The organism is Chelatococcus sp. KU-N122, assembly GCF_055391085.1.
The window spans coordinates 884637-998121 of record NZ_AP043981.1 but is presented as its reverse complement, the minus strand read 5'-3'; the positions used below and the strand labels follow the sequence as shown (position 1 = coordinate 998121).

The 113485-nt window shown below is 68.3% G+C and carries 98 protein-coding genes (2 of these 98 only partly in view); 49 read left to right on the top strand and 49 right to left on the bottom strand.

Annotated elements, in window-relative coordinates; all coding sequences use genetic code 11:
• The 7 genes from ACZ5PO_RS04465 to ACZ5PO_RS04435 form a co-directional block, all read right to left on the bottom strand.
• Nucleotides 1-173, bottom strand: the 5' portion of a protein-coding gene (locus tag ACZ5PO_RS04465; protein ID WP_464190675.1) for a branched-chain amino acid ABC transporter permease. The gene continues 913 nt to the left of window position 1, outside the view; only the first 173 of its 1086 coding nucleotides appear in the window; it begins with the start codon at nucleotides 171-173; the stop codon falls past the left edge of the window.
• A gap of 2 nt (nucleotides 174-175) precedes the next feature.
• Nucleotides 176-1186, bottom strand: a complete 1011-nt coding sequence (locus ACZ5PO_RS04460) for a branched-chain amino acid ABC transporter permease (RefSeq protein ID WP_464190673.1) — start codon at nucleotides 1184-1186, stop codon at nucleotides 176-178.
• A gap of 247 nt (nucleotides 1187-1433) precedes the next feature.
• Nucleotides 1434-2249 carry a helix-turn-helix domain-containing protein gene (locus ACZ5PO_RS04455; protein ID WP_464190671.1) on the bottom strand — a complete coding sequence of 272 codons (816 nt, stop codon included), beginning with the start codon at nucleotides 2247-2249 and terminating at the stop codon, nucleotides 1434-1436.
• A 147-nt stretch (nucleotides 2250-2396) separates the two neighbouring features.
• A complete protein-coding gene (locus ACZ5PO_RS04450) occupies nucleotides 2397-3647 on the bottom strand; it encodes an ABC transporter substrate-binding protein (protein WP_464190669.1) in 1251 nt (416 codons plus the stop codon).
• A 500-nt stretch (nucleotides 3648-4147) separates the two neighbouring features.
• On the bottom strand, nucleotides 4148-7567 hold the full coding sequence (locus ACZ5PO_RS04445) for a PAS domain S-box protein (RefSeq protein WP_464190666.1): 3420 nt from the start codon (nucleotides 7565-7567) through the stop codon (nucleotides 4148-4150).
• 714 nt (nucleotides 7568-8281) lie between these two features.
• Entirely contained in the window at nucleotides 8282-9886 is a 1605-nt protein-coding gene (locus tag ACZ5PO_RS04440) for an FAD-dependent monooxygenase (RefSeq protein WP_464190665.1), read from the bottom strand.
• Nucleotides 9887-9947: 61 nt separating this feature from the next.
• On the bottom strand, nucleotides 9948-11360 hold the full coding sequence (locus ACZ5PO_RS04435) for an MFS transporter (protein WP_464190663.1): 1413 nt from the start codon (nucleotides 11358-11360) through the stop codon (nucleotides 9948-9950).
• Between the two features lie 398 nt (nucleotides 11361-11758).
• Here ACZ5PO_RS04435 and ACZ5PO_RS04430 point away from each other — a divergent pair, with 398 nt between their 5' ends.
• The gene (locus tag ACZ5PO_RS04430; RefSeq protein ID WP_464190661.1) at nucleotides 11759-12298 is read left to right on the top strand and encodes a MarR family winged helix-turn-helix transcriptional regulator; all 540 of its coding nucleotides are present in this window, start codon (nucleotides 11759-11761) and stop codon (nucleotides 12296-12298) included.
• A 151-nt stretch (nucleotides 12299-12449) separates the two neighbouring features.
• Nucleotides 12450-12872 carry a YciI family protein gene (locus ACZ5PO_RS04425; RefSeq protein ID WP_464190659.1) on the top strand — a complete coding sequence of 141 codons (423 nt, stop codon included), beginning with the start codon at nucleotides 12450-12452 and terminating at the stop codon, nucleotides 12870-12872.
• A gap of 8 nt (nucleotides 12873-12880) precedes the next feature.
• Here ACZ5PO_RS04425 and ACZ5PO_RS04420 read toward each other — a convergent pair whose 3' ends face one another.
• The 4 genes from ACZ5PO_RS04420 to ACZ5PO_RS04405 all read right to left on the bottom strand — a co-directional run bounded on the left by ACZ5PO_RS04420 (nucleotide 12881) and on the right by ACZ5PO_RS04405 (nucleotide 16014).
• Complete coding sequence (locus ACZ5PO_RS04420) at nucleotides 12881-14020, bottom strand: thiolase C-terminal domain-containing protein (RefSeq protein WP_464190657.1); 1140 nt, start codon at nucleotides 14018-14020, stop codon at nucleotides 12881-12883.
• A 5-nt stretch (nucleotides 14021-14025) separates the two neighbouring features.
• The gene (locus ACZ5PO_RS04415; RefSeq protein ID WP_464190655.1) at nucleotides 14026-14436 is read right to left on the bottom strand and encodes a Zn-ribbon domain-containing OB-fold protein; all 411 of its coding nucleotides are present in this window, start codon (nucleotides 14434-14436) and stop codon (nucleotides 14026-14028) included.
• Nucleotides 14437-14536: 100 nt separating this feature from the next.
• On the bottom strand, nucleotides 14537-15409 hold the full coding sequence (locus tag ACZ5PO_RS04410; RefSeq protein WP_464196668.1) for a transglycosylase SLT domain-containing protein: 873 nt from the start codon (nucleotides 15407-15409) through the stop codon (nucleotides 14537-14539).
• 161 nt (nucleotides 15410-15570) lie between these two features.
• The gene (locus tag ACZ5PO_RS04405) at nucleotides 15571-16014 is read right to left on the bottom strand and encodes a hypothetical protein (protein ID WP_464190653.1); all 444 of its coding nucleotides are present in this window, start codon (nucleotides 16012-16014) and stop codon (nucleotides 15571-15573) included.
• A gap of 420 nt (nucleotides 16015-16434) precedes the next feature.
• Between ACZ5PO_RS04405 and ACZ5PO_RS04400 the strand changes: the two genes are divergently transcribed.
• Genes ACZ5PO_RS04400 through mnhG form a run of 6 tightly spaced genes read left to right on the top strand, consistent with a single transcriptional unit; the run spans nucleotide 16435 to nucleotide 22456 of the window.
• Nucleotides 16435-19341, top strand: coding sequence for a monovalent cation/H+ antiporter subunit A (locus ACZ5PO_RS04400; protein ID WP_464190651.1), 2907 nt, complete (start codon nucleotides 16435-16437; stop codon nucleotides 19339-19341).
• Nucleotides 19341-19679 (top strand): Na+/H+ antiporter subunit C, encoded by a 339-nt coding sequence (locus ACZ5PO_RS04395; protein ID WP_464190649.1) that lies wholly within the window; start codon nucleotides 19341-19343, stop codon nucleotides 19677-19679. The genes ACZ5PO_RS04400 and ACZ5PO_RS04395 overlap by 1 nt, the downstream gene beginning before the upstream one ends.
• Nucleotides 19679-21304 (top strand): monovalent cation/H+ antiporter subunit D, encoded by a 1626-nt coding sequence (locus ACZ5PO_RS04390; RefSeq protein WP_464190647.1) that lies wholly within the window; start codon nucleotides 19679-19681, stop codon nucleotides 21302-21304. Before ACZ5PO_RS04395 ends, ACZ5PO_RS04390 begins: the two co-directional genes overlap by 1 nt.
• A complete protein-coding gene (locus ACZ5PO_RS04385; protein WP_464190645.1) occupies nucleotides 21304-21792 on the top strand; it encodes a Na+/H+ antiporter subunit E in 489 nt (162 codons plus the stop codon). Before ACZ5PO_RS04390 ends, ACZ5PO_RS04385 begins: the two co-directional genes overlap by 1 nt.
• Entirely contained in the window at nucleotides 21789-22097 is a 309-nt protein-coding gene (locus ACZ5PO_RS04380) for a K+/H+ antiporter subunit F (protein ID WP_464190643.1), read from the top strand. The genes ACZ5PO_RS04385 and ACZ5PO_RS04380 overlap by 4 nt, the downstream gene beginning before the upstream one ends.
• On the top strand, nucleotides 22094-22456 hold the full coding sequence (mnhG, locus tag ACZ5PO_RS04375; RefSeq protein ID WP_464190641.1) for a monovalent cation/H(+) antiporter subunit G: 363 nt from the start codon (nucleotides 22094-22096) through the stop codon (nucleotides 22454-22456). Before ACZ5PO_RS04380 ends, mnhG begins: the two co-directional genes overlap by 4 nt.
• A gap of 45 nt (nucleotides 22457-22501) precedes the next feature.
• Here the strand turns inward: mnhG and glpK are convergent, their stop codons facing one another.
• From glpK to ACZ5PO_RS04335, 8 genes are all read right to left on the bottom strand, one after another.
• Complete coding sequence (gene glpK / locus ACZ5PO_RS04370; RefSeq protein WP_464190639.1) at nucleotides 22502-24007, bottom strand: glycerol kinase GlpK; 1506 nt, start codon at nucleotides 24005-24007, stop codon at nucleotides 22502-22504.
• Nucleotides 24004-25581 carry a glycerol-3-phosphate dehydrogenase gene (gene glpD / locus ACZ5PO_RS04365; RefSeq protein WP_464196666.1) on the bottom strand — a complete coding sequence of 526 codons (1578 nt, stop codon included), beginning with the start codon at nucleotides 25579-25581 and terminating at the stop codon, nucleotides 24004-24006. The genes glpK and glpD overlap by 4 nt, the downstream gene beginning before the upstream one ends.
• A gap of 234 nt (nucleotides 25582-25815) precedes the next feature.
• A complete protein-coding gene (locus tag ACZ5PO_RS04360; RefSeq protein ID WP_464190637.1) occupies nucleotides 25816-26571 on the bottom strand; it encodes an alpha/beta hydrolase in 756 nt (251 codons plus the stop codon).
• A gap of 23 nt (nucleotides 26572-26594) precedes the next feature.
• Complete coding sequence (locus ACZ5PO_RS04355; protein ID WP_464190635.1) at nucleotides 26595-27581, bottom strand: ABC transporter permease; 987 nt, start codon at nucleotides 27579-27581, stop codon at nucleotides 26595-26597.
• Nucleotides 27578-28624, bottom strand: a complete 1047-nt coding sequence (locus tag ACZ5PO_RS04350; protein WP_464190633.1) for an ABC transporter permease — start codon at nucleotides 28622-28624, stop codon at nucleotides 27578-27580. The genes ACZ5PO_RS04355 and ACZ5PO_RS04350 overlap by 4 nt, the downstream gene beginning before the upstream one ends.
• Complete coding sequence (locus ACZ5PO_RS04345; RefSeq protein WP_464190631.1) at nucleotides 28621-30174, bottom strand: sugar ABC transporter ATP-binding protein; 1554 nt, start codon at nucleotides 30172-30174, stop codon at nucleotides 28621-28623. Before ACZ5PO_RS04345 ends, ACZ5PO_RS04350 begins: the two co-directional genes overlap by 4 nt.
• An 85-nt stretch (nucleotides 30175-30259) precedes the next feature.
• Nucleotides 30260-31330 carry a substrate-binding domain-containing protein gene (locus tag ACZ5PO_RS04340; RefSeq protein ID WP_464190629.1) on the bottom strand — a complete coding sequence of 357 codons (1071 nt, stop codon included), beginning with the start codon at nucleotides 31328-31330 and terminating at the stop codon, nucleotides 30260-30262.
• A gap of 158 nt (nucleotides 31331-31488) precedes the next feature.
• Nucleotides 31489-32271, bottom strand: a complete 783-nt coding sequence (locus ACZ5PO_RS04335; protein WP_464190627.1) for a DeoR/GlpR family DNA-binding transcription regulator — start codon at nucleotides 32269-32271, stop codon at nucleotides 31489-31491.
• A gap of 281 nt (nucleotides 32272-32552) precedes the next feature.
• Here ACZ5PO_RS04335 and ACZ5PO_RS04330 point away from each other — a divergent pair, with 281 nt between their 5' ends.
• On the top strand, nucleotides 32553-33035 hold the full coding sequence (locus tag ACZ5PO_RS04330; RefSeq protein WP_464190625.1) for a glutathione peroxidase: 483 nt from the start codon (nucleotides 32553-32555) through the stop codon (nucleotides 33033-33035).
• Nucleotides 33036-33042: 7 nt separating this feature from the next.
• On the opposite strand, the gene ACZ5PO_RS04325 is transcribed toward ACZ5PO_RS04330, so the two are convergent.
• Together ACZ5PO_RS04325 and ACZ5PO_RS04320 are read right to left on the bottom strand one after the other, a co-directional pair.
• Nucleotides 33043-33741, bottom strand: a complete 699-nt coding sequence (locus ACZ5PO_RS04325; RefSeq protein WP_464190623.1) for a CerR family C-terminal domain-containing protein — start codon at nucleotides 33739-33741, stop codon at nucleotides 33043-33045.
• Between the two features lie 372 nt (nucleotides 33742-34113).
• On the bottom strand, nucleotides 34114-35433 hold the full coding sequence (locus ACZ5PO_RS04320; protein WP_464190621.1) for a glycerate kinase type-2 family protein: 1320 nt from the start codon (nucleotides 35431-35433) through the stop codon (nucleotides 34114-34116).
• A 206-nt stretch (nucleotides 35434-35639) separates the two neighbouring features.
• Between ACZ5PO_RS04320 and ACZ5PO_RS04315 the strand changes: the two genes are divergently transcribed.
• The 8 genes from ACZ5PO_RS04315 to ACZ5PO_RS04280 all read left to right on the top strand — a co-directional run bounded on the left by ACZ5PO_RS04315 (nucleotide 35640) and on the right by ACZ5PO_RS04280 (nucleotide 43369).
• Entirely contained in the window at nucleotides 35640-35828 is a 189-nt protein-coding gene (locus ACZ5PO_RS04315) for a DUF3008 family protein (protein WP_464190619.1), read from the top strand.
• Nucleotides 35829-36068: 240 nt separating this feature from the next.
• Nucleotides 36069-36842 carry a Crp/Fnr family transcriptional regulator gene (locus tag ACZ5PO_RS04310; RefSeq protein ID WP_464190616.1) on the top strand — a complete coding sequence of 258 codons (774 nt, stop codon included), beginning with the start codon at nucleotides 36069-36071 and terminating at the stop codon, nucleotides 36840-36842.
• Nucleotides 36843-37032: 190 nt separating this feature from the next.
• Nucleotides 37033-38454, top strand: coding sequence for an ABC transporter substrate-binding protein (locus ACZ5PO_RS04305; protein ID WP_464190614.1), 1422 nt, complete (start codon nucleotides 37033-37035; stop codon nucleotides 38452-38454).
• 1 nt (nucleotide 38455) lies between these two features.
• Nucleotides 38456-39367: an ABC transporter permease gene (locus ACZ5PO_RS04300; RefSeq protein ID WP_464190612.1), complete on the top strand. Its 912-nt coding sequence runs from the start codon at nucleotides 38456-38458 to the stop codon at nucleotides 39365-39367.
• Nucleotides 39368-39704: 337 nt separating this feature from the next.
• On the top strand, nucleotides 39705-40601 hold the full coding sequence (locus ACZ5PO_RS04295) for an ABC transporter ATP-binding protein (protein ID WP_464190609.1): 897 nt from the start codon (nucleotides 39705-39707) through the stop codon (nucleotides 40599-40601).
• Between the two features lie 248 nt (nucleotides 40602-40849).
• Entirely contained in the window at nucleotides 40850-41188 is a 339-nt protein-coding gene (gene fdxA / locus ACZ5PO_RS04290) for a ferredoxin FdxA (RefSeq protein WP_464190607.1), read from the top strand.
• 33 nt (nucleotides 41189-41221) lie between these two features.
• Nucleotides 41222-41995, top strand: coding sequence for a ferredoxin--NADP reductase (locus ACZ5PO_RS04285; RefSeq protein ID WP_464190605.1), 774 nt, complete (start codon nucleotides 41222-41224; stop codon nucleotides 41993-41995).
• 201 nt (nucleotides 41996-42196) lie between these two features.
• Nucleotides 42197-43369: an ABC transporter substrate-binding protein gene (locus ACZ5PO_RS04280; RefSeq protein ID WP_464190603.1), complete on the top strand. Its 1173-nt coding sequence runs from the start codon at nucleotides 42197-42199 to the stop codon at nucleotides 43367-43369.
• A 272-nt stretch (nucleotides 43370-43641) separates the two neighbouring features.
• On the opposite strand, the gene ACZ5PO_RS04275 is transcribed toward ACZ5PO_RS04280, so the two are convergent.
• Nucleotides 43642-44412 (bottom strand): enoyl-CoA hydratase/isomerase family protein, encoded by a 771-nt coding sequence (locus ACZ5PO_RS04275; RefSeq protein ID WP_464190601.1) that lies wholly within the window; start codon nucleotides 44410-44412, stop codon nucleotides 43642-43644.
• Between the two features lie 92 nt (nucleotides 44413-44504).
• On the opposite strand from ACZ5PO_RS04275, the gene ACZ5PO_RS04270 reads away from it, so the two are divergent.
• The gene (locus ACZ5PO_RS04270; RefSeq protein ID WP_464190599.1) at nucleotides 44505-46262 is read left to right on the top strand and encodes an acyl-CoA dehydrogenase family protein; all 1758 of its coding nucleotides are present in this window, start codon (nucleotides 44505-44507) and stop codon (nucleotides 46260-46262) included.
• Here ACZ5PO_RS04270 and ACZ5PO_RS04265 read toward each other — a convergent pair.
• The 4 genes from ACZ5PO_RS04265 to ACZ5PO_RS04250 all read right to left on the bottom strand — a co-directional run bounded on the left by ACZ5PO_RS04265 (nucleotide 46225) and on the right by ACZ5PO_RS04250 (nucleotide 52385).
• Nucleotides 46225-48255: an FkbM family methyltransferase gene (locus ACZ5PO_RS04265; RefSeq protein WP_464190597.1), complete on the bottom strand. Its 2031-nt coding sequence runs from the start codon at nucleotides 48253-48255 to the stop codon at nucleotides 46225-46227. The genes ACZ5PO_RS04270 and ACZ5PO_RS04265 overlap by 38 nt on opposite strands.
• A 336-nt stretch (nucleotides 48256-48591) precedes the next feature.
• Nucleotides 48592-50262, bottom strand: coding sequence for a phosphoglucomutase (alpha-D-glucose-1,6-bisphosphate-dependent) (gene pgm, locus ACZ5PO_RS04260; protein WP_464190595.1), 1671 nt, complete (start codon nucleotides 50260-50262; stop codon nucleotides 48592-48594).
• Nucleotides 50263-50348: 86 nt separating this feature from the next.
• The gene (locus ACZ5PO_RS04255; protein ID WP_464196664.1) at nucleotides 50349-51287 is read right to left on the bottom strand and encodes a metallophosphoesterase; all 939 of its coding nucleotides are present in this window, start codon (nucleotides 51285-51287) and stop codon (nucleotides 50349-50351) included.
• A gap of 195 nt (nucleotides 51288-51482) precedes the next feature.
• Nucleotides 51483-52385: a helix-turn-helix domain-containing protein gene (locus tag ACZ5PO_RS04250; protein WP_464190593.1), complete on the bottom strand. Its 903-nt coding sequence runs from the start codon at nucleotides 52383-52385 to the stop codon at nucleotides 51483-51485.
• A 155-nt stretch (nucleotides 52386-52540) separates the two neighbouring features.
• Here ACZ5PO_RS04250 and pobA point away from each other — a divergent pair, with 155 nt between their 5' ends.
• The 12 genes from pobA to ACZ5PO_RS04190 all read left to right on the top strand — a co-directional run bounded on the left by pobA (nucleotide 52541) and on the right by ACZ5PO_RS04190 (nucleotide 66385).
• Nucleotides 52541-53737, top strand: coding sequence for a 4-hydroxybenzoate 3-monooxygenase (gene pobA / locus ACZ5PO_RS04245; RefSeq protein WP_464190591.1), 1197 nt, complete (start codon nucleotides 52541-52543; stop codon nucleotides 53735-53737).
• 34 nt (nucleotides 53738-53771) lie between these two features.
• Entirely contained in the window at nucleotides 53772-54482 is a 711-nt protein-coding gene (locus ACZ5PO_RS04240; protein ID WP_464190589.1) for a CoA transferase subunit A, read from the top strand.
• Between the two features lie 42 nt (nucleotides 54483-54524).
• Entirely contained in the window at nucleotides 54525-55238 is a 714-nt protein-coding gene (pcaH, locus tag ACZ5PO_RS04235) for a protocatechuate 3,4-dioxygenase subunit beta (RefSeq protein WP_464190587.1), read from the top strand.
• Complete coding sequence (pcaG, locus tag ACZ5PO_RS04230) at nucleotides 55228-55905, top strand: protocatechuate 3,4-dioxygenase subunit alpha (RefSeq protein WP_464190585.1); 678 nt, start codon at nucleotides 55228-55230, stop codon at nucleotides 55903-55905. Before pcaH ends, pcaG begins: the two co-directional genes overlap by 11 nt.
• On the top strand, nucleotides 55902-57062 hold the full coding sequence (locus ACZ5PO_RS04225; protein WP_464190583.1) for a lyase family protein: 1161 nt from the start codon (nucleotides 55902-55904) through the stop codon (nucleotides 57060-57062). Before pcaG ends, ACZ5PO_RS04225 begins: the two co-directional genes overlap by 4 nt.
• The gene (gene pcaDC, locus ACZ5PO_RS04220) at nucleotides 57062-58243 is read left to right on the top strand and encodes a bifunctional 3-oxoadipate enol-lactonase/4-carboxymuconolactone decarboxylase PcaDC (RefSeq protein ID WP_464190581.1); all 1182 of its coding nucleotides are present in this window, start codon (nucleotides 57062-57064) and stop codon (nucleotides 58241-58243) included. The genes ACZ5PO_RS04225 and pcaDC overlap by 1 nt, the downstream gene beginning before the upstream one ends.
• A 139-nt stretch (nucleotides 58244-58382) precedes the next feature.
• On the top strand, nucleotides 58383-59591 hold the full coding sequence (locus ACZ5PO_RS04215; protein ID WP_464190579.1) for an ABC transporter substrate-binding protein: 1209 nt from the start codon (nucleotides 58383-58385) through the stop codon (nucleotides 59589-59591).
• A gap of 142 nt (nucleotides 59592-59733) precedes the next feature.
• Nucleotides 59734-60195 (top strand): MarR family winged helix-turn-helix transcriptional regulator, encoded by a 462-nt coding sequence (locus ACZ5PO_RS04210; RefSeq protein WP_464190577.1) that lies wholly within the window; start codon nucleotides 59734-59736, stop codon nucleotides 60193-60195.
• A gap of 493 nt (nucleotides 60196-60688) precedes the next feature.
• On the top strand, nucleotides 60689-62014 hold the full coding sequence (locus tag ACZ5PO_RS04205) for an MFS transporter (RefSeq protein ID WP_464190575.1): 1326 nt from the start codon (nucleotides 60689-60691) through the stop codon (nucleotides 62012-62014).
• Nucleotides 62015-62046: 32 nt separating this feature from the next.
• Nucleotides 62047-63495: an aldehyde dehydrogenase gene (locus ACZ5PO_RS04200; protein WP_464190573.1), complete on the top strand. Its 1449-nt coding sequence runs from the start codon at nucleotides 62047-62049 to the stop codon at nucleotides 63493-63495.
• Between the two features lie 45 nt (nucleotides 63496-63540).
• Nucleotides 63541-65154 carry a benzoylformate decarboxylase gene (mdlC, locus tag ACZ5PO_RS04195; protein ID WP_464190571.1) on the top strand — a complete coding sequence of 538 codons (1614 nt, stop codon included), beginning with the start codon at nucleotides 63541-63543 and terminating at the stop codon, nucleotides 65152-65154.
• Nucleotides 65155-65176: 22 nt separating this feature from the next.
• Nucleotides 65177-66385 carry an FAD-dependent monooxygenase gene (locus tag ACZ5PO_RS04190; protein WP_464190569.1) on the top strand — a complete coding sequence of 403 codons (1209 nt, stop codon included), beginning with the start codon at nucleotides 65177-65179 and terminating at the stop codon, nucleotides 66383-66385.
• Nucleotides 66386-66749: 364 nt separating this feature from the next.
• Here ACZ5PO_RS04190 and ACZ5PO_RS04185 read toward each other — a convergent pair whose 3' ends face one another.
• A complete protein-coding gene (locus tag ACZ5PO_RS04185) occupies nucleotides 66750-67283 on the bottom strand; it encodes a MarR family winged helix-turn-helix transcriptional regulator (RefSeq protein WP_464190567.1) in 534 nt (177 codons plus the stop codon).
• Between the two features lie 283 nt (nucleotides 67284-67566).
• On the opposite strand from ACZ5PO_RS04185, the gene ACZ5PO_RS04180 reads away from it, so the two are divergent.
• The 5 genes from ACZ5PO_RS04180 (at nucleotide 67567) to ACZ5PO_RS04160 (ending at nucleotide 72400) form a co-directional block, all read left to right on the top strand.
• Entirely contained in the window at nucleotides 67567-68814 is a 1248-nt protein-coding gene (locus tag ACZ5PO_RS04180) for a cytochrome P450 (RefSeq protein WP_464190565.1), read from the top strand.
• A 3-nt stretch (nucleotides 68815-68817) separates the two neighbouring features.
• Complete coding sequence (locus ACZ5PO_RS04175; protein WP_464190563.1) at nucleotides 68818-69141, top strand: 2Fe-2S iron-sulfur cluster-binding protein; 324 nt, start codon at nucleotides 68818-68820, stop codon at nucleotides 69139-69141.
• Nucleotides 69142-69556: 415 nt separating this feature from the next.
• The gene (locus tag ACZ5PO_RS04170) at nucleotides 69557-70765 is read left to right on the top strand and encodes an ABC transporter substrate-binding protein (RefSeq protein ID WP_464190561.1); all 1209 of its coding nucleotides are present in this window, start codon (nucleotides 69557-69559) and stop codon (nucleotides 70763-70765) included.
• Nucleotides 70766-70917: 152 nt separating this feature from the next.
• Nucleotides 70918-71553 carry a MarC family protein gene (locus tag ACZ5PO_RS04165; protein WP_464190559.1) on the top strand — a complete coding sequence of 212 codons (636 nt, stop codon included), beginning with the start codon at nucleotides 70918-70920 and terminating at the stop codon, nucleotides 71551-71553.
• Between the two features lie 403 nt (nucleotides 71554-71956).
• Complete coding sequence (locus ACZ5PO_RS04160) at nucleotides 71957-72400, top strand: hypothetical protein (protein ID WP_464190557.1); 444 nt, start codon at nucleotides 71957-71959, stop codon at nucleotides 72398-72400.
• Between the two features lie 141 nt (nucleotides 72401-72541).
• Here ACZ5PO_RS04160 and fumC read toward each other — a convergent pair whose 3' ends face one another.
• Nucleotides 72542-73954 carry a class II fumarate hydratase gene (gene fumC, locus ACZ5PO_RS04155; protein WP_464190555.1) on the bottom strand — a complete coding sequence of 471 codons (1413 nt, stop codon included), beginning with the start codon at nucleotides 73952-73954 and terminating at the stop codon, nucleotides 72542-72544.
• Between the two features lie 277 nt (nucleotides 73955-74231).
• Between fumC and ACZ5PO_RS04150 the strand changes: the two genes are divergently transcribed.
• On the top strand, nucleotides 74232-75242 hold the full coding sequence (locus tag ACZ5PO_RS04150; protein WP_464190552.1) for an NADP-dependent oxidoreductase: 1011 nt from the start codon (nucleotides 74232-74234) through the stop codon (nucleotides 75240-75242).
• Nucleotides 75243-75375: 133 nt separating this feature from the next.
• On the opposite strand, the gene ACZ5PO_RS04145 is transcribed toward ACZ5PO_RS04150, so the two are convergent.
• From ACZ5PO_RS04145 to ACZ5PO_RS04120, 6 genes are all read right to left on the bottom strand, one after another.
• A complete protein-coding gene (locus tag ACZ5PO_RS04145) occupies nucleotides 75376-77457 on the bottom strand; it encodes a 3'-5' exonuclease (RefSeq protein ID WP_464190550.1) in 2082 nt (693 codons plus the stop codon).
• A gap of 108 nt (nucleotides 77458-77565) precedes the next feature.
• On the bottom strand, nucleotides 77566-78390 hold the full coding sequence (locus ACZ5PO_RS04140) for a hypothetical protein (RefSeq protein ID WP_464190548.1): 825 nt from the start codon (nucleotides 78388-78390) through the stop codon (nucleotides 77566-77568).
• Nucleotides 78391-81117, bottom strand: a complete 2727-nt coding sequence (locus ACZ5PO_RS04135; protein ID WP_464190546.1) for a site-specific DNA-methyltransferase — start codon at nucleotides 81115-81117, stop codon at nucleotides 78391-78393. It lies immediately after the preceding gene.
• Nucleotides 81117-82028 (bottom strand): hypothetical protein, encoded by a 912-nt coding sequence (locus ACZ5PO_RS04130; RefSeq protein WP_464190544.1) that lies wholly within the window; start codon nucleotides 82026-82028, stop codon nucleotides 81117-81119. Before ACZ5PO_RS04130 ends, ACZ5PO_RS04135 begins: the two co-directional genes overlap by 1 nt.
• Complete coding sequence (locus ACZ5PO_RS04125; RefSeq protein WP_464196662.1) at nucleotides 82028-85090, bottom strand: BPTD_3080 family restriction endonuclease; 3063 nt, start codon at nucleotides 85088-85090, stop codon at nucleotides 82028-82030. The genes ACZ5PO_RS04130 and ACZ5PO_RS04125 overlap by 1 nt, the downstream gene beginning before the upstream one ends.
• A gap of 200 nt (nucleotides 85091-85290) precedes the next feature.
• Nucleotides 85291-87192 carry a sigma-54 interaction domain-containing protein gene (locus ACZ5PO_RS04120; RefSeq protein WP_464190542.1) on the bottom strand — a complete coding sequence of 634 codons (1902 nt, stop codon included), beginning with the start codon at nucleotides 87190-87192 and terminating at the stop codon, nucleotides 85291-85293.
• 199 nt (nucleotides 87193-87391) lie between these two features.
• Here ACZ5PO_RS04120 and ACZ5PO_RS04115 point away from each other — a divergent pair, with 199 nt between their 5' ends.
• The 4 genes from ACZ5PO_RS04115 to cynS are packed head-to-tail and all read left to right on the top strand — an operon-like array spanning nucleotide 87392 to nucleotide 91024.
• Nucleotides 87392-88744, top strand: coding sequence for a CmpA/NrtA family ABC transporter substrate-binding protein (locus ACZ5PO_RS04115; RefSeq protein WP_464190540.1), 1353 nt, complete (start codon nucleotides 87392-87394; stop codon nucleotides 88742-88744).
• Nucleotides 88745-88746: 2 nt separating this feature from the next.
• On the top strand, nucleotides 88747-89586 hold the full coding sequence (ntrB, locus tag ACZ5PO_RS04110) for a nitrate ABC transporter permease (RefSeq protein WP_464190538.1): 840 nt from the start codon (nucleotides 88747-88749) through the stop codon (nucleotides 89584-89586).
• A gap of 8 nt (nucleotides 89587-89594) precedes the next feature.
• A complete protein-coding gene (locus ACZ5PO_RS04105) occupies nucleotides 89595-90500 on the top strand; it encodes an ABC transporter ATP-binding protein (RefSeq protein ID WP_464190536.1) in 906 nt (301 codons plus the stop codon).
• Between the two features lie 41 nt (nucleotides 90501-90541).
• The gene (cynS, locus tag ACZ5PO_RS04100) at nucleotides 90542-91024 is read left to right on the top strand and encodes a cyanase (protein ID WP_464190534.1); all 483 of its coding nucleotides are present in this window, start codon (nucleotides 90542-90544) and stop codon (nucleotides 91022-91024) included.
• Between the two features lie 76 nt (nucleotides 91025-91100).
• Here cynS and ACZ5PO_RS04095 read toward each other — a convergent pair whose 3' ends face one another.
• The gene (locus ACZ5PO_RS04095; protein ID WP_464190532.1) at nucleotides 91101-91760 is read right to left on the bottom strand and encodes a TetR/AcrR family transcriptional regulator; all 660 of its coding nucleotides are present in this window, start codon (nucleotides 91758-91760) and stop codon (nucleotides 91101-91103) included.
• Between the two features lie 86 nt (nucleotides 91761-91846).
• On the opposite strand from ACZ5PO_RS04095, the gene ACZ5PO_RS04090 reads away from it, so the two are divergent.
• Nucleotides 91847-92587, top strand: coding sequence for a 3-oxoacyl-ACP reductase family protein (locus ACZ5PO_RS04090; RefSeq protein WP_464190530.1), 741 nt, complete (start codon nucleotides 91847-91849; stop codon nucleotides 92585-92587).
• A 196-nt stretch (nucleotides 92588-92783) separates the two neighbouring features.
• Here the strand turns inward: ACZ5PO_RS04090 and ACZ5PO_RS04085 are convergent, their stop codons facing one another.
• Complete coding sequence (locus ACZ5PO_RS04085; protein ID WP_464190528.1) at nucleotides 92784-93704, bottom strand: NAD(P)-dependent oxidoreductase; 921 nt, start codon at nucleotides 93702-93704, stop codon at nucleotides 92784-92786.
• A 260-nt stretch (nucleotides 93705-93964) separates the two neighbouring features.
• Here ACZ5PO_RS04085 and ACZ5PO_RS04080 point away from each other — a divergent pair, with 260 nt between their 5' ends.
• The 5 genes from ACZ5PO_RS04080 (at nucleotide 93965) to ACZ5PO_RS04060 (ending at nucleotide 98340) form a co-directional block, all read left to right on the top strand.
• Entirely contained in the window at nucleotides 93965-94216 is a 252-nt protein-coding gene (locus ACZ5PO_RS04080) for a hypothetical protein (RefSeq protein ID WP_464190526.1), read from the top strand.
• Between the two features lie 297 nt (nucleotides 94217-94513).
• Nucleotides 94514-95311 carry an AAA family ATPase gene (locus tag ACZ5PO_RS04075; RefSeq protein WP_464190524.1) on the top strand — a complete coding sequence of 266 codons (798 nt, stop codon included), beginning with the start codon at nucleotides 94514-94516 and terminating at the stop codon, nucleotides 95309-95311.
• Nucleotides 95312-95322: 11 nt separating this feature from the next.
• Nucleotides 95323-97620, top strand: coding sequence for a nitric oxide reductase activation protein NorD (locus tag ACZ5PO_RS04070; protein WP_464190522.1), 2298 nt, complete (start codon nucleotides 95323-95325; stop codon nucleotides 97618-97620).
• A 124-nt stretch (nucleotides 97621-97744) separates the two neighbouring features.
• A complete protein-coding gene (locus ACZ5PO_RS04065) occupies nucleotides 97745-98029 on the top strand; it encodes a type II toxin-antitoxin system RelE/ParE family toxin (RefSeq protein ID WP_464190520.1) in 285 nt (94 codons plus the stop codon).
• Nucleotides 98030-98046: 17 nt separating this feature from the next.
• Nucleotides 98047-98340 carry a HigA family addiction module antitoxin gene (locus ACZ5PO_RS04060; RefSeq protein ID WP_464190518.1) on the top strand — a complete coding sequence of 98 codons (294 nt, stop codon included), beginning with the start codon at nucleotides 98047-98049 and terminating at the stop codon, nucleotides 98338-98340.
• 69 nt (nucleotides 98341-98409) lie between these two features.
• Here the strand turns inward: ACZ5PO_RS04060 and ACZ5PO_RS04055 are convergent, their stop codons facing one another.
• The 11 genes from ACZ5PO_RS04055 to ACZ5PO_RS04005 all read right to left on the bottom strand — a co-directional run bounded on the left by ACZ5PO_RS04055 (nucleotide 98410) and on the right by ACZ5PO_RS04005 (nucleotide 109795).
• A complete protein-coding gene (locus tag ACZ5PO_RS04055) occupies nucleotides 98410-99234 on the bottom strand; it encodes an urease accessory protein UreD (RefSeq protein WP_464190516.1) in 825 nt (274 codons plus the stop codon).
• Nucleotides 99235-99275: 41 nt separating this feature from the next.
• Entirely contained in the window at nucleotides 99276-99938 is a 663-nt protein-coding gene (ureG, locus tag ACZ5PO_RS04050; RefSeq protein WP_464196660.1) for an urease accessory protein UreG, read from the bottom strand.
• The gene (gene ureC / locus ACZ5PO_RS04045; protein ID WP_464190514.1) at nucleotides 99938-101647 is read right to left on the bottom strand and encodes an urease subunit alpha; all 1710 of its coding nucleotides are present in this window, start codon (nucleotides 101645-101647) and stop codon (nucleotides 99938-99940) included. Before ureC ends, ureG begins: the two co-directional genes overlap by 1 nt.
• A 141-nt stretch (nucleotides 101648-101788) precedes the next feature.
• On the bottom strand, nucleotides 101789-102484 hold the full coding sequence (locus ACZ5PO_RS04040; protein ID WP_464190512.1) for an urease subunit beta: 696 nt from the start codon (nucleotides 102482-102484) through the stop codon (nucleotides 101789-101791).
• Between the two features lie 11 nt (nucleotides 102485-102495).
• Nucleotides 102496-103197 carry an urease accessory protein UreF gene (locus tag ACZ5PO_RS04035; protein ID WP_464190510.1) on the bottom strand — a complete coding sequence of 234 codons (702 nt, stop codon included), beginning with the start codon at nucleotides 103195-103197 and terminating at the stop codon, nucleotides 102496-102498.
• On the bottom strand, nucleotides 103194-103709 hold the full coding sequence (gene ureE / locus ACZ5PO_RS04030) for an urease accessory protein UreE (protein WP_464190508.1): 516 nt from the start codon (nucleotides 103707-103709) through the stop codon (nucleotides 103194-103196). The genes ACZ5PO_RS04035 and ureE overlap by 4 nt, the downstream gene beginning before the upstream one ends.
• Entirely contained in the window at nucleotides 103706-104725 is a 1020-nt protein-coding gene (locus ACZ5PO_RS04025) for an alpha/beta fold hydrolase (protein ID WP_464190506.1), read from the bottom strand. Before ACZ5PO_RS04025 ends, ureE begins: the two co-directional genes overlap by 4 nt.
• Nucleotides 104726-104824: 99 nt before the next feature.
• Nucleotides 104825-106138, bottom strand: coding sequence for a purine-cytosine permease family protein (locus tag ACZ5PO_RS04020; protein ID WP_464190504.1), 1314 nt, complete (start codon nucleotides 106136-106138; stop codon nucleotides 104825-104827).
• A 261-nt stretch (nucleotides 106139-106399) separates the two neighbouring features.
• Nucleotides 106400-107440 (bottom strand): aliphatic amidase, encoded by a 1041-nt coding sequence (locus tag ACZ5PO_RS04015; protein ID WP_464190502.1) that lies wholly within the window; start codon nucleotides 107438-107440, stop codon nucleotides 106400-106402.
• Nucleotides 107441-108009: 569 nt separating this feature from the next.
• Complete coding sequence (locus tag ACZ5PO_RS04010) at nucleotides 108010-108618, bottom strand: ANTAR domain-containing response regulator (RefSeq protein WP_464190500.1); 609 nt, start codon at nucleotides 108616-108618, stop codon at nucleotides 108010-108012.
• 4 nt (nucleotides 108619-108622) lie between these two features.
• Nucleotides 108623-109795: a transporter substrate-binding domain-containing protein gene (locus ACZ5PO_RS04005; protein WP_464190498.1), complete on the bottom strand. Its 1173-nt coding sequence runs from the start codon at nucleotides 109793-109795 to the stop codon at nucleotides 108623-108625.
• Between the two features lie 231 nt (nucleotides 109796-110026).
• Between ACZ5PO_RS04005 and ACZ5PO_RS04000 the strand changes: the two genes are divergently transcribed.
• Nucleotides 110027-110548 carry a PaaI family thioesterase gene (locus tag ACZ5PO_RS04000; RefSeq protein ID WP_464190496.1) on the top strand — a complete coding sequence of 174 codons (522 nt, stop codon included), beginning with the start codon at nucleotides 110027-110029 and terminating at the stop codon, nucleotides 110546-110548.
• A gap of 114 nt (nucleotides 110549-110662) precedes the next feature.
• Here ACZ5PO_RS04000 and ACZ5PO_RS03995 read toward each other — a convergent pair whose 3' ends face one another.
• Entirely contained in the window at nucleotides 110663-112270 is a 1608-nt protein-coding gene (locus ACZ5PO_RS03995) for a long-chain fatty acid--CoA ligase (RefSeq protein ID WP_464190494.1), read from the bottom strand.
• 227 nt (nucleotides 112271-112497) lie between these two features.
• Between ACZ5PO_RS03995 and ACZ5PO_RS03990 the strand changes: the two genes are divergently transcribed.
• Nucleotides 112498-112848: an MbcA/ParS/Xre antitoxin family protein gene (locus tag ACZ5PO_RS03990; protein ID WP_464190492.1), complete on the top strand. Its 351-nt coding sequence runs from the start codon at nucleotides 112498-112500 to the stop codon at nucleotides 112846-112848.
• A gap of 9 nt (nucleotides 112849-112857) precedes the next feature.
• On the top strand, nucleotides 112858-113355 hold the full coding sequence (locus ACZ5PO_RS03985; RefSeq protein ID WP_464190490.1) for an RES family NAD+ phosphorylase: 498 nt from the start codon (nucleotides 112858-112860) through the stop codon (nucleotides 113353-113355).
• A gap of 23 nt (nucleotides 113356-113378) precedes the next feature.
• Here the strand turns inward: ACZ5PO_RS03985 and ACZ5PO_RS03980 are convergent, their stop codons facing one another.
• Nucleotides 113379-113485: the 3' end of a HEAT repeat domain-containing protein gene (locus ACZ5PO_RS03980; protein ID WP_464190488.1), read on the bottom strand. 853 nt of this gene lie beyond the right edge of the window; 107 of the gene's 960 nt are visible here — the last part of the coding sequence; its start codon lies off the right edge, out of view — the gene reads right to left on this strand; its stop codon occupies nucleotides 113379-113381.

The following is a 113485-nucleotide window of genomic DNA, read 5'->3' as shown; positions in this document are numbered from 1 at the left end:
CTGGTGCCGAAGATCTCGATGAGGAAAAAGCCGTTCGCGATGAGCGGCATGATGAGCAGGAGGACGGCGACGGCCCAGACGGCGGGGTGGCCGAATTGGCGGACCGTCCCGGCGCTCGCCGCGGGCTGCGGCAGCGTCTCGGGCTGAAGGCGCGCGTCCTGGGTGATCGACATGGCTAGCGCCCTGCCAGCAGGCCCTGCGGCCGAACGGCCAGCACGAGCACCATGATCAGGAACGTCACCACGATGGCGTAGGTCGGGATGTAGACTGAGCCCAGCTGCTCGGCGAGGCCGACGATGAGCGCGCCGAGGGCGGCACCTGGGATCGAGCCCATGCCGCCGATGATGACGACCACCAGCGAGGCGAGCAGGAAGCGCAGGTCCTCGCCGGGCGAAATCGACTGAAACGTGCCGCCGACGACGCCGGCCATGCCCGCAAGGCCGGCGCCGAGCGCGAACACCAGCACGAACACCAGCTGGATGCGCACGCCCATCGCCGCCAGCATGTCGCGGTCGTCGACGCCGGCGCGCACGATCATGCCGATGCGCGTGCGGTTGAGCGCGAGCCACATGGCGACGCCGATGACGACGGACGCCAGCAGGATGACCAGCCGCACCATCGGATATTGGAGGTAGACGGCCTCGCCGGAGGATTTGACGGCGGTGACGAAGGGCAGCTCGACGGGGCCGACGAGCGCATGGGGCGTCTGGATCTGGTAGAAGTCGCCGCCGAACGCCCACAGCATCAGATCGGCGAAGACGATCGACAGCCCGATCGTCACCATGGTCTGACGCAGGTCCTGCCCCTCGATGCGGCGGAAGATGAGCACCTGCATGGCAGCGCCGATCAGCGCGACGACGATGAAGGCGGCGAGGAAGCTCAGCAGCCAGGATCCGGTGGCGGCGCTCATCTCGTAGCCGACATAACCGCCGAACAGATACAGCGAGCCGTGGGTCAGATTGACGTTGCGCATCAGCCCGAAGATCAGGGTGAAGCCGCTCGCCACCAGGAAATAGAGGCCCCCGAGCGTGATGCCGTTGAACACGGCGCTGAGGAAGACCTTCTTCCGGCCGATGGCGTCCTCCAGGCCCGGCGGCCAAGTGGCGAAGATCAGCCAGAGCGCCGCCGCGATCGCGATCAGGATGACGAGGGCCCAGACCCGATGGCGCTCGATCCATCTGGTCATGCGCGCCCTCCGCACCTGATCGCGGCAGCTCCACGACAATCGGCTGAAGCAGTCGACGCCATGCCGGGCCTTGTCCTCCCTGAGCAGAATGTCCGAGTTCGCCTCACGGCGGGCTCGACAATTCCGGAACGTCTAAAAGTCTTGCTTAGGCGCCGCGGTCGTCCGCCGCCGATCGCCGACGGCATTCTACGGGCCGGCGCGGGCCCCGCTTGATCGTCAGTCCGCTTTTGGCCACCCTGCCGGCCGGTCAGGGCCGCAAGATCTTGGCGGCGCGCCGGTAGTCGCTCGGTGCCATGCCGACATTGCCGGCGAAGAAGTGCGTGAACGCGCTCTGGGACGAAAAGCCGAGATCGAAGCCGATGCCGGCGATCGATGCTTCCGTGGACACCAGCGAGTCCAGTGCTTTCTCCATCAGCAGCGTGTTGCGGTAGAGGTGCGGGGTCACGCCGGTCTGGGTGCGGAACAGCTTGTAGAAATGCGGCCGCGACAGGCCCGCCTCGCGCGCGATCGCATCGAGCTCCATCTCGGCGCCTGCCGATTGGGCCAGGAGCCGGATCGATTTGCGCACGCGAAAGTCGGTGATGGCGGCAACGGCGCGGCTCTCCGGCGGGGCCTCGGCCTGGCGCCAGCTTTCCTCGTGGCAGGAGTCGATGAGGTTGCGCAACTCGCCGTCGAGGCTCTTGAGCGACGGCGCGCCGCAAATCATCGCTGCCGCCTGCCGGACATCGCGGTCCAGCGTCGCGGTGCGCTCGAATGTCGTGCACCCGAACCGTACCCCGCGCACGCCGGCGAACCACGCGGCGTCCACGTAGAGCACCAGGAAGATCGCGCCGTCCCCCAAGTCCTTCGGCACGAAATTGTGCGGCTCCCAAGGATTGACCGCCAGGACGGTATCCTGGCGCGCCGGCATCGGCTGCTCGAGCACCTCCACCGACGCCGGCGTGCCGCCGATGTGAAAGATCAGATGTCCTTCGCGGTGCGCATGCACATTGAAGGGACGATTGAGCTGATAGACCGTGGCACGGCCGAAATGACCGTGAAAGACGGCAAGAGCCCGGCTCATGCGTTCCTCCCGCGGATCGTGTTTTCTTGTTTTCGACGAGGTTGATCATCCGCGACGAGAATGCAAGCGCGCGCTCGAGCGACCGGCGTGCGCCGCGATCTGGACAATGGACGGCCGGTCGCGAGGGCGCCGGCCGCCCGATCGGCGTCAGTACTTTTTGCACTCTGGAACCGTGCGGCTCGGCAGCCCGATCTTGGCGAACACCGCCGGGTCGTAGCCGAGCGTCTGGTTGACGTTCGGGATCACCTTCGCGACCTTGCTGAACAGGGCGCCCTTGCCGTCGTCGACGACTTCGGTGACGAAGTTGGTGCCGATGGCCTGACGGTTGGAGTCGAGCTTGATCTTGCCATTGGGCGCGTCGAGCTCGATGGCGGCCAGGGCGGCCTTCAGCTTGGACTGGTTGTCGCCGAGGTCGCCGTTGACCTTCCGGAGCGCCAGGATCAGCGCCATCGTCGAGTTGTAGTAGTTGGTGGCCAGCAGCGACGGGCTCGGGAAGCGCTTCTCCGGCGGGAAGGCGGCCTGATAGTCCTTCACGAAGGCCTGCCAGCCCGGGTCGTCCCAGGTATCCGCCTGGCCGCTGGCGGCGATCGTGCCGATCAGCGCGTTCTTGGCGTTGCCTTTGGCCGAGAGAATGGTCTGGTCGACCATGATCGAGCCGCCGAGCAGATGCGCCTTGCCGCCGGCTTGCTGATACTGATTGAGGAAGTTGACGGCGTCGGCGCCGCCGAGGCCCAGGTAGATCGCGTCGACGTCGTCGGGCAGCGCGGCGATGACCGAGGCGAAATCCTTCGTGCCGAGCGGCACCCATTGCCGGCTGGAGATCTTGCCACCTGCGCCGCAGAACTCGAGGACGAGCCCGAAGACCTGCGTGTAGATGAACGAATAGTCCTCGCCCACCGTGGCGATGTTGCGATAACCCTTGGTGTCATAGGCATATTTGCCCAGGCCGACCTGCCACTGGGCACCGTCCATGTTGTAGCGGAAGAAGTTCAGTGCCGGATCCACATAGGTGGTTTCCTGCGCGCCCGACGCGGCGTTGACGAAGGTCAGCTCCGGGCGCGTCTTGGCGAAATTCTTGACCGCGATGCCCTCGTCGCCGGACAGGGGCGACAGCAGGATCTGGACCTTGTCCTGCTCGATGAGCTTGCGTACGGCGCGCACCGCGGAATCCGGCGTCGCGTCGGTGGAGGCGACGACGAACTCGAGCTCCTTGTCGCCCACCTTCTTGCCGAGCTTGTTCAACGCGGTCTGAAAGCCGCGCATGCCGTCCTCGCCGAGCACCGTGTAGGTGCCCTCCAGGGTCGCCGTCACCCCGACCTTGATTTTCTCCTGGGCAAAAGCAGCGCCAGACATCAGCAGGCTCGCCAGCGCGGCAAGACACAAACTGCCCTTCACCATCGCACTCCTCCCCGTTTGCTTTTTTGTCGACGTTCAACGCACCGGCTTGCGCCGGACTTGAACAGCAAATAGAGCGCATCGCCTTGCCGGACGGCTGCCGGGTTACTTGAGCGTCAGTCTCTTTTTACATGCTGCGGCGCAGCGAAAACCATGCGGGCGGCGACCCAGGTAGCGCAGGACCATGGCGGGCCAGCAGGCCTTGCCCATTCCGGACGCACGTTAAGGCCAGAGATGGACCGGGAAAAGCAGGACCTTCGAAGCAGACCTCCGGCGCGGTCGACCGGCGGTGCCGCCCAGAGATCTTGGTAGTTTGCCGTCGCGAGACACCGGACACCCCGCCCCCACCGCCTTCGGCGGTCCCCCTCCCCGCTTCGCGGGTGAGGAACAGGTCGCGCCGCATGATCCTCACCCGCGAAGCGGGGGAGGGGGACCATGCGCAGCATGGTGGAGGGGGCCGAGTGCAGCGGGCGACGTGTGCGTACAATGCGGCGGCGCCGCGGCTACCGCCCATCCTCGCGCTTGAAGTCCAGTATGTCGCGAACGCGGGTGGCGAGCTCGGTGAAGCTGAACGGCTTGATGATCAGCTCGACGCCCGGGTCGAGCCGGCCTTGGTGCACGATGGCGTTGCGTGCGTAGCCCGTCGTGAACAGCACCTTGAGCTCAGGCCTGAGCGCCCGCGCCTGGCCGGCGAGGACGGCGCCGCTCATGCCGCCGGGCAGAACAACGTCGGTGAACAGCAGGTCGACCCGGCCATCCCTGCGCTCCAGCAGCCTGAGCGCGGCCGGGCCGTCGACGGCCTCGAGCACGGTGTAGCCGAGCTCGCGCAGCACCTCGACCGAGTAGGCGCGCACGTCGTCGTCGTCCTCGCAGACCAGCACCACCTCGCTTTGCGATCCGTCCGGCACGTCGGCGGCGGCCGCGTCCTCGGCGTCGTCGGCGGCCACGAGCAGCCGCGGCAGGTAGATCTTGACGGTGGTGCCTTCCCCCGGCTCCGAATAGATCTTCACGTGGCCGCCGGATTGCTTGACGAAGCCGTAGACCATCGACAGGCCGAGGCCCGTGCCCTTGCCGACCTCCTTGGTGGTGAAGAACGGCTCGAAGGCATGCTGCAAGGTGGCCGCGTCCATGCCAGTGCCGGTGTCGGACACCGAGATGACCACGTACTGGCCGGCCGTCACCTCGGCGTGACGGGCGACGTAGTCGCGGTCGATCAGCGTGTTGGAGGTTTCGATCGTCAGCTTGCCGCCGGCCTGCATGGCGTCCCGGGCGTTGACCGCCAGGTTGAGGATGGCATTCTCCAGCTGATTGGGGTCGACTTCCACGCGCCATAGCCCCGAGCCGTGCACGGTCTCGATCTCGATGGTCTCGCCCAGCGAGCGGTGCAGCAGCTCCGACATGCCCGACACCAGCTTGCTCGGCTCGATCTGGCGCGGCGTCAGGGGTTGCCGGCGCGAGAAGGCCAGCAGCCGCTGGGTGAGGGTGGCGGCGCGCCTGGCGCCGTTCATGGCGTTGTCCGCGGCCCTGCGGAGGCGCGGCGCATCCGGGGGCAGGTTGCGCTGGAGGAGCTCCAGGTTGCCGGAGACGACCTGCAGCAGATTGTTGAAGTCGTGGGCCACGCCGCCGGTGAGCTGTCCCAGCGTCTCCATCTTCTGGGCTTGCCGCAGCGCATCCTCCGCCTGCTGCAGCGCGTTCGCCGCTTCCTTCTCGCGGGTGACGTCGCGTGCCACGCAGTAGAGCCGGTCGCCGTCCTGCACGGCCGTCCAGGAGAACCAGCGATAGCTGCCCGCCTTGCTGCGGAAGCGGTTCTCGAAGCGCGCCGGCACGTCGCCCGTCGCCAGTCGGCCGATCTGGGTGCGCGTGTGGGTGCGGTCGTCGGGATGCTCCATCCACTCCGACGTGCGGCCGATGAGCTCCCGCTCCGACCAGCCGAGCAGCTCGCTCCAGACCGGGCTGACGCTGAGCCAGCGCCCCGCGGTGTCGGTGACGAGGAACGGGTCGCGCGAGAGGTTCCAGATGCTGTCACGCTCCCGCGTACGCTGGGCGACTTTGCTTTCCAGCACCTGGTTCAGGCGCTGCTGCGTCTCGAACAGCGTGGCGTTGTCGATGCCGATCGCGGCTTGCGCCGCAAGCCCCACCACCAGCCGCTCGGAGCGTTCGCTGAACATGCCGGGTGTCGCGTGGCCGAAGAACAGGCCGCCGATCACTGCGCCGGACCGGGAGACGACCGGTGCGGCGAGATAGCTGCGCACCGGCAGGTGGCCGGCCGGCATACCCCGATGCGGCGCGTTGTGGCCGTAGCGCGCATCCTGGGTGATATCGTCGGAGCGCACGACGCCCTCGCCCATGAACGTGGGCGCGAACACGGTGGTGTTGCGGGGCGTCGGGAAGCCCGAGAAGGCGTCCAGGGGGGCGCCGGACAGACTGTAGAGCGTGTAGCTTTCGCCGCTCTCGTCGACGCGGTTGTAGAAGAAGGCGCCGAACTGCGCGCCCGTAAGCTCGACCCCGGCGTCGACGACGGTTTGTACGAGCTTTTCGAGCTCGAGCTCGGCGGCTATATTGGCGACGGTCCTGTTGAGGATCTCGAGCGCGTGGCTTTCCTCGCGCAGGGCGCGTCCCCGGCGCGCCAGCTCCGCTTCGGCCCGCTTGCGCCCGGTGATGTCGACGACGGCGCCGACGAAGCGGACGGTGCCGTCGGCGCGGATGAAGCGCTGGCCGGTGGCGGCGAGCCAGCGCTCGATCCCGTCCCTGAGGCCGACGGTGCGGTACTCGACGTCGAAGTGCCCGGACCCCTCGGCGGCGAGGGCTCGTCCGACAGCGGCGTCGACGCGCGCGCGGTCGTCCGGGTGCAGGCCGGCGAGAAACGAGCTGTCGTAGCCGACGGGATCGTCCGCGCCGAGGCCGAACAGCTGCCGGCAGCGGTTGTCCCAGCGCAGCTCGCCGGTGGCGGGGCTGAAGTCCCAGGTGCCGATCGCCGCCGCCTCTGCGGCCAGGGCGAGACGGCTTTCGCTGTCGCGCCGCGCTTCGATCGCACGCAACTGCTCGGTCACGTCGGTGCCCTGGACGAAGATGCCGGTCGAGGCGCCGTCGGCGTCGCTGATCGGCTGGTAGACGAAATCGAGGTAGCGCTCCTGCAGCGGAGCCCCGGGGCCTTGCCCGACCATCGCCTTCATCGCCTTGGCCGTGAACGTCCGGCCGCTGCGGTAGACGTTGTCGAGCAGCTCGAAGAAGCCCTGTCCCTCGATCTCGGGCAGCGCGGCGCGGACCGGCTTGCCGATGACGTCGCGACGGCCGATGAGCTCCTGATAGGCCGCGTTGGTCAGGCGCACGACATGGTCGGGCCCCTCCAGCAGGGCGACGAAGCCGGGCGCCTGGTCGAACATGCGGGCGAGCCGCTCGTTGTCGGCCGTGGCCCGCTGTTCGGCCTTCACACGGTGCGTGGTCTCATTGACGATGCAGAGCACGCCGCCGACGTCGCCGCCGTCCTCGAAGACCGGCGAATAGGAGATGTCGAAGTAGACGTCCTCGCCGATGTCGGAGCGCTCGATGTAGAACGGCCGATCCTTGGCGAAGATGGCTTCCCCGGTGTCGCGCACCCGGCGCAGCAGCGGCTCCAGATCATCCCACAGCTCGCCCCAGCTCTCCGCCGCCGGCCGGCCCAGCGCGCGCGGATGCTTGACGCCGATGGTCGGAGCGTAGGCGTCGTTGTAGAGAGCGGCGTAGTACGGGCCCCAGAACAGCACGATCTGCGCCCGCGCCGGGAGCATCAGCCGGACGGTGTGCTCGAGCGCCGCCGACCAGGCCTGCCGCGGACCGAGCGGCGAGGCCGACCAGTCGTGCGCGGCGATGAGCCGGCCCATCTCGCTGCTGGCCCAGCGCGCCTCGGCCGTTGTCCCTGCCGAAACGCGGGATGCGTCCGTCATGGCTTCCTTCCTGATCCGCCCCGTCGGCGTTGGGGTGGAGCGGAGTCCTGCACCGGCGGTCCGGGCTGAGGCTCGCCCAATCCATTCGCTTTTCCGCTGTCCGGTCAAGCAGGATGCGGGGCCATCGCCGCCGCAGTGCCGTCGCCTTTAATCGGCCGCAAGTGTCACTATATTGGCATCACCGGCACGATTGTTCGGTTCGCTGTTTGAGCGGGCGCCAAGCCTGCAGGCTTGATAAGCCTCGATTTCATGGCCTTTACTCGGCCAGCCAAATCATACTCGGTAGACCTTAGTCGGCGAAGCGCCACGGCCAGCGGGCCGTCGGTGCGATACGTGATGACCGCCTGTCCAATCGTCAGGCGGATTTACAGGAACGGAATGCAAAACCTACACCGTGAAACCAACCAAGACGCTGCCAGGCGGCTCTCCGTCGCCAAGGCAGCCGGCAAGACCCCTCCCACCGGGCTCCGTGATGCCAAGAGGCCGGAACCGACGGGGCTCAGCAGGGCCGAACTGCGCAAGATCGTCATCGATCTCATCGGCTGATGTGAATGTGGCGGACGCTCCGATGAACCGGAGCTGCTGCTCGACCTCTCGACTTCGGCATCGGACGGGCGGTCAAGGCCGCGAGCTGCTCGCGGGTCCGATGCTCCAACTCCTTCAATCCAGAGCGCGTCGTTTGCGATCGGGCTGTTCCCGCCGATCGCGACGCGCTCACCTCGCGGCCGAAGCCATGCCGATGGCGCGGCCAAGGATAGCGGCGGCGTCGGCCGGTTCGTCGACGGCCGCCCAGGCCACGAACTGGTCCGGGCGCACCAGCACGAGCGACGCCTCATAGCGGCCACGCAGCTCGGCGCCGTCGTCCGCAACCACCTTGAGCGGGACGCGTAGCCGCGCCGCCGCCCCGCTGAACGCGACCGCGGCGGCGCCGCTGCCGTTCAGCGCCAGCAGGGTGAAGCCGTCCCCGAGCTCATCGTAGACATTGCGCCCCGACGACAGGATCTGCGGCGTCAGGTGATGGCCGGCGCGCGCCTTGACGGCGTGGGAGCCGACGGCACTGGGTGTTCGCGACGCGGGGCCGAGGACGATCGGCGAGCCCTCGTAGTTCGGCTCGAAGGCGTTGACTTCGCCCTGCGCCCCGGACTGGCGCGCCGCCCAGGCGCGCTCGAACGCCTCCTTGTCGCGTGCCGGATCGTAAGCGCGCAAAAAGTCGCCGTCGTCGCGGATCGCTTTCTCAATGAAGTCGCGCGCGGTCGAGGCGAACACCGGCTGACGCTCCGCGCTGTAGGAGGCGAGCAGGCCCGGGCCGGCCCAGCCCTCGAGCGCCGCGGCGAGCTTCCAGCCGAGATTGACCGCGTCCTCCAGCCCCGTGTTGATGCCATAGCCGCCGTAAGGCGGGTGGCTGTGCGCGGCGTCGCCGGCGATGAAGATGCGGCCGGCGCGGTAGCTGTCGGCCACGGCGAAGCGCAGGTCCCAGAAGCCGATGTGCTCGAACGCCACGTCGAACTCGGCGCCGACGGCGGCGTGCAGGTAGCGGGCGAAATCCATGCTGTCCCGCGTCGTGCCCGGCGGCACCGGCGCATGGAAGAACCAGGTGCTGCCGAGATCGACGCGGCCGAAGAACTGCCAGTAGCCGTTCAGATCCGGGTGGAGGACGTTGTAGAACGACTTGCCGGGGAAGCGTTGCAGCAGCTCGTGCAGCTGCGTGGAGCGGAACACCAGCAGCACCATCAGGCGATCGTGGTCGGACCTCGTCTGGGCGATGCCGGCGTGCTCGCGCGTGAGCGAGCGGCTGCCGTCGCAGCCGACGGCGTAGCGCGCCCGGATCGTGCGCCGGCCGCCGTCGCGCTCCGCGGCCACGATGCGGACGCCATCCTCGTCCTGGTCGACGGTCTCGGCGGTCCAGCCGTAGAGCGCGCTGACGCGATCGAGCTGGCCGAGGCGCGCTCGCAGCACGCGCTCGGTGGCATATTGCGGCAGCCGCTCGTTGTCGGTGAAGTAGAACGGCCGCACCAGCTCCCGCTGGAGCCAGTCGTAGCTGTAGCCGCCGAGCAGCGTGCCGTAGGCCGTCAGGCCGCCGATGCCATAGTCCTTCGGCACGGTGCGGGCCGCTCTGAGCTGCCGCTCGGCACCCCAGAAATGGAAGTGCTCCATGGTCCGCTGGGTCAGGTTCTGGCCCTTGGGGATCGGCTGTGGCTCGACGTAGCGCTCGATGAGCGTGCAGCGGATGCCCCGCTGGCCGAGCTCGATGCCGAGGCCGATGCCGACCGGCCCGCCGCCGATGATGGCGACGGCGGTCTCCTCCTCCAGATCGCTCATGGGTACTGCTGTTCCTGATGCCGGTGATGGGGACGATGTCACGGCCCGAGCCTCGAACGGGTCATCGGGCGTGGGGTTCGATGTCGGCGAGCGGCGGCACCGCCGGCCGGTCCGCTCCGGCTGCGTCAGCGGGCGGCTTCGCCACCTGGCTCAGCACCGCGGCGGCGGCCGCCACGACCAGGGCCGGCAGCGCCGCCACGAGGAACAGCGGTCCGCTGCCCCAATGCAGGGCGAGCAGCGCGCCGCCGACGAGGGGGCCGACGATCGAGCCGGCGCGGCCGATGCCCAAGGCCCAGCCCACGCCGGTCGAGCGCACGCTGGTCGGGTAGAACATCGCCGCGAGCGCGTTGGCGGCGATCTGTCCGCCGACGATGCAGAAGCCGGCGCAGAAGATCGCGGCCGTGGCGAGCGGGATCGACTGGCCGGAGATGCCGATGGCGGCCACCGCCACCGCCGCGACCGTGTAGGTCAGCGCCAGCGCGCCGAAGGAGAAGCGGTCGATGAAGCGGCCGAGCACGAGCGTTCCTGCTACGCCGCCGACCTGGAGCATGGCGCCGATCACGGCGGCGAGCGACACCGAGGCCCCGAGGTCGTTGAGCACCGTCGGCAGCCAGTTCGAGAGGAAGTAGAGGTCGAGCAGGCTCATGAAGAACACCACCCACAGCAGCAGGGTGGGCAGGGCGCGGCCGTGGGCGAACAGGTGCTGCAGGGGGAAGCCGGCGAGCTTGGCCTCGCTGACGCCGAAGCGGATGTCGGGTGCCAGCTGCTGGTGCGGAAAGACGCTCGCCATGAGCTGCCGCAGGCGCGCGTCGGACCCGCCGGCGACGGCGAGGAAGCGGGCCGACTCCGGTAGCAGGACGCCGAGCACCGGCGCCAGCAGCAGCGGCGCGATCCCGCCCACCAGGAAGACCGAGCGCCAGCCGAACGTCGGGATCAGGGCCGCAGCGATCAGCCCGCCCAGCGCGGCGCCGATGGAGAAGCCGCAGAACATCAGCATCACCATCGTGGCGCGGCGGCGATGCGGGCTGAACTCGGAGGTGAGCGCGACGGCGTTGGGCATGGCGCCGCCCAGGCCGAGGCCGGTGAGGAAGCGCACCACCATCAGGCTCGCGGTGTCCTCGACGAACACCGTGGCCAGCGTGAACAGGCCGAAGGCGATGGTGCTGGCCAGGATGATGCGCCGGCGGCCGATCTTGTCGGCGAGCGGGCCGAAGGCGAGCGCGCCGAGCATCAGGCCGAACAGGCCCGAGCTGAAGACCGGTCCGAGCGCTCCGCGGGGCAACCCCCAGTCGCGGGCCAGGTCCGGCGCCACATAGCCGATGGCCTGGGTGTCGAAGCCGTCCACGAACAGCACGGCCGCGCAGAGCAGCAGCAGGCGGACCTGGTAGCGGCCGACGGGCTGGCCGTCGATGAACGCCGCGATGTCGAGCGGTGCCCCATCCGGTCCGCGCCGCAGCTGCGCAGCTTGCGTCATGTCGATTCCTCCCGTGGGGCCGCGGCCTGTTCTCGGCCAGGCTCACTGCCGATGCGGCCAGAGCATTTCGCCATTGGATGAGATCATCCAATTGCAGAGAAACGCTCCAACTCTTTGAATCTGGAGCGCTTCCTTGCGATTGGGTGAGTCCGCCCAATCGCAAAGCGCTCCAGAACGCCTTGCGATCCGGCGGAGCCGCCGGTCGCCAGAGGCGTGCTCGAGCCGCCGGATCGCGGTCGCGCGACGCCGTGACGGTCGCAAGCTTGCAGATCGGCGGCGGGGCGTCAATATTAATCAGACGTCTGATTATATCGGCAACGAAGCGGCCCGCGCCTTTCCCCTGCCTACCCCATCCGGCGGATTGGCAGGGCGTACAAGCGTTTGATAGAAGCGTAGCAATGACATCCGATCCGCTTGCGCAGCTGCATGGACGCCCCGGTTTCATGATCCGCCGGGCCCATCAGATCGCCGTCGCCGTCTTCGTCGAGGAAACAGCGGACCTCGGCATCACCACGACGCAGTTCGGCATCCTGTACCTGCTGCGCCACCACGCCAGCATAGATCAGATCACCGTCGCCCGCCTGCTGGGACTGGATCGGTCGACCACCAGCATGGTGCTCAAGACGCTGGAGAGCGCAGGTCTCGTCGCCCGCGTGGTGGAGGCGACCGACAAGCGCCGGCGCAGCCTGGAGCTGACGCCTGCCGGGGTCGACATGCTGGGGCGCCTGGAAGCGCCGGCGGCGCGGGCGATCGAGCGCCTGCTGTCGCCGCTCGCCGCGGACGAGCGGCCGCTGTTTCTGAGCCTGCTGCACAAGCTCACGGCTGCCTTCAACGCCACCTCGCGCGTGCCGCTGATGACCACCGCGCTGGCTCGGCCGGCCACGTCGGACGAGCGCCCCGCGGCGTCGCGGACGAAGGCGGAGCTCGGCGGAGACTGAGGCAGGCGCTGCGCCAGCGCATGGGCCGATCCGATGAGGGCACCGCAGGCTCGCAAAAATGCGCTCTCGTGCTGTCGGCCGGGTGCGACCTCGTGCGTCCTATCCACGAGACGAGGCTGATCCGGGCCTCGATCCCGGAGGGGAGCAACCGATGCGCGTGATGGTTCTGGTGAAGGCGACCGCCGACAGCGAGGCGGGGATGATGCCGTCGAGCGAGCTTCTGGAAACCATGGGCAGGTACAACGCGGAGCTGGTCGAGGCCGGCATCCTCCTGGCGGGCGAGGGCCTGCACCCGTCGGCCAAGGGCGTGCGGGTCGCCTTCGACGGGGCGGGCCGCACCGTCATCGACGGCCCGTTCGCCGCGACGCGGGAGCTCGTCGCCGGCTTCTGGCTCTGGGAGGTCAAGGACATGGCGGAGGCGGTGGCATGGGTGAAGCGTTGCCCCAACCCCATGCCCGGCCCGAGCGAGATCGAGATCCGCCCGGTGTTCGAGGCCGCCGACTTCGGCGACGCCCTCACGCCGGAGATCGCCGAGCTGGAGGACCGTCTTCGCGAACAGGTGGCGCGCCGCTGAGCCGCCCCTCACGCTTCGTTGGTGAAGACCACCGTGCCGGAGGCGGCGAACATGCCGCCCACCCCGTGCGCCACCGAGATCCTGGCGTCCTTCACCTGCGCCGGCGCGGTGCCGCGCATCTGCCGCACGCTCTCCTGCAAGGCATACATGCCGTACATGCCCGAGTGCATGTAGCTCAGGCCGCCGCCGTTGGTGTTCAGCGGCAGCTTGCCGCCGATCGCCGTGTTGCGCGCGGCGATGAACGGGCCGGTCTCCTCGTGTGGCATGAAGCCGAGGTCGCCGAGCCCGAAGAGCGGCAGGTGGGCGAAGGCGTCGTAGATCATCAGGTGATCGACGTCGGCGTGGGTGATGCCGGCTTCACGGAAGGCGGTGGGGCCCGCCACGCGAAACGCGCGCGACGAGGTGAAGCTTTCCATCTGGCTCACCATCGGCGTCTCGACGCTCTCGCCGGTGCCGAGGATGTAGACCGGCTTCTGCGGGAAGTCCCTGGCCCGATCGGCGCTGGTGAGGATCAAGGCGCCGCCGCCGTCGGTGACCAGGCAGCATTGCAGCAGCCGGAACGGATAGGCGATCATGCGCGAGTTGAGCACGTCGTCGACGGTGATCGGCGCCTTGAAGGTGGCCCGCGGATTGAGCGCCGCCCATTCGCGCTGCACCACCGCCACCATGGCCAGCTGCTCGTGGGTGATGCCGTAGGTCTTCATGTAGCGCAGCACCGGGATGGGGAAGAGGCTCGGCGGCCCCATCGGCCCGTAGGGCTGCTCGAACTGTCCGTTGAGGCTGTCCGGCGCCACCTGCCGCGGCGGCCTGCCGATGCCCGAGCGGCCGCTCTCGGCGTGGGTGATCAGCACCGTCTTGCAGTAGCCGGCGGCGATGGCCGCCGCCGCGTGGCGGACGTGTAGCATGAACGAGCAGCCGCCGACGGAGGTGCCGTCGACCCAGGTCGGCGTGATGCCGAGGTAATGCGCGATCTGCTGGGGCGTCTCGACGGCGGTGGCGATGCCGTCGATGTCGCCGGGCTTCAGCCCGGCGTCGGCCAGCGCGTTCAGGGCCGCATCGGCATGCAGCTGGATCTGCGACATGTCGGGGATGACCCCGAGCTGCGTGGTCTCGGCCGCGCCGACGACGGCGATCTCCTTGGGGCGCATCGTCGTCAGCCTTTCGCCGGGCGGAACAGGGGCAGCGTGATCGTTTCGTCGAGCGGTTCGAACACCACGTCCAGCGGCATGTCGAGCTCCAGCGCCTCCGGCGTCTGCGGGCAATCGACGATGTTGGTCATCATGCGCGGCCCCTCGGCCAGCTCGACCACGGCGATCGCATAGGGCGGCGTGAAGCCGGGCACCGGCCGGTGGTGGATCACATAGCTGTACAGGCTGGCCTTGCCGCTCGCCGCGTAGACCTCGACCTCGCGAGACCCGCACGCCGGGCAGAACGGCCGCGGCGGGAAGTAGGACTTGGCGCAGGCGGCGCAGCGCTGCAGGCGCAGCTCGCCCTTGCGCGTGCCATCCCAGAAGTGTTGCGTCTCCGGCGTCGGCACCGGACGAGCCCGCGCAGGTTGAGCCATCGCGACACGATCTCCATTCATCTCGACCATGCATATACACGCAAGCGCGCCGCGACCAATGCGTCTGCTGCAGGGCATGGCGGCCGCGGGTGCCTGCCGCTCAACTCTTCAGCACGATGCAGGCGCCGTTGATGGCCCGAATGCGGTTGCAGAGCGCGTCGGCGGCCGTCCGCGTCGGTGCCGGAACACGGATACGGTAGAACACGCGGGTGCCGCGGCTGCGCAGGCGCGTGCCGATGATCATCGGCCTGCTGTCGCCGATCACCGAGCGGTACTGGTTACGGGCTCGGGAAAAGGTCGCCAGCGCCTGCGCGCGCGAGAAGTTGCCGGCGAGCTGCACCCCCCATGGTGCGAAGATGGTGTCCTCGCCGGTGCCGCGCGGCAGGCCCGGCAGCGGCGGCGCCCCGGGCCGCCGCAGCACCGCCACCGTCTCGCGGCACGACAGGGTCTTGGCCTCCGGCGTCTCGGGCTCGGCGGCCGTCTTGCCGGCGCGGTAGTCGTCGGCCCACTCGTCGACGCTGCGGCCGGTGACGGCGATCACGTAGTTGCGGGTTTCCGTCGGCATGCCGCCTTTGCCGTCGAGCCAGTTCGCCAGGCGGGTAGGGCCGCCGTTATAGGCGGCAGCGGCCAGGCCCCAGCTGCCGAAGCGGCGCTTGAGGTCGACCAGGAACTTCGCCGCCTTGGGAATCGCCTGCTCCGGATCGAACGGGTCCGCCAGCCCCATGTCCGCTGCGGTTCCCGGCATGAACTGGGCGATGCCCTGAGCCCCGACCGGGCTGACCGCCGTCGCCCGGAAGGCGCTCTCGCGGTAGATCAGGCGCGTCAGGAAGCTCGGGGGCAGACTGTGCGCCTTGGCCGCGCCGTCGATGATGCGGCAGACCGCCTGCTCGGGCGTCTCCGTGGCGCCCGGCGCCGCGGCTGCCGTGGCCACTGTGGCGGGCGCTTCGGCGCGCAGGCCGCCGAGGCACGCCATGGCGAGCAGGAACAACAGGGCGCATCCGCTGGTGCCGACAAAGGCCCTGGACATCGTCGCTCCCCACTCCGCGCTCGCCGCCGATTAGAGCGCAAGCTCTAGCGATGGCGGGCCGCGATGCAATAGCCGTCTTCTCGATCGATGGGTCGTCCGGTCTTGCCTCAGGCGGCCCTTGGCTGGCGCGCCAGGGGGAGGGCTGTGAGGCGTCGCTTGTCCTGGACGCCCTGGAGGACGAAGGAGATGAGGGCCTCGTCGACCTGATCGGCCTCGCGGACGATCTCGAGGGCGGCGGTGACGCCGGCCTCGGTGGGGCCGTTGCCGGCGGCGAGGGAGGTGGTGAGCCAGGTGGCGATCTCGGCGTCGACGCGTCCGGTGGGGCGGAGCGACCAGACGACGAAGTCGACGATGAGGCGGACGAAGAGGTCGTCCCAGGCCTGGCACTTGTGGTCGATCATGCGGTCGAGGGCGATGAGGAGATCGGCCTCGTCGCGGTGCATGATGTCGTTGGGGAGGATGCGGGTTGCGAGGTCGCGGACGTCGTTGCTGGAGATGTTTCCGGCATCGAGGGTGCGTTCAGCGAAGGCGTGCAAGGATGTCTTGATCATGACTTGGTGCCTCTCCGGCGAATTGTTTTGTGTGCCGGTGTTGTTCCTGTTGTGCACCAAGGATTACGGGGTGGATCTGGCTGAGAGGTTAACGTGGAAGTGTGAACGTCTGTTCAGGTTAAACGAAGCTGACGCGGCTTAGTTCATGAACTCTTGCATTCGCATTCCGTTAAGCTTCCCAAATTCTTGACGGCGACGCGGTCGGGGCCGGCCTTGCGGTTCATCGTCGCCGCCATGAAAACGATCCGCCCGCCGAGGGACGAGCCGGCGACGATGTGATAAGGGCTCAAGCCGAGGGGGCGCCGGGAGCGCCTGCTCGACGGCCTTGATCAATCCACCGATCGGCGTCGATGATGGCGACGACCGGGGCGCGTCGCATGGTGGCGCTGGCATCTAGACCACGGAGGCAGCGCGCCCGGCATGTCCGACGAGATATTGCTCCTCGCCCTCGTCGGCCTGCCGTTCGTCGGGAGCCTGCTCGCAGCCGTGCTGCCGCGCCGCGCCCGCACGGCCGCGGCTCTGATTGCCGCCGTTGTCACGGTGCTCGGCACCGCCATCACGATCCTGCTCTATCCGCGCACCGTGGACGGCGCCGCCATCGGCATCAAATTGCCCTGGATTCCGGCCCTCGGGCTCGAATTCGGCCTGAGGATCGACGGGCTCGCCTGGCTGTTCGCCTTCCTCGTGTGCGGCATCGGGGCACTCGTGGTGCTCTATGCGCGCTATTACATCTCCGCCGAGGATCCGGCGCCGCGCTTCTTCAGCTTCCTGCTTGCCTTCATGGGCGCCATGCTTGGCGTCGTCCTGGCAGGCAACCTCATCATGCTGGTGTTCTTCTGGGAGCTGACCAGCCTCTTCTCGTTCCTCCTCATCGGCTATTGGCACCACAACGCGAGCGCCCGCGATGGCGCCCGCATGGCCCTGACCATCACGGCCGCCGGCGGCGTCTGCCTGTTCGTGGGGGTCATTCTCCTCGGCCGGATCGTGGGCAGCTACGACCTCGACGTGGTCCTCGCCGCGGGGGACAAGATCCGCTCGAGCCCCCTCTACCTGCCGATGCTGATCCTGGTGCTGCTCGGCGCGCTGACGAAGAGCGCCCAGTTCCCGTTCCACTTCTGGCTGCCGAACGCCATGGCGGCGCCGACGCCGGTCTCCGCCTATCTGCATTCGGCCACCATGGTGAAGGCCGGCGTGTTCCTGCTGGCGCGGCTGTGGCCGGTGCTGGCCGGCACGGAGGCCTGGTTCTATCTGGTGGTGCCGGCCGGCCTCGCCACGCTCGTCATCGGCGCCTATTTCGCCATTTTCCAACAGGATCTGAAGGGGCTCCTCGCCTATTCCACCATCAGCCATCTCGGCCTGATCACGCTGCTGCTGGGTCTCGGCAGCCCGCTTGCGGCCGTGGCCGCCGTCTTCCACGTCCTGAACCACGCCATCTTCAAGGCCTCGCTGTTCATGGCCGCAGGCATCATCGACCACGAGACCGGCACCCGCGATCTGCGCCGCCTGAGCGGGCTGTGGCGTTCCATGCCGCTCACCGGCTCCCTGGCCATGGTGGCCGCGGCGGCGATGGCGGGCGTGCCGCTGCTCAATGGGTTCCTGTCCAAGGAGATGTTCTTCGCCGAGGCGGTGGCCGACCATACCGGCTCCCTGCTCGACGATTCGCTGCCCTATTTCGCCACTCTCGCCGGCGCGTTCTCGGTGGCCTACTCGCTGCGCTTCATCCTCGGCACCTTCTTCGGCCCGCCGCCGTCCGGCCTGCCGCGCACGCCCCACGAGCCGCCGCGCTGGATGCGCTTCCCGGTCGAGCTGCTGGTCGTCGTCTGCCTGATCATCGGCATCGTTCCCGGCCTGTCCGTGGGGTGGCTGCTGGCGGATGCGGCGCGGGCGGCGGTGGGGGCCGAATTGCCCTACTACAGCCTCGCGGTGTGGCACGGCTTCACCTTGCCGCTGCTGATGAGCGTCCTTGCCCTGGTCGGCGGCACCGCGCTCTACCTCGCCCTGCGCGGCTATCTCGACAGCGGCGTCGACGGCCCGCCGCTGGTGCGCGACCTCAAGGCCCAGCGCATCTTCGAGAACGTCATGCTGACGCTGTCCTGGAAGTGGGCGCGCGCGGTGGAGCAGGCTTTCGGGACGCGGCGCCTGCAGCCGCAGCTGAGGCTGGTCGTCCTCGTCGCCGTCCTCGCCGGCCTCGTGCCGCTCCTGATCCACGGCGCCGCGGGCGCGAGCAGCAAGCCGGTGACGCCGGCACCACCCGCCTTCGTCCTGCTCTGGGCGGTCGGGCTCGCCTGCGCCCTCGGGGCCGCCGAGCAGGCCAAGTTCCATCGCCTCGCCGCCCTCGTGCTCATGGGTGGCGCCGGCCTCGTCAGTTGCGTGACCTTTGCCTGGCTGTCGGCGCCGGACCTGGCGCTGACCCAGCTCCTGGTGGAAATCGTGACGACGGTGCTCATCCTGCTCGGGCTGCGCTGGCTTCCCCAGCGCATCGCCACCCCGAGCGATGCGCGGCCCTCGGGTGCGGTGATCGCGCGGCGGTTCCGTGACCTCGCCCTGTCCGTGGTGGTTGGGGCGGGGCTTGCCCTGCTCGCCTACGCGGTGATGACGCGGCCGCTGCCGGACACCGTCTCCCGCTTCTTCGTGGAGCGCGCCTACGTGGAGGGTGGGGGCACCAACATCGTCAACGTGATCCTCGTCGACTTCCGCGGCTTCGATACCTTCGGCGAGATCACCGTGCTGTGCGTCGTCGCCCTCACCGTCTTCGCCATGCTGCGCCGCTTCCGGCCCGCGCCCGACAGCGTCGACGCCCCCGAGCAGCAGCAGATCCAGAACGCCTACGACGCCGCCGCGCCGGACCGGCAGGTGGGCGACACCGTGGCGGACTATCTGCTGATCCCACGCCTCGTGATGGAATGGCTGTTTCCCGTCATCGCCGTGCTGGCCGCCTATATATTCATGCGCGGGCACGATCTGCCCGGCGGAGGATTTGCGGCCGGCATCGTCCTGTCCATTGCCTTCGTGCTGCAATACATGGCGAGCGGGGTGCGTCGCACCGAGGCGGCCCTGCGCGTCCTGCCGCTGCGCTGGATGGGCCTCGGCCTTCTCACCGCCGGCCTGACGGGGCTTGCCGCCGTCGTGTTGGGCCACCCCTTCCTCACGTCCCACGCACGCTATGCAAAGCTGCCGCTGGTGGGGGACGTGCCGTTGGCGTCGGCCTTCCTGTTCGACCTCGGGGTGTTCGGGCTGGTCGTCGGGGCCACCGTCCTCGTCCTCATCGCGTTCGCGCACCAGTCGCTGCGCGGCCCGCGCGAAGCGCGCCACCCGGGGGAGCCGTGATGGAGACCGTCCTCGCCATCGGCATAGGGGTCTTCGCCGGCGCCGGCGTCTGGCTGCTGCTGCGGCCGCGCACCTATCAGGTGATCATCGGCCTCTCGCTCCTGTCCTATGCGGTCAACCTGTTCATCTTCGCCATGGGGCGCCTGCGGGTCGGTGCGCCGCCGATCCTGGAGAAGGGCGCCGTCGGAGACCCGGCTGCATTCGCCGATCCCATGCCGCAGGCCCTCGTGCTCACCGCCATCGTCATCGGCTTCGCCATGACGGCCCTGTTCCTGGTGGTCTTGCTCGCCGCGCGCGGCCGCACCGGGACCGACCACGTGGACGGTCTCGGCGACTGATGAACCGGCTGCCCATCGACACCCTCGCCGTCCTCCCGGTGCTGCTGCCATTGCTGGCGGGCGCATTCCTGCTCCTGTTCGACGACCGCAGGCGTGCCCTCAAGGTGGGGACGAGCCTCGCCACCCTCGCGGCCCTGCTGGCCGTGGCCGTCGCCCTCCTCGTCGTCTGCGATGCCGGCGGGCCGGAGGGCACGGTGGTCGTCCATCGCCTCGGCGGCTGGCGAGCGCCGTTCGGCATCGTCCTGGTGGCGGACCGCCTGTCGGCGATGATGCTGGTGCTGACGGCCCTGCTCGCCTGCGCCAGCTTCGTGTTCGCGCTGGCGCGCTGGCACCGGGCCGGGCCACGCTTCTACTCGCTCTTCCTGTTCCTGCAGATGGGGCTGAACGGCGCCTTCCTGACCGGCGACCTCTTCAATCTCTTCGTGTTCTTCGAGGTGATGCTGGCGGCCTCCTACGGCCTCGTGCTGCACGGCTCCGGCATCGCGCGCATCAAGGCCGGGCTCCACTACATCCCCATCAATCTCGTCGCTTCCGCGCTCTTTCTGGTGGGCGTGAGCCTGATCTACGGGGTCACCGGCACCCTCAACATGGCGGACCTGGCCGGCCGCATCGCCGCCGTCGGCGCGGGCGAGCGCATGCTGCTGGAGGCCGGCGCCGCCATCCTCGCCGTGGCCTTCCTGGTGAAGGCGGCCATGTGGCCCCTCAATTTCTGGCTGCCCACCACGTATTCCGCCGCCAGCGCGCCGGCGGCGGCCATGTTTGCGGTCATGACCAAGGTGGGGGTCTATGTCATCCTGCGGCTCAGCCTGCTCCTCTTCGGCCCGGGGAGCGGCGCGTCCGCCGGCTTCGGGGCGGGGTGGCTGCTCTACGGTGGGCTCGCGACGATCGCCTTCGCCACGGCCGGCGTGCTGGCATCGCAATCCATGCCGCGGCTGGCGGGCTACAGCGTGCTCGTGTCGTCGGGCACGCTGCTCGCCGCCGTCGGCATCGGCGATCGCGCCATCGTCGCGGGAGCTCTCTACTACCTCGTCAGCTCCACCCTCGCGGTGAGCGCCTTCTTCCTCCTCATCGAGCTCGTCGAGCGCGGGCGCGCCGCCGGCGCGGACGTGATCGCCGTGTCCATGGAAGTCTTCGGCGACGAGGAGGAGGCGCCGACGGAGGAGGAGGTGGGCATCGCGCTGCCGCTGACCCTGGCCGCCCTGGGCGTGGCGTTCGTCGGCTGCGCCCTGCTCCTCGCCGGGCTTCCGCCCCTCTCGGGCTTCATCGCCAAGCTCGCCATGCTTTCGGCGTTGGCGAACGCCGATGGCGGCCTGCGCGGCACGTCCTGGGCGATGATCGTCCTGCTCACCCTGTCGGGCCTTGCGGCGCTCATTGCGATGGCGCGCACCGGCATCACCACCTTCTGGGTGCCGATGAACGGGAAACAGCCGAGCATCCGAGCGGTGGAGTTCGCCCCGGTGGCCTGGCTGCTGATCGTCTGCCTCGCCCTGACCGCGTTCGGCGGGCCGGCCCTGCGCTTCATGGAGGCGACGTCGCAGGCGCTGCACGCGCCCACCGTCTACGTGCGCGCCGTGCTCTCCGCCCCCGGTGCGGATCAGGCATCGTCGCCCCAGGGAGCCCGCTGATGAGCCGGATCCTGCCCCATCCCAGGCTGTTCCTGGCGCTGCTCGCCATGTGGCTGCTGCTGAACCAGCGTGTCTCGCCCGGGCAGCTCGTTCTCGGCGCCGTCATCGCCTATGCGGCGTCCTGGACCATGTCCGTGTTCCACCGCCCCAGGACGCGACTGGGGCGTCCCGTCGCCATGGTGCGGCTCGCCCTGAGCGTGCTGGCTGACATTTTTCGCTCGAACCTGGCGGTCGGCCGCATCATCCTGGCGGGTGCGCCACGCCAGGGAAGGTCGGGTTTCATGACCGTTCCCCTCGACATGCGGAACGAAGCCGGCCTCGCCATGCTCGCCATCATCCTGACGGCGACGCCCGGGACGTTGTGGGTGAGCTTCGATGCGGCCAAGGGCGAACTGCTGCTGCACGTGCTCGATCTGGTCGACGAGGCGCACTGGATCGATCTGATCAAGAACCGCTACGAGCGCCGGCTGATGGAGATCTTCGAATGAGCGGGCTATGGCAGAGCGCTCCTTGGGCGACCCTCATCCTCGGCTACGCGCTCACGCTCGCCCAGGTCATGCTGGCGCTGGCCATGGCCAGCGCCGCCCTGCGCATGCTGCGGGGGCCGCGGGCGCAGGACCGTATCCTCGGCCTCGACACCTTGTACGTGAACACGATGCTGCTCTTCCTCACGCTCGGCATGCGGGAGGGCAGCCCCTATTTCTTCGAAGCCGCGCTGGTCATCGGGCTGCTCGGCTTCGTCGGCACCGTGGCCTTTGCCAAGTTCCTCATGCGCGGCGAGGTGATCGAATGACGTCGGCGCCGGAGCTTCCCGTCTGGGCTGCGCTGCTGGTGGCGCTGCTCGTCGTCACCGGCGCGGCCATCACCCTTCTGGGCTCGGCGGGCCTTTGGCGGCTTCAATCCTTCTATGCCCGCGTCCACGCGCCCACGCTCGGGGCGACGCTCGGCGCCGGCGGCATCCTCATCGCCTCCATGCTGTGCTTCTCCGTGCTCGACGGCCGGCCCGTTCTGCACGAGATCCTGATCGCCGTGTTCCTCACGGTCACGACGCCGGTGACGCTGATGCTGCTCGCCCGGGCGGCGCTCTACCGCGACAGGGCCGAACGAAGCGCCGACGTGCCGGGATCGGCCTTTCCCAAGACGCCGGAATAGGCTGGGCGCGCGGGACAGCGCCCGCGCGCAACGTGCCCCAGCCGATCAACTCGGCTCCAGCAGGGCGCGGGCCACGGCTTCGCGCCATCCGCCGACCCGTCGCTCGCGATCGGCGGCGGTCATGGACGGCACGAAGCGGCGGTCGAGCCGCCAGTTCTCCGCGAAGGCCTGCGGACCGGGGTAGAGGCCGGCGCGCCAGCCGGCGAGGAAGGCCGCCCCCAGCGCGGTCGTTTCCCGAACCACCGGCCGATCGACGGGAGCGCCGAGCACGTCGGCGATGAACTGCATGGTCCAGTCGCTGTCCGAGAGGCCGCCGTCGACGCGGATGACCGCCTCGTCGGCCGTGAGCCCCGCGGCGGCCATGTCGGCGCGCATCGCCTCGATCAGGTCGAGGGTCTGATAGCCGACGCTCTCCAGCGCCGCCCGGGCGAGCTCCTTGCGCGTCGAGCCGCGGGTGAGGCCTGTCACGACGGCGCGCGCGTCGCTGCGCCAATGGGGGGCGCCGAGGCCGGCGAAGGCCGGCACCAGGTAGACGGACTGCTCCGGGTCCGCCTCGGCTGCCAGGGCGCCGGTCTCGGCGGCAGAGGAGATGATGCCGAGGGAATCGCGCAGCCATTGGACGGTCGCGCCGGCCGAAAAGATCGAGCCCTCGAGCGCATAGGCGCGCTCGCCGTCCCACTGGTAGGCCACGGTCGTCAGCAGGCGATGCCGCGAGCGCGGCATCACGCGCCCCGTGTTCAGCAGCAGGAACGCGCCGGTGCCGTAGGTGGCCTTGGCCAGGCCCGGCGCAAAGCAGGCCTGGCCGACGAGGCTCGCCTGCTGGTCGCCGACAAGCGCGAGAACGGGCACCTCGCGGCCGAGCCAGGTCTTCGCCGCGACGCCGAAATCGCCGGCGGTGTCGCGGACCTCCGGCAGCATCCCGGGCGGAATGCCGAACAGCCGCAGCAGGTCGTCGTCCCAGGCGCCCGTGCGGATGTCGAACAGCATCGTGCGCGATGCGTTGGTGACGTCGGTCGCATGGACGGCGCCCTCCGTCAGCCGCCACAGCAGGAAGGTGTCGACCGTGCCGAAGGCGAGCTCGCCGCGTGCCGCGCGCTCGCGGGCGCCAGGAACGTTGGCGAGAAGCCAGGCGATCTTGGTGGCGGAGAAATAGGGGTCGATCAGCAGGCCGCTGCGGTCGGCGACCAAGGCCCCGCAGCCGTCCGCATTGAGCCGGTTGCAGAGGTCCGCGGTCCGGCGGTCCTGCCAGACGATCGCCGGCGCGATCGGCTCGCCGGTGTCGCGGCTCCAGATCAGCGTCGTCTCCCGCTGGTTGGCGATGCCGATGGACGCGATGTCCGACGCCTGGAGCCCGGCCGCCGCGACCGCCTCGCGCATCGTCTCGAGCGTCGTCGTCCAGAGGTCCTCGGGGCGGTGCTCGACCCAGCCGGGGTGCGGGTAGAGCTGCGGGAACTCCCGCTGCGCGGTGGCGACCGGCGCCCAGGTCCGGTCGAACACGATGGACCGGGTCGACGTGGTGCCCTGGTCGATGACGAGCACGTGAGAATTCATACGCCCAGCCTCCCGCTCTTCCGCTCACGAGACCCGTAGCGCGCCTCCGGGTGCCGCGCCTTCACCATGAAGGCCGCCAGGGAATCGACCTGGGCCGCCGACAGGCGCAGGCCGAGCTTGGTCCGGCGCCAGATCACGTCGTCGGCCTCCTCGGCGAATTCCTCCCGCATGAGGTAGCGCACCTCCGCTTCGCTCAGGCCAGCGCCGAAGTCGATCCCCAGGGACGCCCGGTCCCCGGCGCCGCCGAGCACGCGCGACGCTCTCGCCCCGTAGGCGCCCGCAAGCCTCGAGGCGTCGGCGGATGCGAGCCACGGATAGTCGCGGATGAGGCCCGCAATCAACGCGGCTTGGCCGCCGACGGGGAAATCTCCGCCGGGCAGCGGCGCACGGCTCGTCCAGCAGGCGGTCCGGCCCGCACCGGCGCCGAGATAGGGCGACAGCTTCTCGAGCGCCTCCTCGGCGAGGCGGCGATACGTGGTGATCTTGCCGCCGATCACCGAGAGGATCGGGGCGCCGTCCTCGTCGTCGAGCTCCAGGACGTAGTCCCGCGTCGCCGCCTGCGCTGCGCCGGCGCCGTCGTCGTAGAGAGGCCGCACGCCCGCGTAGGTCCAGATGACGTCGGCGGGCGCGATGGACATCGCGAAGTAGGTGCTCGCGGCTCGGCAAAGGTAATCGATCTCGTCTGCCGTGGCCACGACGTCGGCGGGGTCGCCGGCGTAGTCGCGATCGGTCGTCCCGATCAGGGTGAAATCGCCCTCGTAGGGGATGGCGAATACGATGCGGTTGTCGGCGTTCTGAAACATGTAGCACCGGTCGTGCTCATAGAGCTTCGGCACGACGATGTGGGATCCCTGGACCAGCCGCACCTCGTTCGCATGTGGGCGGTGCAGAGCCTTCAGGAACGTGCCGGCCCAGGGGCCCGCGGCGTTCACCAGCACCTTCGCCCTCACCTCGGTCCGCTCGCGCGTCCGCTCGTCCTCGGTCGTCAGCGTCCATCCGCCCGCGTCGCGTGTCGCCGCCACCGCCCTGACGCGGGTCTGCACGGTGGCGCCGCGATCGACCGCGTCGCGGGCGTTCAGCACGACGAGGCGCGCATCGTCCACCCAGCAATCCGAGTATTCGAAGCCGCGCCCGCGCAGGCCGGGCTTGAGCGGCGCGCCCGCCGGGTCACGCGCCAGGTCGAGCGAGCGCGTCGGCGGCAGCAGCCTGCGCCCGCCGAGATGATCGTAGAGGAACAGGCCGAGCCGCAGCATCCACCACGGCCGCATGCCCTGCCGGTGGGGCAGCACGAACCGCATCGGACGGACGATGTGGGGGGCGATCTGCCAGACCACCTCGCGCTCGACGAGGGCTTCGCGAACCAGCCGGAACTCGTAATATTCCAGATAGCGCAGACCGCCGTGCAGCAGCTTCGTGGACGCCGACGACGTGGCGGAGGCGAGGTCGCCTTGCTCGCACAGATAGACCGAGAAGCCGCGTCCCGCCGCGTCCCGCGCGATCCCGCAGCCGTTCACACCGCCGCCGACGATGGCGAGATCGTAGGTTGCCGCGTCGCCGTCGTCCGGCGCCGCGATTGGGGAAGCCGTATCGTGCTCCCGTACTGTCAAGAGCTCCCTCCTCCGGTGAGGAGCAGGGCTTCGCTCCCCGTGCATCCCGCTCGACGGACGAACCTGGCCATTGGCCGGGGCGGTGCCGTCGTTCGGGGTGCGTCCTCCGCTTGGCCGGTCTCCGGAGCATGTCGCAATCGGACGCGATCATCCAATGGCACCGACATGCTCCGATCCTTTTGAACCTAACCGGTCGGCAGCCTAAGCCTTCGCCATCTCGGTGAAGAAGCCGCCGACCCGCTCGACGATGAGGTCCTTGTCGTTGTCGAGCGTGGCGACATGATAGGAATTGTTGAGCCAGAGCAGGCGGATGTCGTCGGAGCGGACGGCCTCGATGACCGCCGTGGCATTGGACGTCGGCACCAGGTGATCCTCGCGCGCGTAGATCGCCAGCGTGGGGCAGACGATCCGGGGCAGGAGATCGGCGGTCAGCGAGATCAGCACCGAGACCTCCCGCAGGCACGCCGTCGGTGTTTCCTCGTAGGCGAGCTCCTTGACGCCCGGCGCCTTGATGTCCGAGCCGATGCCGGGAATGCGCTTGGGTGGCGGATTGAGGGTGAGCGCCTCGGCGAAGGCCTCGGTGAGATGGCCCGCCGGCGCGGCGATCGGAGCGATCGCGTTGACGACACCCGCGTGGCGGGCTGCCAGGTTGAGCGTGAGCGTGCCGCCCATCGACAGGCCGGTGACGAAGACCTTCCGCTTTCCCTTGGCGAGCTCGTGCAGCGCCCGCTCCGCCTCGCCCATCCAGTCGAGATAGCCCGTCGTCTCCATATCGTCGGGCGACGTGCCATGGCCGGGCAGGCGGGGCGCGGCGACGGTGAAGCCGAAGCGGCGATGAAGCTCCTCGCCCAGGTAGCGGATGCTCTGCGTCGAGCCGGTGAAACCGTGCAGGACGAGCACGCCGACGTCACTCCCTTCGAGCGAGAACGGCTCCGCGCCTTTCAACACTGCAACCATATGCTTGTCCTCCCTTTGCTCTCTCAAGGTTCCCGCCGCGCACCGCGCGTCGCATAGGCGATGGCGGCGAGCGCGATGACAGCGCCCTGGGCCATCTGCTTTCCGGGCTCGCCGAGCCCGAAGCTGGTCAACAGGTTGAAGCAGAACATCAGCATGAACGCCGCCACCGCGGGGCCCATCACGCCGCCCTTGCCGGAGCCGAAGGTGACGCCGCCGAGGATCACCGCGGCGAGAGAGTTCAGCGCCAGGTCCGCGCCGATGCTGAGGCTGCCGAAGCCCACGAAGCCGACGAGCAGGAAGGCGCTGAGGACCGCAAACAGGCTCGATAGGATGTGCGCGGCGAAGATCGTCCTCACGTAGGGGATGCCCGACGCCAGCGCCGCCTTGGGATTGGCGCCGATGGCGTCGACGTAGCGGCCGAACACCGAAAACCGGAGAAACACGGCCATCGGGATCAGGACGGCGAGCCAGACCAGCACCGGAACGGGCAGGACGCCGATGCGCGCCTGGCAGATCTGGCGCAGTATCGCCGGCGCCTCGCCGGGCGCGCGCAACTGGCTGAGCGCCGTGACCAGGCCGCCGAGGATGAGCACCATCGCCAGCGTCACGATCACCGACGATGCCCGCAGCTTGGCGATGAAGAAGGCGTTGGTGGCGCCCACCGCTACGCCGAGCGCCAGGCAGAGCCCGATGAGCGCCGGCTCGGACAGCGGTATGACGCCGCTCGTCAGAACATAGCTCACCGCCATCGCCACGCCGCCGAACGACAGGTCCAGCGACAGCAGCCTGATGCACAGCGACTGGCCGATGACGGCGATGCCGAGCGGCGCCGCCTGCCGCAGGATCAGCAGCAGCAGAAAGGGCTGCAGCAGGTTGGGCCGTGCCAGGCCGGCGCAGATCAACAGCACGGCCGTAGCGGCATAGGCGACCGGCAGGCCGGCAAGCCGTGTCCCGAGCCTCTTCATCCAGCGCGAGCCGGTCGCGCGGTCGTCGACGATCATCCCGGTCATATGCCGATCACCTTGCGCCGCTGCAGACTGACGGCCGCGAGCAGCAGCACGCCGGTCACCACGGCCCGGAAGAAGGGCGAGACGCCGAGCAGGTTCATGCCGTTGGCGATCAGCCCGAGCGTGATGGTGCCGAGCACGGCGCCGGCAACGCTGCCGACGCCGCCCGACAGCTGCACGCCGCCGAGCGCTATGGCCGTCACGGAATCGAGGCCGAACGGCTGGCCCATGGTCGGGTCGCCGGTCGCGATCCGCCCGGTCAGGTAGATCCCGGCCGTCGCCGCGCTCAGCGAGCACAATACGTAGCAGGCGATGCGCACGGCCGTGACGCGCACGCCGCTCAAGGCCGCACTGTCGGCGTTGCCGCCGACCGCGAAGATGCGCAGGCCGAACCGGGTCATGCTGAGGAGCGTCCAGACGGCGCCGGCCGCCAGGACGCACCAGAAGAACGAGGCGGGCAGGCCCGCGATGGTCGCCTTCGCCAGCGTGATCAGGGAGGCGGGAACGGTTCCACCCGCGCCGGAGCGAAACAGCAAGGCGAGACCTTGGATGAAGGTCATGGACGCCAGCGTCATGATGAGCGGATGGACACCGAAGATAGCGACGCCGCAGCCGTTCACGAGGCCGACGGCGGCACCCGCCGCCAACGCCGCGGGCACGGCCAGCGACGGATCGACGATCACGATCAACACGCTGGTCAGGCTCACGACGGACCCGACGGAGATGTCGATGCCGCCGATCAGCGCCACGATGAGCTGGCCCAGAGCGACGAGCAGGAGGGCCGTGATCTGGCTGTTGACGTTGGCGATGTTCTGCGCGCCGAGAAAATCGGGCGAGAAGATCGACAGCAGGATGAACATGGCGGCCGGCAGGCCGACGGCAACGAGGCCGAGCCCCGAGCGGCCGCGGCCGAGGTTCGCCGATCGGAACAGCGCTCCGGCTCGCGACCCTTTGCCGACACGTCGAGATGACGCCGCATGTCCGCCCCCACCCCCTGGGCTGAGCGCGGGCATGCCGCTTGGATTGCGCGTACCGCCGGCCATCATGCGCAGAGCTCCTCGCGCGCCCGCCCCAGCAGCGCATGCGTCATGACGATCTCCTCGGTCGCCTCATGCCCCGCCAGGTCGGCGACGATGGCGCCCTCGCGCACGACCAGGATGCGATCGCAGAGCCCCCGGTGCTCGGTGAGCTCGCTCGACGTCATCAGGATCGCGCCGCCGTTGTCCGCGAACCCGCGCAGGAGCCGGTAGATCTCCGACTTGGCGCCGACGTCGACGCCGCGGGTCGGCTCCTCGACGAGCAGGATGTCGACGCCGGAGGCGAGCCAGCGGCCGATCATCACCTTCTGCTGGTTGCCGCCGGAGAGCGACGAAACGACCTGGCTCTCGCTGTGGGCGCGCACGTTCATCTCCTGCATGAGGCGCCGGACCCCCGGCCGATCCACGGCGGCGAGCGCGAGCATGGACGATGTGCGCAGCAGGCCGAGCCCGATGTTTTCTTGAATGCTGAGCGGCAGGCAGAGGCCTTCCTGCTTGCGATCCTCCGGGATGAAGCCGACACCGGCCCTCGTCGTCGCGACGACCGAGGAGCCGAGCGGCACGGCGGAGCCGGAGGAGTCGAGCTTGCGCGCGGTACCGCCGGCACGTGGCGCAAGCCCGCACAGCGCGCGAACGATCTCCCTCTGTCCCTGTCCCTCGATGCCCGCCAGGCCGACGATCTCGCCGCGATGCACGTCGAAGGTGACCGGCGGGCGTCCCGCCTCGGTCACGAGGCCGCTGACGCTCACGGCGACGCGCGGCGGGGAAATGCGGCTGCCGCGCCGGGGGTAGAGCTGCGCGAGCTCGCGCCCGACCATGAGCGAGACGAGGCCATCGCGGGTGAGGTCAGCGGTCGGACGGGTGGTGACGAGCTGTCCGTCCTTCAGCACGGTGACCATGTCGCTGAGCCGGAAGATCTCGTCGAGGCGATGGCTGATGTAGAAGACGAGCTTTCCGTCGCGCCTCTGGCCTTCGATCAGCCGGACGAGCTTGTCGACGCCGACCGCGTCGAGGGCCGCCGTCGGCTCGTCATAGATGATGATCCGGGACCGGGCCGCCGCACCCTTGGCGATCTCGATCAAATGCTGTTCGGCAATGGTGAGGGCGCCGCAGATGGCGTCGACGTCGAGGTCCACGCCGACCTGGTCGAGCAGGCTGCGGGCCTCCCGCCGCATGGCCGATCTGTCGACGAAGCCCAGCTTTCGCGGCTCCCGGCCGAGGAAGAGGTTCTCCGCGACGGTGAGGTTGGGCAGCAGCGTGAGCTCCTGAAAGACGGTGGACACGCCGGCTGCACGCGCCTCGGACGGCCCGCGCATATGGACCGGACGACCGTCCATCAGGATCTCGCCGGCGTCGGGCGGGAAGACGCCGGCGAGCAGCTTCATCAGTGTCGACTTGCCGGCGCCGTTCTCTCCGGTGATCGCGTGGACCGTTCCTCCGCGGCCCGCGAACGTGACGCGCGACAGCGCATCGACCGCGCCGAACCGCTTGCCGATCGTGCGGAACTCGACCGTCGCGGATGGCGTTTCGGTTGCCGGCGCAGGCGGCCCGTCGGACATGCGGAGACCCCTCGTATCCCGTTCGAGTTCTTTGAATCTGGAGCACTTCTCTTGCGATTGGGCGATTCCACCCAACCGAAGCGCGCTAGCGCTTGAACGTCTGCTTGATGACGTCTTCAGGCAGGGTCGACGGGAACCAGTAGGCGTCGTTGAGATCGGGCCGATAGTAGGCGTCGAAGTTCGCCGCCGTGATCGGCTGCGGGTCCGAATAGTAGGCCCTGTACATCGGCTCGCCCTTCAGCAGGGCGACGGCGGCGCGCACCATCGCGGGCCCCAGTCCGGGCGTGAAGATGGGCCCCACGGCGTCGGCTCCAGCCGCTTTCCAGGAGCGCAGGAAGCCGTTGTTCGCCTCGCCGGTCATCGGCACCAGCGGCCGGCCCAGGTCCTTGAAGACGTCGAAGCACGCCCGCGTCATGTCGGCGCCGGAGAACCAGATGCCGTCGACCGGCTGGCCGGAGGCGACGAGGTTCTCGCACAGCTGCTTGCCCTTGGCGTAGTTCCAATCGCCGTAGACCTCGGCGCCGATCTTGATGTCGGTTCCCTTGAGCGCCGCTTTCAGGCCTTCGTAGCGAGAAATCTCCTCGCCGACACCGGCGACACCGCGGAACGCCCAGATCGTGCCTTTCCCGTGCAGCCGCTCCTTGAGGAATTCGCCGCCGGCCTTGCCGAAGGCTTCGCCGCCGCCATAGACCGAGACCGCGGCGCCGCTGAAGGTGCCGCCGGGGCTGAAGACGATCACCGGGATCCCGGCCGCCGCAGCAGCGTCGATCTGCGCCTTCACCAAGTCGACGGAGATCGGCACCACGAGCAGGGCGTCGACCTTGCGCGCCATCAGGTCTTCGATATCCGCGACCTGCTTGGCGGGCTGCCAATTGGCTTCGGCGAATCGAAACTCCTTGATGTTCGGATCCTGGCTGCCCGCGTACTTGATCTCCTGAATGGTCTGGACGATCCAGGTATTGCCGACGCCCGGCCACGACATGCCGATGACCCAGGGCGGATCCTTCTTGAACGTCCCGGCTGGCACCATGTCCGTGCCGGCTGGCGCCAAGAGGTTGGGCGGCAGCAGTTGGACGCCGTCGGCGCGTGCCGCGCCGTGCGGCAGCAGCGCAGCGCCGATGACGGCCGAGGCATAGAGCAGCGACCTCCAATTCATCCGTTTCCTCCCTGATCCCGGGTTCGGGGAGGCGAGACCCTTCCCCGAGCCGATGCGTTCTTGTTAGCAGGCTCAGGACGCTAAAACGAACATCATCATGTTCGCAAGCAAAAAAAACGAACATTTATCGCGTATCGCACGGCAGCGAGACCGGCCCGCTACTCCGGGCCGTCGTGAGGTCGCGCCTCCACGATCTCGACGCTGTTCGCCGCACAGATCGACCGCAGCCGCTCCGAGCTCAGCCGATCGGTCACGAAGGTGTCGATCTGCGACATGTGGCCGATCCGCACCGGCGCCGCCCGCGCGATCTTCGTCTGATCGCACACCAGGAGGACGCGCCGCGCGTTCTCGATGATGGCGCGGGAGACGTTGACCTCGAGCGGATCGAAATCGAGCAGCGACCCGTCCTCGTCGATGGCCGAGGCGCCGATGACGGCGGTGTCCACCTTGAACTGCCGGATGAGGTCGACGGCGGCGCTGCCGACGACCGCGCCGTCGGAATGACGCACCGGGCCGCCGGCGATGACGACCTTCATCGATGCGAACGGATAGAGCGTCAGCGCCACGTTGATGTTGTTGGTGATGACGAGCAGGTCCCTGCGCGCGGCGAGGGCGCGCGCGACCTCCTCGGTGGTGGTGCCGACATTGATGAAGAGCGAGGAATTATCCGGAATGAGCGCCGCGGCGGCCGTGCCGATGGCGCGCTTCGCCGGGGCCGCGATCTGTCGCCTCGCCTCGTAGGACAGGTTCTCGACCGACGATGAGGCCACCGCACCGCCGTGGGTCCGCGTCAGCAGGTTGCGCTCGCACAGCTCGTTCAGATCCCGGCGGATCGTCTGCGGCGTGACCTCGAACCGGTCCGCGAGCTCGTCGACCTCCACGTGCCCGACGCTGCGGGCGATCGACAGGATGGCATTCTGGCGGTCGTTGAGATCGTGCACGCAACCGGATCCGGAGGGCGAGGGGGCCCGAATGTTCGAACTGCCGCCCGGCCTGTCAATGCGCCGCCGGTCGAATTCTCGGCCGGGGGGCCGCGGCCCAGACGGTTCCCGCGGCACGGCTGGGCCCGAAGGAGGGCGCAGCGCAAACGACCACTTTGGGGAGAGCGGCTGCGCGGATGTTGCAGCCCACTCCGTGAGTGACGATCTTGCAAATGTATGGCAGGCGGATCGCCTTGCCGGACTCCGCGTGATCCATCCCCATCGAGTGCATCGAGGCGAGAATGACCACCGTTTACGATTTCACGGCGCGCGACATCACCGGCAGCGAGGTTCGGCTCTCCGACTACCGTGGCAAGGTGCTTCTGATCGTCAACACGGCCAGCAAGTGTGGGTTCACGCCCCAGTATGAGGGCCTCGAAGTGCTGTACCGCGACCTGCGCGAGCGCGGCCTCGTCGTGCTCGGCTTTCCCTGTAACCAGTTCGGCCAGCAGGAGCCGGGAGACGCCGCGGAGATCGCGAGCTTCTGCAAGCTGACCTACGATGTCAGCTTCCCGATGTTCGCCAAGATCGATGTGAACGGCCCGGAGGCCGCCCCGCTTTTCGCGTGGCTCAAGGCCGAAGCGCCGGGCCTGCTGGGCAGCAAGGGCATCAAATGGAACTTCACCAAGTTCCTGGTGGATCGGCAGGGGCATGTGGTGGAGCGGTTCGCCCCCGCCACCAAGCCGGAATCGATCAGGGACGAGATCGAGAAGCGCCTCGACTGAGGACCGCTCAGCCGATGCGGTCGATCTGTTCGTCGATGACGCGCCTGACGCTGGCGAACCTCGCCCCGTCGGTGTCAGGCCAATCGAGATACCTCAGCGCCACCGGCCGCGCCGTGCTGAAGGCGGTGAGGCTGGAGACCAGCAGCAGCGCCTCGATGCGCGCGGCCGGCGAGGGGGCGTCCTCGCCGCGAGCGCGGCTGATCAGGGTCGCGATGAGGGCGATGCCGGGCGCCCAGAGCTGCTCGTAGAGAATGGTGAATGCGGGCCCCTGGTCGGCCATTTCACGCAGGACGAAGGACGTCCAGATCTCGGCCTCCGGGCTGCCGACGAGCAACTCGGCCAGCGCCCCCACGACCTCCTTCAACCGCGAGCGGGCTGCTGCCGGGCCCATGCCGGCGCGGGCCGCCGACCGGGCATCGGCGACGAGCCCCAGCATGTGCGCCTCGTAACGGCCGACGATCTCGCGGGCGCAGGCCAGATAGAGGCCCTCCTTGCTGCCGAAATAATACTTGAGCGCCGGCAGGTTGACCTGGGCATCCTCGGCGAGCTGCCGCGTCGTGGTCGCCTTGAAGCCGTTGGCGCCGAACGATCGCAGCGCGGCTTCGAGGATTCGGGCGCTGGCCTCCTCGCCTTTCCGGTAGCCGCCCAGGGAGGCTGCCGCCTCGCCTGCGCCGTCCGGTGACCGTGGGGCTTCGGCGCTGGGCACGTCTGCGTCTCCTGCCGGTGATTTTTGAATTTGGAGCGCTTCTTTTGCGATTGGGTGGTTCCATCCAATCGCAAAGCGCTCCAGTGTGGTGGATCTGAAGTTCCTGCTCCCCACATGGCATCCACGTTCAGGAACTTCAGATCCATTAAACCACACTAGAATCATAGAGTTGCTAGTGTGGCTTAGGAATCCGAAATTCGCTCCCAGCGCTGCCCCGAGGTGGTGCGAATTTCGGATTCGCCACACTAGCGGCGGTGCCGGCGCATGCCGATCGGCATGGACGCACGGGGCCGGCACCGACGCCTCCAGCCCACGATCTGGCCCGGATGCGGCAGCGGGATCAAGGGGCCGCCATGGCGTCCGCTCCGGAGGTCAGCCCGGCGTCGCGCGCCGCGCCACGACCAGGATGGCGCGGAAGTCGTTGACGTTGGTGAGCGTAGGGCCGGTGATCACCTGGTCGCCGAGCATCTCGAAGAAGCTGTGGCCATCGTTGTCGGCCAGGCTCGCCTTGCCGTCGATGCCGAGCTGCGCCGCCCGCGCCATCGTATCGGGGGTGACGATCGCTCCGGCCACGTCCTCGGCGCCGTCGACGCCGTCGGTATCGCACGCCAGGGCATAGACGTCGGCCAGGCCGTCGAGCGCCACGGCCAGCGCCAGCAGGAATTCGACGTTGCGGCCGCCGCGTCCGCCGCCGCGCACCGTCACCGTCGTCTCGCCTCCCGACAGCAGCACGCAGGGCGGGGCGGCCGGCTCGCCGCGCAGCGCCACCTGGCGGGCCACGGCGGCCAGCACCTTGGCCACCTCGCGCGCCTCCCCCTCGATCGCGTCGCTCAGGATCAGCGGCTCGATGCCGGCGGCACGCGCCACCTGGGCGGCGGCCTCGAGGGACGCCTGCGGCGTGGCGATGACGACGGAGCGGGCGCGCGCCAGGCGCGGATCGTCCGGCTTGGGCGTCTCGTCGCCGCCGGCGCGAAGCCGGCTCAGGACTGGCGCAGGCGCGTCGATGCGGTACTTGTCGAGGATCGCGAGTGCGTCGGCGGCGGTGGTCGGATCGCCCAGCGTCGGCCCGGAGGCGATGACCGACGGATCGTCGCCGGGCACGTCGGAGATCAGCAGCGTCACCATCGGCGCCGGATAGGCGGCGGCGGCCAGCCGGCCGCCCTTGACCGCCGACAGGTGCTTGCGCACGCAGTTCATCTCGTCGATCGAGGCGCCCGACTTGAGCAGCGCCCGGCCGACAGCCTGCTTGTCGTCGAGGCTGATGCCCGGCGCCGGCAGGGCCATCAGCGCCGAGCCGCCGCCGGAGATCAGCGCGATCACCAGGTCGTCGTCGGTCAGGCCGGAGACCATCGCCAGGATGCGACGGGCTGCATCGAGGCCGGCCGCATCGGGCACCGGATGGGCCGCTTCCACCACCTCGATGCTGCGACAGGGGACGCTGTGGCCGTAGCGGGTGACCACCAGACCGCTGAGCGGGCCGGGCCAGGCCTCCTCCAGGGCGCGCCCCATGGCGGCGGCAGCCTTGCCGGCACCGACGACGATCGTGCGCCCCTTCGGCGGCGGCGGCAGGTGGCGGGCGAGGGTCGTGGCGGGCTGCGCGGCCGCGACCGCTGCGTCGAACATGGCCCTGAGCAGCATGCGCGCCGCAGGTTCAGTCCAGGCGTGCGGCCCGGTGCCGGAGACGGTGTTCATCGGACTTCCAGCCTCGTCATGCCCGGCTCGGCCGGCCACCCATCCACTCAGAACGACCGCCCGTCTCTAGCCGCCGCAGCAGCCGAAGACAATCGCGCGACTCGTTGAGCCTGTGGCGCGCCAGGTGGACCTTTGTCACCGGCCGGCCGTTGTTCCGATGCCGGCTCCGACACGGTGCGGCTGCCGGCAGAACGAGGAGCAAGGCCATGCCCGCCAAATCGAAAGCGCAGCAGAAGGCCGCCGGTGCGGCGCTCGCGGCCAAGCGCGGCGACATCAGCAAGAGCGAGCTCAAGGGCGCATCGAAGTCGATGGAGACGTCGATGAGCGAGAAGGAGCTGCACGACATGGCGTCGACGAAGCGCAAGGGCAAGCCGGAGCACGCGGCCAAGTCCTGAGCAGCCAAGTCCTGAGCGGCCAAGTCCTGAGCGATAACATGCGGGGCGGCGCCGCGGCCGGTATGAGCGAGCTTTGCGCGAACAAGGGGCTGCCCGCGCGCGAGGTTTGTTGCGGCTCGCCCGAGGGCGTGCGTCGGTGGAGAACAATCCTCTCCGCCCGGCATTCAGTTTAGAATTCTTCTCGGATTGGCACGGCTTATGCTGGTTCCCCGCCTTGGGGCGGAGAGGAGACCAGTTGCGATGTCTTTCCAGACAGCCACGATCGCTGCGGGATCCAGCCCTGGCCGTTCCGCCCGTGGTCCTGGCGAATCGCTGCTGCTGACCGAGAACGCCACACTCGTCGGCGGTCCCCGCCCGTTGCTGCAGGCGCTCGGCGAGCGCGAGCGGGAGATCGTGCTCAGCCATGGCCGGCGGCGTGTGCTCTACCGTGGCCAGACGCTGTTCAGCCAGGGTGCTGTGCACGACGGCATCCACCTCGTCGAGAGCGGCCGCATCCGCGTGTTCTACACGGCCCCCTCCGGCCGCGAGATCACGCTCGCCTACTGGAACGCCGGCAATTTCGTCGGCGGGCCGGAGGTGTTCGGCTCCACCCCGCACCTCTGGTCCGGGGTGGCGGCGGCCAACAGCGTCGTCTTCCTCATTCCCGGCAAGGCGCTGCGCCGCTTGGCGAGCGACATCCCGGCGCTCGCCATCGGCCTCATCGAGGGCCTGTCGTTCAAGGGCAAATGCTACTCCGCCCTGGCGCAGATGCTGGGCACCCGCTCCGTCACCGAGCGGCTGGCTCACCTCCTGCTGCACCTGAGCGATCTCTACGGGCTGGAGGAGGACGGCGACATCGTCATCCGCGCCGGCTTCACCCATGCCGAGCTCGCGCACATGGTCGGCGCCACTCGCCAATGGGTGACCATCAGCCTCAAGCGCCTGCAGCAGCAGGGAATCCTCACCGCGGACAAGGCCCGTCTGGTGATCCATCGGGCCGACCAACTGCAAGGCCTGAAGGGCGCTGCCGCCTGACGGCGGCTCGCCGCTGCCCAAATCGCGGGCGCGCGGTGATCGAGCTGCCGCAAATGACGTCAGCGGCGGCCAATGAGGAAACTAATCGACCAAGCCGCCCCATCTTGGTTTGCTTCCGATCATCTGCCGCCGATCATTCGAGCCGAGGGAAGCAACGGCTTTCCGAGTTGATGATGAGGCGGAGCGATCGATGAAGCGGACACGTCTCGCGCTGGCGGCGGTGGGTGCGGCGGCGGCCCTCGCCTGGGTGGCTCCCGTGCGCGCCGAAGCGGTCAAGATCGGCATCGGCACGCAGGACACCACGACGAACACCGTGACGACAGGCGCCGTCGTTCGCGAGCTGAAGCTGCTGGACAAGTACCTGCCCAAGACCGGCAAGTACGCCGATATCACCTTCGAGCTCGAGTGGAACAACTTCACCTCGGGCCCGCCCGTCACCAACGGCATGATGGCGGGCAAGCTGCAATTCGGCGGCATGGGCGACTACCCGCTGATCGTCAACGGCTTCACCTTCCAGAGCAATCCGGACAGCAAGAGCCAGCTGATCGCGGTGGCGGCCTACAACCTCGACGGCTCCGGCAACGGCGTCGTCGTCCACAAGGATTCGCCCTACTACGAGCTCGCCGACCTCAAGGGCAAGGTGCTGAGCGTGCCGTTCGGCTCGGCCGCCCACGGCATGGTGCTCAAGGCCTTCCAGGATCGCGGCTGGGCTCCCAATACGATCCAGCTGGTCAGCCAGAGCCCGGAGGTCGGCTCCACCAACCTGCAGGAAAAGAAGATCGACGCCCACGCCGACTTCGTGCCCTTCGCCGAGCTGCTGCCGTTCCGCGGCTTCGCTCGAAAGATCTTCGACGGCGTCGAGACCAATGCGCCGACCTGGCACGGCGTCGTCGTCCGCACCGATTTCGCCGAAAAGTATCCGGAGGTCGTCGTCGCCTACATCAAGGCGACCATTGAGGCCAATCGATGGGTGCGCGAGGATCCCAAGCGCGCAGCCGAGAAGATCGCGCAGTGGACCGGCATCAACAAGGAGGTCGTCTACATCTTCCTCGGCCCCGGCGGCATCATGACGATGGATCCCACCATCAAGCCGCAGCTGGTGGCGGACGCGGGCGAGGACGCCAAGGTGCTGCAGAACCTGGGGCGCATGAAGGAGTTCGACGTCAAGGCCTGGGTCAACGACACCTATGTCCGCAAGGCCTTCGCCGAGCTGGGGCTCGACTACGACACGCAGCTTGCTGCGACCTCCAACTACGAGGTCGGCGGCCAGGACACCTTCTGCAACAAGCCGATCACCGAGCCGCGCAAGGCCGGCGAGATCTGGATCGACGGCGAGGGCATCCAGCCGTTCGCGAGCCCGGAGTGCACGCTCGGCGCCCTGGCCGAGCTCAAGGCCAACAACAAGAAGGTCAACGTCACCTACTTCTACGACACCGCCCGTGGCACCAAGCTGTTTGCCGACCAGGGCTTCTATGCGGTGCGTGGCGCCGGCAAGGCGGCCGAGATCAAGCCCTTCCTGCTCAAGAAGGACGCGGACGCCGAGGCACAGAAGAGTGGCGGCCAATCGGTCGGCTTCGACGCGGCGCTGAAGGCGGTCGCGGCGGGAGGTTGAGATGGCTCAGACCGCTCTCTACCGGCTGAACGCGGAGGCCGCGCTGGCGGTCGACGCCCCGCCCGAGGCGCCGGCGCGGGCCGGGGCTTCGCCGGCCGCCAGGCCCGCCACCAAGCCTGCTGCGGTGCGCCTGCTCGCCTTCTATTGGCCGCACCTGCGGGCCGTCCTGGTCGGCACGGTGGCGCTCGCCGCCTTCGTCCTGGCCTGGCACCTGCTCACCACCTACCGGGTCAACGCCTTCGTCCGCTTCGTCAACATCCCCACGCCGCTCGCCGTGCTGGAGCGGGCGCTACTGGCGGCGAGCGATCCACAGTTTGGCCGGCACGTGCTGCTCTCCTGCCGGCGCATCGGCCTTGGCTTCGCGCTGGCGGCGCTCATCGCCGTGCCGCTGGGGCTGGCCATGGGCCGCTACCGCCTGTTCCGCGAGGCCGTGCTGCCGATCACCGAGGTGCTGCGGCCGATCCCGGCCATCGCCTGGGTGCCCATGTCGATCATGCTATGGCCCACCAACGAGCAGAGCATCGTCTTCATCACCTTCCTCGGCTCGTTCTTCCCCATCCTGCTCAACACCTTGCAGGGCATGGCCAACGTCGACCCGGTGCTGGTGCGCGCCTCCCGCTGCCTGGGCGCCGGGGAGATGGCGACTTTTCGCGATGTCTATTTTCCCGGCGCCCTGCCGCAGATCTTCACCGGCCTCACCATCGGCATGGGCGTGGCCTGGGTGTCGCTGATCGCCGCCGAGATGATCTCCGGCCAGTTCGGCATCGGCTATTTCACCTGGGAAGCCTATTCGCTGGTCCAGTATGCGGACATCGCGCTCGGCATGATCGCCATCGGCGTGCTGGGCCTGGGGTCGAGCTTCCTCATCCACCTCGTCGGCACCCTGGTGATGCCGTGGCGGGCGCGTGGATGAGTGAAGGGCCGAGAAGTCATTTTGCACAGTGGTTTCGAAGCATTGAGCGCCGACGGAGCCCCTGCGCGCCCTCGCCCCGCTTCAACGCAAGTCGGCTCTACCCGACTTGCGCACTCAGAGAGCTGAAGAATGCGGCAAGCCGCATTCTTCTTGGAGAGGGCAGGGGTGAGGGGGCTTCCAGAGCGCCGTGACCGGGCCGGAGTCCTTTCCGGCAGCCCCCCTCACCCGGTGCACGCAAGCTGCGCTTGCGCGCTCCGACCTCTCCCCGCGAGCGGGGCGAGGTGCGCGGTTGGAGCGCTGGCGGGCCGCCAGAATCGCTAACAGCAAGGAGACGACCATGGCGTCAGCGCCAAACCGGCTTACGGACGACGCGGCAGCAGTGCCCGGCCGTGGCCACATCCAGGTGGAGCACTTCGGCCTGCGCTACGAGACGGCGCGCGAGACGGTCGAGGCCGTCACCGACGTGTCGCTCGGCGTCAGCCCGGGCGAGTTCGTCTCCATCATCGGCCCGTCCGGCTGCGGCAAGTCGACGTTGCTCAACGCGCTCGCCGGCTTCCTCAAGCCGAGCAGCGGCCGCGTCACCGTCGACGGCGAGGCGATCCGCGGGCCCAGTGCCGACCGCGGCATGGTGTTTCAGCAGTACTCGCTGTTTCCGTGGAAGACGGTGCGCCAGAACGTCGAGTTCGGCCTGAAGATGAAGGGCATGCCGCGCACCCGGCGCGAGGCGGCGGCGCGCACCCTGCTCGGCCTCGCCGGGCTCACGGCATTCGAGAACCAGTATCCCGACCGGCTGTCGGGCGGCATGAAGCAGCGGGTGGGCATCGTGCGGGCGCTGGCCACCGGCCCCAAGGTGCTGCTGCTCGACGAGCCGTTCGGCGCGCTCGATGCCCAGACGCGGCTGATCATGCAGCAGATCCTCACCAACCTGTGGCAGAAGCTGCGCATCTCCGTGCTGTTCGTCACCCATGACATCGACGAGGCGATCTTCCTGTCCGACCGGGTCTACGTGATGACGGCCCGTCCCGGCACCATCAAGGCCGAGATCGCCGTGCCGCTGGAGCGGCCGCGCAAGCCCGCCATGACCACCTCGTCGGAGTTCCTCCAGCTCCGGCGCGGCCTGCTCGCGCTGATCCGCGAGGAGAGCCTCAAGGCGATGGGCAGCGAGGTGAACGAGGACGCGCTCAACGGCCTGGCCATCGACATGCACGGCCAGAGCCTCGCCGCGGCGCTGTAGCGGCCTCAGCTTCGTCATGGCCGGGCTTGACCCGGCCATCCATCCACTCAGGACTACGACGCTGCGCCAGCGCCCGCTTGCTTGGGTTTTTCTCAAGTCAGATGGATGGCCGGGTCAAGCCCGGCCATGACGCCTATAGGGCTCGCGAGCCCATTTCGGCAACTAATTGTCGCCATAACCCGCTTGTGCTGGCGCGTCGACACCGGTACCCCTACACAAAGTCATCGCAACGTCGAGTTCACTTGCGCATGACTTACGTCGTCACCGAGAATTGCATCAAGTGCAAGTACATGGACTGCGTCGAAGTCTGTCCGGTCGACTGCTTCTACGAGGGCGAGACCATGCTCGTCATCCATCCGGACGAGTGCATCGACTGCGGCGTGTGCGAGCCGGAGTGCCCGGCCGAGGCGATCAAGCCGGACACCGAGCCGGGTCTGGAGCCGTGGCTCAGGCTCAATGCCCGTATGGCCGCGGCGTGGCCCAACATCACCGAGAAGAAGGAGCCGCCGGCCGATGCCGCGGCCTTCGACGGCGAGCCGGACAAGCTCGCCCGCTTCTTTTCCGAAAGCCCGGCGACGCCCGGCTGACCTGACCCCGAACCAGCCCCGGAGCCCGTGGCGATGAGCAACCTGAACCAGGAGCGCGTCCTCGACGTGCACCACTGGACCGACACCCTGTTCAGCTTCCGCACCACGCGGCAGCCGGGCTTCCGCTTTCAGGCCGGCCAGTTCACCATGATCGGCCTGGAGGTGGACGGCCGCCCGTTGCTCCGGGCCTATTCCATCGTCAGCCCCGACTACGCCGACGAGCTGGAGTTCTTCTCGATCAAGGTACCGTGCGGCCCGCTGACCTCGCGCCTCCAGCATCTGAAGGTGGGCGACCCCATCCTGGTCAGCCGTAAGGCCACGGGCACCCTCATCCACGACAACCTGCTGCCCGGCGCCACCCTCTACCTGCTCGGCACCGGCACGGGCCTCGCCCCGTTCATGTCGATCATCCGCGATCCCGAGACCTACGCGCGCTACCAGCGTGTGGTGCTGATCCACGGCTGCCGGCAGGTCAGCGAGCTCGCCTACGGCGAGACCATCGCCACGCATCTGCCGGCGGATGAATACCTGGGCGAGGAGATCGCCGCCAAGCTGATCTACTATCCCACGGTGACGCGTGAGCCCTTCCGCAACCGCGGCCGCATCACCGACCTGATCGCCGAGGGCAAGCTCGCCTGCGACCTCGGCCTCGCCCCGCTCGATCCTGCCCATGACCGGCTGATGCTGTGCGGCAGCCCGCAGATGGTGGCCGACACGCGTGCCCTCCTGGAGGCGCGCGGCTTCATCGAGGGCAGCCAGACCCAGGCGGGCCACTTCGTCATCGAGAAGGCCTTCGTCGAAAAATAGCGTTGCGCCGCGTGGCGACGGCGCGGGCGAAACAGCCTCTTCCTAAGTAACATAAATTACGTTATGGGCATGCCGAGCGGCGCCCGAGCGGTCATCCCGGCGCGTCCAACAAGCAGGCACGCTTCGGGAGGTACGGCTTTGCGAATGGGTATCCGGCGAATCGGCATCCGGCGAATCGGTATCCGGTCTGCGAGCAGGGTGGTGGCGGGTGCGGCGCTGGCCGCGGCTCTGGCCGCGCCGGCCCATGCGCAAACCAAGCAATATGGCCCCGGCGTCACCGACACCGAGATCAAGATCGGCCAGGCCATGCCGTTCAGCGGGCCGGCCTCCGCCTACAGCCAATTGAGCCGGGCCGAGCAGGCCTATTTCAAGTCGGTCAACGACAAGGGCGGCATCAACGGCCGCAAGGTCGTGCTCGTGGCGCTCGACGACGGCTACAGCCCGCCGAAGTCGCTCGAAGCGACACGCCGGCTGGTCGAGAGCGAGGAGGTGGCCGCCATCTTCGGCACGCTGGGCACTGCCAACAATCTCGCCTCGCGCGCCTACCTCAACAAGGCCAAGGTGCCGCAGCTGTTCGTCGCCGGCGGCTCGCAGACCTTCAACGATCCCGCGCACTACCCCTGGACCATGGGCTGGCAGCCGACCCTGCATCGGGAGGGTGTGTTCTACGGCAAGGAGGTGGCGCGCCGGACGCCCGGTGCCAAGATCGGCGTGCTCTACCAGAACGACGACTTCGGCAAGGAGCTGCTGGCCGGCCTGAAGGAGGGCCTCGGCGCCGACGCCGACCGTCTCGTCGTCAGCGCCCAGAGCTTCCAGGCGACCGACCCGACGGTGGATTCGCAGATCGTGCTGCTGAAGGACTCGGGCGCCGACACCCTGTTCCTGTTCACCTATGCCAAGCAGGCGGCGCAGGCGATCCGCAAGACCTACGAGATGGGCTGGCGGCCCACCACCTACCTGACGTTGGGCTCGGCCTACATCGGCTCGACGTTCAAGCCGGCGGGCCTGGAGGCGTCCAAGGGCGTCATCACCGGCGGCTTCATCAAGGAGGCGACCGACCCGCGCTGGGCCAACGACCCGGACGTGCAGGCCTGGTTCCAGTGGATGAAGGAATACATGCCCGGCGCCGACCCGGCCGACACCCTCAACATCGTCGGCTACGCCTACGCCAAGACCATGGAGCAGGTGCTGCGCCAGTGCGGCGACGACCTGACCCGCGAGAACATCATGAAGCAGGCCGCCAACCTCAAGGATTTCCGCATTCCAGTGCTGATCCCAGGCAGCATCATCAATACGAGCCCCACCGACTACAATGTGGTCGAGTTCATCAAGCTGCAGCGCTTCAACGGCACAAGCTGGGACGAGGTGGAGTGACGGAGGGGCGTCTCTCCTCCCGCTGTCATGGCCGGACTTGATCCGGCCATTCATCTCCTTGAGGAACGCCACGATTCGGCCAGCCCCTGGCGGGCTGAGTCTTGCCAGTGCGATGGATGGCCGGGTCAAGCCCGGCCATGGCGGCGGGATGGCAGTGCGAGTCGTCGTGACGTGGCGAAACATATGACGCAGGTGGGCCGGCAGTGCACGCTCGTGAAGGGCGCGCCGCAGCCCTGGCGCGCCAAGCCCGGCCACGACGGCGTGGGGAGCTGTCAGGCGTCCTTGCGCGGCCTTTGCGCGAACGCGCGCAGCGCGGCGCGCGCCTCGTCGGTGGCGCTGACCGTGGCGAAATCCTCCACCGCCGCGGCGACGCTGCGCCGGTAGTCCAGATCGTTCTGGCGCAGGAAGGCGGCGCGCCCGAGGCGCACGGCGATCTCCGGCTTGGCGGCGAAGGTGCGGGCGAGGTCCAGCGCCGCGGTCTCGGCCTCGCCGTCGGGCACGACGCGGCTCACCAGCCCCAGGTCGAACGCCTCCTGGGCGCCGAACGGGCGGCCGCTGAACAGCAGCTCGAAGGCGCGGTGGCGGCCGATGATGCGCGGCAGGTGGGCGAAGTGGATCGCCGGCAGCAGGCCGTTGTCGATCTCCGGGTAGCCGAAGGTGGCGCTCGCCGAAGCGATGATGACGTCGCAGGAGATCGCCATGGTCATGCCGCCGCCGCGCGTCGTGCCGGCGACGACGGCGATCGAGGGTTTCCCGAGCTCGTATTGGGCGTCGTAGAGCTCGACATAGAGCTTGCGCACCAGGGCGCGGATCGCGGCCGCAGGCTGCTCCGACAGCGCCTTGAGGTTGAGGCCGGCCGAGAAGCGGCCGGGGACCGCGCTGGTCAGCAGGACGGCGCGCACGCCGTCGTCGGCAGCAGCACGACGGAGGCAGCCGATGAGGGCCGAGAGCCCCGCGTCGTCCAGCGCGTTGACCGGCGGATGATTCAGAACGATGCGGGCGATGCCATCCGCAACCCCGTAACCCACAGCAGAACCTTGCATGACTGCTCCCGTCGCGGGCGGCCCCGCGCCCTTCCTTTGCTTGCCGCGCGGCAGATGATTAGATCGGGGCCCGTTTCGTCAGCAAGCCGATCATGCCCGCATCCGACGACCACCGCTCGAGCCTCCTCGCCCCCGACACCACCGGCCTGAACTTCTACCGGGCCGATCCGGCGCTCGCCGATCTGCTGCGCCTGCATCTGCCGGACGAGCTGTTCCGGCATGTCGAGCCGCACCTCGACCGGCTCGGCGCCATGGCCGGCGGCCCGCTCGACGAATGCGCCCGGCTCGCCGACCGGCACGGGCCGGTGCTGCACCACCGCGACCGCTTCGGCCGCGACGCGCAGTGGATCGAGTACCATCCGGCCTACCGCGAGCTGGAGCGCGCCGCCTACGGCGAGTTCGGCATCCACGCCATGTCGCACCGCAAGGGCATCCTGGGCTGGCCGGACACCTATCCCGCCGTCGCCAAGCATGCCTTCACCTTCCTGTTCAATCAGGCCGAGTTCGGGATGGGCTGCCCGATCAACGTCACCGACGGCGCCGCCCGCCTGCTGTCGCGCTTCGGCGACGAGGCGCTCAAGGCCAAATACCTGGACGGCTTGACCCAGACCGACATGGCGCGCCTCACCCAGGGCGGCCAGTTCATGACCGAGAAGGAGGGCGGCTCCGACGTCGGCACCCTCACCACCCGGGCCGTGCCGGACGGCGACGCCTGGCGCCTCCACGGCGAGAAGTGGTTCTGCTCCAACGCGGACGCCCGCACCATCATGCTGCTGGCCCGACCGGAGGGGGCGCCCCCCGGCACGCGCGGCGTCGGGCTGTTCCTGATGCCGCGGCTGCTCGATGACGGCTCGCCCAACCACTACCGGATCGTGCGGCTGAAGGACAAGCTGGGCACCCGCTCCATGGCCTCGGGCGAGATCAAGCTGGAGGGCGCCGTCGCCTACGCCGTCGGCCGGCTCGACCGCGGCTTCGTGCAGATGGCGGAGATGGTGAACTGGTCGCGGCTGTCGAATGGCGTCAAGTCCGCGGCCCTGATGCGGCGGGCCTACCACGACGCCAACACCGTGGCGCGCGGCCGGGTGGTGTTCGGCCGGCGCATCGTCGACCTGCCGCTGGCCCGCCGGCAGCTGATGAAGATCATGCTGGCGACCGAGCAGGCGGTGTCGCTGAGCTTCCTCACCGCGGCCGCACTCGACCGGGCCGAGGCCGGCAGCCAGGAGGCGGCGGCGCTGCTGCGCGTGCTGACGCCGACGCTGAAATACCGGGCGACGCGCGATGCCCGCAAGGTCTGCGGCGACGCCATGGAGATGCGCGGGGGCACCGGCTACATCGAAGAGTTCGCTACGCCGCGGCTGCTGCGCGATGCCCATCTCGGCTCGATCTGGGAGGGCACCGGCAACATCGTGGCGCTCGATGCGCTGACCCGGGCCGTGCGCCGCCACGGTGCCGAGGCGGCTCTGGCGGCCGACCTCCATGCCCGCATCGACGACATGGAGGGCGTGCCGGCCGGCTGGCGCGATCGCCTGCGGGGCCTGAGCGACCGTGCCATCGCCTTCGCGCGCCAGGTGGCGGCGGACGCCGCCAGCGAGGCCGATGCACGGCGCGCCACCAGCGCGCTCTACCATGTGGCGAGCGCCGTGGCCTTCGCCTGGGAAGGCGGGCGCATCCACGCGCAGCGTGGCGATGCCCGTCGCCTGCTGCTGTCGCGCCTCGTGGTCGACCACCGCCTGGCGCCGCAGGATCCGCTGGCCGCCTCGGCCGGGCCGGCCGAGGACACGTTGAACGAGCGTCTGCTCGGCGATGGCGCGGTCAGCCTGGCGGAGGCAGGTGCATTGCTGGCGGCCTAGCTCCGCTCCATCCCATGACGGCCGGCTGCTGAGCGACGCTGCTCTCCAGGCTCACCTGCCGCGCGAGCGCGACGTGGCCCGCTGCCGCGCTGGCCCATGTGAACGTTTCGGCGACCGCCTTCGCTGCGGCGCCGAGTCGGGCGCGAAGCGCGCCGTCCTGGGCCAGCAGCTCGATCTGCCGGGCCCAGTCGGAGCCGAGCGTCGGGTCCGCGAACAGCGCGCAGCCCTCCAGCAGCTCGTCCATGGCGGGCCGGCGGCTGCAGATCGAGGGGACGCCGAGGAGCGCCGCCTCGAAGGGCGGCAAGCCGAAGCCCTCGTACAGGCTCGGGCAGACGAGGGCGACGGCTTGCGTCAGGAGGGCGCCGACCTCGTCGTCGCGCACGCGGCCGACAAAGTGCACGCGCTTGTCCAGTGCCGTCTTGCGGATGAGCGATGCATCGGCCTGGTTCTCGCCGATCATCACCAGCTCGATCCCGGCCAGCGCCGGGTCGGCCAGGGCGTCGAAGACGACCCTGATGTTCTTGTGATGATCGCTCGAACCGAGAAACACCAGATAGGGCCGTGTCGGCAGCGCGAGGCTCCCGTCCGCCGCCACCGGCAGCCGCGTCACGCCGTTGGGAACGACGGTGATCTTCTCGCGCGGGACGTCGAGCAGCCGGGCGATGTCGGTCGCGCTCGATGCGCTGACGGTCACGATGTGGCGGGCGTTGCGAGCGGCGGTGCGGAACCTGCCGTCCCAGTCCCTGACCGTCTCGCGCGGGAACAGGTCCGGCAGGATCAGCGGGATGACGTCGTGGATCATGACGATCGCCGCGGGGCCGGGATCGGGCGGACACCAATGGATCGACGGATAGAACGAGACCTCCGCATCGCTCGGCTCGTGGCGGCCGGACGACGGCGGCGCCAGTGCGCGCAGCGCCGCCAGCAGCTCCCGGCTCGCCCGGCCGATGCCGCGCCGGTCCATGAGCGCGCTTCGCTCGAAGTTCAGGGTCAGGCCGCCGATCCGCAGGCGCTCGAAGTCCGGCGGCGGAGCGACCGCCGGGCCATGCGGCACCGCCGCGGATGTCGGCGATCCGCCGTTCCTGCGCGCCGGGAGCGCCGCGCGAAGCATGTGCTCGGGGTTGAACCGTCGCAAGGGCGACGTCAGGCGCCAGGAGGCGCTGGCGTAGACCTGCGCCAGCTCGCCCTGCAGCTGCCGGACGAAGGTCTCGCAGAATTCCACATGGGTGGACAGCGTCTCGGTCTGCCGTTCCGCCTCCTCCGCCCGTCCCCGGGCGCGCTCGATCTCGCCCCGGAGCTCGAGGACTTCGGCGAGGACATAGTCGTCGAAGACGTTCGGTGGATGCCGCAGGCGCACGAGCAGCTCGTCGTGCTCGGACGCCACATAGAACCTGTTCAGGCCGTCGGCATAGGCAAGGACATAGTGCGCCGACGAGAGTATCGGCTCCCACGGCTCATGGTTCTCGGCGGAGCTGAGAGGCCGGGTTGCTTCGACGACGACGATCCAGGGCCGATGCTTCGACCAGTCGTTGGCTTCCAGGATCTGCCGCTCGGAGCCCTCGGCGTCGACCTTCAGGAAGTGCACGGCCTGGCTCTCGGGGACGTGCTGGTCCCACAGCTGCCGCAGGGTGGTGACGCCGACCTGGCGGCGCTGCGGGCGCAATCCGCGCCCCGCGTGGCCCGCGGCAATGTCCTCGTCGAGCGTCGACAGGCCCGTGTCCGGTATCAGCCAGAGGGCCGCGGTCCCCTCGTAGTTCGACACCGCCGTGCCGAGATTGACGTCCTTGGGGCGACGAATCGCCAGAAGAGAATGGAGCTCTTCGTTCGGCTCGACGTTGATGCCGCTCCATCCTCTCTGGTAAAACGCATAGGTTACCGAGTGCATTGTCGGCCAGGCGGCGCCGACGTCGATGTAGAACCCGGCTTTCTGGTCTCCCAATGCCCGCCAGAGCATGACGTCTTCCAAGTTCTGGGCATACGAGGTGAATACCAAGAGAGATCCTCTGACTTGTCCGCGCCGCGGCCGCGGGCCGTGTAGGCCGCGCCGGCCGGGCGAGGGGGCGCCCCCGTCCGCATGAGCCACCGGCTCCAAATCTCCGGTCGGCTCGGACTTTTCGGTGTCGAGGATGAGTCGAAAATTCTGCCGATTGCAGAAAAGTATGTCTGGTCTTTGCTGCTTCGTGCGCGCCGCCCAATCCGGGTTCGCACGGCGCCGCGGCGGCCGACCGCCGTCGTGGCCGGGCTCGACCCGGCCATTCATCGACTTGGACAGCGTCGACCTGGGGACCGGCCCGATCGGGCCGGATCGAATCCGACTATGAATACTTCGCTATTCCGCCGCCGACTTGACGGCCGCTGCGAAGGCGCCGGAGACGATGTCCTGCGCCTCCTGCTGGATCTGCCGGAGGTGATCGGCGCTGCGGAAGCTCTCTGCGTAGATCTTGTAGACGTCCTCGGTGCCGGACGGGCGGGCGGCGAACCAGCCGTCCGCGGTGGAGACCTTGATGCCGCCGATGGCCTCGCCGTTGCCGGGCGCCTTCGACAGCCGTTGGGTGATCGGCTCGCCGGCGAGCGTCTGCTGGGTGATCTGCTCCGGCGAGAGCTTCTTCAGCACGTCCTTCTGCTGGGCCGTCGCCGGCGCGTCGATGCGCTCGTAGAACGGCCGGCCGATCTCGGCGGTCAGCTCGTCGTAGATCTGGCCCGGGTCGTGCTTGGTCGTCGCCGTGATCTCGGCGGCCAGCAGCCCCAGGATCAGGCCGTCCTTGTCGGTGGTCCAGGCGGTGCCGTCGTGGCGCAGGAAGGAGCCGCCGGCGCTCTCCTCGCCGACGAAGCCGAGCGAGCCGTCGAGCAGGCCCTCGACGAACCACTTGAAGCCGACCGGCACCTCGACCAGCCTGCGGCCGAGCTTGGCGGTGACCCGGTCGATGCTGCTGCTCGACACCACCGTCTTGCCGACGCCGACCGAGGCCGCCCACCGCGGGCGATGGCCGAACAGGTAGGAGATCGCCACGGTGAGATAATGGTTGGGGTTCAGCAGCCCGGCGGAGGGCACCACGATGCCGTGGCGATCGGAGTCGGTGTCGTTGGCGAAGGCCACGTCGAACTTGGAGCGCAGGTCGATCAGCCGCGCCATCGCATAGGGCGAGGAGCAGTCCATGCGGATCTTGCCGTCCCAGTCCGCGGTCATGAAGCGGAAGGTCGGGTCGATGGCATCGTTGATGACGGTGGCATCGATGCGGTAGCGCTCGATCACCGGCTGCCAGTAGTGGACGGCCGCGCCGCCCAGCGGGTCGATGCCGATGCGCACGCCGCTGGCACGGATCGCCTCCATGTCGACCACGTTGGCGAGATCGGCGACGTAGGGGGTGATGAAGTCGTACCTGCGCACCTCCGGCGCCTTCAGCGCCTGGGCGTAGGGCAGGCGTCGCACGTCCTTCAGGCCGCCGGCGATGAGCGCGTTGGCCTCGCGCTGGATCTCGTCGGTGGCGTCGGCGCCGGCCGGCCCGCCGTGCGGCGGATTGTACTTGAAGCCGCCGTCCTCGGGCGGGTTGTGCGAAGGCGTGATGACGATGCCGTCGGCCAGGCCCGCGCTACGCCCGCGGTTGTAGGTGAGGATGGCGTGGGAGATCACCGGCGTCGGCGTGTAGCCGCCGTCGGCGTCGATCATCGTGGTGACGCCGTTGGCGGCGAGCACCTCGATGGCGCTCGCCAGCGCCGGCTCGGACAGGGCGTGCGTGTCCTTGCCGATGAACAGCGGCCCGTCGGTGCCCTGCTTCTTGCGGTAGTTGCAGATGGCCTGGCTGATGGCGAGGATGTGGGCCTCGTTGAAGGCCGCATCGAAGGCCGAGCCACGATGTCCGGAGGTGCCGAAGGCGACGCGCTGGGAGGGCTCGGCCACATCCGGTTTGAGGGAGAAGTAAGCCGTCACCAGCTTGGCGACGTTGACGAGCTTGGCGGGATCGACGGGCTTGCCCGCGAGCGGGCTGACCTTGCTGGACATGGGCGTGTTTCCTCCCGGCGCACCTGCGATCGCGACATGACTAGCGGCTGATGCTGACCTTTGCACGACGAAAGCGGCCGCGCACCTCAGCTCCCAGCCGGCGCCGGCCGGCCCTGCACCGTGATCAGCGTGATCTCCGGCGGCACCCCGATCCGGACCGGCATGATCGAGCAGCCGAGGCCGCCGGAGACGATCAGGTGCTTGGGCGTGCCGGCGGGGCCCCGCTCCATCACATGGCCATAGGCGTAGCGGTTGGCGAAGCGCGATGGCACCACCGGCGAGTACCCGAACAGCCGGATCTGGCCACCGTGGGTGTGGCCGGACAGCGTCAGGCTCACCCGCTCCGGCACCTGCGGGAAGACGTCCGGCTCGTGCGCCAGCAGGATGACGGGCTCCTCGCCGCGGACCTTGGCCAGCGTCCCCGGCAGGTCATCGACACCGCGATAGCGGCGGCGGCCCCATCCCCGGGCGGGGAGCAGGGCAAGCTGGTCGCCCAGCCCGGCCAGCCAGAAGGCATGGCCATCCTTCTGGAGCCGCACGACATCGTTCTCCAGGACGGGAATGCCGACCCGCTGCAGGGCCCGCTGGCCGACGACCGGGCCCGCGCCGGCGCGCTGGGCCGTCCTGTCCTCCCACCAGTCGTGGTTGCCGAGGATGGCATGGACGCCCAGCGGCGCCGCGAGCGGCGCCAGGGCGTCCGCCCATTCCGCCGCAGGCACCCACTCGGTGACGAACCGGTGGCCGGCGGCGTAGTCGCCCAGCAGCACGATCAGATCCGGGTTCAACGCGTTGGTGGCGTCCACGATGGATCGGATGCGATCGGCATTCATCCAGGGCTGGCAGGCGTGGATGTCCGCCAGGGCGGCGATGGTCAGCGACAGGCCCGCCGGCCAGCGTGGCGGCACAAGGTGGTAGCGCTGCAGCGCCAGCCTGAAGGGCTCGACGCCGAAGGCGTAGCTCGTCGTCAGGAACGTCGTCGCGAGCGCAACGCCGGTCGCCCGCAGGAGGTGCCGCCGTGTCAGCATCATCGGGCCTGTCTTCTCCCGGACGCGCGGGGAACGCGTCCTTCGAGCTGATACGAAAATTGGGCCTCTTGCATGGCGCCGACTGGTGCCGCGTTCGAGCATGATTCCAAAAAGTGGACGCCGGTTTTTGGACAAGATCATGCTCAAAACAAAGACTTAGAGCGGGATGATGATTCGAAGATAAATCATCCCGTTCTAAGGCTGCTGGCCCACGCGCGCGCAACGGAAGGCGGTGGGCGGCTGGCCGACATGCCGCGTAAAGAAGCGCGAGAAATAGGCCGGATCGGGAAAGCCCAGGGCGTAGCCGATCTCGGCCACCGAGGCGTTGGAGTACAGTAGGGCGCGCTTGGCCTCGAGCAGGGCGCGCTGGTCCAGCATGTCGGACGGCGCCTGGCGGGCGATGCGGGCGCAGGCGGCGCGCAGCCGGCCAGGCGTCACCCCCAGCGCCCGGGCATGGGTCTCGACCGATTCGCGCAGGCGGAACCGCTCCTGGATGCGCTGCCGCAGGCGCGCCACCAGTTCCGCCTGGTAGCCGCGCAGCAGCGCGCCGTCCGCGTCGTCCGGCGTCTGGACATGCCGGGCACGCAGCGCCGTGACCAGGAGGTCGAGCAGGCCCGCATCGGCCGCGGCCCGGTGGCCGAGGGCCGCCCAGCCGAGCTCCTGCATCAGCCGCGCCGTGGCCGCGGCGATCGCCGCATGCTGGGCTGCGTCCAGCGGCACCACCGCGGCGGCGCGGAACAGGCGGCGCAGATCCTCGTCGTGGCGGGCCAGGTCCTGCAAATGGGCGGTGGCGACAGTGACGACCGAGCCGCTGGACTCGGTGTGCCAGCGGAAGCCGTGCACCGTTCCGGCAGCGATGATCAGCAGGCAGGGGGCCACGAAGTCGAACGACCGCGTCTCGGCCAGCATGGTGCCGCCGCCGCCGGCAATATGGAACACGTGGTTCAGCTCGGCGTGGGCGTGGGGGCGAATCGTCCATTCGCTCGGCCGCGACCGGTCGTCCAGCGCCTCCACGTGGACAAAGCGCTCGTCCACGGCCCGGTGCGCCTCACCATAGAGATAGAAGGTCGGAACGGCTGTCGTGGAGCCCGTCGCCATCACTGCCTCATTGGTCTGATATCGACGATTTGTCCAAGGTTTTGCGCCGGCTGTCCATGGCCAGAGTCGACAGCCGATCTATTCTCATTCGCATAACGCGCCATGCGATCGGGAGGAGCGAGACCCTGCGTACCCAAACCTTGCGCACCCAAACCTTGCGCACCCAAACCTTACGCACCCAAGTCGCCATCATCGGCGCCGGCCCGGCCGGCATGTTCCTCGCCCATCTGCTGCACGCCGCCGGCGTCCAGGTCGTGGTGATCGAGCAGCGCACGCGCCATTACGTCGAGAACCGCGTCCGCGCCGGCGTGCTCGAGCAGATCACCGCCGACCTGATGGGCCGCCTCGGCCTCGACCAGCGCCTGCGTTCGGAGGGGCTGGTGCACGAGGGCATCAATCTCGCGCTCGACGGCGATATCTTCCGCATCGACCTCGCGGCCTTGACCGGCGGCTCCACGGTCACCGTCTACGGCCAGCAGGAGGTGATGAAGGACCTCTTCGACGCCGCCGACGCGCGCGGCATCCCCATCGTCTGGAATGCCGAGGGGGTGGCGCTGCACGACCTCGACAGCGAGCGGCGGCCCGTCGTCACCTGGACCCAGGGCGGCATCGCGCAGCGGCTCGACTGCTCGTTCGTCGCCGGCTGCGACGGCTACCACGGGATCAGCCGCTCGGCCATTCCGGCCGATGTGCTGCAGGTCTACGAGCGCGTCTATCCGTTCGGCTGGCTCGGCATCCTCGCCGACGTGCCGCCGGCCGGCCACGAGCTGATCTACGCCAACCATGCCCATGGCTTTGCGCTGGCCTCCATGCGCTCCCCCACGCGCAGCCGCTATTACATCCAGTGCGCGCTGGACGAGAAGCTCGAAGACTGGACCGACGACCGCTTCTGGGACGAGCTCTGCCTGCGCCTCGGCCGGCAGGGCGCCGCGACGGTGACGCGCGGGCCCTCGTTCGAGAAGTCGATCGCGCCGCTGCGCTCGTTCGTGGCCGAGCCGATGCGCTGGGGCCGGCTGTTCCTGGCGGGCGACGCCGCCCATATCGTGCCGCCGACCGGCGCCAAGGGCCTCAACCTCGCCGTCGCCGACGTGGTCGTCCTCGCCGACGCTCTGACCGCCTTTTTCACCTCCGGCTCCACGGCCGGCATCGACCACTATTCGGCCCGCGCGCTCGCCCGGGTGTGGAAGGCGGAACGCTTCAGCTGGTGGTACACCTCGGTCACCCACCGCTTCCCGGATATGGACGGCTTCTCCCGCCGCCTGCAAATGGCGGAGTTGGACTATATTCGCACCTCGCCGGCGGCCCAGCGCTCGCTGGCGGAGAACTACGTCGGGCTGCCGCTCGTGCGGTAAGCCCCGGGGAAACCGCGCCCACACTGGAGCGAGCATGATCAGCAAGATCTACGACAGCCCCGCCGCAGCGCTCGACGGCGTGCTGTTCGACGGCATGACCATCATGTCCGGCGGCTTCGGCCTGTCCGGCAATCCGGAAAACCTGATCCCGGCCATCCGCGATGCGGGCACCCGGGAGCTGACGATCATCTCCAACAATTGCGGCGCCGACGGCTTCGGCCTGTGGATGCTGCTCAACAACGGCCAGATCAGGAAGATGATCTCGTCCTACGTGGGCGAGAACAAGCTGTTCGAGAACCTGTATCTGTCCGGCAAGCTCGAGCTGGAGCTCAACCCGCAGGGCACCCTGGCGGAGCGCATCCGCGCCGGCGGCGCCGGCATCCCGGCGTTCTACACCAAGACCGGGGTGGGCACGGTCGTCGCCGAGGGCAAGCCCGTCGAGGCCTTCGACGGCGAGCTCTACGTGCGCGAGCGCTGGCTCAGGGCTGATCTCGCCATCATCAAGGCGTGGAAGGCGGATCCGGAAGGCAATCTGATCTACCGGAAGACGGCGCGGAACTTCAACCCGATGATGGCGACGGCCGCCAAGGTGACCGTGGTCGAAGTCGAGGAGATCGTTGAGGCCGGCAGCTTCGATCCGGATTGCATCCACACGCCCGGCATCTACGTCAATCGCATCATCAAGGGCGAGCGCTACGAGAAGCGGATCGAGAAACGCACCGTCCGCCAGCGCGAGCCGGCCTGACACAGGGCCTGCTGCCAGCCCACCGGCCCAGGGAGACAACCCATGACGCTCGTGATCCCCTATGCGCGCGAGGACGCCGGGCAGCCGCCGTCGCTCTATCCCGACTATCGCTCGACGGTGCTGCGCAGCCCGCGCCAGCCGCTGGTGCGCATCCCGTCGACGCTGACGGAGGTCACCGGCCCCGCCGGATGCTGGGACCGGCTGATGGGCCTGTCGCTCGCCGACCTCACCACCCAGCACAAGGGGCCGCCGCAGGGGCAGCGCATCGTCGTCTCCGGCCGCGTGCTCGACGAGAACGCGCGGCCCGTGCCGGACACGGTGATCGAAATCTGGCAGGCCAATGCGGCCGGGCGCTACATCCACAGCAAGGACAACTGGGACGCGCCGCTCGATCCCAACTTCACCGGTGCCGGCCGGGTCGTCACCGACGCGGAGGGGCGCTACCGCTTCGTCACCGTCCGGCCCGGCGCCTATCCCTGGGGCAACCACCACAATGCCTGGCGGCCTGCGCACATCCACCTGTCGCTGCTCGGGCCCGGCTTCGCCACCCGCCTGGTGACGCAGCTCTATTTCCCCGACGATCCGCTGATCGAGATCGACCCGATCGCCAATGCGGTGCCGATGCCCTTCCGGCAGCGGCTGGTGGTGCGCTTCGATATCGACACGACGGTGCCGAACTGGGCGCTGGGCTACCTGTTCGACATCGTGCTGCGCGGCCGGCAGGCGACGCCCATGGAGGACAACCATGGCCACTGAAAGCCAGATTCTGGACAATCAGAGCCCGGAGCTCTTCGGCCAGACGCCGTCGCAGACGGTGGGGCCGTTCTTCCACTACGGCCTGCCGTGGAAGGGCGGCGCCGATCTCGTCGGCCGGTCGGACATGGGGGCGCGGCCCGACCTGTTCCCGGAGGATCACTACGTCCTCAACGTGTCGCCACCGCACGGCCAGCCGGAGGGCGAGGTGATCGAGATCACCGGGCGCATCCTCGACGGCGAGGGCCAGGCGGTGCCGGACGCCATGGTCGAGATCTGGCAGGCCAATGCCGCCGGCCGCTACGCCAGCCCCGACGACACGCGCAGTGACGTGGCGCTCGACCCGGGCTTCATCGGCTTCGGCCGCGCCGCCACCAGCGCCGAGGGCGTCTACCGTTTCCGCACCATCCGTCCCGGGCGCGTGCCGGGGTCCGGCAACACCTTGCAGGCCCCCCACATCGCCGTCTCCGTGTTCGGCCGCGGCCTGCTGAAGCGGCTGGCGACGCGGCTCTACTTTGCCGACGGCGCGGGCAACGACGACGATCCGGTGCTGTCGCTGGTGCCGGCGGAGCGACGCGCCACCCTCGTCGCCCAGCCGGTGGCGGACGGGGTCTGGCGCTTCGACATCGTGCTGCAGGGCGCCGACGAAACCGTTTTCTTCGACCTGTGACGACCTCCCTGCTCCGGCTGCGGCCGGCGACCACGCCGGCGATGCTGGCGGCCTTCGACGACCGGTCGACGCTGGTGGCCGCGCTCGCCTTCGAGGCGGCGCTGGCGCGCGCCGAGGCGGCCGAGAAGCTGATCCCGGCGCCGGTGGCGGCGGCCATCGGCCGGGCCTGTGCGTCGATCGAGATCGATGCAGCTGACGTCGCCGACCAGGCGGCGCTCGCCGGCACCCTGGCGATCCCCCTGGTGGCGCGGCTGCGGCAGGCCCTGGCGGATGATCCGGCGGCGGCCAAGGCCGTGCACCACGGGGCCACCAGCCAGGACCTCGCCGACACCGTGCTGATGAGCCAGGCCAAGGTGGCCACGGGCCTCCTCGACGCCGATCTGCACCGCCTCGAGGCGGCGCTGGCGCCGCTCGCCGAGCGCTACGGCGCGGTGCCGGCGGTCGGCCGCACGCTGCTGCAGGACGCGCTGCCGATCGGCTTCGGCCTGCGCATCGCCCAGTGGCTGGCGGGCATTGCCGGCGCCCGCGCCCGGCTCGCCCGCGAGGCCGCGGCGTCGATCGCGCTCCAGCTCGGCGGCGCTGCCGGCACCCGCGCCGGCCTCGGCGGCAAGGGCCAGAAGGTCGCCGCCCACATGGCCGCGGCCCTAGGCCTGGCGCTGCCGCCGGGGCCATGGCATGGCCGGCGCGACGGCGTGGCCGGCCTCGCCGCGGCGCTCGGCATCGTCGTCGGGGCCGTGGCCAAGATGGCGCGCGACGTCGCCCTGCTGGCGCAAAACGCCGTCGGCGAGGCACGCGAGCCGGCGGTGCCCGGCCGCGGCGGCTCCTCCGCCATGGCCCACAAGCGCAATCCGACCGGGTGCCAGATCGCCCTCGCCGCAGCCGTGCGGACGCCGGGCCTCGTCGCCGGCGTGCTCGCCGGGCTGCCGCAGGAGCAGGAGCGTGGGCTCGGTGGCTGGCAGGCGGAAGGGCCGGCCCTGGCCGAGCTGTTCATGCTGGCGGCCGGCGCGGCCGACGCCATGGCGACGGTGGCCGAGGGCCTCGACATCGACGACGCGGCCATCGCCCGCAACCTGGACAATGCCGGCATCGGCCGTGACATCGGCGAAGCGCCGGCTATCGTCGCCGCTCTCATCGCCGCCTACCGGAGGCCCTCCTGATGCCCTTCACCGTCCGCGACGGCACCCGCCTGTACTGGAAGCTCGACGGCGCCCCGGAGCGGCCGGCGCTGGTGCTGCTCAACTCCATCGGCACCGACATGAGCCTGTGGGACCGCGCCGTGCCGCACCTGTTGCCGGCCTTCCGGCTGCTGCGCATCGATACCCGCGGCCACGGCGCCTCCGATGCGCCTGCGGGCGACTACACGCTGGCGGGCCTCGCTGCCGACGTCCTCGCCATCATGGATGCGGCCGGCGTCGCGCGCGCGGCGATCGCCGGCGTCTCGCTCGGCGGCATGATCGCCATGGAGACGGCGCTGGCAGCGCCGGAACGCGTCGCCGGGCTCGGCCTCGTCTGCACCTCCGCCGCGCTCGACCCGGCCGCCTGGGCGGACCGTATCGCCATGATCCGCGCCGGCGGCATGGCCGCCATCGCCGACCTCGCGATGGGCCGCTTCCTGTCGCCGGGCTTCGTCCGCGCCCACCCCGGCATCGCGGCCGGCTTTCGCACCGGCCTCGTCGCCATGCCGCCGGCCGGCTACATCGGCGCCGGCGCCGCCATCCGCGACATGCAGCTGATCGATCGCATCGGCGCCATCGCTGTGCCATGTGTCGTCGTCGCCGGCGACCGGGACGTGTCGACACCTTTCGCCGGCCACGGCGACCACATCGCCGCCGCGGTGCCCGGCGCCCAGGTGGTGCACCTCGACGCGGCCCATCTCGCCCCGGTCGAGGCTCCGGCGGAGCTGGCCGCCGCGCTGCGCCGTACGCTCTTGCCGACCGGGCCGGCGGAGGCCGCGGCCGATACCTTGTTCGAGGCGGGCCTCGCCAATCGTCGGCGTGTGCTCGGCGATGCCTGGGTCGACCAGTCGCTGGCCCGGCGCACGCCGTTCAACGCCGACTTCCAGGCCATGATCACCCGCATCGCCTGGCACGAGATCTGGGGCCGGCCAGGGCTCGACGACCGCACCCGCCGCCTCCTCGTCGTCGCCATCACCGCCTCGCTCGGGCGCTGGGAGGAGTTCCGCCTGCACGTGCGCGCCGGCCTGACGCGCGACGGCTTCACGCGCGACGAGCTGAAGGAGGTGCTGATGCAGACGGCGATCTACGCCGGCGTGCCGGCCGCCAACACGGCCTTCGCCGAGGCCGCCGAGATCCTGAAGAGCCTCCCGGACGAGAGCTGAGCAGACGCAGGCGCGCCGATCCCGCGATCGGCCGGACCGGCAGCGCCGAGCGGGCAGGAGGCTCGTCCGAAGGTCCGATTGCGCTGTCGGCGGGCAAGTGGTCTGAGCATAACAGCGACGAGACCCAGGGGAGGATCAGATGAGGATTGCCTGTTGGGCGCTGGCGGCGTCGCTGGCGTGGACCGGCGCGGCCGCGGCCCAGACCTCGGACGGGGTGGTTCGCGTCGGCGTGCTCACCGACATGTCGGGTCCGTTCCAGGATACCAACGGCATGGGCTCGGTCGAGGCCGCACGTATGGCGGCGGAGGATTTCGCCGGCGGCGGCAAGGGCATCAAGGTCGAGATCGTCTTCGCCGATCACCAGAACAAGCCCGACATCGGCTCCGCCATCGTCCGCCGCTGGCTCGATGTCGACAAGGTCGACGCGGTGGTCGACGTCCCGAACTCCTCGGTCGGCCTCGCCGTCAACTCGCTTCTGCGCGACACGCCGATGGCCTTCCTGGCCTCGGCCACGGCGACCTCCGATCTCACCGGCAAGGCCTGCTCGCCCAACACGGTGCAGTGGGTCAACGACGCCTGGGCCACCGGCAACACCACCGCCGCCGCCATGATGCAGCGGGGCGGCGACACCTGGTTCTTCATTACCGTCAACTACGCCCTCGGCCAGGGCATCGAGGCGGAGGCTACCAATTACATCCTGAAGCACGGCGGCAAGGTGCTGGGCTCGGCCAAGCACCCGCTCGACACTGCCGACCATTCCTCGTTCCTGCTGCAGGCGCAGACCTCGCAGGCCAAGGTGATCGGGCTCGCCAACGCCGGCGCCGACACCATCAACGTGGTCAAGCAGGCGGCCGAGTTCGGCCTGCAGAAGAGCGGCCAGAAGCTGGTCGCCTTCCTCGCCTTCATCAACGACGTGCATGCCATGGGGCTGAAGAATGCCCAGGGCCTGCTGCTGACCGAAGGTTTTTACTGGGACCTGAACGACGATACGCGCGCCTTCGGCAAGCGCTTCGGCGCGCGGCCGGGCATGGGCGGCAAGATGCCGAGCAGCAACCAGGCCGGCGTCTATTCGGCCACCATGGCCTATCTGAAGGCGGTCGCGGCCACCGGCAGCGACGAGGCCAAGACGGTGGTGGCCGAGATGAAGAAGGCGCCGTTCCAGGACAAGCTGTTCGGCGACTTCGCCGTGCGGCCGGACGGCCGCGGCATCCATCCGATCCACCTGTTCGAGGTCAAGCGCCCCGAGGAATCGAAGTATCCCTACGACTACTACAAGCTGGTGGCGACCGTGCCGGCCGACAAGGCGTTCCGGCCCATGGCGGACGGCGGCTGCCCCATGGTGAAGTGACGGAGCGGGGCCCGCCGCGGCTGACGTGCCTTTTGCTTGCGTCGCCAGAGGTTGCGCCAAGCCGTCCCGCCCACGACGCCCGCTCGCGTGTGCGGATGTGTTAGACGTGGGACGACGGCTGTCGATTCGGATGTGAAGGCTTTTGAAGACCACGCGCTCGGTAACGGCTTGGCGTCATGCCAATATCGGTCGTTTTCTCAATAATGCGGTCCGCCGCTTCGAGGGTCGCGTCCTCGATCTGATGAGCGAGAGCGGCCATGGCGAAACGCGGATCGCCCATATCAGCCTGACGCGCAATCTGGACGTCGACGGCACGCGTCTGACCGAACTCGCCCGTCGCGCCGCGATGAGCAAGCAGGCCATGGGCGAGCTGGTCGATCAATGCGCGGCGCTCGGTTTGGTCGTCCGCTCGGTCGATCCGAGCGACCGGCGCGCACGCCTCGTCACCTTCACGCCGACCGGCCTGGCGTGGCTCGATGCCTTTCGGGCCGCGGTCGACATCGCCGAGCGCGAGATGCGCGCGGAACTCGGCAACGAGACCATGGACGTGATCGCGCGGGGGCTTGCGGCCTACGGCGCGCTGTTCGACACGCTCGATGCGTGATCATTTAGTCAGGCTGCTTGACTAATTTGGTCAGGTGACCTTACTATGCGATCAAACATCGCAGGGAGATGCGCCATGGCCTATCCGCGCGACGGCATGGTCCCGGAAAGCGGCTGCCAGCCGCGAGGGATCTCGTTTAGAGCAAGAATCGACAGGCCACTGGCGGCTCGAAAGAGTTCAGTCCGCGATAGATCATGTCTCGCGCGGATGTGGTGATCTGCTGCGATAGACATTCGACAGCTTCGACGCGAGTGGTCGTCGTCCGCGCGCAGGCGAAGCGTGCCCGACGGCGCCTCCCGTGGCCGCATCGTCGCCGATAGCGCGCCGCGCGACTGGGCAGGATCGATCCAGACGCGAAGCGCGGCTGCATGTCCACAGTATTGAATGATGCCCTCCAACGCTTTCGGAGGTGATATTTCGGTCGAACGACTTGGCAGCGAAGCCGAGCGCAGGCCGGAAAACGCATCAATCATAAAAATCACGGGAGGAAGCGGTGTCGACAGATGACCTGCTCAAGTACAAGCGAGACACGTTCGCGGTCGCCGACGCGCCCGGCAGCGCCAGCTCCCGCCGGCGAATACTTGTCGCCGGTGCCGTCGGCACCACGATCGAGTGGTACGACTTCTTCGTCTACGCGTTCGTCGGCCCGCTGGTGTTCGATCGGCTGTTCTTTCCAAAATTCGATCAGCTGACCGCCACGATGGCCGTGTTCGCGACCTTCGCGGTCGGCTTTCTCGCCCGCCCCCTCGGCGGGCTTGTGTTCGGCCACTTCGGCGATCGGGTGGGCCGCAAGTCGGCCCTCCTCTGCACGCTCCTTATGATGGGTATCGCCACGGTCCTGATCGGCCTCCTGCCGACCTACGCGGCCGCCGGTGTCGCTGCCACCCTCGCGCTGGTTCTGCTGCGCTTCCTCCAGGGGCTGGCGCTCGGCGGCGAGTCGACCGCCGCCATCCTCATGGCGATCGAGACCTCGCCCGATGACCGGCGCGGCTTCTCGGCCGCGGTCATTCAGGCCGCCGGTCCGCTCGGCGTCGTCCTCGCGTCGCTGGCCGCCATGGCGATCGCAACGTTGCCGGAGGCCGATCTGCTTGCGTGGGGCTGGCGCGTGCCGTTCCTGATCAGCGGAATCCTCGTCGCGCTCGGCCTCTACGCGCGCCTGCGCATCGAGGAAAGCGCGACGTTCCGCCGGGTCTCCCATACGGTCGCGATGCCGGCGCTCGAAGCGCTGAGGCGCCATCCGCGCCCGATCCTGGCCGTCCTGTTCGCGGAGATGGCACAGACTTCCTACTTCTATCTGACGGCCATCTTCACCCTGTCCTTCGCGACGCGCCAGCTCGGCGTCGGCAAGGATGTGATGACCCAGGCGGTCCTGCTCGCCAACGTGGCTGGGCTGATCGCGGTGCTGGTCATCGGCGCCTGGTCGGATCGCATCGGCCGCAAGGGGCTTTTCCTGGCCGGCCTCGTCCTGGCCGCGACCTCGATGTTCGTCTTCTTCGATGTTCTGGCGACGCGCGACCCGCTGCTGGTGACCGCCGCCGTGGTCATCGCCGCGGGCCTCATTCACCCGCTGATGTTCAGCACCGAGGGCAGCTATTTCCCGGAGCTGTTCCCCACCCGGATCCGCTTCAGCGGCGTCTCGATCGGCAAGCAGTTCGGCAGCGTGCTCGGCGCCGGGCTTGCGCCCCTGATCGCGACGGCGCTCTACGCCGGCACCGGCACGGTCACCGCGATCATCGCGTACTACGTGGCGCTCGCGGTGGCGGCTATGGCCGCGCTCCGCCTGGTGCGCGAGACCGGCCACGAACCGCTCTCCGAGTGAAGCCCCGCCCAGAGAATTGCCGGAGGAATCCCATGACCATCAGCCTTCTGATCGGCGGCGGCGAGCGGGCCGCGAGCGACGGAAAAGTGTTCGCGCGCATCGATCCGCTGACCGGAGAGGTGGCGACCCGAGCACCGGCCGCCACGCTGGAGGACGCGGATGCCGCCGTCGCCGCGGCGGCGTCCGCCTTCCCGGCCTGGTCGGTCGTCGGCCCGAGCGAGCGGCGCGCCCTGTTCCTGGCGGCGGCGGACCGGCTCGAGAGCCTGCGCGACGACTTCGTGCGCACCATGATGGCGGAGATCGGCACCACCGAGATCTGGTCCGCCTTCAATGTGAGGCTGGCGGGCGGGATGCTGCGTGAGGCGGCCGCCCTCACCACCCGGATCGGCGGCGAGGTCATCCCCTCCGACAAGCCCGGATGCATCGCCATGGCCGTCCGCCAGCCCGCCGGGGTGTGCCTGGGCATCGCCCCCTGGAACGCACCGATCATCCTCGGCGTGCGCGCGGTCGCGGTGCCGGTGGCCTGCGGCAACACGGCCGTGCTCAAGGCCTCCGAGCTCTGCCCCGGTACGCACCGGCTGATCGGCGAGGTCTTTCGCCAGGCGGGCTTTCCGCCCGGTGTCGTCAACGTGCTCACCAACGCGCCGGCGGATGCGGCGGCCATCGTCGAGCGCATCATCGCCAATCCTGCGGTGAAGCGCGTCAACTTCACCGGCTCCACGCGCGTCGGCCGCATCATCGGCGAGCTGGCGGGACGGCACCTCAAGCCGGCGCTGCTCGAGCTCGGCGGCAAGGCCCCGGTCATCGTGCTCGACGACGCCGATCTCGACGCCGCCGTCGACGCGGTGGCCTTCGGGGCGTTCATCAACCAGGGGCAGGTCTGCATGTCGACGGAGCGGGTGATCGTCGATGCGGCCGTGGCCGATCGCTTCGTCGAGAAGCTCGGGAGAAAGGCGGAGTCGCTGCCCGCCGGCGATCCGCGTTCGGGCCCGGTGGTCATCGGCTCGCTGGTGGACGAGGCACCGGCGCGGCGGGTCGTCGACCTGATCGAGGATGCGGTGAGCCGCGGGGCGGTGCGGGTCGCGGGTGGCGCACGGGCCGGAACCGTGGTGCCCGCCACGGTGCTCGACCACGTGACCCCGGCCATGCGGATCTACGGCGAGGAGAGCTTCGGGCCGGTCGTCTCGGTGATCCGGGCCGATGGTGTGGAGAGCGCCATCCGTCTCGCCAACGACACGGACTACGGCCTCGCCGCATCGGTGTTCGGCCGCGACGTCGCCCGGGCGCTCACCGTCGCCCGGCGCATCGAATCCGGCATCTGCCATATCAACGGGCCGACCGTGCACGACGAGGCCCAGATGCCGTTCGGCGGGGTGAAGGGCTCGGGCTACGGCCGCTTCGGCGGCCAGGCCGGCATCGCCGAGTTCACCGACCTGCGCTGGATCACCATCGAGACGGGTCCCCAGCACTATCCGTTCTGACGAGAGCATCGTCTCAGCCACGTTGCCACCGGAGGCCTCGGGCCCATGCCAAGCCGACATCTCACCGTTCGGGAAGCGACCCTCGACGTGCTCCGCTCCTTCGGGGTGGATCGCGTCTTCGGCAATCCCGGATCGACCGAGCTCGCCTTCCTGCACGACTGGCCCGACGACATCGACTACGTGCTGGGCCTCCAGGAGGCCAGCGTCGTCGGCATGGCGGACGGCTATGCCCAGGCGACCGGCCGGCCGGCTTTCGTCAACCTGCATTCGGCGGCGGGCCTCGGCCACGCCCTCGGCAACCTGTTCACCGCCTGCCGCAACAAGACCCCGCTCGTGGTGACGGCCGGACAGCAGGCGCGCAGCATCCTCCCCCTCAGGCCCTATCTGTTCGCGGAGGAGGCCGCCCGGTTCCCCCGGCCCTACGTCAAATGGAGCGTCGAGCCGGCGCGGGCCGAGGATATACCGGGGGCCATCGTGCAGGCCTTCCTGACGGCGATGCAGCACCCCCGCGGCCCGACCTTCGTCTCCGTGCCGTCGGACGATTGGGGCCGCCCCGCGTCGCCCCCGGCCCCACGACGTATCGCCACCGCCTTCGCTCCGGACGCGGCGGCGATCAGACGCCTGGCCGCGGCCATCGCGAAGGCCGGACAGCCCGCCTTCGTGGTCGGGCCCGATGTCGACCGCAGCGGCGCGGTCGAGACGATGGTGTCGGTCGCGGAGCGGGCGAGGGCGGCCGTGTGGGCGAGCCCCATGTCGAGCCGGTCGAGCTTCCCGGAACGGCATCCGCTGTTTGCCGGCTTTCTCGCGGCCGCGCCTGGCGCGCTGGCGGACGCGCTGCGCGGCGCCGATCTCGTCGTCGTCTTCGGCGCGCCGGTCTTCACCTTCCACGTGGAGGGGCATTGCGACCTGCTGGCGAACGGCACGCCCATCTGGCAGATCACCGACGATCCGACCGAGGCGGCCTCGGCGGCGGCCGGCGAAAGCCTGATCGGCACGATGCCGGCAGCGCTCTGCGCCCTCCTGGCCGCGCTGCCGGAGACGGCCGATCGGCGACCGCCACCGCCGCGACCGGCGCCGCCGGCTCCCGCAGCCGCGGTTCCCATCCCTCCGAGCTATGCGATCAGCCGGCTCTCGGCTCTGTTGCCTGCGGACGCTATCGTGGTCGAGGAGGCACCGTCCCACCGGCCCGCCATCCAGCAGCACCTGCCATGTCCCGGCGCCGATAGCTTCTACACCATGGCGAGCGGCGGCCTCGGCTACAGCATGCCGGCGTCGGTGGGCGTCGCCCTGGCGCGGCCCGGCCGGCGCATCGTGTGCCTGATCGGAGACGGATCGGCGATGTACTCCATCCAGGCGATCTGGACGGCGGCTCAGCGCAAGCTCCCCGTCACCTTCGTGGTGATGAACAATTCCGGCTACGGCGCGATGCGCTTCTTCAGCCGCATCATGCAGGCGGAGCGTCCGCCCGGCATCGATCTGCCCGGGCTCGATTTCGTCTCGCTCGCGCGGGGCATGGGCTGCACGGCCGAGCGCGTAACGGTGCCCGAAGAGCTCGACCGGGCGCTCGCGGCCGCACTCACAGCACCGGGGCCGGCGCTGGTCGATATCGCCGTGGACGAGGCTGTTGCCGTGCTCTTCGGGGACGGCAAGCGGGACTGACAGCTAACGAGGAGACGTGAGGATGAAGATCGCCATCGCAGGCGCCGGCCTCGGCGGCCTGGCGGCCGCGCTGTGCCTGCACGAGAGAGGCCACCGCGTGCGGGTCTTCGAAGCCGTGGAGACGTTGCAGCCCCTCGGCGTGGGGATCAACGTCATGCCCCATGCGTCCGGCGTGCTCCATGGCCTGGGCCTCGGCGATGCTCTCGACGATATCGCCGTCCGCACCCGCGCGATCGAATACCGCACGCGCTTCGGCCATCTAATCCAGTCCGATCCGCGTTCGGTCGAAGCGGGCTTCGAGTATCCGCAGTATTCGGTCCACCGCGGCGAGCTGCAGTTCCTGCTGCTCGATACGGTCCGCGCCCGCCTCGGGGTGGACGCGGTCGTCCCCGGCAAGGCGGTGACGAGCTTCATCCAGGACGGGCGCGGCGTGCGCGTGGCCTTCGCCGACGGCACTGCGCACGAGAGCGATCTCCTGGTCGGCGCCGACGGCTTCCGTTCCCAGGTGCGCCGGCAGCTTCATCCCGATGAGGGGCCGGCGCATTACGAAGGCACGATGATGTGGCGGGGCGCCAATCTCCAGGCGCCGTTCGCCGACGGCCGGACCATGTTCATCGCCGGCGACCACGACGTGAAATTCGTCTGCTACCCGATCAGCGGCCGCGCGGCGCGCCAGGACATGGCGCTGGTCAACTGGGTGGCCGAAGTGCGCCACGATCAGCCCCGCGCCGCCGAAGAGGCCGACTGGACGCGCGAGGGCGACCGCGACTTCATCGCCGAATTCTCGGGCTTCCAGATGCCGGACATCGACATACCGGCTCTGCTCAAGACGACGCAGCGCATCACCAAGTATCCGATGATCGACCGCGATCCGCTGCCCTGGTGGACGCAGGGGCGCGTCACGCTTCTCGGCGATGCTGCCCATCCCATGTATCCGATCGGCGCGAACGGCGCGTCGCAGGCGCTCGTCGACGCGCGGGCGCTCGCCGATGCTCTGGCCGAGCGGGAGGGGGCTGAGGCGCTCCTGGCGTACGAGGCGGTGCGCCGGCCGGTCACCACGAATGTCGTTCTCACCAACCGCAAGTCCGGCCCCGAACGCGTCCTCGACATCGCCGCCGCGCGAGTGAGGGGGCCGGAGGACCGGATCGAGGATCTGATCCCCGCAGCCGAGCTGGAGGAGGTCGCCGCCCAATATCGTGAGATCGCGGGTTTCCGGAAGAGGGCGGTCTGAGGCCATGCGGAGGCTCGGCACGGCGGAGCGTCTTGCCCCGGCCGGACTCAAGAAACCTCAATCGGATGAGCAGCGGCCCTGAGCTCGTTGCTGCAATTATGGTTGCCAAGGCAACGAAATTGTGGAAAATGGAATCGAACCAAACAGCGGCCATCGGAAGCCGCGGGACCTGGAGGAAATGACGATGGAGGGCATGGGCCCGAGCCCGGTCGGCAGCGTCATCGTCGGCGGCGCGGACAGCGCTCAGGCGGCCGCGTCGCTGCACGACGAGGGCGACATGGCAGCTGCCGGCATTGCTCCAAGGGCGCGGCCGATGTTCGTGCGCGCTCCGCGCGCCGCGATGCAGCGCGAGCCGCCGCCCCTGTCAGTCCTCGCTCTCGGGGCCCGCAGACCGCGCCTGGGTCACCGCCGGCAGGTTCTCGTGCAGCGCGTTCAGCAGCTCGATCAAGGTATCCTGTTGCGCGGGCGTCAGGCAGGAGAGCAGATTTCGCTCGCGCTCCAGGGCCACCCGGATGACGCGATCGTGCAGCATGAGCCCTTGTTCGGTCAGGCTGATCAGCCGCCGCCGTGCGTCGGCCGGATCGTCCGCGATGCGGATCAACCCCTTTTCCTGCATGGCCGCCAAGGTGCGGCTCACCGGGCCCTTGTCGTAGCCGATGACGTGGCTGATGCGGGCGGCGGGAATGGCGGGCTCGATGGCGAGCAGCGACATGAAGCGCCATTCCGTGACGTTGACGCCAAAGGCCCGCTGGTAGGTGACCGATGCCGTCCGCGACAGCTTGTTCGCCAGGAAGGTGAGCAGCGCCGGCACGTAGCGCTGCAGGTCGAGCCGCGGGGCCTCCGGCGCGGTCTCGTTACGGGGGCCGCCCCTATGTCGTTTCGCCGCCGTTCTGGCCATCGCCGGTCCACATTGCGAGGTCGTGACAGCGATATGGCTCAAGTGAGACGGACCGTCACCCTTTTTTCACAAGGCGGTCGGCCGCTCGCCGAGGCCGACCGCAGCGCCGCGCGATCGGGCGGATACACCGGGTCGCAGACGAATCGATCCGGATCCAAGATGTCGGAAGCATTCGGCCCGATCGGACGACGATATCCGACCGCGACATGCTCTAGCTGAGCTTGGGGCGTGCCGAAAACAGCAAGGAAAGCTGTGCACCCGAGCGATACCAAGGGAGGAGGCCATGGCCACTGTCACCATCCCGTCCGGCGCGACGGCGCCGCAAGCCCTCGCGTCCACCGCAGGGACGGCCGCACCGGTCTCTGACGTCGATCCGTTCTCGACCGAGTTCTTCGAGGACCCGCATCGGATCCACGAGGTGCTGCGCGAGACGGGACCGGTCGTCTATCTCTCCACGTGGAACGTGTTCGCCGTGGCGCGCTACGCCGAGGTGCATGCGGTGCTGAACGACCCGGCGACGTTCTGCTCCAGCCGCGGCGTCGGGCTCAGCGATTTCGCCAGGGAAACGCCGTGGCGGCCGCCCAGCCTGATCCTGGAGGCGGACCCGCCGGCCCACACCCGTACCCGCGCCGTGCTGAGCCGGGTGCTGTCGCCGGCGGTGATGAAGCAGATCCGCGACGGCTTCGCCGCTGCCGCCGAGGCCACGGTCGACGCTATCGTGGCGCGCGGCCGCGTCGACGGCATCGCCGACATCGCCGAAGCCTATCCGCTCTCGGTGTTTCCTGACGCGGTCGGCCTGAAGGCGGAAGGCCGCGAGCACCTGCTGCCTTATGCCGGGGTGGTCTTCAACGCCTTCGGTCCGCCGAACGCGCTGCGCCAGTCCGCGATCGAGCGCTCGGCCCCGCACCTGGCCTATGTGCAGGAGCAGTGCCAGCGCGAGAACCTCCGCCCCGACGGCTTCGGCGCCTGCATCCATGCGCACACCGACAGCGGCGACATCACCGCGGCGGAGGCGCCGCTGCTGGTGCGCTCGCTGCTCAGCGCCGGCCTCGACACCACGGTCAACGGCATCGGCGCCGCGCTCTACTGCCTGGCCCGCTTCCCGCAGGAGTGGGAGCGGCTGCGGGCCGATCCGGGTCTCGCCCGCAACGCCTTCGAGGAGGCGGTGCGCTTCGAGAGCCCGGTGCAGACCTTCTTCCGCACCACGACGCGGCCGGTCGAGCTCGGCGGCGTCACCATCGGCGAGGGCGAGAAGGTGCTGATGTTCCTGGGCGCCGCCAACCGGGATCCGCGCCGCTGGGAGGACCCGGAGCGCTACGACGTCACGAGGCGCACCAGCGGCCATGTCGGCTTCGGCTCCGGCATCCACATGTGCGTCGGCCAGCTGGTCGCCCGCCTGGAGGGCGAGGTGCTGCTCGCGGCGCTCGCCCGCAAGGTCGGATCGATCACCATCAGCGGCCCGGTCAAGCGCCGCTACAACAACACGCTGCGAGGGCTCGAGAGCCTGCCGCTCACCATCGAGGGAGCCTGACCGGTGCCGCAGGTCGTTTTCATCCATCCCGACGGTCGCCAGGAGGCGCTCGAAATCACCGCAGGCCTGAGCGTCATGCAGGGAGCGACCCAGAACGGCATCGAGGAGATCGTCGGCGAGTGCGGCGGCAACGCCATGTGCGCGACCTGCCACGTCTATGTCGACGAGGAGGATATCGAGCGCCTGCCGGCGATGTCGGACAACGAGGACGCGCTGCTCGACGGCGCCGCCGCCGAGCGGCGGCCGACGAGCCGCCTGTCCTGCCAGATCGAGGTCACGCCGGCCCTCGACGGCCTCGTCCTGCGCCTGCCGGAACGGCAAGTCTAGAGCATCCGGCGCAAGAATAGACGCGGATGCTGGGAGACGATGTTAAGATAAAGCGCTGGTAGCGCTTCATGCAATTTTTGATGGTTTGGCATTGACGGAGCCGCCGCGCACCCTCGCCCCGCTTCAACGCAGGTCGGGTCTACCCGACTTGCGCACTCAGAGAGCTGAAGAATGCGGCACGCCGCATTCTTCTTGGAGAGGGCAGGGGTGAGGGGGCTTGAGGCCGCGTGGCGTAGCCGGTCTTGAGCCCTCTTCCGAAGCCCCCCTCACCGGGATCGCGCTGCACGCGATCCGACCTCTCCTCGCAAGCGGGGCGAGGTCCGCAGCTGCACGCGCCGAGCGGGGCGAGCCGCGTCGGCGTGGGGAGCAGGGCCGCTGGCATGAACAGCGATGCATAACACCAGGGGAGGATCAGATGAGAATAGCTCAGTGGGCGCTGGCGGTGTCGCTGGCGTGGACCGGCGCGGCCGCGGCCCAGATCTCGGACGGGGTGGTTCGCGTCGGCGTGCTCACCGACATGTCGGGTCCGTTCCAGGACACCAACGGCATGGGCTCGGTGGAGGCGGCACGCATGGCGGCGGAGGATTTCGCCGGCGGCGGCAAGGGCCTTAAGGTCGAGATCGTCTTCGCGGACCATCAGAACAAGCCCGACATCGGCTCCGCCATCGTCCGCCGTTGGCTCGACGTCGACAAGGTCGATGCCGTCGTCGACGTGCCCCATTCGGCCGTCGGGCTCGCCGTGAACTCGCTGCTGCGTGACACGCGGATGGCCTTCCTGGCGTCCGCCACGGCAACCTCCGACCTCACCGGCAAGGCCTGCTCGCCCAACACGGTGCAATGGGTCAACGACACCTGGGCCACCGGCAACACCACCGCCGCCGCCATGATGCAGCGGGGCGGCGACACCTGGTTCTTCGTCACCGTCAACTTTGCCGTCGGCCAGGGAATAGAGACTGAGGCCACGAACTACATCCTGAAGCACGGCGGCAGGGTGCTGGGCTCGGCCAAGCACCCGCTCGACACTGCCGACCATTCCTCGTTCCTGCTGCAGGCGCAGACCTCGCAGGCCAAGGTGATCGGGCTCGCCAACGCCGGCGCCGACACCATCAACGTGGTCAAGCAGGCTTCCGAATTCGGCCTGCAGAAGGGCGGCCAGAAGCTGGTCGCCTTTCTTGCCTTCATCAACGACGTGCATGCCATGGGGCTGAAGAATGCCCAGGGCCTGCTGCTGACCGAAGGCTTTTACTGGGACCTGAACGACGACACGCGCGCCTTCGGCAAGCGCTTCGGCGCACGGCCGGGCATGGGCGGCAAGATGCCGAGCAGCAACCAGGCCGGCGTCTATTCGGCCACCATGGCCTATCTGAAGGCGGTCGCGGCCACCGGCAGCGACGAGGCCAAGACGGTGGTGGCCGAGATGAAGAAGGCGCCGTTCCAGGACAAGCTGTTCGGCGACTTCGCCGTGCGGGCGGACGGCCGCGGCATCCATCCGATCCACCTGTTCGAGGTCAAGCGCCCGGAGGACTCGAAGTATCCTTACGATTACTACAAGCTGGTGGCGACCGTGCCGGCCGACAAGGCCTTCCGTCCCATGGCGGACGGCGGCTGCCCCATGGTGAAGTGACGGAGCAGCGGACGGGCTGGGCCGGGCTCGGCCTCAGGCGGCTTCGCGCGCGACAATGGGCGCGAAACGGGGTACGCCCGATCCGACGCCTGTCCGGTCCGATGCTCACGTCCGACCGGACCGGTTCTGGATGCCGCGGGGGCACGACGCCGGTGGATTGGGTCACGACGACGAAGCTGTTCGCGGCGCTGTTCGCCATCATGAACCCGCTCAGCACCATCCCGGTGTTCCTGGCGCTGACGGCCGATCAGCCGCCGGCGGAGCGCCGCCGCGCCATGGTGGGGATGATCGCCACCATCGCCGTCGGCTCGCTCGTCTGCGCGCTCGCCGGCCGGCAGTTGCTGGCGATGTTCGGCATCGACGTCACGCACTTCCGTCTGGCCGGCGGGATCATCGTGCTGCTGATCGCGCTGTCGATGCTGCACGGCGAGGACAGCAGCGCCCACCATGGAACGGATGCGGAGCAGCAGACCTTCGAGCAAGCCAGCAACGTCGGCGTCTATCCGCTGGGCATCCCGATCGCCTTCGGCCCCGGCACCATGGCCACCATCATCGTCTTCGCCCAGACGGCGACCAGTCCGGCGAGCCTGATCGGCTATTATGCCGGGCTCGTCGGCTATCTCGTCTTCTTCGGCATCCTGCTGGCGTGCGCCCCGCTGCTCGCCAAGTGGCTGTCGCCGACCGCGCTGACCATCTCCAAGCGGCTGATGGGCATCATCCTGGCGGCCATCGCCGCGGAGATGATCGTCGGCGCCCTCGGCGACCTCTTCCCCGGCTGGCGGGCCTGAGGCCGGCGCGGCGACCGGCTTTCGTTTGAAGGATGGATGATCGGGTCAAGCCCGATCATGACGGCATAGGCGCGAGGCACCGACCTCCCAGCGTCATGCCCGGGCTTGACCCGGGCATCCATCCTCCAGGTCGAAACCTGCCGAAGCAGCCGCCAGCGATGGCCCGCAGGGCTTGGCTTTCGCCGTCTGCGGCGCTTCCCGATGGCCACCCTGTCAAGAATTTAGGAAGCTTAACGGAATGCGAATGCAAGAGTTCATGAACTAAGCCGCGTCAGCTTCGTTTAACCTGAACAGACGTTCACACTTCCACGTTAACCTCTCAGCCAGATCCACCCCGTAATCCTTGGTGCACAACAGGAACAACACCGGCACACAAAACAATTCGCCGGAGAGGCACCAAGTCATGATCAAGACATCCTTGCACGCCTTCGCTGAACGCACCCTCGATGCCGGAAACATCTCCAGCAACGACGTCCGCGACCTCGCAACCCGCATCCTCCCCAACGACATCATGCACCGCGACGAGGCCGATCTCCTCATCGCCCTCGACCGCATGATCGACCACAAGTGCCAGGCCTGGGACGACCTCTTCGTCCGCCTCATCGTCGACTTCGTCGTCTGGTCGCTCCGCCCTACCGGACGCGTCGACGCCGAGATCGCCACCTGGCTCACCACCTCGCTTTCCGCCGGCAACGGCCCCACCGAGGCCGGCGTCGCCGCCGCCCTCGAGATCGTCCGCGAGGCCGATCAGGTCGACGAGGCCCTCATCTCCTTCGTCCTCCAGGGCGTCCAGGACAAGCGACGCCTCACCGCCCTCCCCCCGGCGCGCCAGCCAAGGGCCGCCTGAGGCGAGTGCTTTGAGTTGATGGATGGCCGGGTCAAGCCCGGCCATGACCAAGCGGGAAGCGGACAGCCTTCATCCTCAGCGTCATGGCCGGGCTTGACCCGGCCATCTATCCACTTTGAGCACTCAAGCCATTGCCGCCTCTCACGACGCCAGCGGGCGGGTCATGTCCTCCGGCTTGACCCAGGCGTCGAACTCCTCGCCGGTGACGTAGCCGAGCTGGAGCGCCGCCTCGCGCAGCGACAGGTTCTCGCGGTAGGCCTTGAGCGAGATCTGCGCCGCCTTCTCGTAGCCGATGTGCGGGTTGAGCGCCGTCACCAGCATCAGCGAGTTGTCGAGGTTGGCGCGGATGCGCCGCTCGTCCGGCTCGATGCCCACGGCGCAATGGTCGTTGAACGAGTGGCAGGCGTCGGCCAGCAGCTCGCCGGAGACCAAGAGGTTGTGCAGCATCACCGGCTTGTAGACGTTGAGCTGGAAGTTGCCCTGGGAGCCGGCGAAGGCGACCGCATGGTCATTGCCGAACACCTGCACGCAGACCATGGTCATGGCCTCGCACTGGGTAGGGTTGATCTTGCCGGGCATGATCGAGGAGCCCGGCTCGTTCTCCGGGATCTTGAGCTCGGCGAAGCCGGCGCGCGGGCCGCAGGCGTAGAAGCGTACGTCGTTGGCGATCTTCATCAGTGCGCCCGCCAGCGCCCGCACGGCGCCGCTCGCCACCACCATCTCGTCGTGGGCGGAGAGGGCCGCGAACTTGTTGGCGGCGGAGACGAAGGGCAGGCCGGTGTCCTCGGCGATGTGGCGGGCGACGGCGTCGCCGAACCCCGGGTGGGCGTTGAGCCCGGTGCCCACGGCGGTGCCGCCGATGGCCAGCTCGAACAGCCCCTTCAGGCCCTGCTCGACGGCGGCGATGCCGTGGTCGAGCTGCGCCACCCAGCCGGAGATGAGCTGGCCGACGGTCAGCGGCGTCGCGTCCTGGAGGTGCGTGCGGCCGATCATGACGATGTCGCGGTAGGCATCGGCCTTGGCGTCGAGGGTGTCACGCAGCTTGGCGACCGCCGGCAGCAGGCCGCCGGTCAGCTGCGCGGCGGCGGCGACGTACATCACCGTCGGGAAGGTGTCGTTGGACGACTGGCTGCGGTTGACGTCGTCGTTGGGATGGATCGGCTTCTTGGAGCCGATCTCGCCGCCGGCGAGCTCGATCGCCCGGTTGGCGATGACCTCGTTGGCGTTCATGTTGGTCTGCGTGCCCGAGCCGGTCTGGAAGACGACCAGCGGGAACTCGCCGTCGAGCCGGCCGTCGATGACGTCCTGGGCCGCGCGCACGATGAGCGCCACCTTGTCCGGCGGCAGCTGGCCGAGCTCGCCGTTGGCCAGCGCCGCCGCCTTCTTCAGGATGCCGAGCGCCCGGATGACCGAGCGCCCCCAGCGGAAGCGCTCGACGCCGATGCGGAAATTTTCCAGCGAGCGTTCGGTCTGCGCCCCCCAGAGGCGGTCGGCCGGCACCTCGACGTCGCCGAGGGCGTCCTCTTCCACGCGAAACTTGGCCTTGCTGGTCATCGTCGGAGCTCCATGAATGGGTCGGGCGGCGGCGCGACCGATGCGGCGCCGTGCCCCCGACGGTCGCGCTGCTCATAGCGCATGTCGCATGGCGCTGGACAGGGGCTGTTCCCTCATTCTTCGATTAAGCTTTTGATTCTAGAATGATTATCGTTCCAGATCGAGGCCTGTGGCGCCCTTTTGGCCAGCGCGCCCTGCGAGCCTCGGATTGATTCAAAGCGCCGATCGGCGTGATCTAGCGATGCGGCGAAGACATCAAACCCCGGGGGGAAACCATATGAGCGAGCTGCAATCCCGCGAGATCCGCCTCAAGTCGCGGCCGGTCGGCCTGCCCGGCGCCGCCCATTTCGAACTGGCGACCGTGCCGGTCCGGGATCCGGCGGAGGGCGAGATCGTCGTCCGCAACGAATGGATGTCGGTCGATCCCTACATGCGCGGCATGATGATCGACCAGAAGAGCTACGCCCGTCCGTTCCAGGTGGGGGAGGTGATGGACGGCCGCGCCGTCGGCCGGGTCGTCGCCTCGCGGGCGCCGCAGTTCGCCGAGGGCGACTATGTCTTCCACATGCACGGCTGGCGCGACTATGCGGTGGCGCCGGCCGAGGGCTTCGAGAAGATCGACCCGGCGCTCGCGCCGGTCGAGGCCTTCCTCGGTGCCCTCGGCGCGCCGGGGCTTACCGCCTACGTGGGCCTGTTCCGCATCGGCGAGCTCAAGGACGGCGACGCCGTGTTCGTGTCGGCGGCGGCAGGCGCCGTGGGCTCCGTCGTCTGCCAATTCGCCAAAGCGCACGGATGCTACGTGGTGGGCTCGGCCGGTTCCGACGACAAATGCCGCTGGCTCCTGGACGAGGCGGGCGTCGACGCGGCCATCAACTACCGCACCTGCGGCGACCTGAACGAGGCCGTCGGCCACGCGTTCCCCAACGGCATCGATGTCAACTTCGAGAACGTCGGCGGCGCCCATCTGGTGGCGGCGCTCAACCACATGAACACCTTCGGCCGCATCGCCCTGTGCGGGATGATCGCCCAGTACAACGAGGTGACGCCGCCGCCGGGGCCCTCCAACCTCAGCCTGGCCATCATGCGCAGCCTCAAGCTGCAGGGCTTCGTGGTGCGCAATCACCTCGATCTCAAGCCCAGGTTCATGGCGGAGGCCGGGGCTCTGATCCAGGCCGGCAAGCTGCAGCGGCGCGAGACGGTGGAGGAGGGCCTGGAGAACGCGCCGCGCGCCTTCCTCAAGCTCTTCTCCGGCGAGAATTTCGGCAAGATGCTGGTGCACATCGCCTGAGGACGACCCGTTCCCGCGGCGCCTGATCCTCACCCGCGCAGCGGGGGAGGGGGACCGCCAAAGGCCGGGGGAAGCGATACTGAAGGCCACCCATCTATCAGTCACAAGCGACCGCTTGTCCGAGAGCGAGGCTTCAAGCTAGCCCGAGATCCGCAAGAAACTCCGAGACCGGCTCGACGCCGGTCACCATCAAGCGGTCTCGCGCTCGCGTGCAGGCGACATAAAGGAGATGCCGCTCCGTGTCGTAGACCTCCTGAAGATCGGCTTCGTCCCCGACGCTCTCGATGCGCTCCTGGGAGGGAATGATCTCGTCGTCGCAGGCCATGACGGCGACGCATTTGAACTCGAGTCCCTTTGCCAGATGCATCGTCCCAATGGCTACGCTACCGCGCTCCGGCTCTGCGCCTTCGTCCAACTCCGAGCATGGCGCGCCCGCGATTTTCGCAGCGGCACGCGCGCGCTGCATCTCTGCCTCCGAGCGTACAATGACGCCGATTTCGTGTGGCTCGCAGCCCCGCTCGATGAGGTCGGCCATCCACTGCCCGATGGCCTGCAGCTCTTCCTCCTGCGACACGAACGTCCGAACACTCGGGATTAGCCCATCGAACAGCGAGATGGTGCCCCGACGGCTTTCCCCGTTGCCGTCGACGTCCGACACAATCCCGGGGAGCAGTCGATCGGCATGCTGTCTGATCTGATGGGAGGTCCGATAGTTGATGCGGAGCGTAGTCGACCGGCCGCGCACGTCGAGGCCGAGAGCCTTCCACGAGAAGGGCTGCTGAAAGATCCGCTGCCCAATGTCGCCGGCGAAAAAAAGGCCGTCCGGCTTCAACGCCCCGAGCGCTGCCAGGAAGCGCGCCTCCGCTACGCCCAGATCCTGGGCCTCGTCGACGACGACAAAGTCGAAGGGTGGCTCGGCACCAGCCACCAAGTCATCAGTCAGGCGCCCGAAGACGTCTGCCCACGTCAGGAGCCCATGCTCGGCGAGGCCGGCTTGCACGCGCTCGAAGATCGCCCAGAGCACTTCCCGCTGCTTGCCGCCGATCCTGGTCTTGCGGCCGAGCCTCGATACGTCGCGGTAAGCCTCCCATGACCTGATCTGCCAGGCATCGACGACATCGCTCCATTCGCCCAACAGGAAGCGCTCGGAAAATCGGTGGCCTGGGACGGCCGCCCCAGTTGCGGCGATGAGGGCTCCAATCGACGCGGGTGAGGCGATATTCGGCGGCCCGTGCTTTTCAACAAAGAGATCATAACCGACTGCAGCGAGCGCCTTCGCGGTGATCCGCGAGGCGACGCCGGGCTCGTTACCGACGAGGGTCGCGAGCCGGGTGCGGAGCGCGCTGGCGAGACCTTCCGAAAACGTTGTGAGCAGCACCCGAGCCTCGGGGTTGGCGCGAGCGAGGTGGACGGCGCGATGCAATGCGACGATCGTCTTGCCCGTCCCGGCGGAGCCTGAGACACGTGTCGGCCCGAATGCCGCTCGCTCGACCAGTGACTTCTGCGCAGGATGTAGAAAGACGGCCCATTTGTCCCAGGGCGCGTCCAGAGCGCGCTGAAGCTCTTCCACGTCCTTCAGCACGCGGAAGCGACGCAAGGCATCCGGATGAGCGAATGGATCGGCCTCCATTGGCGCAGCTGGCGTTGGCTCCGGCTTTTCGCCTACGGCGAGCTTCAGCAACGCCTCCTGCGCCTCCTGCGGGAGGTGCGCGATGACATCGAAGATCGTATCCTCGTCGGCCCGCCGGACCTCGTCGACCCAGTCCTCGGGCACGCCGAACGCCATCAGCTCGAACTTGCGGAGATTATCGAACAGTTTCGGTTTTGGCACGGACGCTGTAGCGGGAGCAGGCCGCACGGCTGGCGGTGCTCCGACATCTTGGACACGCTCGCGAATCTCGACAAGCTGCATCGCGCCGGTCGTCGGATGCCGCTCTATCCGCCGACGCTCGGCCCAGGCGTAGGCCTTGTCGTGATGATCGACGTAGGTCAGCAGCAGACTCGCCGCCGTCCGATGGATGATCAACCTGATGTCAGCGTTGACGCGGACCGACCAGAAGTTCGCGTCCTTCGCGCGATCGAGCTTATGGAAGGATAGCCCTGGCGACGAGGGGTCCAATTGCAGGTCGAAGGCGGTCGTCTTCACCGCCTTCTGCTCCTGAGATGTGAGGCGTGCGAGGCTGTCCGTAAAGGTATCGGCGATGCGGAATTCCATGGACTAGGGACCTCTATAGACATTGTGTCCTGGATTGAATGTATATTAAAGAAATTACATCTGAATCTCCGTGTATGTACTTCAGGGTAGGCCTATTCGGCCAAACGCCTACGTCCAATCGTCTGAATTCTGATGCCGGGTTCCCAGCATGTATATACCGGAATGTACATCAATCAGGCTCCAATCGCTTCTCATTTTGCAAAGCTCTGCGAAAAGACCGTTGTTCTCGTAAATTGCGCCCGGCTCGAATGCAGCGTCGTCTAGCTCGCTGCCTGCGGGAGGTCTGCTGATGACGCCAGCTTGATGGAGAAGTGTCAAACCAGCATGGATGGGGCCGCCTGGTGGCAGCATGGGAGGTGGAGCGACTTGCGTCGCGGCAAGCCCCGGCAGCGCAAAGAGCGCCGTCATGAACATCGCGGTACCATTCCAGGCTCCGATGTAAGGGGGGCGGTCCGTCGGATTTAGGACGGGGCTGAGCCAACGCTCCTGAGCACGCTCAAGCTGCTTCAGCGTCGACGGTAGCGACGGTGGCAAGGTCACTTTCGAGAAGAGAATGTGAGCGCCCATCAATGATTGAGCGATGGGCTCAGGCCCCCGCTCCATGTGAAAAGATTGTGCCCGTCGCAGATCAGATGCATTCCAGCTCGCAAGAACACTTACGACCGCGTTCGTGAATTTACTATCCAATTTGGCCAAATGCCCCCATGAGAGCCCAACTGCAAAGCAGACATGCCATGGATTGGCGGCGCGAAATGTCGCCAACTGATCGGCCATTGCGTCGGTTGCCGTCCGATTCAGCGCCTGCCCAGCCTCGCGCAGAAGCTCAACGACGCTGCCACGTGTCGGGCCGCCCCGCACACCTCCGCCTTTCTCGCAGAGATCATTGAACGCTCTCTGCACGCCATTTACGGGCTTCTTGACGAGTCGCTTCATCTAACTTACCGCGAAAACCTTCATAACCTCGTCGCCGAGGTGGTTGATGACCTTGACCGCAATCCGGCCGGAGGCGGGCTTCGGAAATGGCCTGGACACGTCCGAATAGAGGCTCTCCCACGCCGCTTCGTCGATCTCGGCTTTCAGCGTCGTCTTGAGCGCCTTGTAGGGATCATTGGCGCCGAGGAAGTAGGCATGACGGACGAAGAAACTCTCCTCGTTGTAGTCCGTGTCGAGCATCCAGAGCGCGATCCCGTCCGTTCCCTCGGAAATCACCTCGCCGGTCTGAGGCTTGAACACGTCGACGCCGAACACCTTGACGCGGATCAGGCCGCCGCTCGCGTCCTCGATCTTGATGTCGGGCTCGCCGAACACGACGAACAGATTGCCGGCACCGGTAGCCTTCAGTTCCCCGGCCATGTGCAGGTCGGGGTTCATGCGCGCCTTCAGCACGGGGACGCGGCCGAGGCGCTCGAACTCCGAGGAATGGGCGTCGTAGTTGAAGGCGCAGGCGATCAGCACGTCGAAGCCCGCATCCCCCGCCTCGCGGGCGGCGGCGACGAGATCGGGACGCGAGACGGTGCCGAACTCGGGGCCGACGAAGATGCCGGCCCGGCGCTGCGTCTCGCCCTCGAAGAAGGCGCCCTCGGCGCAGACATAGCGGCCGGGCCAGCCGGTGAGGCTGGTGAAAGTGATCCGGTCCTCCTTGGCTGCCTGCTGCACGCCGGCCGCCCTGAGATTGTCCAGAATCATCTGCGCAAAGTCGCGCTCGGCAGCGGCTTCGTCGGTGCGGACGCCATCGCCGGTCTCGCGCAAGCCTTTGGTGATGAGCTCGTCGTTCCAGTCGACGGCGAGCGTGCGATGCGGCGAGACGCTCTCGACCGTGAACGGGCCCGCGACGCGGATGCGCCCACTGTCGATGAAGGGCTTGTCGTAAAGGTATTCGGATTCGGCCCTTGACGCGATGGAGGCGTCGATCTCCCGCTGACGCGCGGTGCGCGCATCCCACCAGCGCGCATGTGTTTCCTGCGCGTCGTTTGGCCAAGCACTGCCGACTTCGCGCGGGACGCTCCATTCCTCGAATCTCTGGCCGAGGATGGCATTGAGCCTGGCGCGTAAAGGTTCCAGGGTCTCCTGCCACTTGTCCCAGATCACGTCGATCTCCGCGTTGTTGGCGATCGACTTCAACATGATGTGCGGGACACGCTCGTAGACGAAGCCATGCCTGATGTCGCCCCTCGTTGGTGCGGACCGGGGCGTCGAGCGCATGATCTCCGCCTCTTTACGCTGTCCCCCTGGCGAATCGGAGAGGAGATAATACGGGTAGCGGGCCCCCATCAGCCGCGAGCGAGCCAACGCCACGGCGACGCGGCTTGTATCGATTGTGATCCAGCGTCTGCCCCATTGTTCGGCAACGTAGGCTGTGGTGCCAGAGCCGCAAGTGGGGTCTAAAACGAGGTCGCCTGGATCTGTGGTCATGAGAATGCAGCGCTCTGAAACGGCGGGGCTGGTCTGAACAACGTAGATCTTGCTCGGGCTGCCCGCGACATCAGTCCAGATATTTGTTATAGGATAGGCGGCAAAATCGTCCACAAATCTGACATACCTCAAGGTTCGCCCCGCGCGGCTAATGCGTTCGGCCTTGATCAGCTTAGAGAAACCACTCTCTCCAGTCTTCCAGAAGCCGCCGCTGGGCGTGTGACTTTGCCCACGGAAAATCACGGGAAACGAGCCTGGCGGGCGATTAGAGGTGAGGCTTGTCAGTTGATACGCTCTTCCAAGGTCATCGAGCTGATCATATCGAGCTCCGGATCCGTGACCAACTCCGGCTTCCTTCCTGTTATAGATGCGTCGAAATTTTGCCTTCGTCGAATCTCTCGCGTACCAAAGAATATAATCTTGTATAGATGCCAAAAAATCACTCGTTTGGCCGCCGGTTTTCTGAAATGTGATCTCCGAAATGCAATTCCCCTCTCCATAAACTTCATCCATTAGCGCTCGCACGCGATGAACATTCTCGTCACCGATTTGCACAAAAATGCTACCACTTTCGTGCAGCAGATCGCGCGCTACCGTCAATCGGTCGCGCAGATAGGTCAGGTAGGAGTGGATGCCGTCGCGCCAAGTGTCGCGGAAGGCCCGCACTTGCTCGGGCTCGCGGGTAATCTGGTCTCTTGCGCCGTCCTTAACGCTAGGCGAGGTTGTCGACCATTGGAAGTTTGAGTTGAACTTGATACCATACGGCGGATCCAGGTAGATGCACTGCACCTTGCCGCGCAGTCCCTCGCGTTCGGCCAGGCTCGCCATGACGGATAGCGAATCGCCGACGATCATCCGGTTCGACCAATGCTGGTCGTGCTGATAGAATTCGGTCGCGGCGGTCGTCCCGGACAGCCCGTTAAAGTCGGCGAAGAGGTCGGGCGCCGCGTCGGAGGCTGCGGCCCGCTCTCGCGTCTCGCGTCGGAGGTCGTCGATGATGACCTTTGGATGCACCTTCTCCTGGATGAACAGGGGCGGCGCCTGCACGATGAGGTCCGACCAGTCCTGCTCGTCCTTGCCGCGCCACACCAGTTGCGGATCGAGGTCGCGGTTGCGGCGCTCGTAGGCGAGCCGCACCGGCGACTTGTCCTGCTCGCGCATGACACTCTCGAACTCGGCCGTCGGGATGTTCTTGCGCGTGGCTGCGTCATGCTTCAGCGCGGCGACGTCGATAGGCTTCTTGGCCATCAGGCGGTCTCTTTTTGGAAAGAAACTTGTTTATGCGAGATTGAAAGGCGCTTAGCGAGATCGCGCAAATAACCAGGCAGTGGCGCTTCAGTCACCAGCACAGCTTCGATATTCGAGTCACGTCGAGGGTCCATCGCCTTCAAAATTGCACGATACTTCACGCATTGATATACGCCACGTTGTAAGTCGGCATCATTCGAGTCCGCCGACTTAATCTCCGCTGCGATAGTTCTGTCGGCCGTATAATAAATCACGTCAACTCGATCACCTGAGTGGAGATCAATCTCTGTTTCAGCTTCTAGTACGACCAAGTCAGGATACAATGCTTGAGGGTTATTCTTCGCCCAAAGGCGCAAGGCCTTATGATTGGGGCCCTCACCTCCTCTTCCGCGCGCTATTCCGTCGCGCTCGCTCCCGCTTTTGGGATTTCCCGGATCAAGAGAGCTTTTTGGCGTGTTCAAGCTTCTTCCGTAGGCCTGTTCGTAAACCTTCTTCCAACCGCGAAAGCGATATACCTCGTTGGCCGCTATCTCGAAGTATTTTCTCCAGAGCTTGGGATTATTGACACGGGCGCCTTCTTGGCCCAATTTAGCAACGCCGAAATAATCAGCTAGAAATCCACCGGCCCCGGTGCTTGGCATTCTATCCGATTGGAGAACAAGGAGAACATTTAAAAGCGGAGCTTCGGGCATCGTATCATGGATGTCGTTCATAAGCCGTCCGGCGACGCGCCCCATTCTTGTTGCCCGTCCGATGCGCGAAAATCCCAAATCGCTTTCCAACCTTGCCATTGCCTCTCCATAAGTTAGAGAAGTGCGGTTGTGGGCGGCCTCGATGAGCCATCTGGCCAGTGCGGGCGCCCCGAGTTTCTCGAGGTTGTCGTCTGTCGCGCTGATCTTCGAGGGTGACATCAGGCCGCCTTCTCGACAAGTAATGCTTCTATGAGATCGCTGAACTTCCGCTCGATCTCATACACCTCGCTGAACTCGGCAAAAGCCCATCGGCCGAAGCTGCCGAGATTGTTCACGCCTGGCACCCAATAGGCGCGCATCGTATTGGCCTTCTCTTTGGCGTTCTCGCCGCGGTAGCCCTTGATCTCGACGATGAGGTTGAGCGCGTCGGGGCGGTCATCGTCGATCTGGACGATGAAGTCCGGAACGTAGTGCCGCGGCGTAGAGCCCATGAGGTATGGCACCTCGAGGCCGAGGCCCTGGTTCTTGACGTAGGCCCGCACCCGCGGGTGAGCCTCCGCCACCCGGCAGAATTCCGCCTCCCAATCCGAATCGCAGATGATCCAGTTGACATGGCACTTGGGCGGCGGGCCACTGGTGTCCCAGCGCGTGGCCTTAGAGGTGGTGAAATTCACGAAGGCGGTCGAGCCTTTGGGGTTGTAGGCATCGAGGATCGCCTTGACCGGCCGCTCACCCACGAGGGTTTGGGTGATGGCGGCCTTGATACGCTCGGCGGCCATGTCGGCTAGCTCCTGATAGAGCAACTGCCCCGGATAGGTGCCGCCCGAGCACACGAGACCGCCGCCCTCCAGCCACTGCCGCGTGATGCGCTTCAGCTGGCCAAACAGATGCAGCTTAGGCTCGGTACCAGGATCGCGGTATTTGTTGTAAAGTAGGTGGCGCGCGAGATGGAACAGGATCGTCGATGCGCGGATGTCCTGAAGATGCGCGACTGTGAGATCGACGCTTTCGCCGATCAAGCCCGCATTCCTGGTGACCGACGGCCCGACAAGCTCGGGGGTCAGATGCAGCACATGGTCGGGGCCGAACGTTGCCTCCAGGCGCTCCTCCGGCAACTCGATCCGATAGCCTTCGACCCGCGGGAAGACGATCTCCAGCGCATCGCGATCGGGCTTGACCGCATGCACTCGGACGGTTTCGCGCGGCTTCGCCGGCGCCGAAACAACAGGCTTGGCGGCGAAATCGAACGGAATGCCGAGGACGTCCGCGTACTCGACATCGAACTGTTCGTCGTCGTTCAGCTCGTAGGACTGCCGGCGCAGCGCGCGGCCGACGACCTGCTCGCAGAGCAACTGCGTGCCAAAGGCACGGACGCCGAGAACATGCGTGACTGTGTTGGCGTCCCAGCCTTCGGTCAGCATCGAAACCGAGACGACGCATCGGATCTGCTCGCCGAGCCGGCCCCGCTTGCCGACCGTGTTCATGACCTCACGCAACAGCGTAGCATCGTCGATCTCGCCGCCGCTGCGCAGGTCGTGAGCATCGGCGCCGCCGCGTTCGAGGATGTCACGGCGGAACCGCTCGATCTCATCGGCGGCCATCTCACGGAAATCCTTATCTAGGGCGGCGCCGGACTCCAGCTGGGCCGAGTCGATCAGGATGGTGTTCGGCCGCGGCGAGCGATTGCCGAACTCGTCGTAGTTGCGAAACAAGGCTAGGCGCCCGTTTTCCAACGTCGTTGTGCCATCGTCGTTCTCCCGCTGGAAGCCCGAGATGTATTTGTAGACGAGCTCGGACGTAGACGTGTTGTTGCAGACGACGATGAATACCGGCGGGACGCCGATGCCTTCTTCCGCCCACAGTGCGAACGTCTTCTCGTAGTGACCGTAGAGCGCTTCAAGGGCTGAGCACAAGATCAGGGGGAGCTTGAGCGGATCGTACGTTTTGCCAGCCGAGCGGCCCTTCTTTGGCAGCCCCTGGGGGCTCTTCTTTATCTCCTCCCAGAGCTCGCGGAACTTTGGCGCATCCCCACCGGGGACATTGTCCGCGACCGGCACGCGCGGCAGCTTGACGATTCCGCATTCGATCGCGTCCATGAGTGAAAAGTCGCTCATCGTCCAGGGAAACAGAGTGCCCTCGAGGTAGCCCGAGCCGCGCAGGAAGAACGGCGTCGCCGAGAGGTCGTAGACGAGCGAGATGCCGAGCTTGCGCTTGACGGCTTCCAGTCCGGAGATCCACATCCGGGCGGCTTCGTTGTTCTCCTTCGCCTCGTCCTTGTCGTCGCCCTTGAGGTCTTCGTCGGCGGCATCCCGGGCTCGCTCACGGTAGCAATGATGCGCCTCGTCGTTCAGCACGACGATGTTCTTCATGCCCATCAGCTCGGGCATGACGCGCTGTATCATCTGACCTTCGGTCTCCAGCGTCTCAAGCTTGTCGCCGCGCCAACCTTCGAGCGCGCTCCGCGTGCCCTTAGCGACCTCCAGCCGCTCGCGCAGCTTGAACGCATGATAGTTGGTGATGACGATCTTGGCTCGATCGATGTCGCCGAGCATGTCGGGCGGCACGATCTCGCGGCTCCGATAATAGCTCTCGGGATCATTCGGGAGCAGCACGCGCAGGCGGTCCCTGATGGTGATGCCGGGCGCCACCAGCAGGAAGCCGCGCGAGAACTGCTTGCTGTTGGGATGGCGAACGGCGTTGACGGTCTGCCACGCGATCAGCATCGCCATCACGGTGGTCTTGCCGGCGCCGGTCGCGAGCTTCAGGGCGAGGCGCAGGAGCTCCGGGTTGGCGTCCGCGTTCGCGCCTTTGAGGTGAGTCCAAAACTTGGCGACGCGCGGCCCGAGCTTGGGGGCGACTTCGGTCAGCCAGATCGCCGTCTCGACGGCCTCGACCTGGCAGAAGAAGGGACGCACGGACTCGAAGCGATGGTGGCGCCAGTGCTGGAGCAGCCGAGCGGTCTCCGGCGTGACCAGCCATTGCTCCGGATTGGGCAGGTTGCGCCACGTCTCGACGTAGGTTCGAACCTCGTTGATGATCGGCGTCGGGTTGTATTCCTGCGCGTCGGTGGACAGGCCCTCGTCGTCTTCGAAGAGGATGCTTGCTTGGCCTCGCCCCCGGCGGCGCCTCTTCGGCTTGGGCACCGGCGTGATCAGATCGGAGCGGCGCCGTGATTCGATGATCTGGTTGGTCGGCTGCCCGTCTGCGTCGAGCTCCCAGTGCCGGCCAGGGAAGGCGTAGGGCGAGTTGAGAATGGGACGTTCGAAAAACTGCTGCACCATGCGACGCCCCTTGCGCGGCCAGTCTGCCGACATGACCGCCCCCCTGCCTGCTATTTGCGGATCACAACGCTGCAACGTCAAGCTGCGGTCGTGGGTCCTCCTCGGAAGGCTCGCTGGCTCCAGGGGAGGAGGTTTGGGTGGCTCGATTGCGATGTGGCGGCTCACAGAAGGGAACTGGAGCTTGTCCGCATCGTGATGGGTCAAACAGCCCCCGGCCGCTTCACACCGAGCGCTTTCATGCGCGAGATCAGCGTCGTCGGCGCGATCTCCAGCAGCTGGGCTGCGCCGCCGTCGCCGAAGATTCTGCCGCCGGCCGTCTTGAGCGCCAGGACGATGTTGTCACGGTCGCGCTCGCGCCGGGCCGCTTCCGTCAGGATGGCGCTGTGAGGACGTGGATGGCGTGATGTGTGGTGGCTGCCCCCGGCATCGACCGCCGGCAGCTCGATGCGCAGCCGGCCGTTGGCGGCCAGGATCGCGGCACGCTCGACGACGTTTTCCAGCTCGCGCACGTTGCCGGGCCAGCCGTAAGCTACCAGCTTGTCCACGTCCGACGAGGTGAGGCGCAGGGGCTCGAGGTTCAGCCGGCGCGTCACCTCGTCGAGCGCGTGCTGGGCCAGCAGCGGGATGTCGTCGGGGCGTTCGCGCAGCGGCGGCGTCTCGACCGGGAACACGTCGAGGCGATAGTAGAGGTCCTCGCGGAAGCGGCCGGCCTTGACGTCCTCCTTCAGCGACCGGTTGGTGGCGGCGATGATGCGCACGTCGACCTCGCGCGTGCGCTCCTCGCCCACCCGTTCGAACTGCTTCTCCTGGATCACGCGCAGCAGCTTGCCCTGCAGCTCGAGCGGGATCTCGCCGACCTCGTCGAGGAACAGCGTACCGCCGTCGGCCAGCTCGAAGCGGCCGATGCGGTCGCGCACGGCGCCTGTGAAGGCGCCCCTGACGTGGCCGAAGAATTCGCTCTCGAACAATTCGCGTGGCACCGCGGCGCAGTTGACGCGGATCAGCGGCCGCGCCGCCCGCGGGCTCGCCTCGTGGATGGCCCGGGCCACCAGCCCCTTGCCGGTGCCGGATTCGCCGGTGATCAGCACCGTGGCGCTGGTGGGCGCGACGAGCTCGATCTGGCTGGCGATCTGCTGGATGGCGGCGCTGCGGCCGATGAGGCCGCGGTGGCGGGTCTCGCTGCGGATCTCCTCCTGGAGGTACTCGTTCTCCCGCTCCAGCCGCTCGCGCAGGCGGTCGACCTCGGCCAGCGCCGTGCGCAGTTTCTCGTCCGATTCCCGCCGCAGGGTGATGTCGCGGAAGACGATGACGGCGCCGATCAGCTTGCCGCCGTCGCGGATCGGCGTCGACGTGTACTCGACGAAGAAGGGCGTGCCGTCCTTCCGCCAGAACACCTCGCTGTCCACCTTGTGCACCGAGCCGTCGCGGAAGGCGGCGTAGATCGGGCATTGCTGGTGCGGGTAGTGGCGGCCGTCGGCATGGCTGTGATGCACCGTGCTGTGCATGTCCCGGCCGACGATCTCGGCCGTGGTCCAGCCCAGCATGCGCTCGGCCGCCGGGTTGAGGAAGGTGGTGACCCCTTCCGCGTTGACGCCGTAGATGCCTTCGCCGGCGGCCTTCAGGATCAGCCGATTCTCGCGCTCGATGTCCTGGAAGAAGCGCTCGGCGCGCTGCCATTCGGCGATGCCGCTGCGCATGAACAGGTCCGCCTCGCGGTCGATGAGGCGGCGCTGGCGCGCCTCGATGTCGTGCATCGAGACCAACAGCCAGGTCGATGCGCCGGCCGGCAGCGCCGAGGCCGAGTACTCGAGCTTGAGCAGGCGCCCCTCGGCGTGGCGGGGCATGAGCGCATGGGTCCAATAGCTCCCCTTCAGCAGCGCCGCCTGGCTGAAGACGATGAGCGCCGGCAATTGGCCCGGGTGCAGGGTGCTGGCGCGGCTGCCACGCAACGCCTGCCGCTCGTAGCCGAGCAAGGCGGCGCCCCGTGGATTGACGTCGACGATGAGATCGGCGGCCGGGTCGATGACCAGGGCCGGCTCCGTCCCGTGCTCGAAGGCCAGCCCCAGCCCGCCGTCGCCTGCCGCGCCAACATCCCCCGGCACTCCGATGCCTCTCTCCTACGAGATATCGCAATCAGCGCTACGAAATCTCATCGACGACGAAATGTCGTAGCGATCTGGTCATGCGACGGCCGCGCGTCAAGGGCCTTGCTCCGCAAGGCCTTGCGGCTCGGACACGGCGTCGGCGGGGCGCTGGCATGGCGGTTGCAATCACGGTGCTCATCTATCCAGCGAGGGACCGATGGCGCTCTTCGACAATCCGTTCAGTGCAGCGACCCGCTTCTTCAAGACCGGCTGCTCTTGCGGCCGGCATGCCAGCCAGGCTGAGCACGACGGCTTGTCGGCCGATGCGCAGATCAGCCGCGTCGTCGAGGGCGGCGTCATGCGGGCGCTGTTTCCCGACGACATGAAGCGGCGCGCCTTCCTGAAGGCGGTCGGTGCCTCCACCGCCGCGGCCGCCGTCGCCCAGTTCTTTCCGCTCGGCACGGCGAGCGAGGCGTTCGCCCAGGCGGGCAAGCCGGAGAAGACCGACCTCAAGGTCGGCTTCATCCCGATCACCTGCGCCACGCCCATCATCATGGCCGCGCCCATGGGCTTCTACGCCAAGCAGGGGCTCAACGTCGACGTGGTGAAGACGGCGGGCTGGGCGGTTATCCGCGACAAGACCATCAACAAGGAATACGACGCCGCCCACATGCTGTCGCCCATGCCCCTGGCGATCTCCATGGGCGTCGGCTCCAACCCCATTCCCTATACGATGCCGGCGGTGGAAAACATCAACGGCCAGGCCATCACCCTGGCCATGAAGCACAAGGACAAACGCAATCCGAAGTCTTGGAAAGGCTTCAAGTTCGCCGTGCCCTTCGACTATTCCATGCACAACTACCTGCTGCGCTACTACCTGGCCGAAGCGGGGATCGATCCCGACACCGACGTGCAGATCCGCGCCGTGCCGCCGCCGGAGATGGTCGCCAACCTGCGCGCCGACAACATCGACGGCTTCCTGGCGCCCGATCCGGTGAACCAGCGCGCCGTCTACGACGGCGTCGGCTTCATCCATTTGCTGTCGAAGGAGCTGTGGGACGGCCATCCCTGCTGCGCCTTCGCCGCCTCCAAGGAGTTCGTCACCGGCCAGCCCAACACCTACGCGGCCCTGCTCAAGGCCGTCATCGAGGCGACCGCCTTCGCCGCCAAGGCGGAGAACCGCAAGCAGATCGCAGAGGCCATCGCGCCCGCCAACTACCTCAACCAGCCGGTCACGGTGGTGGAGCAGGTGCTCACCGGCACCTACGCCGATGGCCTGGGCAACGTGAAGCGCGATCCCAAGCGCATCGACTTCGATCCGTTCCCCTGGGAGAGCTTCGCCATCTGGATCATGACGCAGATGAAGCGCTGGGGGCAGATCAAGGGCGACGTCGACTACGGCAAGATCGCCGCCCAGGTCTACCTGGCGACGGACGCCGCCAGGCTGATGCAGGAGGCCGGCCTGACGCCCCCGGCGACGACCAGCAAGACCTTCGTGGTCATGGGCAAGACCTTCGATCCGTCCAAGCCCGACGATTACATCAACAGCTTCGCCATCAAGCGGGTCTGATCATGCAAGCTTCGCTCGGGGCGCGGGCGGTTGCGGTCTCGCTGCTGCTCCTCGCCCTCTTCCTCGCCGCCTGGCACGTGGCGACCCAGGGCACCGGCCCCACCCAGGCCATGGACCCGGAGTATGCCAAGCTGATGGGCGCGACGGCGACCACGGGCAAGTCGGCCATGCCCGGCCCGCTCGATGTCGGCGCCACCATCTGGCAGCACCTGAAGCGGCCTTTCTACGACAACGGCCCCAACGACAAGGGCCTGGGCATCCAGCTCGCCTATTCCATCGGCCGCGTGGCGCTGGGCTATCTGCTCGCCGTCGCGGTGGCGATCCCGCTCGGCTTCCTCATCGGCATGTCGCCGCTGATGAGCCGGGCGCTCGACCCGTTCATCCAGATCCTCAAGCCGGTGTCGCCACTGGCGTGGATGCCGCTCGCCCTCTACACCATCAAGGATTCCGGGCTCTCCGCCATCTTCGTCATCTTCATCTGCTCGCTGTGGCCGATGCTGGTCAACACCGCCTTTGGCGTCGCCAGCGTCCGCACCGAATGGCTCAACGTCGCCCGCACGCTCGAGGTCGGCCCGCTGCGGCGCGCTTTCACGGTGATCCTGCCGGCGGCGGCGCCCACCATCGTCACCGGCATGCGCATCTCGGTCGGCATCGCCTGGCTGGTCATCGTCGCCGCCGAGATGCTCGTGGGCGGCACCGGCATCGGCTACTTCGTCTGGAATGAGTGGAACAACTTGTCGATCACCAACGTGATCGTCGCCATCCTGGTCATCGGCGTGGTCGGCATGATCCTCGATCAGGCCCTGGCGCGGCTCGGACGCCTCGTGACGTTTCCCGAATGAGGCCGCTGATGACCGATCCGGTGATTTCGATCGAGGGCATCGCCAAACGCTACCCGGCCAAGCGCTACCCGGCCAAGCGGGGCTCGGAGTCTGGCGCCGCCACCACCATCTTCGAGAACCTCTGGCTCAAGGTGAACCGGGGCGAGTTCGTCTGCGTCATCGGCCATTCCGGCTGCGGCAAGACGACGATCCTCAACATCCTGGCCGGCCTCGACCGGCCGAGCGAGGGCGCCGTGCTGGTGGAGGGGCGCGAGCTCGCGGGGCCCGGCCTCGACCGCGCCGTCATCTTCCAGGGTCATGCGCTGCTGCCCTGGCGCACCGTGCTCGGCAACGTCGCCTACGCGGTCTCCTCGCGCTGGCGCCGGGCCTCTAGGGCGGAGGTGGAGGAGCGGGCCCGCCGCGCCATCGCCGCCGTCGGCCTCTCGGGTGCCGAGCACAAGCGCCCGGCGGAGCTGTCGGGCGGCATGAAGCAGCGCGTCGGCATCGCCCGGGCGCTCGCCATCGAGCCCAAGATGCTGCTCATGGACGAGCCGTTCTCGGCCCTCGATGCGCTGACGCGTGGCACCCTCCAGGAGGAGGCCCGGCGCATCTGCCGCGACACCGGCCAGACGGTGTATATGATCACCCACGACGTGGACGAGGCGATCTATCTGGCCGACCGCATCGTGCTGATGACCAACGGGCCCGGCGCCCGCATCGCCGAGATCGTGATCAACCCGCTGGCGGCCGATCGCAGCCGGTCCGGGCTGCACCACGACCCGGCCTACTACAGCCTGCGCAACCACCTGATCGATTTCCTCGTGGAGCGCAGCAGCAGCTTCCGCGATGCGCCGCCGGAGGACTACGACCCGCGCCATCCGCCGGTGGTGACGCTGGGTCATTCGCAGTCCGCGGCGCTGCACGTCGTGCTCTGATCTCTCGTCTTTCGCGATACTGTCCTACGGAGAACAAGGCCATGAAACGAGCCGATCTGACCGAGAAGATTCTCGACATCAAGCGCGAGAAAGGCTGGACCTGGAAGTATATCACCGACGAGATCGGCGGCATGTCGCCGGTCCTGGTGGTGGGCGCGCTGCTCGGCCAGATGAAGCTGGTGAAGCCGCTCGCCCACGCGGCGGCCGAGCTGTTCGGTTTGTCTGAAGCCGAGGAGCGCATGCTGAACGAGGTGCCCATGCGCGGCACCGAGATGCCGCCGACGGACCCGCTGATCTACCGCTTCTACGAGCTGGTCATGGTCAACGGCCCGGCCTGGAAGGCGTTGATCGAAGAAGAGTTTGGCGACGGCATCATGTCGGCCATCGACTTCAACATGGAGTTCGAGCGCGAGCCCAACCCGCGCGGCGACCGGGTGAAGATCACCATGTCGGGCAAGTTCCTGCCGTACAAATACTACGGCAACGAGCAGGGTATTCCCGAATACGGCTACAAGGAAGCGTAGAGCGGCTGCTGGAGCGCGCTTCGATCGAGTGAAACCACCCGATGGGAGCGAAGCACAGACCCGTGGGACCAGTGGCTCACGCGCCGCCAGCCCTGCCGGCCGGGCGGCGTTCATCCGGACGCGCCCCGGTCAGCCCGTCCCATGCCGCCATCGCGGCTTGGGCCACGCTTTCGAGCTGCTCGCGACTGGCACCGTCGCGCGCCTGAATCGACATGCCCTGCTGCACGCAGAGCGCGAAGCGCGCGAGCTGCTCGGCGTCCGCCGACGCCGGCAGCTCGCCGGCCGCCACGCCCCCGGCGATGAGCGCGTGGAGGCGCGCGTAGGCTTCCGCCCGCCGCTCGCCGACCAGCGCGCCCAACACCGCACACCCCTCCTCGCGCGCCGCCGACAGAACCACCATGCAGCCACGCGGTCGCTCGGGCCGGGTCAGCGCCGCCGCCGATGCCATCAGAAACATCTCGATCGCCGCTCGGACCGAGCCGGCCGCGGCGGTGGGGCCCCAGATGCGCTCGGCGTTGCTGTCCTCATAATGCGCGATCGCCTCGGCGTAGAGCTGCTCCTTGTTGCCGAACGCGGCGTACAGGCTGGGCGGCGTAACGCCCATGGCCTCGCACAGATCGGCAATGGATGTGGCGGAGAAGCCCTTCAACCAGAAGAGCTCCGTCGCCGCGCTGAGGGCGGAGCCACGGTCGAATGCCCGCGGCCGGCCCCGCTGCACCTTGGATGATTTTTCCATAGCGATTGTTACATAAGTCGATTGACAGGAGCCAGCAACCGTCCCATCTGCTTTCTGTATCGAGCGCTACGGAAAGGATTCCGGACATGGCTGAGCTTCAGGGACAACGGGCGCTGGTCACCGGCGCGAGCAGAGGTATCGGCGCCGCCATCGCCCGACGGCTGGCGGCCGACGGGGCCGATGTCGCCATCACCTACGAGCGCTCGGCCGAGAAGGCGAGGGAGGTGGTGCGCGCCATCGAGGCGCACGGCCGCCGTGGCGTGGCCATTCAGGCCGACAGCGCCGACGCGGCGGCCGTGCGCCGCTCGGTCGACGAGGCGGCGAAGGCGCTGGGCGGCCTCGATATTCTCGTCAACAACGCCGGCATCGCCCGCGGCGGTCCGCTGGAGAGCATGAGCCTGGAAGACATCGACGCCCTCATCGCCGTCAACATCCGCTCGGTGGTGCTGGCCAGCCAGGCGGCGATCCCGCATCTGCCCACGGGCGGCCGCATCGTCAGCATCGGCAGCAACCTGGGCGAACGGGTGCCCTTTCCGGGACTGACGGTCTATTCCATGACCAAATCGGCCCTGGTCTCGTTCAACCGCGGCCTCGCCCGCGATCTCGGGCCACGCGGCATCACCGTCAATCTGGTGCAGCCGGGCTCCACCAACACCGACATGAACCCCGTCGACGGGCCCACGGCAGCGGCCCAGCTCGCCGTCAACGCCCTGGGCCGTTATGGCGCGCCCGGCGACATCGCCGCCGCGGTGGCCTTCCTCGCCGGCCCCGGCGGCCGCCAGATCACCGGCACCGCCATCACCGTCGACGGCGGCGTCAACGCTTGAACGGAGATCCTTAAGTCGCCGCGCTGCGGTTCAACGCGTCGGCCGTGCTCGGAGATGGGACACGGCTCGACGTGCTGGACACGATTGAGGTGGCGGCCAAGGAGAGGGTGGAAAGCCGCGCCGCATGATCCTCACCCGCGTAGCGGGGGAGGGGGACCATGCGCAGCATGGTGGAGGGGGCGGACCCGACCATCTGCTAAGACACGCCCGTCGAGTCCTCGATCCGCGCGGCCTCCTCCAGGGCGCGCCGCCACAGCACCAGGTGCGCCTCGTCGGTCATGAAGGCGGCATGGGAGGTGAGGGTCACGTCGTCCCGGCCGAGCACCGGGTCGTCCGGCGGCAGGGGCTCCTGCGAGAACACGTCGAGGCCGGCGTGGCCGATCTGGCCCGCGTCCAGGGCAGCGCGCATCGCCTCCTGGTCGACGATGTCGGCGCGCGCGGTGTTGACGAGCAGGAAGCCGCGCCTCGGCAGCGCCAGCCGGCGCGCGTCGATCAGGTGGCGCGTGCCGTCGTTGAGGCCGAGGTGCACCGCCACCACGTCGGCATCGGTCAGCGCCGCGTCCAGGTCCGGCACGAAGAAGGGGCTCGCGGGCCGCGGCGTCCGGTTCCAGCCGGCGACGGCCATGCCGAGGCCGTTGGCCATCGCGGCGAAGGCGGTGCCGATGCCGCCGAGGCCGACGACCGCCACCTTGCGGCCGGCGAGCTGGATGCCGCCGGTCGGATACCAGGTGCCGCCCCGGATGCCGCGGTCCATCGTCGCGATGCGCCGGGCGGCGGCGAACATCAGCGCGATGGCGTGCTCGGCCACCGCCTGGTCGCCGTAGCCGCGGATGGTGGCGACCGGGATGCGCCGGCGCTCGGCCGCGGCGAGATCGATGTAGGTCGACGCCCCGGTGCCCAGGAAGACGATGCCCCTGAGCTTGGGCGCCGTTTCGATCAGCTCGGCCGGAATGATGGTGTGGTCGACGATGAGGCACTCGGCCTCGGCGGCGATCGCCCGCAGCGCCGCGGCATCGGGATCGCCCTCGTGGATGCGCATGCCCGGCACAGGCGGCAGGCCGGCACGCTCCATGATCTCGCGCATCTCCGGGGTGCGGTCGACGAAGACGGTCTGCATGGAGCGTTCACCTTGCGGGCATGGGGTGGCGTTGGCGGAGCTTAACGTCCCGTCCCGGTTCCGCCAGCCCTAGAGCATTTCGCCATTGGATGGACCCATCCAACGGCAGAGAAATGCTCATAGTCTTTTGAATCTGGAGCGCTTTCTCGCGATTGGGTGAGCCCACCCAATCGCAAAGCGCTCTAGGCGTCGCCGCACCGGTCCCTGGTTTGGCGGCGCGTGCCTCCCCATCTGGAGGGTACGGAACTGGAGGATCGCCGATGCGCGCCATCCTGGTGTCGTCCACCCTGTCGCTGCTGCTGGCCGTGGCGCCTGCCGCCCTGGCGCGGCCTTTGCCCAAGGTGCGGCATGTGCAGGTGCAGACGCACCATCCACAGCCTCATCCTTATCCGCGGGCGGCCGCCGTCGGCGCCTGTCAGCGGATGTGCCCCAAGGACATGGCGCCCTGCGATCCGGTCAGCTTCAAGATCGTCGACGGGCGCTGCAATCCGGGCATGCGCGAAGGCCTGTGACGCCGCCGGCCCAAGGCTGCCCGCCTCCGCGAAAGGCCTTGCCAAGCCAGCCCCTACGCCCCTAGGCTCTGCGAGCGGGCGCAACCTTGGCCCGCGGGCCTTCCGGTACAGCGCCGTGCGGAAGGCGGGCATCGCGAGCCCCATGCCGGACCCCTGGTTCGGATGGGGTTTTTTTGTGCCCGCCGCATCGCTTTCGCGGCGCGTCCGCCGGCCCAGCGCATCGGGAGGAGACCCAACCCGTTCGACGAGCCCGGGGCGCGGCGAGGTCCGTGCCTGCCGAGCGCCTGGAGTTTGCGCATGAGCCTCGACCAGTTCCGCATCCGAGCCGAGCCGTTCTACGCGCCGCTTGCCAATGAGATCGTGCGCTTCGAGGCGGCCTACCACGAGCGGGTGCCGTTGATGCTCAAGGGGCCTACGGGCTGCGGCAAGACGCGCTTCGTCGAGCACATGGCCTACCGGCTCGGCCGGCCGCTGATCACCATCGCCTGCCATGAGGACATGACCGCGGCCGACCTCGTCGGGCGCTACCTGCTCGACGGCGAGGGCACCCACTGGAAGGACGGGCCGCTGACCGAGGCGGTGCGCGGCGGCGCCATCTGCTACCTCGACGAGATCGTCGAGGCGCGCCAGGACACCACCGTGGTCATCCATCCGCTCACCGACGAGCGGCGCGTGCTGCCGCTGGAGAAGAAGAACGAGCTCGTCGAGGCGCACCCGGAGTTCTTCCTCGTCATCTCCTACAACCCCGGCTACCAGAGCGCGGTCAAGGACCTGAAGGAATCGACCAAGCAGCGCTTCGCGGCGATCGATTTCACCTACGCCGAGCCGGACCGCGAAGCGTCCATCGTCGCCGAGGAGGCGGGCATCGACCGGGCCCTGGCCGCCAAGCTGGTCAAGATCGCCACCACCTCGCGCAACCTGAGCGGCCGCGGCCTCGACGAAGGCGCCTCCACCCGCACGCTGATCCGCGCCGGCCGGCTGATCGTGCGCGGGATTCCCATGGCGGAGGCCTGCGACATGGCCATCGTCGTGCCCCTCACCGACGACCGTGATCTGCGCGGCGCGCTGCGCTCCGCCGTCTCCGCCTGCCTCTGATGGACGCCCCCGTGGCCGTCGTCCGCCTGTCCGAGCGCTCCGCCGCCGCACCCGCGGTGGCCCGCTTCGAGCGCGCCGTGATGGACCGGCCGGCGTTGGCGGCGGGCTTCACCGCCGCCCGCCGCCGTGCCAGCCGGCACATGGGCCACGCGGCGCTCGAGGCCTGGATCGCGCAAGCGGAGGCGCTCTATGCCGCGAACGCCGGCCCGCGTGTGTTGACCGCATTGTGGGAGCTGGAGGCGCGCCTCGTCCCCGGGGCCGATGCCGGCCCGCTGCTCGCCATCGGCAGCGCCGTGCATGAGATCTGCCGCCACGCCTCGTCGGCGGATGCGGTCGCTGCCCTCACGGCTGCGGCAGCGCGAACGCGGCACGGCAGCGACGGACGGGAAGCGGCCGAGATCCTGGCCGTGCTCGCCGACGCGGCGCACCGCGCACCCGATATCGTGGCGGCCGTCGCCGCCCTCGTGCCGCGCCGGCTCACGGCGCTCGATGCGGGCGCCATCGCCGGTTGGATCGACGATGGCATCAGCCTTCATGCCCACGACCGGCGCCGCCGAGCTGCCTATTTCACTCTACGCGATCCGCTGGCCCTGAGCCGGCTCGCTATCCACGAGGGCGCCTCGCGCTTCGCCACCCACGAGCCGCGCCTCAAGCACCTGACGCGGGCGCTCTGGGGCTTCGACCTCAAGGCGCGGACGGTCGCCGACGGTGGGCTCGTCCGCACGCGGCTGGCCGGCAGCCTGCTGCTGCTGCCGGACCCGGTGCCGCAGGTGCCGGCCGACTGCGCCGACGCCTTCTTCGAGGCCATGGCGATGCACGGCGCCGCGCACCGGCGTTTCACCACCGAGCGCTTTCCCGTCGGCCGGCTCAAGCCGATGCAGATCGCGCTCACCGGGCTGATCGAGGATGCGCGCGTCGAGCTGCTGGCCGGTGCGACCTATCCGGGGCTGCTGACCTTGTGGCGGTCGTTCCATACCATCCCGGCGTCGCGCGCGCAGACCGTGGAGTCGCTGTTCGCCCGCCTGTCGCGCGCGCTCGTCGACCCGGATTTCGAGGACGCCGACGGCTGGATCGAGAAGGGCCGCGGCCTGTTCGCCGCGGCCTTCGCCGCCGCGCCCGAGCGGCAGGCGATGTCGCGCGAGATCGCCAACGTCCTGGGCCATGATCTCGGCCAGCTGCGCATTCCCTTCATCGCCCGGAGCTATGTCGTCGAGCCCGCCTACCGGGATGACGGGCTCGGCCTGTTCGATGCGGCCGATGCCGATCCGGACAACAGCGAGGCGCTGGAGCTGCTGATCGATGGCGCCCGCGTCGAGCAGCAGGAGCAGGAGGTTGCGGGCGGCGAGCCGCCGCCGGACGAGGAGCACGAGCGCGCACGGCCGAGCGCCGTCGCGGCGCCCGAGGACGAGGGGCGCGTGCTCGCCACCTATCCGGAATGGCACCACCGGCTGCACGCCGAGCAACCGGAGCACGCGACCGTGCGTGACTATGCGCCCCCGTCGGTGCGCCGCGACTGGCTCGATACGGCGCTGGCCGAGCATGCCGGCCTGCGCGCCCGCATCGGCGCCCTGGTCGGCGGCGCCAAGCTCGATCGGCCGGTGCGGCTCAAGCGCCGCCTGGAGGGCGAGGAGATCGACATCGAGGCAGCGCAGGACGTCATGATCGCGCGGCGCACCGGCGAGACGCCGGATCCGCGCATCCACACGTTGAAGCGTCGCGAGCGGCGATCGGTGGCGGTGACGCTGCTGATCGACGCCTCCGCCTCCACCGGCGATGCGGCCGGGGGCGACGGTGGCACCGTGCTGGAGACCGCCTGCGTCGCCGCCGCCCTGCTGGGCGAGGCGCTGGCCGGCCTCGGCGATCCGCTCGAGGTCCTGTCCTTCTCGTCCAACGGCCGCAGCGACGTGCGCGCGACGACGCTCAAGAGCTTCGACGAGGGCGGGGAGGCCCTGGCCGCGCGCCTCGCGGCGCTGAGTCCCGGCTATTCGACCCGGCTCGGCCCGATGGTCCGCCATGCCGCCAGCGGGCTCGCGGCGCAGACCATGTTCCGCAAGGTGCTGATCGTGGTCAGCGACGGCGAGCCGTCCGATGTGGACGTCGATGATCCCGACTATCTGCGCGAGGACGCCAAGCACGCGGTGGCGGCGGCCCGCGCGGCCGGCCTCGACGTCTTCTGCGTGGGGCTGGGGCCCGGCGCCGAGGCTGCCGCCCGGGCGGTCTTCGGCCGCCGCAACACGCTCGCCGTGCGCCGCATCGCCGACCTGCCCCAGCGCTTGGCGGCGCTCTACTTCAGGCTGACGGTGAGCTGAGGCAAGACTTTCCTTTCAGCTGCTGCGTGGCGCCGCTTTGAGCGATTCTCGGGCCAAAGCGGTCTGTCGTTCGCCTGATCATGACGATTGACGTAACTCATCATTTTTGTCAGGCTGCAAGAAGATGATTCTGAGCTATCGCGACAAGCGGACCGCGCAGTTCGCACAGGGCGCGCTCGTCAAAGCGCTTCAGGGCTTTGAGGATCAGGCCGCTCGGCGGCTCTCGATCCTGAACGCGGCGCTCTCGCTTGATACGCTGCGCGCCCTGCCGAGCAACCGGCTGGAGGCGCTCAAGGGCGACCGCGCGGGGCAGTACTCCATTCGCATCAATCAGCAATGGCGTATCTGCTTTGAATGGCCGCCGGGTGCGATGGGGCCAGAGAATGTCGAGATCGTGGACTACCACTGAAGGGAAAGGAGAGAATCATGTTTATGAGGGCTGTACATCCCGGCGAAGTATTGAAGGAGGAACTGGGGGAGCTGGGCGTCAGCGCGGCAGAGTTCTCTCGGCAGATCAACGTGCCGCCCAACCGCATCAGCCAGATCATCGCCGGCAAGCGCGCCGTGACGGGTGATACGGCTCTGCGCTTCGGCCACTGGTTCGGCACCGATCCCCAGTTCTGGCTGAACCTGCAAAGCGCCTATGAAATCCGCATTGCCGAGGAGAAGGCGGGGCGGGAGATCGCCCGTCTGCCGGTGCGGGTCGGTGCGCCTGTGTGACATCTGCTGGACATCGGCCGGGATAGGCCATTCGTGCGGATAACCCGGCTTCATATCCAACACTTTCGCCTACTTGCGTCGGGGCGCCGGCTCGACGCCGAAGCGGGCGGCGAAGGCGGCGGCGAACACCGCTCCCATGGCCGCCTGGAAGGATGAGCCGTCCTTGGCCAGCACGCGGATGCCGAGGCCGCAGCCGGCCGGCAGCGCCGTGACGCCGGCCAGGACGCCGCAGCGGGCCAGGCGCTCGCCGATGGCCGCGGGCGGCAGCGCCGCGCCGAGCCCCAGCAGCAGGGCGCTGCCCGCCACACGGTAGCCGCGCAGGGGCCCGTCGGCCGCGGCAAGGTCGGCGCCCGCCACCCGCTGCCGATCGACGAAGACCGGATGTCCCGCCAGCCTGACCTCGGTGACCGAGCGGAACGCGTGCGGGGCGGCGCCCTGGGCCTGCGGGTCGTGCAGCAGGAAGCCGTCCGTCAGCACGGCGACGGCGCCGGGCGCCAGGTCGAGGCCGAGCTCGGTGTCGGCGGCCGAGCCGGGGAACAGGATCAGCGGATCGGGCCCGTAGGCGAGAAAGCCGTCGGCGCCGACGGCGAGGCGGACCCGCATGCGGGCCGCCCGGCCGGCGTGGCCGAGCACCATGGTCGAGGCCTGCGTGGTCAGGTGCAGCGCGCCCGCGGCGCCCACTTCGACCGCGGCGCTCAGGTCCTCGTCGGCGTAGAGCCCCCCGGACGACGACTGCATGTAGAGCGTCGCCACCTCCGGCCGCAGCGGATCGAGCCGGAACGGCCGCGTCAGGTGGAAGGGGTAGGTGACGTACTGGGCGGCCAGCACGGTGCGGTCGCCGCGCCGTTCGGCGCGGATGTCGAGCTCGGGCCGCTTGCGCGTGACCGGCCCCACGGCGCTTCGCGAGCGGGTGGCGGCTGAATAGGCCGGCGCGTTCACCGCTCGACCAGGACGGCCCGTGCGATGGCCTCCGCCACCGCGTCGATGTGGAAGCCGCTGCGGCAGTTGGTTCCGATGATCGGCCGGCCGTCGCGCACGGCCTCGGCTTCCGCCAGCATCAGCTCCAGGTCGACGCCCACGTGCGGCGCCAGGTCGATCTTGTTGATGACCAGCAGGTCGCACTGGAGCACGCCCGGGCCGCGCTTGCGCGGGATGTCGCCGCCGCCAGCGACATCGATGACGAAGATCCACCAGTCGACGAGGTCGAGCGAAAAGGTGGAGGCGAGGTTGTCGCCGCCGGACTCGATGATGACCAGCTCGACGTCGGGGAAGCGCTGGTCGATCTCGTCGGCGGCGAGCAGGTTGAGCGTCGGGTCCTCGCGGATCACCGTGTGGGGGCAGGCGCCTGCTTCGACCGCCATGACGCGTTCCGGATCGATCACGCCGCTGCGGCGCAGGCGTTCCGCGTCCTCGGCGGTGACGAGGTCGTTGGTGATGACGGCGACCGAGATGCCGCGCGCCATGAGCACCGGCAGCAGCCGCTCGATCAGGGCGGTCTTGCCGGAGCCGACGGGGCCGCCGATGCCGATGCGGGCGGCGCCGTGCAGCGCCATGCGGGGCTGGCCGTCGAGGGTGGGGGAGAACAGGCGGTCGAGCATCATCGCAGCATGTAGCGCTGGGCGAGCGGCAGGCGGGTTGCCGGCTCGCAGGTGGCAAGGACACCGTCGACGAACACGTCGAAGGTGGCGGGGTTGACCTCGATATTCGGCACGGCGGCGTTGTGCAGCATGTCGGCCTTGGTCAGCGTTCGCGTGCCCACGGCCGGCAGTAACGCCTTGGCGAGGCCGAGCTCCGCCGCCAGCCCGCCGTCGATGGCGAGCGGATGCACGAAACAGGCCGACAGCGCCTTGGCCGCGCCGGCGAAGGCGCCCCACTGCGGGCGCAACGCCAGCGGTTCGCAGGTCATCAGCGACGCCGCGCTGTCGCCCATGGCGCCCCAGGCGATGAAGCCGCCCTTGATCACCAGCTCGGGCTTGGAGCCGAAATAGGCCGGTCGCCAGATCACAATGTCGGCGAGCTTGCCGTCCTCCAGCGAGCCGATGTGGGCGTCGACGCCGAAGGTCTTCGCGGCGTTGATGGTGTATTTGGCGACGTAGCGCTTGATGCGCTCGTTGTCGCCGAAGGTGGTCTCCTCCGGCAGCCGGCCGCGCTGGTCCTTCATCTTCGAGGCAAGCTGCCAGGTGCGGGTGATGACCTCGTTGATGCGGCCCATGCCCTGGCTGTCGGAGCCCAGCATGGAGATGGCACCGATGTCGTGCAGGATGTCCTCCGCCGCGATCGTCTGCGGCCGGATGCGGCTTTCGGCGAAGGCGACGTCCTCGGGGATGGCCGGGTTGAGGTGATGGCACACCATCGTCATGTCGAGGTGCTCGTCGAAGGTGTTGACCGTGTAGGGATTGGTCGGATTGGTCGACGAGGGCAGGCAATGGGCGATGCCGGCGACGCGGATGATGTCCGGCGCGTGGCCGCCGCCGGCACCTTCCGTGTGGTACATGTGGATGGTGCGCCCGGCGATGGCGGCGAGGGTGTCTTCCAGGAAGCCCGACTCGTTCAGCGTGTCGGTGTGGATCTGGACCTGGAAATCGAGCTCGTCGGCCACCTTCAGGCAGGCGTCGATGGCCGCCGGCATCGAGCCCCAGTCCTCGTGCAGCTTGAGCCCCAGGCAGCCGGTGCGCATCTGCTCCACCAGCGAGGCGGGCTTGTGCGAGTTGCCGCGGCCGAGGAAGCCGAAGTTGATCGGCCAAGCCTCCGAGGCCTGCAGCATCTTGCCGGTGTTGAACGGGCCGCCGCTGTCAATGCCCACCGTGATGGGGCCGAGCGAGCCGCCGATCATGGTGGTGATGCCGGCCGATATGGCGTGCTCGCAGAGCTGGGCGCTGTCGAAATGCACGTGCACGTCGATGGCGCCGGCGGTGGCGATCAGGCCCTCGCAGTCCCGCACGGTGGTCGCGGCGGAGACCAGCAGGCGCGGGTCGACGCCGTCCATGATGGCCGGGTTGCCGGCCTTGCCGAAGCCGACGATGCGGCCGTCGCGGATGCCGAGATCGCCCTTGGCGATGCCGAGCACCGGGTCGATCACTAGCACGTTGCAGAGCAGCAGGTCGAGCGCGCCCTCGGCGCTGGTCAGGCCGGCGACCATGGCGATGCCGTCGCGCAGCGTCTTGCCGCCGCCGTGCAGGCACTCGTCGCCGTAGACCGCGTGGTCCTGTTCCACCACGGCGATGAGGGAGGTGTCGCCCAGGCGCACGCCGTCGCCGGTGGTGGGGCCGTACATGGCGGCGTAATCGCGGCGGCTGATGCGGGTCATGCGGTCTCCGGATGCAGAGCATTTCGCCATTGGATGGACCCATCCAATGGCGAAATGCTCATAACCTTTTGAATCTGGAGCGCTTCTTTTGCGATTGGGTGAGCCCATCCAATCGCGAAGCGCTCTTGCGCGGCGCCATCGTCACGCGCCCTTGAAGCCGGCGGCGCGGGCTCGGGCGAGCGCCGTCTGGCGCGCCGCGTCGCCGCCCGTCGTCCCTTCGGTCAGGCCGTTGAGGCCGCTCACCTCCTGGCGGCCGCCGAAGGCCACCAGCTTGACCTCCTTGGACTGGCCGGGCTCGAAGCGCACGGCGGTGCCGGCGGGGATGTCGAGGCGCATGCCGAAGGCGACGGCGCGATCGAAGTCCAGCGCCTTGTTGGCCTCGAAGAAATGGAAGTGGCTGCCGATCTGCACCGGCCGGTCGCCGGTGTTGACGACGGTGGCCACGGCCCGGCGCCGGCCGACGTTGAGCTCGATCTCCCCGTCGGCCGGGATGATCTCGCCGGGCGCCGGACCGGTGTCGGCCGCCTCGCGCCCGGGTCGGATCGGCTCGTGCACGGTGACGAGCTTGGTGCCGTCGGGAAAGGTCGCCTCCACCTGCAGCATGTGCAGCATCGCGGCGACGCCGGGCATGACGTCGTCGGTGGTGAGGATGGCGGCGCCGAACGACATCATCTCGGCCACCGAGCGGCCGTCACGGGCGCCTTCCAGGATCTCGTCGCAGATGAGGGCGGTGGCTTCCGGGGCGTTGAGCTTAAGGCCGCGGGCGCGCCGCTTGCGGGCGAGCTCGGCAGCGGTGAAGATCGTCAGCCGTTCGTATTCGGTGGGCGTCAGCAGCATGAGCTGTCCCGTCAGCTGGAGAAAAGTCGCAGCGGCAGCTCCGCCTGCCGCATGGCGGCGATGTCCACGAAGGGCGTGAAGCCCGAGATCTCGGCGTCGGCCGCGACCGGCATGGCGCAGGCTGCTGCGACCTCGGCCAGGAGTGGCCCGGTCAGCGCCTGGGCGCTGAGCGCGCCGGCGAGCCCCAGACGCACGGCGGCCGCCAGGCTGCCGGCGACGAGGCCGTAGCCGGAGAGGGTCACCGCCGTCTCCTCGTCGATCCCGCTGGCGCGCCAGACGAAGCCTTGCACGCACGCGAGCGTGCCGGGCGCCTCGCCGGCCGCGACCGCTGCGGCGTAGGTATCGGCGCCGGGCGTGCCCAGCCGCCGGTGCGTGGCAAGCAGCGCCCGGCCGTTACGCACGGCGCCGTCCCGCAGCGTGGTGCAGAAGGTCGATCGGTCGAGGTCCCGGTCGATGTCGGCCACGGCGTCGATATCCGCGCCGGCCCGGTGCGCCAGCGCCACGGCGACGCGGTCGGCGCTCGCCCAGCGGTAGCGAATCTGCTCGCGGATGAAGGCGGTGATCCCGGTCTCGCCGGGCTTGCCGCCGGTCAGCGCTGCCAGTCCCTCCAGCCCCTGAGAAAAGGCAAAGCTGCCGCTGGGAAAGGCCGAGTCGCCGTGGCGCAGCGCGGTCAGCAGGGCGAGGGTGGGATCGATGGCCCCGTCTCCTCTCATGCAGCAGCCTGGGCCTTCGGCGTGACCACGGCGACACGGCCGCGCTCGATCAGCTCCGAAATGCGCGCCAGGTAGCTGTCCGGCGGCTCTTCGAGCGCCACCTCCAGGTCGCCGCCGACGAAGCGCACGCGCCAGTGCAGGTTGCCGGCGGCATAGCCGAGCGCCAGCGCGTCGGCCGCCGTGGCCGGCTTGAGCCGCAGCCAGTTCTCCTGCGCCACGCGCACGACGATCGCTCGCCGGTCCTCCATCAGCAGCACGGCGCCGTCGTACAGGCATTCCGTGCGCGGCAGCGCGATCATGCATTCGGTGCCGTGATCGGTGACGGCGCGCAGGCGCCGCCGCGCCATGTCGCGCGTCTCCAGCCGGACGACTTCCACATGCCCGTGATGCTGGATGTCGTGCAGCCAGCGCGACAGCATCGGGTCGACGCGCGAGCCGATGATGGTCGTCACCGTGATCGCCGGGGGCGCGGCGCCGACGTCGTGGGGATGGTGAAACCGGTGCTCCATCATGACGCCAAGAGCTCCTTGAGCTTGCGGTCGAGGAAGCGGACGTCCTCGGGATTGGTGCCGGGCCCGCCGGAGAAGTGGCCCCAGATCGACGGGATCGGGATCAGCTCGGCGTTCGGCATGCCCGCCACCTCGTTGGCGCTGTCCTCCGGCGGGAAGTAGAGGTCGGTCTGGCCCGGCATGACGTAGGTCTTGGCCTTGATCGCCGCCAGCGCCGCCTTGAAGTCGCCCTTGTAGAGCGGGTTGTCGCTGATATCGCCGTGCTGCCAGGTCCACAGCATGGTGAGCAGGTTGTTGGCATCCTTGGGCAGGAAGAAGCCCTCCCAGAAGCCGACGAGGAAGTCCTCCAGGGAGGAGAAGCCCAGCGTCTCGAGGTCCAGCTCCTCGCGGTAGAAGGCCTGCGAGAAACCCCAGCCGGCGTAGACGCGGGCGGCCGCCCGCAAGCCCTTCGCCGGCTTCTCGGTGTACCAGCCGTCGAGGAACGCCGCGTCCGCGGTCAGCGCCGCCTTGACGCCTTCCAGGAAGACGAAGTTATGGCGCGAGCACTTGGCCGAGCCGCAGAACGGCGCCAGCAGGTCCATCATGTCCGGGTACATGGCGCCCCAGTGGAAGGTCTGCAGCGCGCCCATCGACCAGCCGACGACGAGGCGGATGTGGGAGATGCCGAACAGCTCCGTCACCAGCCTGTGCTGGGCGCGGACGTTGTCGTAGGCCGTCACGTCGGGAAAGCGGCTGGCGTTGTAGGGCTCCGGCATGTTGCTGGGCGACGAGGACAGGCCGTTGCCGAGCATGTTGGGTATGATGATGAAGTATTTGGCGGGATCGAGCGCCATGCCCTCGCCGATCAGCCACTCGTTGTCGTAGTGCTGGCCGGAATACCAGGTCGGGTAGACGATGACGTTGTCCTTGGCAGCGTTGAGCTCGCCGAAGGTCTTGTAGGCGAGCTGGGCGCCCCTGAGAGTGGCGCCGCGCTGGAGCACGAAGTCGCCCAGTTCGAAAATCGCGTAGTCAACCGCCATGATCCACTCCGTGGCATGCCGGCCCTAGGCCGGCTCGATGTCGTGCAGAGCCGGCCCAGCCCCCGTTCGGAGCTGCGCCGGGCTGGTTGAAACGCGACGTCAGGCCGGCTGCGGCTTGAGCGCCATGGCGTACGACAGGGCCCAGTAGGCGATGCCCGCGATGATCCCGGACGAGAGCGCCGTCGACAGCTGCGGCACGTAGAACTCGACGACGAAGGCCGCCAGCGAGCCGATGGCCCAGGCGCCGAAGGCGGTGGGGCGCCAATCGCTCGCTGTGTCGGACTGCGGCCTGATCACGTAGCGGTCGAGCAGCATGATGACGCCGATCGGCGGCACGAGAATGCCGAGCAGCGACAGCCACTGGATGAAGAACGCCCAGATGTTGCCGGCGGCGACGGCGATGCCGATGGCGCCCAGCACCACCGCCATGACGCGCATGTGGGTGCCGAGGATTCGGGACCAGCCGGTGGCCGCATTGTAGAGGCAGTGCGAGCAGACCGAGCCCAGGTTGATGTAGAGGAACAGGAAGGCGAGCACGCTGAGCCAGCCGATGTGCAGCGAGTTCATGTAGCCGAACATGTTGTCGGCCCCGAACGGATTGGCGTTCGGCACGGCGAGTGCCGCGGTCATGATGCCGCCGACCAGCATGGCCACCAGGTTGGCCACCGGGAAGGCCGAGAACGTGGCGATGAACGAGTGCGTGCCGTTCTTGGCCCAGCGGTTGAAGTCGGCCGTCACGGTGCCTGCATCGATGAACAGCGCGATCACGACGGTCAGGCCGACGCCCATCGACATGGTGGCGACGCCGTTGTTACCGGCGTAGCTCATGATCGCGCCCCAGCTCGAGGTCGAGGCGGCGTGCGCAGCGACGAAGACGCCGAGGATGACGAACAGCGGCACCGAGACGAGGCCGATGTAGTGCAGGCCCTTCACGCCGACGAAGGTGATGGCGATGTAGAGCAGCCCCGCCACGATCGTCATGGCCACATAGTTGAGGCCGTAGGTGCCGCTGATCAGCGCGCCGGTGATGCCGGTCTGCACCGCATACCAGCCGAGCAGCAGGGTCGACAGCAGCCCGGAGGCCAGCATGTAGCCCTTCTGGCCGAACACCTTGTTGGCGATGAGCGCGAAGTTGGAGCCCGAGCGCACGCCGAGATGGCCGAGCGCGGCCACGTAGGCCAGCATGATCAGATTGCCGATGATCATCGCCACCAGGGCGCGGGAGAAGCCCATGCCGAGCACCAGCAGCGATCCGGTCATGGCACCGGTGATGATCATCGGGAAGCCGGCCCAGACCAGGATCATCGAGAACAGCCCGTGGCGGGCGGCGGCCGGTACCGGCGTGTGCTCGTATTCATCGCCTAGGACGTGGTCGATCTCGTCCGTGGTGGTGTGCGCCGTTGCTTGGCTCATCTAAAACCCCTTGAGTTTGTCTTGTTGTCGCTGAAACTCCTGCACACTCTTTCACGATGCACCGCTGGCGCCGGGCGGCTATTCAAGCCGGCCGATGCGCGGCGACCGGCCACCTGTCCTGGGTGCGGCCCCCTCCGTCATGGCCGGGCTCGCCCCGGCCATCCATCGATTGGAGAGAACTCCGGCCCGACAGGGCCGGCTGAATGGCGCGCGTCCGAATGGGATGGCCGGGGCAAGCCCGGCCATGACGCGGCGGGACACCTACCGGTGCCCGCCCGCCACCTTGAGCGGAATGCCTTCGATCGGGTTGTCCTCGACACCCGGGGCCTGGCGCGTCAGCGCCTCGACCATGTCGCGCGTGCCCTCCGGGTCGCTCGCCCACTTCTTGTAAAACTCGAAGGGCAGGGCGCAGGTGCCGCGCGGGTCCTCGCCGGAGTTGATCATGCCGGTGTAGCCGCGGTGCAGCAGCTTGTAGAGATGGTTCTGAGCCTGCCCCTTGGCGCGCGCCTCGCGGATCAGCGGGACTGACAGCTGAGCGTACTGGATGCCCATCTCCTCGGTGCCGCATTCGCCCAGCGTGCGGCCGTCGAAGCCGACGATGGCGGAATGGCCGAAGTAGGTGTAGACGCCGTCGAAGCCGGCGGCGTTGGCCACGGCGACGTAGACGTTGTTGGCCCAGGCCATGGCCTTGGCCATGACGATCTGCTGTTCCTTAGCCGGATACATGTAGCCCTGGCAGCGCACGACGAGCTCGGCGCCGCGCATGGCGCAGTCGCGCCAGATTTCCGGATAGTTGCCGTCGTCGCAGATGATCAGGCTGATCTTGAGGCCCTTGGGGCCTTCGGACACGTAGGTGCAGTCGCCGGGATACCAGCCCTCGATCGGCACCCACGGCATGATCTTGCGATACTTCTGGACGATCTCGCCCTTGTCGTTCATCAGGATCAGGGTGTTGTAGGGCGCCTTGTTGGGATGCTCCTCGTGGCGCTCGCCGGTGAGCGAGAAGACGCCCCAGCACTTGGCGGTGCGGCAGGCCTCGGCGAAGATCTCCGTCTCCTCGCCGGGGATCTGCGATGCCGTCTCGTACATCTCGGCCGCGTCGTACATGATCCCGTGCGTCGAATACTCCGGAAAGATGACGAGGTCCATGCCGGGCAGGCCGCGCTTCATGCCGATCATCATGTCGGCGATCTTCCTGGCATTGGCGAGCACTTCGGCGCGGGTATGCAGGCGCGGCATCTTGTAGTTGACGACGGCGACGCCGACGGAATCTTTGCTGGACGAGATGTCACCGTGTTGCATGCCAGTTCTTCCTCTTTCGGTCGTCCGGGCGGACCGGCGCTGGGATCGGTCCGGCCACGGCGGCCACAGGTCATCGTTACGTCGGCGCGAGCGTCGGCGTCCGGATGGGGCGGATGTTGCGCATTCACGCCCGCGGCGTGACGGCTGCGCGTGTCGGCGTGACGTCGTCGGCTGGAGCATTTCGCCATCGGATGGACCCATCCAATGGCAGAGACATGCTCATAACCTTTGAATCTGGAGCGCTTCTCTTGCGATTGGGTGGTTCCACCCAATCGCGAAGCGCTCTAGAACATGTCCCGACTGGATGAGATCATCCGATCGGCGAGACCTGCTCCAACTCTTTGGATCCGGATCGCTTCTCTTGCGATCGGATGAGTTTTCCGATCGCGAAACGCTCCAGAGCCGACGACGGCATAGATGAGTCGAACCGACGTCCCTGTCGGGAGCTGAAAACAAAAAAGCCCAAGCGCTCCCACGGGAGGACTTGGGCTTCCTAGCCGGTTCGGACGGACAGCACTGTCTCGCCCGAGGAGCCGCAATGCGGCCGGTTCATCACGAACCTGCAAAATTCAATCATCGTTTCTGATCGAATGCAAGAGCTCATTGGCGTTGATGATGGAGGTGGCGATCTCGTCCATGGAGACGCGCTTGGCCATCGCCTGCTTGCGGATCGTCTGGTAGGCGGCCTCCTCGCCGACGCCCTGCAACGCCATCAGGATCGACTTCGCCTTCTGGATCCGCTGCATGCTCGACAGCTTGCGTTCGAGCTTTATCAGCCGCTTCTGCTGCTCGATGCGGTCGAGCCAGAGGCCGCGGGCGAGCAGCAGGTTGGTGAGCACGCCGAACGGCCGGATCGGGCGCTCCATGGCCGCCAGCGCGCCGATCTCGAAGAGGAGCTCCAGGGTGCTCGGGTTCTCGTAGTCGACGATGGCGACGGTCGTCGGCGGGATGCCGTCGATGTTCTTGACCAGCCGCGATAGTTCAGTGCGGTATTCGTGGTCGACCGACAGGAACAGGACGTCCGTCGTCGCCGGGATCGACTTCGGGATCGGCCATTGCGCCTCGGCCCGGCAGCCGATGCGCTTGATGTGATCGATCAGGATCTGCCCGTCCGTATTGGCCGGGTGGATGACCAGGACCGAGAGCCCCTTGAGGCTCTTGAGCGGCGGCATGCCCATCGGGTCAGGTCGCCTTGGCCGTGAGCCGGCCCCCGGCCGACCAATCGTCCATGGCGCCGGAGACGAAATAGGGGTCCGGCTTCATGCGCACGTTGGGGTTCCAGACGATCTGGAACCGCTTGGCGCCGTCGAGCTTGGCGACCCGGGGCCACAGGTAGGTATGGTGGTTCTCGGCGTCGAGGGCGACGGCACCCTGCGGCGCGTCGAAGCCGACGTTGCGCATGGCGCTGACGATGTCGCGGCGGTCGAGGCTGCCGGCCAGCGCCAGCGCCGAGGCGACGAGGTGCACCTGGAAATAGGCGGCTTCGGCTGCGGCGGTGACCGGGATGTCGGGCCCGAAGCGCTCGCGGTAGGCGCTCAGGAACGCCAGATTGGCCGGCGTCTGCAGCGACTCGAAATAGGGTGCCGCGGTCAGATGCCCTTCGGCCGCTTCGGCCGACATCTCCGCCACCTCGGCCTCGCTCGTCGTCAGGCTGGCGATCGGGTTGACCAGGGCATCGAAGCCCGCCCGTCGGTAAGCCTCGTAGAACATCGCGGTTCCCGACCCGACGATGGTCGAGAACACCGCGTCCGGCCTGAGCTTCTCGATCTGCCGCAGGGTGCGGGCGAAATCCTGCGGCGTCGGCGACAGCGGCACATAAAGCTCGTCCAGCACCTTGCCGCGCGCCTCGATGATCAGATCGGAAAAGATGCGGTTTGATTCGTAAGGGAAGATATAGTTCGAGCCGACCAGCAGCACGCGATTGCCGTGATTCTCCAGAATGTATTTCGCCAGCGGCAGCGAGTTCTGGTTGGGCACTGCGCCGGTGTAGATACAGTTGGGCGAGTACTCGAAGCCCTCATACAGCGTCGGGTAGACCAGCAGCGCGTCGCGCGCTTCGACCAGCGGCAGCACCGCCTTACGGGCGCTCGACATGTAGCAGCCGAAGATGATGCGGACGCCATCGTCCTTGAGCAGTTGCTCCGCGAACTGGCGGAACAGCTTCGGGTTGGACTGCGGGTCGTACGCCACCGGCTCGATGCTGCGGCCGCCGATGCCGCCGTGGCGGTTGAGCTCGTCGATGGCGAGCAGCGTCGCCAGGAGCTGCGTACGCTCGACCGCGCTGGTGACGCCCGTCGACGAGAACAGAACGCCGACCTTCAGGGGTTCGTTCGGCCAACCGGGCGCTGCTGCCATCGCGGATCCCACTCAAAAAAGAAAAGCTCTCGCCGCGCCTGCGGTCGAGAGCTTCCTGCTCGTGCGCCGGGCAGCGCCCTTGCTGCACTGGCAAGACGCCAGGATAAGCCAAATTCCACGCCGGGCAAGGCGGTGTTTTGCCGGATGGCAAGTTGGCGTCGACCGGTTGCGTCCGTCATCGTCAGATGAGATATAAAGTGTATATACACTATCAATCCGAGGAGACCATCGTTGAACGCCGTCCCGCCCAACCCATCGCCATCCCGCTCTCGCGTCGTCACCTGGACTGACCCCGCGGCCGCCCGCGCGGCGACGGCCGGGCTGTCGGGGCTCGAGATCATGCAGGGCGTCCGCGACGGCCGCTTTCCGCCGCCGCCGATGGCGGCGCTGATCGGCTTCGACTGCACGCTCGTCGAGGAAGGCCGGATCGTCATGGAGCTGGAACCGCGCGAGGATCTGGAGAACCTTGCCGGCATGCTGCACGGCGGCGCTGCCGCCACGGTGCTGGATACCGCCATGGGCGCTGCCGTGCATACGCTGCTGCCCGGCGGCTGGATCTCCGTGACGCTCGACATCAAGCTCACCTATCTCAGGCCGATCACGCTGCGCTCCGGGCGCGTGCGGGCCACCGGCCGCGTGCTCAACCGCGGTCGGCAGACCGCCTATGTCGAGGGTGAGGTGCGCGATGGCCGCGAGGCGCTGTGCGCGCACGCCGTCGCCAATTTCTCGCTGATCGCGGCGGAGCGGGGGTGACGGGGCAGCCAACGGCAGCGCTCCTCGTCGCGCTGCACGGAGATCTCGATTCTTTGAGTGTGAGATGGATGGCCGGGTCAAGCCCGGCCATCCATCGACTTGAGAACGAAGCGGCTAGCTCGGAAAGACCTCGCGCAGCTTGAGCTTCCAGAACTTGCCGGTCGAGGTGCGCGGGATGGCGTCGAGCACCTCGTAGCGGTCCGGCAGCTGCCATTTGGCGAAGGCGCCGAGCAGGTGCTCGTTCAACGCCTCGGGCGCGACCCGCTGGCCGGGCTTGAAGACGATGCAGGCGAGAGGTCGCTCGTTCCACTTCGCGTGCGGGATGGCGATGACGGCGGCCTCCGCCACCGCCGGATGGGCCATCAGGCTGTTCTCCATGTCCACCGAGCTGATCCACTCGCCGCCGCTCTTGATCAGGTCCTTGGTGCGGTCGGTGATGCGCATGTAGCCGTGCGGGTCGATGGTGGCGACGTCGCCGGTGCGCAGCCAGCCGTCCGCCGTGTGCTTGTCCGGGTCGGCCGGCAGGTCATGGTAGCTGCCGGTGATGTAGGGGCCGCGGACCTGCAATTCGCCGGGCGTCTTGCCGTCCCACGGGATTTCCTCGCCGTCCTCGCCGACCAGGCGCAGGCTGACCATGGGTACCGGCACGCCGGCGGTGGCGCGGCGGCGGAACTTGTCGTCGTCGCCGGCGTCGGCGAGCTCGGGCTTGATGTAGCTCATCGTGCAGAGCGGCGAGGTCTCTGTCATGCCCCAGCCCTGGCACAGGGCGACGCCGTGGGCGGCGAAGGCGCGGATCAGGCTTTCGGGGGCAGCCGAGCCGCCGACGACGCTGCGCATGCCGCGCGGCAGCGACCAGCGCCCCGGATTGGCCTCGATGGCCTGGATGAGGGACAGCCAGATCGTCGGCACGCCGAGCGACAGGGTCGGCGGCACGGCCTTGATCAGGTCGAGCAGGTCCTCCGGGTGAAGGTGCGGGCCCGGCATGACCAGGCTCGCGCCGGTCATCACGGCGCCGTAGGGCATGCCCCAGCAATTGGCATGGAACATGGGCGTGACGGCGAGCACCACATCGCTGCCGCTCAGCGCCCAATAGTCGGGCATGGAGGCGGTGAGCGAATGCAGCACCGTCGAGCGGTGCGAGTAGGCGACGCCCTTCGGGCGGCCGGTGGTGCCCGAGGTGTAGCAGAGGCCGATCGGGTCGGTCTCGTCGTGCGCCGCCGGCACGAACGGCTTGCCCAGGTGCGGGGCGATCAGGGCCTCGTAGTCGGCGAGGTCGGCCGGGACGGGCTCGCCGCCGAAGGGAAAGACGATGACGGTCTCGAAGCTGTAGTGCTCGGCCACCTGCCGGTAGAGCGGCAGCAGGATGTCGTCGACGATGAGCACGCGATCCTTGGCGTGGTCGGCGATCCAGGCGATCTCCTCGCCGGAGAGGCGCAGGTTCAGCGTGTGCATCACCGCGCCGGCCAGCGGAATGCCGAAGTAGCACTCCAGGTGCACGTGGTGGTTCCAGCACAGCGTCGCCACGCGGTCGCCCTTGGCGATGCCGAGTTCCTTGAGGGCGTGGGCGAGCCCTCGGGTGCGCGCCGCCACCTCCGTGTAGGAGTGGCGCTTCAGGCTCTTGTCCGGCAGCCGGGAGACCACCTCCGATTGGCCGAACAGCTTGTCCATGCGTGCGAAGATCGTGTTCAGCGACAGCTGATCCGCCATCATCGTCGACTTCATCTTCCCCTCCAGCGCTCTTCTTCCTTGTGCCGCGGCTGCGACCGTGCGCGCCCATAGCCGATCGCGCGCATATTCCGCAATCGGCCCGCGCAGGTCAAAGCATCGTCATGATGTAGCGCGGCCGCGCGCGGCGCAGCTATCAGCCACGGGCAAGCGCCTTGATCGCCGCCACTATCGACGCCATATTGCGTCAAATATTGCGGCTATCAGCGGCAGGGCAGATCGACATGGGCCTCGTTCAGTACGCGGACGACGGATTCTTCGTCCCGCGCAAGATCGCGGCGGCGCTCCGCACCACCAGCGAGGAAGTCGCCCGGACGGCAGGGCTTGGCCGGGATGCGGTCCAGCGCAAGGAGCGCGTCCGCTCCGACAGGACGCAGCGTCGTCTGCGCGAGATGGTCGAGGTCATCAACAAGGTCGAGCCGCGCTTCGGCTCCGCCCTGATGGCCTACGCTTGGTACCGGTCCGAGCCGCTGCCCGGCTTTTCCGGTCAGACGGCGATGCAACTGGTGCGGAGCGGTCGTGCCGACGAGGTGCTGGACTATATCGACGCGGTCGATGCGGGTGTTCACGCCTGACGGCCGGCAATGCTCTATCGTGGACCTCTGTTTCGCGCGCTCAATCCCATCTACGCGCGCGAGCCCCTCTCCGGTAAAGGCGCGGAGCTCTACGGCGGCCGCTTCAACTCCAAGGGTCTGGCCGCGCTCTATGTGTCGTTGACGGTGATGACGGCACTCAGGGAGGCGAACCAGGCCGGCAGCTTCCAGCCGACAACGCTCGTCTCCTACGATGCGGAGATCGACGGGGTCTTCGATAGCCGGGACGAGGTCGCGCTGCGGGCGGAAGGCATGGATGCGGCGGCGCTGGCCGACAGCACGTGGCGTGATCAGATGAAGGCGAGCGGCGAGGCGAGGACGCAGGCCTTCGCCCGCCATCTGATCGCCAAGGGCCATCGAGCGCTGCTCGTGCGAAGCTTTGCGCCGGGCGCCAGCGGGGCCGATCTGAGCCTCGTGCTCTGGCGCTGGGGCGCTGCCCCACCGGCGCGACTCACGCTGATCGACGACGAGAACCGCCTATCGAGGTAGGCGGAGGGCCGTGAGGTCGTGCCTCACGCCTTTGCAGCGCAGCGGCCCAGCGCCCAGCGCACGGTCTTGCGCACGTCGGGGTCGGGGTCGTCGGCCGCCGCCTCGAGGAAGGGCAGCGCCTCGGCCGCAC

What these genes read in the sequence shown, in the direction of transcription:
- ACZ5PO_RS04460 (WP_464190673.1), bottom strand. Translation starts at nt 1,186, where the DNA reads ATGACCAGATGGATCGAGCGCCATCGGGTCTGGGCCCTCGTCATCCTG.
- ACZ5PO_RS04455 (WP_464190671.1), bottom strand. Translation starts at nt 2,249, where the DNA reads ATGAGCCGGGCTCTTGCCGTCTTTCACGGTCATTTCGGCCGTGCCACG.
- ACZ5PO_RS04450 (WP_464190669.1), bottom strand. Translation starts at nt 3,647, where the DNA reads ATGGTGAAGGGCAGTTTGTGTCTTGCCGCGCTGGCGAGCCTGCTGATG.
- ACZ5PO_RS04445 (WP_464190666.1), bottom strand. Translation starts at nt 7,567, where the DNA reads ATGACGGACGCATCCCGCGTTTCGGCAGGGACAACGGCCGAGGCGCGC.
- ACZ5PO_RS04440 (WP_464190665.1), bottom strand. Translation starts at nt 9,886, where the DNA reads ATGAGCGATCTGGAGGAGGAGACCGCCGTCGCCATCATCGGCGGCGGG.
- ACZ5PO_RS04435 (WP_464190663.1), bottom strand. Translation starts at nt 11,360, where the DNA reads ATGACGCAAGCTGCGCAGCTGCGGCGCGGACCGGATGGGGCACCGCTC.
- ACZ5PO_RS04430 (WP_464190661.1), top strand. Translation starts at nt 11,759, where the DNA reads ATGACATCCGATCCGCTTGCGCAGCTGCATGGACGCCCCGGTTTCATG.
- ACZ5PO_RS04425 (WP_464190659.1), top strand. Translation starts at nt 12,450, where the DNA reads ATGCGCGTGATGGTTCTGGTGAAGGCGACCGCCGACAGCGAGGCGGGG.
- ACZ5PO_RS04420 (WP_464190657.1), bottom strand. Translation starts at nt 14,020, where the DNA reads ATGCGCCCCAAGGAGATCGCCGTCGTCGGCGCGGCCGAGACCACGCAG.
- ACZ5PO_RS04415 (WP_464190655.1), bottom strand. Translation starts at nt 14,436, where the DNA reads ATGGCTCAACCTGCGCGGGCTCGTCCGGTGCCGACGCCGGAGACGCAA.
- ACZ5PO_RS04410 (WP_464196668.1), bottom strand. Translation starts at nt 15,409, where the DNA reads ATGGCGTGCCTCGGCGGCCTGCGCGCCGAAGCGCCCGCCACAGTGGCC.
- ACZ5PO_RS04405 (WP_464190653.1), bottom strand. Translation starts at nt 16,014, where the DNA reads ATGATCAAGACATCCTTGCACGCCTTCGCTGAACGCACCCTCGATGCC.
- ACZ5PO_RS04400 (WP_464190651.1), top strand. Translation starts at nt 16,435, where the DNA reads ATGTCCGACGAGATATTGCTCCTCGCCCTCGTCGGCCTGCCGTTCGTC.
- ACZ5PO_RS04395 (WP_464190649.1), top strand. Translation starts at nt 19,341, where the DNA reads ATGGAGACCGTCCTCGCCATCGGCATAGGGGTCTTCGCCGGCGCCGGC.
- ACZ5PO_RS04390 (WP_464190647.1), top strand. Translation starts at nt 19,679, where the DNA reads ATGAACCGGCTGCCCATCGACACCCTCGCCGTCCTCCCGGTGCTGCTG.
- ACZ5PO_RS04385 (WP_464190645.1), top strand. Translation starts at nt 21,304, where the DNA reads ATGAGCCGGATCCTGCCCCATCCCAGGCTGTTCCTGGCGCTGCTCGCC.
- ACZ5PO_RS04380 (WP_464190643.1), top strand. Translation starts at nt 21,789, where the DNA reads ATGAGCGGGCTATGGCAGAGCGCTCCTTGGGCGACCCTCATCCTCGGC.
- mnhG (WP_464190641.1), top strand. Translation starts at nt 22,094, where the DNA reads ATGACGTCGGCGCCGGAGCTTCCCGTCTGGGCTGCGCTGCTGGTGGCG.
- glpK (WP_464190639.1), bottom strand. Translation starts at nt 24,007, where the DNA reads ATGAATTCTCACGTGCTCGTCATCGACCAGGGCACCACGTCGACCCGG.
- ACZ5PO_RS04360 (WP_464190637.1), bottom strand. Translation starts at nt 26,571, where the DNA reads ATGGTTGCAGTGTTGAAAGGCGCGGAGCCGTTCTCGCTCGAAGGGAGT.
- ACZ5PO_RS04355 (WP_464190635.1), bottom strand. Translation starts at nt 27,581, where the DNA reads ATGACCGGGATGATCGTCGACGACCGCGCGACCGGCTCGCGCTGGATG.
- ACZ5PO_RS04350 (WP_464190633.1), bottom strand. Translation starts at nt 28,624, where the DNA reads ATGATGGCCGGCGGTACGCGCAATCCAAGCGGCATGCCCGCGCTCAGC.
- ACZ5PO_RS04345 (WP_464190631.1), bottom strand. Translation starts at nt 30,174, where the DNA reads ATGTCCGACGGGCCGCCTGCGCCGGCAACCGAAACGCCATCCGCGACG.
- ACZ5PO_RS04340 (WP_464190629.1), bottom strand. Translation starts at nt 31,330, where the DNA reads ATGAATTGGAGGTCGCTGCTCTATGCCTCGGCCGTCATCGGCGCTGCG.
- ACZ5PO_RS04330 (WP_464190625.1), top strand. Translation starts at nt 32,553, where the DNA reads ATGACCACCGTTTACGATTTCACGGCGCGCGACATCACCGGCAGCGAG.
- ACZ5PO_RS04320 (WP_464190621.1), bottom strand. Translation starts at nt 35,433, where the DNA reads ATGAACACCGTCTCCGGCACCGGGCCGCACGCCTGGACTGAACCTGCG.
- ACZ5PO_RS04315 (WP_464190619.1), top strand. Translation starts at nt 35,640, where the DNA reads ATGCCCGCCAAATCGAAAGCGCAGCAGAAGGCCGCCGGTGCGGCGCTC.
- ACZ5PO_RS04310 (WP_464190616.1), top strand. Translation starts at nt 36,069, where the DNA reads ATGTCTTTCCAGACAGCCACGATCGCTGCGGGATCCAGCCCTGGCCGT.
- ACZ5PO_RS04305 (WP_464190614.1), top strand. Translation starts at nt 37,033, where the DNA reads ATGAAGCGGACACGTCTCGCGCTGGCGGCGGTGGGTGCGGCGGCGGCC.
- ACZ5PO_RS04300 (WP_464190612.1), top strand. Translation starts at nt 38,456, where the DNA reads ATGGCTCAGACCGCTCTCTACCGGCTGAACGCGGAGGCCGCGCTGGCG.
- ACZ5PO_RS04295 (WP_464190609.1), top strand. Translation starts at nt 39,705, where the DNA reads ATGGCGTCAGCGCCAAACCGGCTTACGGACGACGCGGCAGCAGTGCCC.
- fdxA (WP_464190607.1), top strand. Translation starts at nt 40,850, where the DNA reads ATGACTTACGTCGTCACCGAGAATTGCATCAAGTGCAAGTACATGGAC.
- ACZ5PO_RS04285 (WP_464190605.1), top strand. Translation starts at nt 41,222, where the DNA reads ATGAGCAACCTGAACCAGGAGCGCGTCCTCGACGTGCACCACTGGACC.
- ACZ5PO_RS04275 (WP_464190601.1), bottom strand. Translation starts at nt 44,412, where the DNA reads ATGCAAGGTTCTGCTGTGGGTTACGGGGTTGCGGATGGCATCGCCCGC.
- ACZ5PO_RS04270 (WP_464190599.1), top strand. Translation starts at nt 44,505, where the DNA reads ATGCCCGCATCCGACGACCACCGCTCGAGCCTCCTCGCCCCCGACACC.
- pgm (WP_464190595.1), bottom strand. Translation starts at nt 50,262, where the DNA reads ATGTCCAGCAAGGTCAGCCCGCTCGCGGGCAAGCCCGTCGATCCCGCC.
- ACZ5PO_RS04255 (WP_464196664.1), bottom strand. Translation starts at nt 51,287, where the DNA reads ATGCTGACACGGCGGCACCTCCTGCGGGCGACCGGCGTTGCGCTCGCG.
- ACZ5PO_RS04250 (WP_464190593.1), bottom strand. Translation starts at nt 52,385, where the DNA reads ATGGCGACGGGCTCCACGACAGCCGTTCCGACCTTCTATCTCTATGGT.
- ACZ5PO_RS04240 (WP_464190589.1), top strand. Translation starts at nt 53,772, where the DNA reads ATGATCAGCAAGATCTACGACAGCCCCGCCGCAGCGCTCGACGGCGTG.
- pcaH (WP_464190587.1), top strand. Translation starts at nt 54,525, where the DNA reads ATGACGCTCGTGATCCCCTATGCGCGCGAGGACGCCGGGCAGCCGCCG.
- pcaG (WP_464190585.1), top strand. Translation starts at nt 55,228, where the DNA reads ATGGCCACTGAAAGCCAGATTCTGGACAATCAGAGCCCGGAGCTCTTC.
- pcaDC (WP_464190581.1), top strand. Translation starts at nt 57,062, where the DNA reads ATGCCCTTCACCGTCCGCGACGGCACCCGCCTGTACTGGAAGCTCGAC.
- ACZ5PO_RS04215 (WP_464190579.1), top strand. Translation starts at nt 58,383, where the DNA reads ATGAGGATTGCCTGTTGGGCGCTGGCGGCGTCGCTGGCGTGGACCGGC.
- ACZ5PO_RS04200 (WP_464190573.1), top strand. Translation starts at nt 62,047, where the DNA reads ATGACCATCAGCCTTCTGATCGGCGGCGGCGAGCGGGCCGCGAGCGAC.
- mdlC (WP_464190571.1), top strand. Translation starts at nt 63,541, where the DNA reads ATGCCAAGCCGACATCTCACCGTTCGGGAAGCGACCCTCGACGTGCTC.
- ACZ5PO_RS04190 (WP_464190569.1), top strand. Translation starts at nt 65,177, where the DNA reads ATGAAGATCGCCATCGCAGGCGCCGGCCTCGGCGGCCTGGCGGCCGCG.
- ACZ5PO_RS04185 (WP_464190567.1), bottom strand. Translation starts at nt 67,283, where the DNA reads ATGGCCAGAACGGCGGCGAAACGACATAGGGGCGGCCCCCGTAACGAG.
- ACZ5PO_RS04180 (WP_464190565.1), top strand. Translation starts at nt 67,567, where the DNA reads ATGGCCACTGTCACCATCCCGTCCGGCGCGACGGCGCCGCAAGCCCTC.
- ACZ5PO_RS04170 (WP_464190561.1), top strand. Translation starts at nt 69,557, where the DNA reads ATGAGAATAGCTCAGTGGGCGCTGGCGGTGTCGCTGGCGTGGACCGGC.
- ACZ5PO_RS04160 (WP_464190557.1), top strand. Translation starts at nt 71,957, where the DNA reads ATGATCAAGACATCCTTGCACGCCTTCGCTGAACGCACCCTCGATGCC.
- fumC (WP_464190555.1), bottom strand. Translation starts at nt 73,954, where the DNA reads ATGACCAGCAAGGCCAAGTTTCGCGTGGAAGAGGACGCCCTCGGCGAC.
- ACZ5PO_RS04150 (WP_464190552.1), top strand. Translation starts at nt 74,232, where the DNA reads ATGAGCGAGCTGCAATCCCGCGAGATCCGCCTCAAGTCGCGGCCGGTC.
- ACZ5PO_RS04145 (WP_464190550.1), bottom strand. Translation starts at nt 77,457, where the DNA reads ATGGAATTCCGCATCGCCGATACCTTTACGGACAGCCTCGCACGCCTC.
- ACZ5PO_RS04140 (WP_464190548.1), bottom strand. Translation starts at nt 78,390, where the DNA reads ATGAAGCGACTCGTCAAGAAGCCCGTAAATGGCGTGCAGAGAGCGTTC.
- ACZ5PO_RS04135 (WP_464190546.1), bottom strand. Translation starts at nt 81,117, where the DNA reads ATGGCCAAGAAGCCTATCGACGTCGCCGCGCTGAAGCATGACGCAGCC.
- ACZ5PO_RS04130 (WP_464190544.1), bottom strand. Translation starts at nt 82,028, where the DNA reads ATGTCACCCTCGAAGATCAGCGCGACAGACGACAACCTCGAGAAACTC.
- ACZ5PO_RS04125 (WP_464196662.1), bottom strand. Translation starts at nt 85,090, where the DNA reads ATGGTGCAGCAGTTTTTCGAACGTCCCATTCTCAACTCGCCCTACGCC.
- ACZ5PO_RS04115 (WP_464190540.1), top strand. Translation starts at nt 87,392, where the DNA reads ATGGCGCTCTTCGACAATCCGTTCAGTGCAGCGACCCGCTTCTTCAAG.
- ntrB (WP_464190538.1), top strand. Translation starts at nt 88,747, where the DNA reads ATGCAAGCTTCGCTCGGGGCGCGGGCGGTTGCGGTCTCGCTGCTGCTC.
- ACZ5PO_RS04105 (WP_464190536.1), top strand. Translation starts at nt 89,595, where the DNA reads ATGACCGATCCGGTGATTTCGATCGAGGGCATCGCCAAACGCTACCCG.
- cynS (WP_464190534.1), top strand. Translation starts at nt 90,542, where the DNA reads ATGAAACGAGCCGATCTGACCGAGAAGATTCTCGACATCAAGCGCGAG.
- ACZ5PO_RS04095 (WP_464190532.1), bottom strand. Translation starts at nt 91,760, where the DNA reads ATGGAAAAATCATCCAAGGTGCAGCGGGGCCGGCCGCGGGCATTCGAC.
- ACZ5PO_RS04090 (WP_464190530.1), top strand. Translation starts at nt 91,847, where the DNA reads ATGGCTGAGCTTCAGGGACAACGGGCGCTGGTCACCGGCGCGAGCAGA.
- ACZ5PO_RS04085 (WP_464190528.1), bottom strand. Translation starts at nt 93,704, where the DNA reads ATGCAGACCGTCTTCGTCGACCGCACCCCGGAGATGCGCGAGATCATG.
- ACZ5PO_RS04080 (WP_464190526.1), top strand. Translation starts at nt 93,965, where the DNA reads ATGCGCGCCATCCTGGTGTCGTCCACCCTGTCGCTGCTGCTGGCCGTG.
- ACZ5PO_RS04075 (WP_464190524.1), top strand. Translation starts at nt 94,514, where the DNA reads ATGAGCCTCGACCAGTTCCGCATCCGAGCCGAGCCGTTCTACGCGCCG.
- ACZ5PO_RS04065 (WP_464190520.1), top strand. Translation starts at nt 97,745, where the DNA reads ATGATTCTGAGCTATCGCGACAAGCGGACCGCGCAGTTCGCACAGGGC.
- ACZ5PO_RS04060 (WP_464190518.1), top strand. Translation starts at nt 98,047, where the DNA reads ATGTTTATGAGGGCTGTACATCCCGGCGAAGTATTGAAGGAGGAACTG.
- ureG (WP_464196660.1), bottom strand. Translation starts at nt 99,938, where the DNA reads ATGCTCGACCGCCTGTTCTCCCCCACCCTCGACGGCCAGCCCCGCATG.
- ureC (WP_464190514.1), bottom strand. Translation starts at nt 101,647, where the DNA reads ATGACCCGCATCAGCCGCCGCGATTACGCCGCCATGTACGGCCCCACC.
- ACZ5PO_RS04040 (WP_464190512.1), bottom strand. Translation starts at nt 102,484, where the DNA reads ATGCTGCTGACGCCCACCGAATACGAACGGCTGACGATCTTCACCGCT.
- ACZ5PO_RS04035 (WP_464190510.1), bottom strand. Translation starts at nt 103,197, where the DNA reads ATGAGAGGAGACGGGGCCATCGATCCCACCCTCGCCCTGCTGACCGCG.
- ureE (WP_464190508.1), bottom strand. Translation starts at nt 103,709, where the DNA reads ATGATGGAGCACCGGTTTCACCATCCCCACGACGTCGGCGCCGCGCCC.
- ACZ5PO_RS04025 (WP_464190506.1), bottom strand. Translation starts at nt 104,725, where the DNA reads ATGGCGGTTGACTACGCGATTTTCGAACTGGGCGACTTCGTGCTCCAG.
- ACZ5PO_RS04020 (WP_464190504.1), bottom strand. Translation starts at nt 106,138, where the DNA reads ATGAGCCAAGCAACGGCGCACACCACCACGGACGAGATCGACCACGTC.
- ACZ5PO_RS04015 (WP_464190502.1), bottom strand. Translation starts at nt 107,440, where the DNA reads ATGCAACACGGTGACATCTCGTCCAGCAAAGATTCCGTCGGCGTCGCC.
- ACZ5PO_RS04010 (WP_464190500.1), bottom strand. Translation starts at nt 108,618, where the DNA reads ATGGGCATGCCGCCGCTCAAGAGCCTCAAGGGGCTCTCGGTCCTGGTC.
- ACZ5PO_RS04005 (WP_464190498.1), bottom strand. Translation starts at nt 109,795, where the DNA reads ATGGCAGCAGCGCCCGGTTGGCCGAACGAACCCCTGAAGGTCGGCGTT.
- ACZ5PO_RS03995 (WP_464190494.1), bottom strand. Translation starts at nt 112,270, where the DNA reads ATGAAGTCGACGATGATGGCGGATCAGCTGTCGCTGAACACGATCTTC.
- ACZ5PO_RS03990 (WP_464190492.1), top strand. Translation starts at nt 112,498, where the DNA reads ATGGGCCTCGTTCAGTACGCGGACGACGGATTCTTCGTCCCGCGCAAG.
- ACZ5PO_RS03985 (WP_464190490.1), top strand. Translation starts at nt 112,858, where the DNA reads ATGCTCTATCGTGGACCTCTGTTTCGCGCGCTCAATCCCATCTACGCG.